This is a genomic window from Salinicola corii, from assembly GCF_008298015.1.
Lineage (GTDB): Bacteria > Pseudomonadota > Gammaproteobacteria > Pseudomonadales > Halomonadaceae > Salinicola > Salinicola corii.
Genome location: NZ_VTPX01000010.1, coordinates 1 through 108,743 on the forward strand (window position 1 = coordinate 1; position 108,743 = coordinate 108,743).

Below are 108,743 nucleotides of genomic sequence, written 5' to 3' on the forward strand. Positions count from 1 at the left end.
GCCTGACGACCATAGCGAGTGGGAACCACCTGATCCATGCCGAACTCAGCAGTGAAACCGCTTAGCGCCGATGGTAGTGTGGGGTCTCCCCATGTGAGAGTAGGTCATCGTCAGGCTTCTATCCCAAACCCCCAGCTTCGCGAGAAGCTGGGGGTTTTTCTTTGCCGCGAAGAAAATCACGGCAGGCCATGGGCCACATTATCGATAAGCCGCGAAGTCCGCTAGAATATTGGTTTTTGTCGCTAGGCGTACCCTGATGAGTATCGGTGACCTGATTCGTTTGCTCAGTGATGGCAGCTACCACTCCGGTCAGCAATTGGGTGAACGTCTTGGCGTGTCGCGCACCGCAGTCTGGAAACAGCTCAAGAAGCTGGAGGCCATGAATCTGCCTCTAGAGGCGGTCAAGGGGCGGGGCTATCGGCTGGTCAATCCGCTGGATTCGCTCGACGGCGCCTGCATCGTTTCTCGGCTGTCGGCCGAAACCCGGCATTATCTCAAACGGCTCTTCGTCGAGGACGTTCTCGACTCCACCAACACGTTTTTGCGCGACCGTTTCCGGCATGGCGCGGGACATGGTGAGGTGTGTCTTGCGGAGAGCCAGACAGCGGGCAGGGGGCGCCGAGGGAAGGCCTGGAGTACCAGTTGGGGGGCTAGCCTGATTCTCTCGCTGGGTTGGCGGTTCGAGTCCGGCGTGGCGACGCTCGAAGGGCTGAGCCTGGCCGTCGGGGTGATCCTGGCCAATGTCGTCGATGCCTTGGGTGTTGAGGTCGCCCTGAAATGGCCCAACGACGTTCTGCTTGCCGTCGGTGGTGAATGGCGAAAACTTGCCGGTATCCTGCTCGAGGTCACCGGAGACGTGGAAGGGCCTTGCGAAGTGGTCATTGGAATCGGCCTCAACGTCTCTGCGAGCGATGCTGTTCGAGAAGCTGCGGGGCAGCCTGTAGGCGCGCTCGCCGATGTGGTTGACGCCCCCTCGCGCAACCATGTCGCGGCGGCTTTGATCGAGTCGCTGCTGATGATGTTGCCCGAGTTCGAGCGCCAGGGTTTCGGTGCCTGGCGGGAGGAATGGAACAGCCGGCATGCCTATGCCGGCAAGACAATTCGTGTTCATCAGGGCTCCACCTCCTTTGCTGCGGAGGCGGTCGAAGTAGATCTGAGCGGCAACCTGATCGTGAAAACCGATGCCGGCGAGCGAGCGCTCACGGGAGGAGAGATAAGTATCCGGCCAGAGTGACCCGTCTCTCGGTCGGCAACGAGCGTGTGGGGAAATCGACGGCACGTGGCGTGGGCAGGGCAAGGTCGAAAAGATGGTGTTCGAGCTTGCATTCGATGCCCTGCTTTGACACAATGCGCCCCGCTTTGGATGCAAGGCCATCGATGATAGGCACTGTTAATGCAGTAAAAACAGGTGCTTGACATCAATGAGCGGCAGTGTAGAATCTGTCGCCGGCATGGAGAGGTTCCCGAGTGGCCAAAGGGAGCAGACTGTAAATCTGCCGCGAAAGCTTCGAAGGTTCGAATCCTTCCCTCTCCACCATTATTCTGTAAAGTTTTGCCGGTCTGTCTCGGCAAGCCAGAGTCAGAGCGGGTAGGCGGGTATAGTTCAATGGTAGAACCTCAGCCTTCCAAGCTGATGGTGTGGGTTCGATTCCCACTACCCGCTCCATTTGATGTTGAGGTGATTCAGGCTCATGTAGCTCAGGGGTAGAGCACACCCTTGGTAAGGGTGAGGTCGACGGTTCAATTCCGTCCATGAGCTCCATTTCGATCATCGGCTTTTGATGTGCGAAAAGCGAGCCAGGAGCTCGCTTTTTTGATGAGAAAGAAAAATGCCGGATGGGTTGTATTTTCTGGCATTTCTTCGCTATCATAGCGCCCTCCTAATTTCCGGGTGATTCTCGGGAGTGTAGTTGCAGGCCAGTAGCTCAATTGGCAGAGCAGCGGTCTCCAAAACCGCAGGTTGGGGGTTCGATTCCCTCCTGGCCTGCCAGTCTTCCCCAGGCTGGCTTGTATTTGATATCTTGTCTTGTTCGGTTATCGCGCCTTGAGTTGAGGAGTTTTCATGAAGCACAACGCCGAGGTGCAGGAGTCACGCTTCGACACTCCCAAGTGGGTCGTCGTCGTGTTGCTGCTGGCAGTCGCGGTTGGCGGCAACGCGTGGTTCGCGGATCAGGCGTTGCTGTACCGCGTGCTGGGCGTCGTTGTTATCTGTGGTGTTGCCGCCGCGATTGCGTTGACCACGGCAAAGGGGCAGGCCTTGATGGATCTGGCGCGCGGTTCCAAGCGTGAGATTCAGCGGGTGGTCTGGCCGACCCGACAAGAGACCATTCAGACGACGTTGATCGTACTGGCGGCTGTTCTTGTCGTGGGGCTGCTGCTGTGGCTTATCGATACCGTCCTGGGTTGGGCGATGTCCGGAATCATTGGCTAGGAGTTTTCATGTCCAAGCGTTGGTACGTCGTTCACGCCTATTCCGGTTTCGAGAAACAGGTGATGCGTTCGCTGATCGAACGGGTAAAACTCTACGAGGTCGAAGACCAGTTCGGTGACATTCTGGTGCCTACTGAAGAAGTCGTCGAAATGCGAGACGGCAAGCGCCGCAAGAGCGAGCGTAAGTTCTATCCCGGCTATGTGCTGGTCGAAATGGAGATGAACGAACAGACTTGGCATCTGGTCAACGAGACGCCGCGCGTAATGGGGTTCATCGGTGGCACGCCGGAGAAGCCTGCCGCGATCACTCAGAAAGAAGCGGATGCGATTCTGCGCCGTGTCCAGGATGGCACCGACAAGCCACGCCCCAAGACACTCTTCGAGCCAGGCGAGACTGTCCGTGTCGTCGATGGCCCCTTCGCCGATTTCAACGGTGTTGTGGAAGAGGTCAATTACGAAAAGAGTCGCCTGCAGGTCAGCGTGCTGATCTTCGGGCGTTCGACGCCGGTGGAGCTGGAATTCGTCCAGGTGGTCAAGGACTGATCGGCGTCGCAGTGAGTTCATCGCAGCGTCAGCTGGTGCTGCGTTATCGTTGCCGGTCGTTATGCCGGCTGAATTGGGGAGCCGCAAGGCGTCCGTACCCGACTGGAGTTTAAAATGGCTAAGAAAGTTCAGGCCTACATCAAGCTGCAGGTTGCAGCTGGCAAGGCCAATCCGAGTCCGCCCGTGGGCCCTGCGCTGGGTCAGCATGGCGTCAACATCATGGAATTCTGCAAGGCGTTCAACGCCGCGACTCAAGAAATTGAGCCGGGCCTGCCGACGCCGGTCGTGATCACTGTATACAGCGATCGCAGCTTCACCTTCGTCACCAAGACGCCGCCGGCAGCCGTGCTGTTGAAGAAGGCTGCGGGCATCAAGTCCGGCTCCGGTGTGCCGAACAAGACCAAGGTCGGTACCGTGACGCGTGAGCAGCTCGAAGAAATCGCCAAGACCAAGGAGCCGGACCTGACGGCCGCCAGTCTTGACGCTGCTGTTCGTACCATCGCTGGTAGTGCCCGCAGCATGGGCCTCAACGTGGAGGGCCTCTGATCATGGCAAAGCTGACAAAACGCGCTCAGATGATTCGCGAGAAGGTCGAGCCGGGTAAGGTTTACACTCTCGAAGAAGCCGTCGCGTTGCTCTCCGAAGTGTCCACGGTCAAGTTCAAGGAAGCCGTCGAGGTTTCCATCAACCTGGGTGTCGATCCACGTAAATCCGACCAGGTCGTGCGTGGCGCCACCGTGCTGCCGAACGGAACCGGACGTGACGTCCGTGTTGCTGTGTTCGCGCAAGGCGCCGCCGCTGACGCCGCCAAGGAAGCCGGTGCCGACATCGTTGGCATGGAAGATCTGGCCGAAGACGTCAAGAAAGGCAACATGAACTTCGACGTCGTCGTCGCCGCGCCGGACGCCATGCGCGTCGTCGGCCAGTTGGGTCAGATCCTGGGCCCGCGTGGACTGATGCCGAACCCGAAGGTCGGTACCGTGACGCCTGATGTGGCAACCGCGGTCAAGAACGCCAAGGCGGGTCAGGTCCGTTTCCGTACCGACAAGAACGGCATCATCCATGCCTCCATCGGTAAGGTGGACTTTCCCGCTGACGCGCTCAAGGGCAACCTCGAAGCGCTGGTCAACGACCTCAAGCGTCTCAAGCCGAGCACGTCAAAGGGTATTTATCTCAAGAAATTGACCCTGTCCAGCACCATGGGCCCGGGTCTGACCGTCGATCACAGCGCTTACGCGTGACCGGCGACAACCAGGCAATAACTTTGCGGTCCCCGTGCACTGTCTCGGCGAATCACGTCGTCCTGGCAGAGTGGGGCGGGGCACCGTCAAAGACCGCAGGTGACAGCGCTGGCCGCTGACTTAATGCCTCAAAAGGGGGCCTGCGCAGATGGTGTTGCTCGCCGAGTCAGGTGTGCAGCCATCATCCAAGACTTTCACTGCAGTCAGGTGAAAGAGATGGTAACCACCGGGTTGCGACATCGTCGCCCCGGCACGAAGGAGTAACCACTGTGCCACTAGCACTCGAAGGCAAAAAAGCGATTGTTGCCGAGGTCAGTGAAGCCGCTAAGGACGCTCTTTCCGTCGTAGTTGCCGATTCTCGCGGTGTGACCGTTGGCGCAATGACCGATCTGCGCAAACAGGCACGCGAGAATGGCGTCCAGATTCGTGTTGTCCGCAACACGCTGGCACGCCGTGCGCTGTCAGGGACTTCATGGGAGTGCCTGAACGAGACTTTCGCAGGCCCGACGCTGTTGGCCTTCTCCTACGAGCACCCCGGCGCTGCCGCGCGGCTGTTCAAGGAGTTTGGCAAGACGCAGAAGGAATTCGAAGTCAAGGCGCTGGCTTACGAAGGGGAGATGATCCCGGCTGCCGATATCGACCGTCTGGCAACGCTGCCGACATACGATGAAGCGATCGCCAAGCTGATGTCCGTCATGAAGGAAGCTTCTGCCGGCAAGCTGGTTCGTACGCTTGCAGCACTTCGCGACCAGAAGCAGGAAGAAGCTGCCTGATTGGTAGCCTGTTCGCGCAGACTGGGTCGACTATTGAATCAACGAGCGCTTGGCCGATATCGGTCGGGGCTCCGCAAAGTTTAGGAATCTGAAAATGGCACTTTCTCAAGAAGACATCATCAACGCCGTTGCCGAAATGTCCGTGATGGAAGTTGCGGAACTGGTTTCTGCAATGGAAGAGAAGTTCGGCGTTTCTGCAGCGGCTGCTGTCGTCGCCGGTCCTGGCGGCGGCGGTGAAGCTGTTGCCGAAGAGCAGACCGAATTCTCCGTCGTTCTGACCGCTGCCGGTGACAAGAAAGTCAACGTCATCAAGGTCGTCCGCGAAATCACCGGTCTTGGCCTGAAAGAAGCCAAGGGCGCTGTCGACGGCGCTCCGGCGACATTGAAAGAAGGTCTGTCCAAGGACGATGCTGAAGAAGCCAAGAAGAAGCTGGAAGAAGCTGGCGCTTCTGTGGAGCTCAAGTAACTCTGTGCTCACGGCTTCACGCGCTGTGTAAGCGCCACGGCTGGTGGCGGGCCTACCCGCTGCCGGCCTTTTTCTGTTTTTGCTAGCCTGGCGTTAGTACGCCTGATCCGGGGTCGACCTCCTGGTTCAGGATTGTAGCCACTAGACGAATTCCGACGGCGAGCTCCCTCTTTTGGGAGGCTTGCCGTCAGCGCCTAACGGGGGTAGCCCGCGTTAGGGAGCGCCGACCACGCACCGGTCACCCATGGTGAACAAGCTGGGGAATACAGATGGCTTACTCATACACTGAGAAAAAACGCATCCGCAAGGATTTCGGCAAACTGCCTCAAGTAATGGATGTGCCCTACCTGCTGGCCATCCAGCTTGATTCCTATTACGACTTTCTCCAGCAGGACCGGGCGCCGGAAGAGCGTCTCGAGACCGGTCTCCATGCGGCTTTCAAGTCCGTATTTCCGATCGAGAGCTTTTCAGGCAATGCGGCGCTCGAGTATGTCAGTTACCGCTTCGGCACCCCGGCTTTCGATGTCAAGGAGTGCCAGTTGCGTGGCGTGACCTATTCGGCACCGCTGCGTGTCAAGGTTCGCCTGATCATCTACGACAAAGAGTCTTCGAACAAGGCCATCAAGGACATCAAGGAGCAGGAAGTCTACATGGGGGAAATCCCCCTGATGACCGAGAACGGGACCTTCGTCGTCAACGGTACCGAGCGTGTCATCGTTTCCCAGCTCCACCGCTCGCCGGGCGTGTTCTTCGACCACGACAAGGGTAAGAGCCACTCCTCCGGGAAGCTGCTCTACTCCGCGCGTATCATCCCCTATCGCGGCTCCTGGCTGGATTTCGAGTTCGATCCGAAAGACAACGTCTTCGTGCGTATCGACCGTCGCCGCAAGCTGCCGGCGACCGTGCTGATGCGCGCGCTCGGCATGAGCGCCGAGGAGATCCTCGATACCTTTTTCGATACCAGCACTTTCCATATCGAAAGCGACGGCATTTTCGTCGAGCTGGTGCCGTCCCGGTTGCGTGGTGAAACCGCGACCTTCGACATCAAGGACACCGACGGCAACGTCATCGTCGAAGAAGGACGCCGTATCACCCAGAAGCACATCCGCCAGTTGGAGAGTGCCGGGATCGAGCGGCTGCAGGTGCCGATGGACTACCTGTTCGGCAAGACGCTGGCCAAGGATCAGGTCGACGCCAATACCGGCGAGCTGATCTGCGAGTGCAATACCGAGCTGACGCCGGAGCTGGTCGAGAAGCTGGGGCAGGGCGGTGTCACCAAGCTGGAGACGCTCTACACCAACGATCTCGACGCGGGCTCGTTCATCTCCGATACGCTGAAGGTAGACACCACGCGCTCCGCACTGGAAGCGCTGGTCGAGATCTACCGCATGATGCGTCCCGGTGAGCCGCCGACCAAGGAAGCGGCCGAGACGCTGTTCCACAACCTGTTCTTCACCGAAGACCGCTACGACCTTTCCGGCGTGGGGCGGATGAAGTTCAACCGTCGCCTGCGCCGTGATTCCGATACCGGTTCCGGCGTGCTCGACAATCAGGACATCCTCGATGTCCTCAAAGAGCTGATCAATATCCGTAACGGCTTCGGCGAAGTCGATGATATCGATCACCTGGGCAACCGTCGTATCCGCTGTGTCGGCGAGATGGCGGAGAACCAGTTCCGCGTCGGCCTGGTGCGTGTCGAGCGCGCGGTCAAGGAGCGTCTCTCCATGGCGGAGAGTGAAGGCCTGATGCCGCAGGACCTGATCAATGCCAAGCCGGTGGCGGCGGCGGTGAAGGAGTTCTTCGGCTCCTCGCAGCTGTCCCAGTTCATGGACCAGAACAACCCGCTCTCCGAGGTGACGCACAAGCGTCGTGTCTCCGCGCTTGGGCCGGGTGGTCTGACCCGCGAGCGGGCCGGTTTCGAAGTGCGCGACGTTCACGCCACGCACTACGGCCGGCTGTGCCCGATCGAGACGCCGGAAGGTCCCAACATCGGCCTGATCAACTCGCTGGCGACCTACTCCAAGACCAACAGCTACGGTTTCCTCGAAACGCCGTACCGCAAGGTCGTGGACCGTCAGTTGACCGACGAGATCGTGCACCTCTCCGCGATCGAGGAGGGCGACTACATCATCGCCCAGGCTTCGGCGACGGTCGACGAGAGCAACAAGCTGATCGACGACCTGGTCCAGGTTCGCCACAAGGGTGAGACCACCTTCATGGCACCGGACAAGGTCACACTGATGGACGTGTCGCCGCGCCAGGTGGTTTCGGTCGCCGCCGCGCTGATTCCGTTCCTCGAGCATGATGACGCCAACCGCGCCCTGATGGGCTCGAACATGCAGCGTCAGGCGGTGCCGACCCTGCGCGCCGACAAGCCGCTGGTGGGTACCGGGATGGAGCGCTTCGTCGCCCGCGACTCCGGCGTCTGCGCCGTGGCGCGTCGTGGCGGCGTGATCGACTCCGTCGATGCCAAGCGCGTCGTGGTCCGGATCAACGAAGACGAGATCATCGGTGGCGAAGCCGGTGTCGACATCTACAACCTGACCAAGTACGTGCGTTCCAACCAGAACACCTGTCAGAACCAGCGTCCCATCGTGCGCCCGGGCGACAAGGTGGCGCGGGGCGATATCCTCGCCGACGGCCCGTCCGTCGACATGGGTGACCTGGCGCTGGGTCAGAACATGCGTCTCGCGTTCATGCCCTGGAACGGCTACAACTTCGAGGACTCCATCCTCGTCTCCGAGCGCGTGGTCGAGGACGATCGTTTCACCACGATCCATATCCAGGAGCTGACCTGCGTCTCCCGCGACACCAAGCTGGGTGCGGAAGAGATCACGTCGGATATCCCCAACGTGGGCGAGTCGGCGCTGGGCAAGCTGGACGAAGCTGGCGTGGTCTACATTGGCGCCGAAGTCGGCGCGGGCGACATCCTGGTCGGCAAGGTCACGCCCAAGGGCGAGACCCAGCTGACGCCGGAAGAGAAGCTTCTGCGGGCGATCTTCGGCGAGAAGGCGTCCGACGTGAAGGACACCTCGCTGCGCGCGCCCACCGGCATGCGCGGTACCGTCATCGACGTGCAGGTGTTCACCCGCGATGGCGTCGAGAAGGACTCCCGCGCGCTCTCCATCGAGCAGCAGCAGCTCGACGAGGTGCGTCGTGACCTGCAGGAGACCTATCGCATCGCCGAGGAAGCGACTTTCGAGCGTCTCCAGCGCACGCTGGACGGGCAGCCGGTCAATGGCGGTCCGAAACTCAAGAAGGGCGACGTCCTGAGCGAAGACTATCTCGACGAGCTGCCGCGTCAGCAGTGGTTCAAGCTGCGGATGCAGGACGAGACGCTCAACGAGCTGCTGGCCCAGGCCGATGAGCAGCTGGAAAATCGCCGCAAGGAGATGGACGAGCGTTTCGAGGACAAGAAGCGCAAGCTCACCCAGGGCGACGACCTCGCGCCGGGCGTGCTCAAGATCGTCAAGGTCTACCTGGCGGTGAAGCGTCGCATCCAGCCGGGCGACAAGATGGCCGGTCGCCACGGTAACAAGGGTGTCATCTCCGCGATCATGCCGATCGAGGACATGCCGTTCGACGACAACGGTCAGCCGGTCGACGTGGTGCTCAACCCGCTGGGCGTACCGTCACGCATGAACGTCGGTCAGATCCTCGAGACCCACCTGGGCATGGCGGCCCACGGCCTTGGCGTCAAGATCGACCGGATGCTGCGCGACGCCCGTGAACAGCAGGTCAGCGAGATTCGCGGCTTCCTCAAGCAGGTCTACAACACCCAGGAGACGCGTCAGGAGGACATCGACTCCCTGACCGATGACGAGATCATCACCCTGGCCAAGAACCTGCGCGGCGGCGTGCCGATCGCGACGCCGGTGTTCGACGGTGCCAAGGAGCACGAGATCAAGCATCTGCTGAAGCTCGCCGATCTGCCGGATTCCGGTCAGATGACGCTCTACGACGGCCGTACCGGCGAGTCGTTCGATCGTCCGGTGACCGTGGGCTACATGTACATGCTCAAGCTCAACCACCTGGTCGACGACAAGATGCACGCGCGTTCCACCGGCTCATACTCGCTGGTGACCCAGCAGCCGCTGGGCGGCAAGGCGCAGTTCGGCGGGCAGCGTTTCGGTGAGATGGAAGTGTGGGCACTCGAGGCGTACGGCGCCGCCTACACCCTGCAGGAGATGCTCACCGTCAAGTCGGATGACGTCGAGGGTCGAACCAAGATGTACAAGAGCATCGTGGATGGCGACCACACCATGCAGGCCGGTATGCCGGAATCCTTCAATGTGCTGGTGAAGGAAATCCGCTCGCTGGGTATCGACATCGAATTGGAAAGCTAAGACCGGCACAGTCGATCGATAGCGACGGTTTGCGGGGCGAGCGAGTGATTCGCGGCCCCGCTCATGACAACTCCGCAACGGAGCGATCCCATGAAAGATTTGGTGAAAGTCCTCAAGTCACAGGCGCAATCTGACGAGTTCGACGCGATCAAGATCACGCTCGCGTCGCCGGAAATGATTCGCTCCTGGTCATACGGCGAAGTCAAGAAGCCGGAGACCATCAACTACCGTACGTTCAAGCCTGAGCGTGACGGGCTGTTCTGCGCCAAGATCTTCGGGCCGGTCAAGGATTACGAGTGCCTGTGCGGCAAGTACAAGCGCATGAAGCATCGCGGCATCATCTGCGAGAAGTGTGGGGTCGAAGTGACCAAGGCCGCGGTTCGCCGCGAGCGCATGGGCCACATCGAGCTGGCCTCTCCGGTGGCGCACATCTGGTTTCTGAAGTCGCTGCCGTCACGCATCGGTATGTTCCTGGACATGACCCTGCGCGACATCGAGCGCGTGCTCTATTTTGAATCGTTCGTCGTGATCGATCCGGGCATGACCACGCTCGAGCGCGGCCAGTTGCTCAATGACGAGCAGTACTTCGAGGCGCTGGAAGAGTTCGGCGACGACTTCGATGCGCGCATGGGCGCCGAAGCCGTGCAGGCCCTGCTCAAGGATATCGATCTGGAAGAAGAGATCGATCGGCTGCGCGAGGAGATTCCGCAGACCAACTCCGAGACCAAGATCAAGAAGCTCTCCAAGCGCCTCAAGCTGCTGGAAGCCTTCTACAAGTCCGGCAATGCGCCGGCGTGGATGGTCATGGAAGTGCTGCCGGTGCTGCCGCCGGATCTGCGCCCGCTGGTGCCGCTGGACGGCGGTCGTTTCGCGACCTCGGATCTCAACGATCTGTACCGCCGGGTGATCAACCGCAACAACCGCCTGAAGCGCCTGCTCGACCTCAATGCGCCGGATATCATCGTGCGCAACGAGAAGCGCATGCTGCAGGAGTCGGTGGACGCACTGCTCGACAACGGTCGTCGCGGCCGCGCCATCACCGGTTCCAACAAGCGCCCGCTGAAGTCGCTGGCCGACATGATCAAGGGCAAGCAGGGACGTTTCCGCCAGAACCTGCTGGGCAAGCGCGTCGACTACTCCGGTCGTTCGGTCATCACCGTCGGCCCGACGCTGCGCCTGCATCAGTGCGGTCTGCCCAAGAAGATGGCGTTGGAGCTGTTCAAGCCGTTCATCTACTCCAAGCTGCAGGGCAGCGGGCAGGCGTCCACGATCAAGGCCGCCAAGAAGATGGTCGAGCGCGAGCTGCCGGAAGTGTGGGACATCCTCGCCGACGTCATCCGAGAGCATCCGGTCCTGCTCAACCGTGCACCGACCCTGCACCGTCTCGGCATCCAGGCGTTCGAGCCGCTGCTCATCGAAGGCAAGGCGATCCAGCTACACCCGCTGGTCTGTGCCGCCTACAACGCCGACTTCGACGGTGACCAGATGGCCGTCCACGTGCCGCTGACGCTGGAGTCTCAACTCGAGGCGCGCGCGTTGATGATGTCCACCAACAACGTGCTGTCGCCGGCCAACGGCGAGCCGATCATCGTGCCGTCACAGGACGTCGTGCTCGGCCTCTACTACATGACCCGCGAGCGGATCGGCGCCAAGGGTGAAGGCAAGGCCTTCTCCAACCTCAACGAACTGGATCGCGCCTTCGCGACCCAGAACGTGTCGCTGCACGCCCGGGTCAAGGTACGCCTGACCGAGTGGCTCTCCGACGAGAAGGATGGTGAGATCACCGAACTGACCGAGACCGTCTCGATCAAGGACACCACCGTCGGCCGGGCGCTGCTGTTCCGCATCCTGCCGAAGGGAATGCCGTTCGAGCTGGTCGACCGTCCGATGAAGAAGAAGGCGATCTCCGGCCTGATCAACGAGGTCTACCGCCGCACCGGTCTCAAGGATGCGGTCATCTTCGCCGACCAACTGATGTACACCGGCTTCCGTCTGGCGACTTGGTCAGGCGCCTCCATCGGCGTCAACGACTTCGTCATTCCGGATGCCAAGGCCGAGATCGTCGACGCGGCCGAGGATGAGGTCAAGGAGATCGAGGACCAGTTCTCCTCCGGTCTGGTGACCGCGGGCGAGAAGTACAACAAGGTCATCGACATCTGGTCCAAGGCCAACGACAAGGTGGCCAAGGCGATGATGGCCGGTATCTCGAAAGAGACCGTCACCGATCGCGACGGCAACCAGGTTGAGCAGGACTCGTTCAACAGCGTGTTCATCATGGCCGACTCCGGTGCCCGTGGTAGCGCGGCCCAGATCCGCCAGCTGGCGGGCATGCGTGGCCTGATGGCCAAGCCGGACGGCTCGATCATCGAAACGCCGATCACCGCCAACTTCCGTGAGGGGTTGAACGTACTCCAGTACTTCATCTCGACCCACGGCGCGCGTAAGGGCCTGGCGGACACGGCACTCAAGACCGCCAACTCCGGTTACCTGACCCGGCGTCTGGTCGACGTGGCGCAGGACTTGGTCATCACCGAAGAGGACTGCGGCACCGAAGAGGGCCTCACTCTGCATCCGGTGATCGAGGGCGGCGACGTCATCGTCTCGCTGGCGCAGCGTGTGCTGGGTCGCGTCGTGGCGCAGGACGTCATCGATCCGCAGACCGAGGACGTCCTGATCGCCCGCGGCACGCTGCTCGACGAAGCCTGGTGCGAGCGTCTCGACACCATGGGCGTCGACGAGATCATCGTGCGCAGCCCAATCAGCTGCGAGACGTCTCATGGCGTCTGCTCGGCCTGTTACGGTCGCGACCTGGCCCGTGGCCATCAGGCCAACATCGGCGAAGCCGTCGGTGTCATCGCCGCCCAATCCATCGGCGAGCCGGGTACCCAGCTGACCATGCGTACGTTCCACATCGGGGGCGCGGCATCGCGTGCCTCCGCCGTGGACAGCGTCCAGGTCAAGCACGGCGGCAGTGTGCGCCTGCACAACATCAAGTCGGTCGAACGTGCCGATGGCAAGCTGATCGTGGTTTCCCGCTCCAGTGCCCTGGCCGTCGCCGACGACCATGGTCGTGAGCGCGAGTACTACAAGCTGCCCTACGGCGCCGAGCTGTCGGTCAAGGATGGCGATCACGTCGAAGGCGGTCAGGTCGTCGCCAAGTGGGATCCGCACACCCACCCGGTCGTTGCCGAGGTGCAGGGCAAGGCGCAGTTCACGGACATGACCGAAGGTCTGACCATGACCCGCACGGTCGACGAAATGACCGGCCTGTCCAACATCGAGGTGATCGAGTCGGCAGCGCGTCCGGCATCCGGCCGCGATAAGCGTCCGATGATCATGCTGGTGGGCGAGGACGGTCAGCATGTCACGCTGCCGGGCTCCAACACGCCGGTGCAGTACCTGATGCCGGGCCGTGCCATCGTCGCGGTGGAGAACGGCACCGAGATCGGCGTGGGTGAAGTCATCGCGCGTATCCCGCTGGAGGCGTCCGGCAACAAGGACATCACCGGTGGTTTGCCACGCGTTGCTGACCTGTTCGAGGCGCGCAAGCCGAAGGAGCCGTCCATCCTCGCCGAGATCAGTGGCACGATCAGCTTTGGCAAGGAGACCAAGGGCAAGCGTCGTCTGACGATCACGCCGGAAGAGGGCGATCCGCTGGAGATGCTGATCCCGAAGTGGCGTCAGATCGGGGTGTTCGAGGGCGAGACGGTCGAGAAGGGCGAAGTCATCTCCGACGGCCCGAGTAACCCGCACGACATTCTTCGGCTACTGGGCGTGGCGGAACTGGCCAAGTACATCACCGTCGAGATCCAGGACGTCTATCGCCTGCAGGGCGTGAGCATCAACGACAAGCACATCGAAGTCATCGTGCGTCAGATGCTGCGCAAGGTCGAGATCACCGATTCCGGCGACTCGACGTTCATCCCGGGCGATCAGGTCGAGCTGGTTCGGGTGCTCGAGGAGAATGCCCGTCTCGAGCAGGAAGAGAAGTTCCCGGCCAAGTACGAGCGACTGCTGCTGGGTATCACCAAGGCTTCGTTGGCCACCGAGTCGTTCATCTCCGCGGCATCGTTCCAGGAGACGACTCGCGTGCTGACCGAAGCCGCGGTGACCGGCAAGCGCGACTACCTGCGCGGTCTGAAGGAAAACGTGGTGGTCGGCCGTCTGATTCCGGCAGGAACCGGGCTGGCCCACCACGACGAGCGGCGTCGCAAGCGCGAGGAGTCCGAGCGCACGCTGCAGCCGTCGGCGTTCGACGTCGAGCAGGAGCTGGGCGCCCAGCTCACCGCGCTCGATGCCGATGACGACGATCTCTAGGTCGTGATTCCGGGCCGCCTGCCCTCGGGTGGGTGGCCTTGACGGGTCTCATGACAACTGATTAGAATGCGCAGCCTTTATGTAGGGGTAGTGCAACCGATTCATGCACGAAGACCCCGGCATGAGGCAAGGCAACCCATTGGAGTCAGCTAAACATTATGGCAACGATTAACCAGCTCGTGCGCAAGCCGCGCAAGCGCCCGGTCGTGACAAGCGACGTGCCGGCGCTGCAGGCTTGCCCGCAACGTCGTGGGGTCTGCACCCGCGTCTACACCACTACGCCAAAGAAGCCGAACTCGGCGCTGCGTAAGGTGTGTCGCGTGCGTCTCACCAACGGCTACGAAGTCAGCTCTTACATCGGCGGCGAAGGCCACAACCTGCAGGAGCACTCCGTGGTCCTGATCCGTGGCGGTCGCGTCAAGGATTTGCCGGGTGTGCGCTATCACACCGTGCGCGGCGCTCTTGACACCTCCGGTGTCCAGAACCGTAAGCAGGGCCGTTCCAAGTACGGTACCAAGCGTCCCAAGTCCTGATCCGGACGCCGTCACCAATCATTATCGGTCAGATAAGAGTAAGGTCGGCCGCTACCGCTAATCAGCGATGAGTCGTGCCGGGTTTACCTGAACGACCCTTAACTAGAGGGCTTATCATGCCAAGAAGAAGAGTTGCCGCTAAGCGCGAGATCCTTCCCGATCCCAAGTTCGGAAGTGAGCGCCTGGCCAAGTTCATGAACCACCTGATGATCAGCGGCAAGAAGTCCGTGGCTGAACGTATCGTTTACGGCGCGTTGGACCGGGTTGCCGAGCGCAGTAACGAAGCGCCGCTGGACATTTTCGACAAGTCGCTGGAAGCCATTCAGCCGATGGTCGAGGTCAAGTCTCGCCGTGTCGGCGGCGCGACTTACCAGGTGCCGGTCGAGGTTCGTCCGTCACGCCGCCAGGCGCTGGCCATGCGCTGGCTGGTCGACGCCGCCCGCAGCCGTGGTGAAAAGACCATGGTGCAACGTCTTGCTGGCGAAATGCTGGACGCCGCCGAAGGTAAAGGCGCTGCTGTGAAGAAGCGTGAAGACGTGCACCGCATGGCAGATGCCAACAAGGCCTTCTCTCACTACCGCTTCTAATCAACGGGGACTTCCATCGTGGCACGCAAGACACCACTCAAGCGTTATCGCAACATCGGTATCGTTGCCCACGTCGACGCTGGCAAGACGACGACTACCGAGCGTGTCCTGTTCTATACCGGCCTGTCCCACAAGGTGGGCGAGGTCCATGAAGGCGCTGCCGTCATGGACTGGATGGAGCAGGAGCAGGAGCGTGGCATCACGATCACCTCCGCTGCGACCACCTGTTTCTGGCAGGGCATGAGCAAGCAGTTCGACGAGCACCGTATCAATATCATCGATACGCCGGGGCACGTCGACTTCACGATCGAAGTCGAGCGTTCTCTGCGCGTGCTGGATGGTGCGGTCGTCGTGCTGTGCGGCTCTTCCGGCGTGCAGCCGCAGACCGAGACCGTTTGGCGCCAGGCCAACAAGTACGAAGTTCCGCGCATGGTGTTCGTCAACAAGATGGACCGTGCCGGCGCCGACTACTACATGGTGCTGGATCAGCTGAAGGACCGTCTGGGCGCCAACGTCGTCCCGATCCAGATCAACTGGGGCGCGGAAGACGAGTTCAAGGGCGTGGTCGACCTCATCCAGATGAAGGCGATTCTCTGGGACGAGGAAAACTTCGGCATGAACTACGAGTTGGTCGATATCCCGGCCGACCTGCAGGAAACCGCCGAGAAGTATCGCGAGCAGATGGTCGAAGCCGCGGCCGAAGCCAACGAAGAGCTGATGGACAAGTACCTCGAAGAGGGTGACCTGTCGATCGAGGACATCAAGGCAGGCCTGCGCGCGCGTACCCTGGCCAACGAGATCGTGCTCGTGACCTGCGGCTCCGCGTTCAAGAACAAGGGCGTCCAGGCCGTTCTGGACTGTGTCATCGAATACCTGCCGTCGCCGACCGAAGTCAAGGCGATCGAAGGTGAGCTCGATGACAAGGATGGCACCATCGCGACGCGCGAAGCGGACGATAGCGCGCCTTTCGCGGCGCTGGCGTTCAAGATCGCCACCGATCCCTTCGTCGGGACCCTGACCTTCATGCGCGTCTACTCCGGCGTGCTGAAGTCCGGCGACAGCATCTTCAACTCCGTGAAGTCGAAGAAAGAGCGTGTCGGCCGTATCGTGCAGATGCACGCCAACTCGCGCGAAGAGATCAAAGAGGTCTATGCCGGCGACATCGCCGCCTGTATCGGCCTCAAGGACGTCACGACCGGCGACACGCTGTGTGACCTGAACGACAAGATCGTTCTCGAGCGGATGGAGTTCCCGGAGCCGGTCATCTCCGTCGCCGTCGAGCCGAAGTCCAAGCCCGACCAGGAGAAGATGGGGGTCGCCCTCGGCAAGCTGGCGCAGGAGGATCCGTCCTTCCGTGTCCAGACCGACGAGGAGACGGGTCAGACCATCATTTCCGGCATGGGCGAGTTGCACCTCGATATCATCGTCGACCGCATGCGTCGCGAGTTCAAGGTCGAGGCCAACATCGGCAAGCCGCAGGTTGCCTATCGTGAAACCATCCGCCAGTCGGTGGAGCAGGAAGGCAAGTTCGTTCGTCAGTCAGGTGGTCGCGGCCAGTACGGTCACGTCTGGTTGCGCATCGAGCCGCTGACGGCCGAAGACAAGGGCGAGGACGAGGAGATGTCCTTCAAGTTCGCGTCCGAGATCGTCGGTGGTGTCGTACCCAAAGAGTACGTGCCGGCCGTCGAGAAAGGGGCTTACGAACAGCTCAAGAACGGCGTTATCGCGGGTTACCCGATGATCGACGTCAAGGTGACGCTGTTCGATGGCTCCTACCATGACGTGGACTCCAACGAGACTGCGTTCAAGGTCGCCTCGTCCATGGCGATCAAGGAAGGTGCTCGTAAGGCTAAGGCCGTGTTGCTCGAGCCGGTAATGAAGGTCGAAGTCGTGACTCCCGAGGATTTCATGGGTGATGTCATGGGCGACCTCAACCGCCGACGTGGCCTTGTGCAGGGCATGGATGACTCCTCTTCTGGCAAGGTCATTCGCGCCACGGTTCCGTTGGCTGAGATGTTCGGTTATGCAACCGATCTGCGTTCTCAGACCCAGGGACGCGCAAGCTACACCATGGAGTTTGCGAATTACGAAGAGGCGCCCTCCAGCGTCGTTGATGCCGTCATCAATCAGAACGGTTAACCGTTAGCTAACGTAAAGAGGTTATAGCAGTGGCTAAGGCAAAATTTGAACGCTCCAAACCGCACGTCAACGTCGGCACCATCGGTCACGTCGACCACGGTAAGACGACTCTGACGGCAGCTCTGACCCGTGTTTCCGCCGAAGTCTTCGGTGGCGAATGGCGTCAGTTCGACTCAATCGACAACGCTCCGGAAGAGCGCGAGCGCGGTATCACCATCGCGACCGCTCACGTCGAGTATCAGTCCGAAGTTCGCCACTACGCGCACGTCGACTGCCCGGGGCACGCCGACTACGTCAAGAACATGATCACCGGTGCTGCGCAGATGGATGGCGCCATCCTGGTCTGTTCCGCCGCTGACGGCCCGATGCCGCAGACCCGCGAGCACATCCTGCTGTCCCGTCAGGTTGGCGTTCCGTACATCGTCGTGTTCCTGAACAAGGCCGACATGGTCGATGACGAAGAGCTGCTCGAGCTGGTCGAGATGGAAGTTCGCGAACTCCTGAACGAGTACGACTTCCCGGGCGACGACACGCCGATCATCATCGGCTCCGCGCTGATGGCGCTGGAAGGCAAGGATGACAACGGCATGGGTACCACCGCCGTTGCCAACCTGATCAAGTCGCTGGACGAGTACATTCCGGAGCCGGAACGTGCCATCGATCAGCCGTTCCTGATGCCGATCGAAGACGTGTTCTCCATCTCCGGTCGCGGTACGGTCGTTACCGGTCGTGTCGAGCGCGGTATCGTCAAGACTGGCGACGAAGTCGAAATCGTCGGTATCCACGACACCACCAAGACGACCGTTACCGGCGTCGAGATGTTCCGTAAGCTGCTCGACGAAGGTCGTGCTGGCGAGAACGTCGGTGCGCTGCTGCGTGGTACCAAGCGTGACGACGTCGAGCGTGGTCAGGTCCTGGCCAAGCCGGGCACCATCACCCCGCACACCAAGTTCGAAGCCGAAGTCTACGTGCTGTCCAAGGAAGAAGGTGGTCGTCACACCCCGTTCTTCAAGGGCTATCGTCCGCAGTTCTACTTCCGGACCACTGACGTGACCGGAACCTGCGAACTGCCGGAAGGCGTCGAGATGGTCATGCCGGGCGACAACGTCCAGATGGTCGTGACCCTGATCGCGCCGATCGCCATGGAAGACGGCCTGCGCTTCGCCATCCGCGAAGGCGGTCGTACCGTCGGCGCCGGCGTGGTCGCCAAGATCATCGAGTAATCCTCTCGATGATGGTTAAAGAAGGGGCGCTGACGCGCCCCTTTTTCTGTATGGATTCGACGGTCTTCGATCGAGACTCTGTTTGACTCTCGATTGGGGCTCTCCTATAATGCGCGTCCTTTGAACGCGTGGGTCGACGGCTCGCGCCGTCAGCATCCAGTGGAGCATAAGGTAAATGCAGAACCAGAAGATTCGCATTCGGCTGAAAGCGTTTGACCATCGGCTGATCGATCAGTCGGCTCAGGAAATCGTGGATACGGCCAAGCGCACTGGCGCTCAAGTACGTGGCCCGATCCCGCTGCCGACGAATCGCGAGCGTTACACCATCCTGATCTCTCCGCACGTCAACAAGGACGCGCGCGATCAGTATGAGATTCGCACGCACAAGCGCGTTCTCGACATCGTCGAGCCGACGGAAAAGACCGTCGACGCGTTGATGAAGCTCGATCTCGCCGCTGGCGTGGACGTGCAGATTAAACTCGACTGAAACCAACACTAGACACTAGCGGGCGCTGAGTTCGACAGCATCCGCCGCGTCGTGAGACGCCACACAATGTGCTAGTGGAATGCTCTGGAAAGGGCAGCCATAGCGGGTGATAGCCCCGTACACTAAAGGAGACTGAACATGACTATCGGTTTGGTCGGTAAGAAGGCGGGCATGACCCGTGTCTTCACCGAAGATGGCGCATCCGTGCCCGTAACCGTTATCGAGGTTGAGCCCAACCGCATCACGAGCGTCAAGACCATCGAGTCTGACGGCTACCGTGCGGTGCAGGTTACAACTGGCTCCCGCAAAGCCAAGCACCTCTCCAAGGCGATTGCCGGTCAATACGCCAAGGCAGGTGTCGAGGCAGGCCGCTCCCTGATGGAGTTCCGTCTCTCCGAAGACGATGAGACTCCTGAGCTGGGCGGTTCCTTCACCGTATCCCTCTTCGAAGCTGGTCAGAAAGTCGATGTGACCGGTACGTCCAAGGGCAAGGGCTTCCAGGGCGCCGTCAAGCGCTGGAACTTCCGTACCCAGGACAACACCCACGGTAACTCGCTGTCCCACCGTGCGCCGGGTTCCATCGGTCAGTGCCAGACCCCAGGCCGTGTTTTCAAAGGCAAGAAGATGGCTGGTCAGCTGGGCAACGAGCGCGTCACCGTCCAGACCCTGGAAGTGGTGCGTATCGATACCGAGCGTAATCTTCTGTTGATCAAGGGCGCCGTGCCCGGTGCACCCGGCAGTGATGTCGTCGTGCGCAGTGCCGTGAAAGCTCGCTGAGGGGACTGAGACCGATGAATCTGAATCTCGTAGGTGCCGCAGGCACCGTCGAAGTGTCCGAAGAGACCTTTGGCAAAGACTTCAACGAAGCGTTGGTGCACCAGGTCGTTACCGCCTACCTGGCGGCAGGCCGTCAGGGTACCCGTGCCCAGAAAAACCGTTCCGACGTCCGTGGTGGTGGCAAGAAGCCGTGGCGCCAGAAAGGCACCGGCCGTGCGCGCGCCGGCACCATCCGCTCGCCGCTGTGGCGCAGTGGTGGTGTCACCTTCGCCGCTCGTCCGCAGGATTACACGCAGAAGGTCAACCGCAAGATGTACCGTGCGGCGATGCGTTCGATCCTGTCCGAACTGGTCCGTCAGGAGCGTCTGGTGCTGGTCGAAGAGTTCGCCGTTGAAGCGCCCCGTACCAAGGAATTGGTCGGCAAGCTCAAGGAGCTGGAACTCGAGAAAGTGCTGATCGTTACCGAAGAGATCGACGAGAAGCTCTACCTGGCCGCACGTAACATCCCCAACGTCGATGTCGTCGATGCTGCGGCCGCCGACCCGGTCAGCCTGATCGCCTTCGACAAGGTGCTGATGACCGTCTCCGCTCTGCGTAAATTCGAGGAGAAGCTGGGATGAACCAGGAACGCGTATACAAGGTTCTGCTCGGACCTCACATGACCGAGAAGGCCGCGCTCGCCGCTGAGAACAACCAGTACGTGTTCAAAGTGGCCCAGGACGCGACCAAGCCCGAGATCAAGAAAGCCGTCGAAGCGCTGTTCGGCAAGAAAGTCGCCGGTGTTTCCGTGCTCAACGTCAAGGGCAAGACCAAACGCACTCGCTTCGGCACTGGTCTGCGCAAGGGTTACCGCAAGGCGTACGTGACCCTGGCTGCGGGCGAGACGCTCGAAGACTTCTCTGGCGCCGAGTAAGGCAGGAGTACGGATCATGGCAGTAGTCAAGACAAAACCCACTTCCGCCGGTCGTCGTCACGTCGTCAAGGTCGTCAACGATGAGCTCTACAAGGGTCGCGCCTACGGTGCGCTTGTCGAGAAGCAGTCGAAGTCGGGTGGTCGTAACAACAATGGCCGCATCACCACGCGTCACGTGGGCGGTGGTCATCGTCAGCACTATCGTTTGATCGATTTCAAGCGCACGAAGGATGGCATCAAGGCCGCCGTCGAGCGTATCGAATACGATCCGAACCGTAGCGCCAACATCGCGCTGCTGAAGTACATGGACGGCGAGCGCCGCTACATCATCGCGCCCAAGGCCCTCAAGGCCGGCGACGTGGTGGAGTCCGGTGTCAACGCCGCCATCAAGCGTGGCAACGCGCTGCCGCTGCGCAACATCCCGGTCGGCTCCACGGTGCACTGCATCGAATTGAAGCCGGGCAAGGGTGCGCAGATCGCGCGTAGTGCCGGTGCCAGCGCCCAGCTGGTGGCTCGTGAAGGCAACTACGCGACCCTGCGTCTTCGCTCCGGCGAGATGCGTCGCGTGCTGTCGGAGTGCCGCGCTACATTGGGTGAAGTCGGTAACTCGGAGCACAGCCTGCGTCAATTGGGCAAGGCTGGTGCGAAACGTTGGAGAGGGGTGCGCCCGACCGTTCGCGGTGTCGCAATGAACCCGGTGGACCACCCGCATGGTGGCGGTGAAGGCCGTACCAGTGGCGGCCGTCATCCGGTCAGCCCGTGGGGGATTCCCACCAAGGGCCACAAGACCCGCAAGAACAAGCGTACCGACAAGCTCATCGTTCGTCGCCGCAAGTCCAAGTAACAGACATTAAGAGGTAACGGCTGTGCCACGTTCACTGAAGAAAGGTCCTTTTATCGACCTTCATCTGTTGAAGAAGGTCGACGTCGCAACGGAAAAGAACGATCGCAAACCGATCAAGACCTGGTCGCGTCGTTCGATGATCCTGCCCAATATGGTCGGGCTCACCATTGCGGTACATAACGGTCGCCAGCATGTCCCGGTGCATGTTTCCGAGGAGATGGTCGGCCACAAGTTGGGCGAGTTCGCCGCTACCCGCACCTATCGCGGTCATGCAGCGGACAAGAAAGCCAAACGGTAAGCCAAGAGGATTAAGAGATGGAAGTCGCTGCTAAGTTGCGTGGCGCGAGCTTATCCGCCCAGAAGGCCCGTTTGGTGGCTGACCAGGTGCGCGGTAAGCCGGTCGCCGAAGCGCTCGACGTGCTGACCTTCTCGCCGAAGAAAGCCGCGAAGTTGGTCAAGAAGGTGCTGCAGTCCGCGATTGCCAATGCGGAAGAAAACAACGGCATGGACATCGACGAGCTGCGTGTCTCGACCATCTGTGTCGATGAGGGCATGACGCTCAAGCGCATTCAACCGCGCGCCAAAGGCCGTGCGGATCGCATTCTGAAGCGCACCTGCCACATCACCGTCAAGGTAGCCGAGAAGTAGGAGTCGACCAGATGGGTCAGAAAGTCAATCCAGTCGGTATCCGACTGGGCATCGTCAAGGATCACACCTCGGTCTGGTATGCCGAGCGCGGTGCCTATGCCGACAAGCTGAACAACGATCTGGAAGTGCGTCGCTATCTCGAGGAGCGTCTCAAGAACGCTTCCGTGAGCCGCATTACCATCGAACGTCCGGCCAACAACGCCCGGATCACCATTCATACTGCCCGTCCGGGTATCGTGATTGGCAAGAAGGGCGAGGACGTCGATCGTCTGCGCCAGGATGTCACCCGCATGATGGGTGTGCCTGTGCACGTCAATATCGAAGAAGTCCGCAAGCCGGAACTCGATGCCGCCCTGGTCGCGCAGAATATCGCCGGTCAGCTCGAGCGTCGCGTAATGTTCCGCCGCGCCATGAAGCGTGCCGTCCAGAACGCCATGCGTCTGGGTGCCGGCGGTATCAAGGTACAGCTCTCCGGTCGTCTTGGTGGTGCCGAAATCGCACGTACCGAGTGGTATCGCGAAGGCCGTGTGCCGCTTCATACGCTGCGAGCCGATATCGATTACGCCACCTATGAAGCCCACACCACCTACGGCGTCATCGGCGTCAAGGTCTGGGTCTTCAAGGGCGAAATCCTCGGGGGCATCGAAGAGGTGCGTGCCAAGCAGAAGCAGCAAGCTCAGGCGCCCGCATCGAAGAAGAAAGGTTCCAGGTAAGGGGAGACTGATCGATGTTGCAACCCAAGCGTACAAAGTTCCGCAAGGTGCAGAAAGGTCGTAACCGCGGCCTGGCGCATCGCGGCAGCAAGGTGAGCTTCGGGGACTTCGGTCTCAAGGCCACCGATCGCGGTCGTATCACCGCACGTCAGATCGAAGCGGGTCGTCGTGCAATCACCCGTCACGTCAAGCGTGGTGGCAAGATCTGGATCCGAGTATTCCCGGACAAGCCGATTACCAACAAGCCTCTCGAGGTTCGTATGGGTAAGGGCAAGGGCTCCGTCGAGTACTGGGTGGCCCAGATCCAGCCGGGCAAGGTGCTCTACGAAATCGAAGGCGTCTCCGAAGAGCTGGCGCGTGAAGCCTTCTCTCTGGCGGCCCAGAAAATGCCCATCTCCACCACCTTTGTGAAACGGACGGTGATGTGATGAAAGCCAACGAAATGCGTGAAAAGTCAGTCGATGCGCTGCAGGAGCAGCTGTTTGAACTGCTCCGCGAGCAGTTCAACCTGCGCATGCAGAAGGCCACCGGCCAGCTGAGCCAGACGCATCTGCTTAAGCAGGTTCGTCGCGACATCGCTCGCGTCAAGACTGTGCTCAACCAGAAGGCAGGTGACCAATAATGGCTGAAGCAAACAAAGCTCGGACGCTCACCGGCAAGGTCGTGAGCGACAAGATGGAAAAGTCGATTGTCGTATTGATCGAGCGCCGCGAGCGTCATCCGATCTACGGCAAGTACATGAAGCGCTCCACCAAGCTGCACGCCCACGACGAGACGAATCAGGCCAAGTTCGGCGACACGGTTTCCATTCAGGAAAGCCGTCCGCTGTCCAAGAAGAAGGCCTGGACGTTGGTCGAGGTGGTCGAGCAGGCCAAGGGCTGAGCCCGACAGGCGCCTTCTGAACCAGTGCAGTCAGATTAGGTTTGGAGAAAACCAATGATTCAGACGCAGACAATGCTGGATGTCGCCGACAACAGCGGTGCGCGCCGGGTGCAGTGCATCAAGGTGCTGGGCGGTTCACACCGTCGTTATGCCCGCGTTGGCGACATCATCAAAGTGACGGTCAAGGAAGCCATCCCGCGGGGCAAGGTCAAGAAAGGCCAGGTCCTCAAGGCGGTGGTCGTGCGTACGCGCAGCGGTGTCCGTCGTAACGACGGTTCGCTGATCCGCTTCGACGGAAATGCGGCGGTTCTGTTGAACAACACCAACGAACAGCCGATCGGCACCCGTATCTTCGGACCGGTAACTCGTGAACTTCGTAACGAGAAGTTCATGAAGATCATTTCCTTGGCGCCCGAAGTGCTGTAAGGAGCGAGGCGGATATGCACAAGATCAAACGTGACGACGAAGTCATCGTCATCGCCGGCAAGGATAAGGGCAAGCGTGGCACGATCAAGCGCGTCCTCGAAAACGACCGTTACGTCGTTTCGGGCGTCAACATGATCAAGCGCCACACCAAGCCCAATCCTATGGTTGGCAACCCGGGGGGTATCGTCGAGCGTGAGGCTCCGATCCATGCGTCCAACGTGGCCATCTTCAATGCGGAGACCGGCAAGGCGGATCGCGTCGGCTTCCAGCTGCAGGAAGACGGTACCAAGGTACGTATCTACAAGTCGACGCAAAAGCAGATCGACGCCTAACGCGAGTCGGGTAGCAAAATGGCGAACTTGAAAGAACGTTATCAAAACGAAGTCATGGCTCAGCTCAAAGAGCAGTTCAGCTATGCCAACGTTATGCAGGTGCCCCGGATCACCAAAGTGACCCTGAACATGGGCATCGGCGAAGCGACCAGCGACAAAAAGCTGATCGACAATGCTGTCGGCGACTTGGAGAAACTCTCCGGTCAGAAGCCGGTAGTAACCAAGGCGCGCAAGTCCATCGCTGGCTTCAAGGTCCGCGAAGGCTGGCCGATTGGCGTCAAGGTGACGCTGCGTCGCGAACGGATGTGGGACTTCTTGGACCGGCTGGTCAATATCGCGATCCCTCGCGTACGTGACTTCCGCGGTCTGAACCCGAAATCCTTCGACGGGCGCGGCAACTACTCCATGGGCGTACGGGAGCAGATCATCTTTCCGGAGATCGAATATGATAAGATCGATCGGATTCGTGGTCTGGATGTCACCATTACGACCAGCGCCATCACCGACGAAGAAGGTCGTGCGCTGCTCAGCGCGCTGAACTTCCCGTTCAAGCAATAAGGGTGGATTCATGGCAAAGAAAAGCATGATTGAGCGTGAGCTCAAGCGCGCGAAGCTGGTCGACAAATACGCCGCCAAGCGTGCCGCGCTCAAGACCGTCATTTATGACGTCAACGCTTCTGACGAAGAGCGCTTCGACGCTCAGCTGAAGCTGCAACAGTTGCCGCGGGACTCCAGTCAGGTCCGTCAGCGCAACCGCTGCCGCGTTACCGGCCGTCCGCACGGTTACTACAACAAGTTCGGACTGGCCCGTAACAAGCTGCGCGAAGCTGCCATGCGTGGCGATGTCCCTGGACTGAAGAAGTCCAGCTGGTAAGCCACGTCGAGGAATTCAGGAGCGCAATGTAATGAGCATGCAAGATACTCTGGCGGATATGTTTACCCGTATCCGCAATGCGCAGATGGCCACCAAGGAGACGGTTACCATGCCGTCTTCCAAGCTCAAGGTTGAAGTGGCCCGCGTACTCAAGCAGGAAGGCTACATCACCGACGCGACGGTCTCCGAGGGCACCAAGCCCGAGCTGACCGTGACCCTCAAGTATTTCGAGGGCAAGCCGGTCATCGAGCACCTCCAGCGTATGTCCAAACCGTCACTGCGGATCTACAAGGGCAAGAGCGAACTGCCCAAGGTCGCGGACGGTCTGGGTGTGGCGATCGTCACCACCTCCCAAGGTGTCATGACCGATCGTGCCGCACGCCAGGCGGGTGTCGGTGGTGAAGTCATCTGCACCGTATTCTAGGAGTGAGTAATGTCTCGCGTAGCCAAGTATCCGGTTAAACTGCCCAGCGGCGTCGACGTGAAGTTCGACGGCGACCAGCTGTCCGTCAAGGGCGGCCAGGGCACGCTTGAACTGACCGTGCATCCCGACGTGAAGATCACTCAGGAAGACGGTCAGCTGGTTTTCGCCCCGAGCGAACAGGCGAAGTCCTGGGCCATGGTCGGCACCACGCGTGCCCTGGTCCAGAACATGGTCACCGGCGCTTCCGAGGGTTTCACTCGGTCGCTGGAAATCAATGGCGTCGGCTATCGTGCCCAGGCTAGTGGCAAGACGCTGAACCTAACACTCGGTTTCTCACACCCGATCGACTACACGCTGCCCGAAGGTGTCACGGCGGAAACGCCGAAGAACACCGTGATCGTGCTGAAAAGCGCGGACAAGCAGAAGCTCGGTCAGGTGGCTGCGGAAATTCGCGCGTTCCGTCCGCCGGAGCCCTACAAGGGTAAAGGCGTTCGTTACAGCGACGAACGTGTCCGCCGCAAAGAAGCCAAGAAGAAGTAAGGCAGGGTTATGAACGCGAAGAAAGAATCTCGTCTCCGTCGTGCCCGCCGCGCCCGTGCCAAGATCCGCGATCTGGGTGTGAATCGCTTGTGCGTCAACCGCACCCCGCGTCACATCTACGCGCAGATCATCTCACCGGACGGCGGCAAGGTCCTTGCCAGCGCTTCCACGCTGGACAAGAGCCTGCGCGAAGGTGCCACGGGCAACGCTGACGCGGCTGCCAAGGTGGGTGCTCTGATTGCCGAGCGCGCCAAGGATGCCGGCATCTCTCAGGTTGCCTTCGACCGCGCAGGGTTTCAGTACCACGGGCGTGTCAAGGCGTTGGCTGATGCCGCACGCGAAGGCGGTCTGCAATTCTAAAGGGTTTAACGATGGCGAATAACGAACAGAAGGGCGGCGACCTGCAAGAGAAGTTGGTGCAGGTTAACCGCGTCGCCAAGGTGGTCAAAGGTGGCCGTATCTTCGGTTTCACCGCGTTGACCGTCGTTGGCGATGGCAACGGCCGGGTCGGCTTCGGTCGCGGCAAGGCACGTGAAGTGCCGGTTGCGATCCAGAAAGCCATGGACCAGGCACGCCGTAACATGGTCAAGGTCAGTCTCAGCGGCAGCACGCTGCAGTACCCGGTTCGCGCCCGTCACGGCGCGTCCAAGGTCTTCATGCAGCCGGCTTCCGAGGGTACCGGCATCATCGCCGGCGGTGCCATGCGCTCCGTGCTCGAGCTGGCCGGTGTGCATGACGTTCTGGCCAAGTGCTACGGTTCCACCAACCCGGTGAACGTGGTTCGTGCCACCATCAAGGGGCTCGAATCCATGCAATCTCCGGAAGACATCGCCGCCAAGCGTGGCCTGTCTGTCGAAGAGCTGGCGGGGTAAGTGACCATGGCACAGACGATCAAAATCACCCAGACCCGCAGCACCATCGGTGTCCTGCAGAAGCACAAGGCGACGATGACCGGCCTCGGTCTGCGTCGCATTGGGCACTCGGTCGAGCTGGAAGACACCCCCGCCGTTCGCGGCATGATCAACAAGGTCAACTACCTTGTTCGAGTCGAGGGAGAGTAATCCATGAAACTCAATAGCTTAAGCCCGGCGCCGGGTTCCAAGCACGCTGAAAAGCGTCTTGGTCGCGGTATCGGCTCTGGCCTGGGCAAGACCGGTGGCCGCGGCCACAAGGGTCTGAAGTCTCGTTCCGGCGGTTCGGTCAAGCCGGGTTTCGAGGGCGGTCAAATGCCCTTGCAGCGCCGCTTGCCGAAGTTCGGTTTCACCTCGGCGAAGTCGCTGGTGTCCGAAGAGGTCCGTCTGGCCGAGCTGGCCAAGGTCGAGGGCGACGTTGCCGATCTCGCCAGCCTGAAGAAGGCCAACGTGCTCAAGAATGCTACCGAGTACGCCAAGGTCGTTCTGTCCGGCGAGTTGAGCAAGGCGGTTACCGTGCGTGGCCTCAAGGTCACCAAAGGTGCGCGAGCTGCGATCGAAGCGGCCGGTGGTAAGGTAGAGGACTAAATGGCTAAGTCAGGAAACATGCCGGCGAACATGGGTAGCGGTCTCAGCGAGCTGTGGGCGCGCCTGCGTTTCGTCTTCATCGCGATCGTGGTCTACCGAATCGGTGCCCACATCCCCGTCCCCGGCATCGATCCTGACCAGCTGGCTGCCCTGTTTCGGGAGAACCAGGGCACCATCCTGGGCATGTTCAACATGTTTTCGGGGGGTGCGCTGCAGCGCATGAGCATCTTCGCGCTGGGGATCATGCCGTACATCTCCGCGTCGATCATCATGCAGCTTCTGACCGCGGTATCGCCTCAGCTCGAAGCGCTGAAGAAAGAGGGCGAAGCCGGCCGCCGCAAGATCAACCAGTACACCCGCTACGGTACGGTGTTGCTGGCCCTGATCCAGGCGACCGGCATGTCAGTTGGTCTGGTCAGTCAGGGCGTTGCTTATTCGGGTGACATCAGCTTTTACTTCACGGCCGTCGTGACGTTCGTCGCCGGTGCGGTATTCCTGATGTGGCTGGGCGAGCAGATTACCGAGAAGGGGATCGGCAATGGTATTTCGTTGATCATCTTCTCCGGCATCGTGGCTGGCCTGCCCAGCGCGATCGGGCAATCGTTCGAGCTGGCTCGCAATGACGGTGCGTGGAACGTGTTGCCACTGTTGGCGCTTTCGATTCTGGGCATCGCCACGGTGGCATTCGTGGTGTTCATCGAGCGCGGTCAGCGCCGCATCACGGTGAACTATCCGCGGCGTCAGGTTGGCAACAAGATGTATGCGGGACAGAGCAGCTACCTGCCGCTGAAGGTCAACATGGCGGGCGTGATTCCGCCGATCTTCGCGTCGAGTATCCTGCTGTTCCCGGGTTCCATCGGTCAGTGGCTGGGCCAGGGCGACGGATTCGAGTGGCTGCAGGTGGCTTCACAGCAACTTGCCCCCGGCGCGCCTCTGTACATCATTCTGTTTGCCGCGGCAGTGCTGTTCTTCTGCTTCTTCTATACGGCGTTGGTGTTCAATCCCAAGGATGTCGCCGACAACCTGAAGAAGTCCGGTGCTTTCCTGCCGGGGATCCGTCCAGGAGAGCAGACGGCTCGCTACGTCGACAAGGTGATGACGCGACTGACGCTGTTCGGGGCGCTCTACATCACGCTGGTCTCGTTGATGCCGCAGTTCCTGGTGGTGGCCTGGCAGGTGCCGTTCTACTTCGGCGGGACGTCGCTGCTGATCGTGGTCGTGGTAATCATGGACTTCATGGCCCAGGTTCAATCGCATCTGATGTCTCATCAGTATGAGTCGGTGATGAAGAAATCGAACCTGAAAGGCTACGGTAGCGGCGGCCTGACGCGCTAGCCCCCGCGAGAGAGCATTTGGAGAGAACGATGAAAGTTCGAGCTTCTGTAAAGAAAATGTGCCGTAACTGCAAGATCATTCGGCGCAACGGCGCGGTTCGCGTGATTTGTACTGAACCGCGTCACAAGCAGCGTCAGGGCTGATTTGACCCTAGCACTGTGAGTAAAAAGCGGGCCATGGCATATCCCTTGCCTTGAGAGAGGTTAAGGGGTATGCTATTGCGCCCTTTGTGGACGACTAAACGAGCAAGCCGCTCAACATTCGGAGTAAGCTGATGGCCCGTATTGCAGGCGTCAATATCCCGGACAACAAGCATGCGGCGATCTCGCTGACCTACATCTACGGGATTGGCCGCACGCGTGCGCAGAGTATCTGTGTCGCTGCCGGCATCGCACCGACCGCCAAGGTCCAGGAACTGTCAGGCGAAGAGCTCGACGTTCTGCGTACCGAAGTGGGCAAGTACACCGTAGAAGGCGACCTTCGCCGTGATGTGACGCTGAATATCAAGCGTCTCATGGACTTGGGTTGCTACCGTGGTCTGCGCCATCGTCGTGGTCTACCGCTGCGTGGTCAGCGTACCAAGACCAATGCGCGTACCCGTAAGGGACCGCGTAAACCGATTCGTAAGTAATTAACGTTCCGGCGTTTAAGATCAGGATACATCAACATGGCTAACCCGCGTAGTAACCGTAAAAAGGTTAAAAAGCAGGTCGTGGATGCGGTAGCACACATCCACGCCTCTTTTAACAATACGATCGTGACGATCACAGACCGCCAGGGCAATGCGCTTTCTTGGGCAACTGCCGGTGGTTCGGGTTTTCGTGGTTCTCGCAAGAGCACCCCGTTCGCAGCTCAAGTGGCGAGTGAACGTGCAGCGACTGCTGCAGCCGAGTATGGTGTGAAAAACGTCGACGTGCTGGTCAAGGGCCCCGGTCCTGGCCGTGAGTCTGCCGTGCGCGCATTGAATGCCGCCGGCTTCCGCGTACAGAGCATCACTGACGCGACGCCGATTCCGCACAACGGATGCCGTCCGCCGAAGAAACGCCGCGTTTAAGGAGACAGACTCATGGCTCGTTATCTAGGTCCCAAGTGTAAACTGTCTCGTCGTGAGGGTACCGACCTCTTTCTCAAGAGCGGTGTCACTCCCTTCGAGAAGAAGTGCAAATCCGAGCAGATCCCGGGTGTGCACGGCCAGCGCCGTCAGCGTCTTTCCGACTACGGCTTGCAGCTTCGCGAGAAGCAGAAAGTGCGTCGTATCTACGGCGTGCTCGAAAACCAGTTCCGCAACTACTACAAGGAAGCCGCTCGCCTGAAAGGTGCGACCGGTGAAGTCCTGCTGCAGTTGCTGGAATGCCGACTGGACAACGTGGTGTACCGCATGGGCTTCGGCTCCACGCGTAACGAATCACGCCAGTTGGTCAGCCACAAGGCGATTTCGGTCAACGGCCGTACCGTCAACGTGGCGTCCTATCAGGTGCGCCCCGGTGACGTCGTCTCTGTTCGCGAGAAGGCCAAGAATCAGGCCCGTATCCAGCAGGCCCTGTCCATCGCTGCCAACCGCGGCGACGTGACCTGGATCGACATCGACTCGAAGAAGATGGAAGGCACTTTCAAGGCTGTCCCGGAACGCGGCGACCTGTCTGCCGACATCAACGAAAACCTGATCGTCGAGCTGTACTCCAAGTAAGGCTTGGAGCCGGGCCATTCAAGCGGCCCGGTTCCTGCCTGGAGTACCGATATTCGTTTGGCAGCCTGGGAAGGTGTTCATATGCAGCGTTCAGTGACAGAGTTTCTCCGTCCCCGCGACATCAAGGTCGAAGAGGTCAACGCACATCACGCCAAGATCGTGCTGGAACCCTTCGAACGTGGTTTCGGCCATACCCTGGGGAATGCGCTGCGTCGCATCCTGCTCTCTTCGATGCCTGGCTGTGCCGTTGTCGAAGCGGAAATCGAAGGCGTATTGCATGAGTACAGCGCCATCGAGGGTGTTCAGGAAGACGTCATCGAGATTCTTCTAAATCTCAAGGACGTGGCCATCAAGATGCATGGTCGCGACGAAGCCGTCCTCACCTTGAACAAGCAGGGCCCCGGTGTAATGACTGCCGGTGATATCGCCGTCGGTCATGACGTCGAGATCGTCAATCCGAATCACGTGATTGCTCACCTCAACGATGGCAGCGAGCTGAAAATGCAGCTGAAGATCGTTCGGGGTCGCGGTTACGAGCCCGCGGATGCGCGTCTCTCCGACGAGGACGAATCCCGTGCCATCGGTCGTCTGCAGCTGGATGCGACTTTCAGCCCCGTTCGCCGTGTGTCCTATGCGGTCGAAGCGGCTCGTGTCGAACAGCGCACCGATCTCGATAAGCTGGTCATCGATCTCGAAACAGACGGCACTCTGGACCCGGAAGAAGCGATTCGTCGCAGTGCGACCATTCTCCAGGAACAGCTGGCCGCCTTCGTCGATCTCGAAGCCGACAGAGAGCAGGAAATCGAAGAGGAAGAAGATCAGATTGATCCGATTCTTCTGCGTCCCGTGGATGATCTCGAACTCACGGTTCGCAGCGCCAACTGCCTGAAGGCCGAGAATATTTACTACATTGGCGATTTGATTCAGCGCACGGAAGTCGAGCTGCTCAAGACGCCGAACCTTGGCAAGAAGTCCTTGAACGAGATCAAGGACGTGTTGGCTTCGCGCGGTCTTTCGCTCGGCATGCGGTTGGAAAACTGGCCGCCGGCGAGCTTGAAAGACGACAAGGCTTCCGCCTGACGACGGTGTGCGCCGGGGCTCCGGCTCCCGCGCTCCTGTTCAGCGTCGAATCCAGTGTGCCGACTCGAATCACCAGTTTGGTAAGGAATAGCAATCATGCGTCATCGTAAGAGTGGTCGTCATCTGAATCGGACCAGCTCGCATCGGCACGCCATGTTCAAGAACATGTGCACCTCGCTGGTCGAGCATGAAGTGATCAAGACTACCCTGCCCAAAGCCAAGGAGCTGCGTCGTCATATCGAGCCGCTGATCACTCTGGCCAAGCAGGATAGCGTGGCGAATCGCCGTCTGGCGTTCAGCCGTACCCGCTCCAAGGAAGCCGTCGGCAAGCTCTTCAACGAGCTTGGCCCGCGTTACGTCAATCGCCCGGGCGGTTACGTCCGTGTGCTGAAGTGCGGTTTCCGCACCGGCGACAACGCCCCGATGGCCTACATCGAGCTGGTCGATCGCCCCGTTGTTGAAGAAGCCGCTGGCGACGAGTAAGTCCCTAGGGCCTGTTTACACTATCCACGTGGCCACGACGGCGCCGGTTTTATCGTGAGGCTAGGCGCGAACCTCGGGTTTTGGTGGTTCCAAGCCCTTGGTGAGCAACAACGCCTCGAGGGAAAACCGGCCCGTCCCTTCGGGTTGCGCGTCAACTACGCCCAGGCTTCGTTGCGTGACTGGATAAGGGACCCCCCCTTATCGGCGTCCCGCGCCTTGCCTGAACGCAGTTGACGCAGCAACGTGGCTCGCGGCGCATAGTGTGAACAGGCCCGAGCTTCCTGCACGACATAAAACCGGCTGCCCAAGTGATTGGGCAGCCGGTTTTCTTTTGGCTGGACGTTTTCTTCTGGCCGGAACTCCTCGATGCCGGATCTGTCCGACGACGCTTTACGGCACCGGGATCGGACCCAGCGTAGTCGCCGGTCGACGGCGGCGCCGAAGGGCGCCGCGTGAGAGGGATCAGGCGCGCTTGGCCTTGCGCGCCTTGGGTTCGGGCAGCAGCGGTGCCAGGAAATTGCCCGTGTGGGAGTGCTCGAGCCCCGCCACCTGCTCTGGCGTGCCCTCCGCGATGATGCGCCCGCCACCGGAGCCACCTTCCGGGCCCAGATCGATGATCCAGTCGGCGGTCTTGATCACATCGAGGTTGTGCTCGATCACCACCACCGTGTTGCCGTGGTCGCGTAGCCGATGCAACACGCCGAGCAACTGGCGGATATCCTCGAAATGCAGTCCCGTGGTGGGTTCGTCGAGGATGTAGAGCGTCTGGCCGGTATCGCGCTTGGCCAGTTCACGCGCCAGCTTGACGCGCTGTGCCTCGCCTCCGGAGAGCGTGGTGGCGCTCTGGCCGAGGCGGACGTAGGAGAGCCCGACATCCATCAGCGTCTGGAGGCGTCTCGCGATCGCCGGCACCGGGCTGAAAAACTCCAGCGCCTCTTCGATGGTCATCTCGAGCACTTCGTGAATGCTCTTGCCCTTGTAGTGAATCTCCAGCGTCTCGCGGTTGTAGCGCTTGCCCTTGCAGACGTCGCAGGGCACGTAGATATCCGGCAGGAAGTGCATCTCGACCTTGATCATGCCCTCGCCCTGGCACGCCTCGCAGCGGCCGCCCTTGACGTTGAAGCTGAAACGTCCCGGCTTGTAGCCGCGGGCCCGCGCCTCCTGGGTACCGGAAAAGAGTTCGCGGATCGGGGTGAAGATGCCGGTGTAAGTGGCGGGATTGGAGCGCGGCGTGCGGCCGATCGGGCTCTGGTCGATGTCGATGATCTTGTCGAGCTGGTCGAGACCCTCGATGCTGCGATAGGGTGCCGCCGTCAGTGTGGTCGCGCGGTTGAGCTCGCGCGCCGCGATCGGCATCAGCGTCGAGTTGATCAGGGTCGACTTACCGGAACCGGAGACGCCGGTCACGCAGACGAACAGACCCAGCGGCAGCGCCAGGTCGACACTCTGCAGGTTGTTGCCGGTGGCGCCACGCAGATGGAGCTGTTTGTCCGGGTTGACCGGGATGCGGTAGGGCGGCACCTCGATACAGCGTTTTCCGGAGAGATACTGACCCGTCAACGACTCCGGAGCCGTCTCGATATCGTGGGGCGTACCCTGGGCCACGATGGTGCCGCCATGCACGCCGGCGCCAGGGCCGATATCGAGAACGTGGTCGGCGGCGCGAATGGCGTCCTCGTCGTGCTCGACGACGATCACCGTATTGCCCAGGTCGCGCAGGCGGATCAACGTGCGCAGCAGACGATCGTTGTCGCGCTGATGGAGGCCGATCGAGGGCTCGTCGAGGATGTACATCACCCCGACCAGACCGGCACCGATCTGGCTGGCCAGGCGTATGCGCTGGGCCTCGCCGCCGGAGAGCGTATCGGCGCTGCGCTCCAGGGTCAGATAGTCGAGCCCGACGTTGACCAGAAACTCGAGTCGGGCATGAATCTCATGGACGATCTTGACCGCGATTTCGCCCTTCCTCCCGGGGAGCGTCAACTGGCGGAAATAATCCCAGGCTTCCCCCACCGGCATCCGGGTCAGCGTCGGAAGATTGTGGCCGTCGATGAACACATGGCGCGCCTCGCGCTTGAGACGGGTCCCGTCGCAGGTCGGGCAGGGGCGTACCGCGAGGTACTTGGCCAGGTCGTCGCGAACCATCGATGACTCGGTCTCGCGGTAGCGTCGCTCCAGATTGGGCAGTACGCCCTCGAAGGGGTGCTCCCGGGTGACCTTGCGGCCGCGGTCGTTGACGTAGCTGAACGGGATATCGTCCTTGTCGCTGCCGTTGAGTATCAGGTCGCGCTCATGACGGGCGAGCGCGTTCCACGGCGTATCCAGCGTGAAACGATAGTGTTCGGCGACCGCCTGGAGCTGACTGAAATAGTAGATGCTGCGACGATCCCAACCCTTGATCGCGCCTTCGGCCAGCGACAGCTCCGGATGACTGATCAGCTTGTCCGGGTCGAAAAACTGACGCACGCCCAGGCCATCGCAGGTCGGGCAGGCGCCGGCCGGGTTGTTGAACGAGAACAGCCGCGGCTCGAGTTCACTCAACGAGTAGCCGCAGATCGGGCAGGCGAAGCGTGATGAAAACGCCAGGTCTTCCTGCTCGCCATCCATGAAATGAATGATCGCGGTGCCGTCGGCCAGATTGAGGGCGGTCTCGAAGGATTCGGCCAGACGCTGCTGCAGATCCGGGCGAACCTTGATGCGGTCGACCACCACGCTGATGTCGTGCTTGCGTTTCTTGTCGAGCGCTGGCACATCGTCGAGTTCGACGGTGTGCCCGTCGATCACGGCTCGCACGAACCCCTGGGCCCGTAGCTCGCTGATCAACTGCAGGTGCTCGCCCTTGCGGCCCTTGACCACCGGCGCCAGCAGCATCAGCCGGCTGCCCTCGGGCAGCGCCAGCACCTGGTCGACCATCTGCGAGACGGTCTGGGCCTCGAGCTCTTCGTCGTGATCCGGGCATCGGGGCGTGCCGGCGCGGGCGAACAACAGGCGCAGGTAGTCGTAGATTTCGGTGATGGTGCCGACGGTGGAGCGCGGATTGTGCGAGGTCGATTTCTGCTCGATGGAGATGGCCGGCGAGAGTCCTTCGATATGGTCGACGTCGGGCTTTTCCATCATCGACAGGAACTGGCGGGCGTAGGTCGACAGGGATTCGACATAACGTCGCTGCCCCTCGGCATAGAGCGTGTCGAATGCGAGTGAAGACTTACCCGAACCGGAGAGACCGGTGACCACGATCAACTTGTCGCGCGGCAGTTCGACATCAATGTTCTTCAGGTTGTGGGTGCGTGCGCCCCTGACCAGAATGCTGTCCATGACTACCTCGTGCTGCGACGCGGGAAACGACCATTATAGGTCGCGGATCAAATGCCCGGCAAAGCCGGCTGCTTTCACTGAAGGAGGGCGAGCGGTAAAATGCATCGCTCATCCCGAATCATCCTCGGCGCTTGCCGAGTTCACCCAACGTTGTGACCTCCATGACTTCTCGTTTTCTCGTTACCGAACGACGTGCCATCGTCGGGCTGGCCAGCCTGTACGCCTCGCGAATGCTGGGGCTATTCATGGTCCTGCCGGTGCTGGCGCTGTATGCCGATCATCTCGACGGCGCCACCCCTTTGCTTGTCGGCATGGCGCTGGGCGGCTACGGCCTGACCCAAGCCATTCTTCAAATCCCCTTCGGTCTGCTCTCCGATCGTATCGGGCGCAAGGCGGTCATCGCCGGGGGGCTGCTGCTGTTCATCATCGGCAGTATCGTCGCCGCCAGTGCCACCTCCATTACCGGCATCATCATCGGGCGCTGCCTGCAGGGCAGTGGCGCGGTCGCTGGCGCCATCATGGCACTGCTGGCGGATCAGACCCGCGAAGAGATTCGCACTGCCGCGATGGCGACCATCGGGCTCTCGATCGGCGTGGCATTCGCTATCGCCATGGTCGTGGGGCCCCTGGTCGCGGATGTCGGCGGGCTCGCCGGCGTATTCTGGTTCACCGCGATACTCTCTGCCTGCGGACTGCTGATCCTGTGGAAACTGGTGCCGCGAGCGCCGAAGCGGATGCCGCATCGGGATGTCGGCATCGATCGTCGTCAATTGCGCGCCACGCTGGGACAAGGCGACCTTCTGCGGCTCGATTTCTCGATCTTCGCCCTCCACCTGATTCTGACGGCGTGCTTCACGGCGCTGCCGTTTCGGCTCGAGTCGCTGGGATTCGCCCCAGCGGATCACGGCTGGGTCTACCTGCCGGTCATGGCGCTGGCCTTCGTCGGCATGATTCCGCTGGTCATCGTGGCCGAGAAGTATCGCAAGATGAAGCCTGTCTTCGTCGGTGCCGTCGCGGCGATGACATTGATTCTGCTCGGCTTCGGCGAACTGGCGAATGACCGAGTCGCCCTGTTGACCCTACTTTGGGGCTTTTTCGTCGTCTTCAATCTGCTGGAGGCAACACTGCCGTCGATGATCAGCAAACTAGCGCCGGCGGGGGCCAAGGGCACCGCCATGGGCGTCTACTCGACCAGCCAGTTCTTTGGCGCCTTTCTCGGCGGTACCCTGGGCGGCGCCCTCTCCCAGGGTTTCGGCGTCCAGAGCGTCTTCCTGGGCACGGCGGTGGTCGGGGCGATCTGGCTGGCCGTGGTCTGGAAGATGCCGGCACCACGCCATCTCTCCAGCGAGATCATTGCACTCGACGAGCAATCCATGGGCATGCTCGATACACTACTCGAGCGCTTTATCGCGGTGACCGGCGTCGAGGACGCCGTGGTCGTACCCGAAGAACAGGTCGCCTATCTCAAGGTCGACCGCCAGCGCCTGGATGTCGAGGCGCTGGCCCGTATCGCAGGCAATCAATGGCAACGAACCGACGCATGAGAGCGTCGCAACGCAGGAATGCGAGGAGACAACGATGGCCCGAGGTGTGAACAAAGTCATCCTGATCGGCAACCTGGGACAGGATCCGGAAGTGCGCTTCCTGCCCTCGGGGAATCCGGTGTGCAACCTGCGCATCGCGACTACCGATAGCTGGACCGATCGCCAGAGCGGCCAGCGCCAGGAGCGCACGGAATGGCACAGCGTGGTGCTGTTCAACAAGCTAGCGGAAATCGCCCAGCAGTACGTCAAGAAAGGCTCGCGGATCTATATCGAAGGACGCCTGCAGACCCGCAAGTGGCAGGGGCAGGATGGTCAGGATCGTTACTCCACCGAGATCATCGGCAACGACATGCAGATGCTGGACTCTCGTGGCGGCGGCCAGGGTGGCGGGGATTACGCCCAGCCACAGGGCCAGTATGGCGGAGCGCCGCAGGATGGCGGCTACGATCAGCAGCCGCAGCAGGGCGGTTACGGTGGCAACCCGCAACAGCCGCAACAGCCGCAGCAGCAGCGTCCGCCTCAGGGCCAACGTCCGCCGCAGCAGGGACAGCCGGCCCCACAACCGAACCAGAATCCGAACTACGGTGCGCCGAATCCTGGCAGTTTCGATGATTTCGATGACGAAATTCCGTTCTGACGGATGCGCCTGAGTATAGATACACCCGACGGAGCCCCGTGTTGGTAGGGGGTCCGTCGTTATCGACCAGATGCCGCGATTAGGCCATCGATACCCTTCAGGCTTCCCACCGCCGTACCGATAAACTTTGGGCAAAACAGGCTCGTAATGGCAGGCTGCCAATGCCGTGTTCGACGTCGCGCCTGGTGGCAGGAAGCGTGATCATCCATTTCCCTGGCGATGAACAGGATATGACCGTCGTATTGTGAGGTGCAGGTTCATCGGTAAGCTTTAATTATCGTTTTGAGTAATATAGGGCTTCTCGAGGACGGCTGATACAACCATCGAGCCAAAACTCATCCCGCATCGAGTCGTTCGCTCGCACTCCACGATGTGTTCAATAGTGCAGGGGTCATGTCGCAAACCAATCATCGGACAGTGCCGCGCAAACCGGGTCGCCCGAAAGAGGGCGAGGATCTACGTTATGTCATTCTCGACGAGGCTGAGCTTGCCTTTGCCGAACACGGCTTTGCAGGCACCCGTGTTCGAGACATCGCCATGCTCGCCGGTGTCAACCAGGCCCTGATTCGCTACTATTTCGGCTCGAAGCAGGAACTGTTCGATGAAGTACTGCGACGGCGTGGCAGCGATATCTCCGGCGCGCGCCATGTGCAGCTGGATAGACTGCTGGCGCTTCCCGATCCGCCCAGTGTTTCTCAGATCATCCGTGCCTACCTGCAACCGCAGTGGGACATGAAACAGAGCGGCCCCAACGGCGCCGCTTTCGTGCGCCTTCAAGCGCGCTTGCATGCCGAGCCCGAAGCGCATGCGCTGCGTTTGCGCAGCGAGGTCTACGATGCTTCGGTCAAGCGATATATCCAGGTACTCTCCGATGCACTGCCCGAGATTCCTCGGGAGACCATTAGCATGCGTATGGCATTCCTCGTCGGTACTTATCTGTTCATGCTCAATGACCTGGGGCGATTGAACGATCTGACGGATGGCCAGATCGGTGACATCGCGCAGGATGAGATGCTCGGTCAACTGGTGCGCTTCCTGGCGGCTGGGCTAGCGGCACCGGTGTCCTGACAGGTCTCGCTTAAGCGGCCAATAGGTTTTGGATAGCGTCGGACTGGCGAGTGACTCGAGTTGTAATTATACAAAATTATAATTTATTCTCGAGAGAGCTTACCGCTTGAGGACAACAACATGAAGCACTTCCGGGTCGGGCAGATCGTGCCCAGTTCCAACGTCACCATGGAGACTGAGATTCCCGCATTGCTACGAGCTCGTGAAAGCGTGGGCGAGGAACGCTTCACCTTCCACTCTTCGCGCATGCGCATGAAGCACGTCACCAAGGAGGAGCTGGCGGCAATGGATGCTGACAGCGACCGCTGCGCGCTGGAACTTTCCGATGCCCGTGTCGATGTCATGGGCTACGCCTGTCTCGTCGCCATCATGTCGATGGGCCACGGCTACCACTGCGTTTCGGGTCCGCGCTTGCAGCAGGTGGCGGCGGACAACGGCGCGTCGACGCCGGTGGTGACCTCGGCCGGGGCGCTGATCGAAGGGTTGCGGGCGATGGGCGCCAAGAGGGTGGCAGTGGTCGCACCCTACATGAAGCCGCTGACCGAGATGGTCGTCGACTATATTCGTCACGAAGGGTTCGAGGTTTCCGACTACCGCGCGCTGGAGATCCAGGACAACCTGGCGGTGGCCGCACATGATCCGATGAACCTGCCGGATATCGTCGCCGGGATGAACACCGACAACGTCGATGCGGTGGTGCTGTCGGCCTGCGTGCAGATGCCGTCGCTCCCCGCGGTACCGATGGTCGAGGCTCGCACCGGCAAACCGGTGGTGACCGCGGCGATCGCCACCACTTGGCAGATGCTCAAGGCACTCGATGTCGAAACGCGGGTGCCCGGTGGCGGCACCCTCCTGTCAGGCGCTTATTGAGGACACATCATGACGATAGACAACAAGGTCAATGAAACCGGTTATAACGTGCACGCCAACGGCATTCGTCAGCATCTGATCCACTATCCCGGCCCGGGGGAGCAGATGGTGCTGATTCCCGGCATCACCTCGCCCGCCATCACCTGGGGCTTCGTTGCCGAGCGGCTGGCCGAGCGCTTCGACGTGCACGTGCTCGACGTGCGCGGCCGGGGCTTGAGCCAGGCCGGTGAACTGGACTATTCGCTCGATGCGATGGCTGCCGATGTGCTGGCGGTAATCGCGGCGGCCGGGCTCGAATCGCCGGTCGTGTTGGGGCACTCGATGGGCGCACGCACCGCGATCCGGGCGGCGCGAATGAATACCGCGCCGATCGGCCAGATAGTGTTGGTCGACCCGCCGGTGTCGGGGCCGGGCCGGCGTGCCTATCCCTCGCCCTGGAACTGGTACGAGGATTCGATCCGGCTGGCCGAGAAGGGCTGTTCGGGCGAACAGATGCGCCAGTTCTGTCCCACCTGGAGCGACGAACAGAACGCGCTGCGCGCCGAGTGGCTGCACACCTGTCAGCTCGATGCGATTCGTACCGCCTACGACGGTTTCCACAGCGACGACATTCATGTCGATCTGGCTGAGATCACGTTGCCGATCCGCCTGGTCGTGGCCGGCGGCGCCCCGGTGATCGAAGACGACGATGTAGCAGAAATCCAGGCGCTGGCACCGCAGACCGAGGTGCGCACCGTCGAAGGTGCCGGCCACATGATCCCTTGGGATGACCTCGAAGGTTTCCTCGGCGCGGTCATGGATCTGGAGAAACACTGATTTATTGCTGCGCTCGATATCTTGATTGCCGGCGGTGCTCAAAATCCTCATTTAACACCGCGTAAACTCCGGTTTTTGCGCTCCGGCGGCGACCAACCTCTCTTCGCTCGCTACATAAATCAGCGCTTCCCTAGAAGCCCTGTGAGTCATTGGCATTTGACCAAGAACAAAGAGGATCGACCGATGGATCAAGCAAGCTTTACCGAGATCTGCCTGCATCAGTTGACAATGTCCGGTGTACACGAGGGCGAGAAGCTCGTGGTGCTGACGCAGGGAAACGAACGCCTCGATTACGCTGATGCCTTCATGGCAGCGGGGCAACGATTGGGCGCCAACATGTACCACATGCGCCTGCCAGCGCCGTTGCCCACCGGCAGCTGGAATGTCGGTGTCACCGGGCTGGCGGCGTTGCCCGAGGCGGTCGAAGCGCTGAAGCAGTGCGACATGCTGATCGACTGTGTCTTTCTGCTGTTCTCGCCGGAGCAGTTCGCGATCCAGGCCGCAGGTACGCGGATTTTGACCGCGGTGGAGCCGCCCGAGCTGTTGGCGCGGATGCTGCCGTATCCCGAGCTGCGCGAAAAGGTCGAGATCGCCGCCGAGATGCTGTCGAAAGCCAAGGTCATGCGCATCACTTCGCCACATGGCACCGACGTGACCTACCAGCTCAACACTTATCCCACCGTCGCTGAATACGCCTGCACCGATACGCCAGGACGCTGGGACCACTGGCCCTCGGGCTTCGTCTTCACTGGCGGCGACGACGACGGTGTGGATGGCCGGATCGTGGTGGCGCCGGGCGATGTCCTGTTGCCGCAGAACATGTACGTGCGCGAGCCGATCACCTACACCATCGAGAAGGGCTGGATCACCGACATCCGTGGCGGACTCGATGCCGAACTGGTGAAATCCTACATGGCGGCTTTCAACGATCCTCGCGGCATGGGCATGAGCCATGTTGGTTGGGGCATGAATCCGCAGGCCAAATGGCACGGCATGACGCCGGGTGAATTTCCTGGTGGTATGGGCATGGAGCCGCGCAGTTTCTACGGCAATGTGATGTTCTCGACCGGGCCGAACAACGAACTCGGCGGCCCCAACGACACCGCTTGCCACCTCGATATTCCGATGCGCGGCTGCTCGTTGTTCCTCGACGACAAGCCGATCGTGATCGACGGCGATATCGTCGTCAAAGAGATTCAGATGCAATGTGATTGACACTGCAGCGGCCCACCCAGGGCCGCTTGGCTTATAGGAACAACAATGTCCCAACAGACGGTCTATGATCAGGCCGGTTTTGGCCGCGCGGTACCGCGCGGCAGCCGTCCGGCCATCGTCGTGGTCGATTTCAGCTATGGCTTCACCGATACCCAATATCCCACCGCCGCCGATATGCACAGCCAGATCGCGGCAACCCGGCGTTTGACCGACGTCGCCCGGGCAGCGGGTTTTCCGGTGATCTATACCACCATCGCCTACCATCCGGGCGAGCTGGACATGCTCCCCTGGCTGAAGAAGGCCAGCGGTATGGCGGCGCTGCTGGCAGGGTCTCGTCTGGTTGAAATCGACGCCGCGACCGGCATCCAGTCGTATGACGCCATCGTCACCAAGAAGGGGGCCTCGGCATTCTTCGGCACCTCGCTGGCCGCGATGTTGAGCGGCTCCCTGGTGGATACCCTGGTCGTCACCGGTGCCACGACCTCGGGTTGCGTGCGCGCCACCGTGGTCGACGCTGTGCAGTCAGGCTTCAACGTGCTGGTGCCTCGCGATTGTTGCGCCGACCGGGCCTCTGCGCCGCACCAGGCCAACCTTTATGACATGCACCAGAAATATGCCGATGTGACGGATGCCGACGATATCCACGCCTGGCTGCTGACGTTGGCTGACCCATGACACAGACTGGCGTGGATCAGAAGAGTTCGCCATGAGTTGGCTGACAACCGGACAAACCATCGACTAGAGAACACGGACGATTTGAATGAATTGACCGATCACTCATAACGTTGATGGCTCGACGCTCGGTGCGGGAGATTCTAAAATAACAATACCGATAGCCATCTAACGATTTCGGGTGCATCGTTATGCTCGATGTGCCGTCATCGCGCCTTCACCGTTGCCGGTGGAGGCGCTGTGTTTTTTGCCACATCTCTCATTTCAAGAGTGTCCCTGCATGTCGCAACGTATTCCCGATGGGGCTCGCCTGCCCGAGCTGACGCTGCGAGGCGTCATTCTAGGTACCGTCATCACGCTGTTGTTCACGGCTTCCAACGTATATCTAGGGCTCAAGGTCGGGTTGACCTTTGCCTCGGCGATTCCTGCCGCGGTCATCTCCATGGCCGTGCTGCGACGCGTGGCGGGGGCCAACAAGCTCGAAAACAACATGGTTCAGACCCAGGCTTCTGCGGCGGGAACGCTCTCCGCGATCATCTTCGTGTTGCCGGGGCTGCTGATGATCGGTTACTGGCAGGGCTTCCCGTTCTGGCAGACCACGGCGATCTGCGCCATCGGCGGCATCCTCGGCGTGCTTTACACGATCCCGCTGCGTCGGGTGATGGTGGTACAGAGCGATCTTCCCTATCCGGAAGGGATCGCGGCGGCGGAGATTCTCGAGGTCGGCAGCCGCGGTTCGACCACGCCGGATGCGGCCCGCGATGCCAACGATGGCCAGCCTGGCGACAAGGATGCCGACACAGCCACGGGCGAGCCCGGTGCCAGGGAGATCCTGCTGGGCGGTGTCGTCGCTGCCGGCTTCTCCATCGCCAGCGGCGGTCTGCGGGTGCTGGCGGACAGCGTCAGCGTGTGGTTCTCGGCCGGGCGCGCGGCTTTCCAGCTCTCGACCGGGTTTTCGCTGGCACTGGTCGGCGCCGGCTATCTGGTTGGTATCGTGGGTGGGATGGCGATGCTGATCGGGACGCTAATCGCCTGGGGCATTGCGGTCCCCTGGCTGACCAGCATCACCCCGCCGGAGGCAGGACAGTCGCTGGCCGATGCCGGCATGGTGCTGTGGTCCGACAAGGTCCGCTTCATCGGCGCTGGCACCATCGGGGTCGCGGCGGTCTGGACGCTGGCGACGCTGTTCAAGCCGATGCTGATCGGCATTCGCACGTCATTGGGCGCGATGCGCGGCGACCAGGGCGCGTTCCGCGATCAGGTGCGGACCGAGCGCGACCTGCCGGCGGGCATCATCCTGACGTTGACCGGGGCGCTGCTGGTGCTGCTGACCGTGGTTTTCGCGATCTTCCTTCACGGCGCGGCACCGCAGCTGGCCGGCGCCGCATTCTGGACGCTGACCCTGGGCAGCGTGCTGTTCGCCGGCGTGTTCGGTTTCCTGATCGCCGCCGCCTGCGGCTACATGGCCGGGCTGGTCGGTTCCTCCAGCAGCCCGATTTCGGGCATCGGCATCGTGGCGGTCATTCTGGTGTCGCTGCTGCTGCTGGGTTTCACCGCCATCAGCGATGCGTTCGATTCGCTGGATCCGGCGGTGGCGCGCATGCTGCCGACGGCGCTGGCACTGTTCGTGACCTCTGTCATTCTCGCCGTCGCGGCGATCTCCAACGACAACCTGCAGGATCTCAAGACCGGCTATCTGGTCGGTGCCACGCCGTGGCGTCAGCAGGTGGCGCTGATCATCGGTTGCGTGGTTGGGTCGCTGGTCATCCCGCCGGTGCTTTCGCTGCTCTACAACGCCTATGGCTTTGCCGGGGCGATGCCACGGGAGGGGATGGACCCCGGCCAGGCGCTGGGGGCGCCCCAGGCCTCGCTGATGACCGCCATCGTGCGTGGCGTATTCTCCCACGATCTCGAATGGACGATGATCGTCATCGGTCTGGGGATCGGCGCCGTGCTGATCGGCGTCGATGGGCTGCTGCGCAAGCGAGGAGGCAAGGCGCGGTTGCCGGTGCTGGCGGTGGGTATCGGCATCTATCTACCCCCGAGCATCAACATGCCGCTGGTGATCGGCGCCGTGCTGGGTTGGCTGATCGATCGCCGGCTCCGTGCCCGCGCCCTGGCGCGGGGCGATGATGTCGAACGCGCTTCTGAGCGGCCGCGCCGCCGTGGCGTGCTGCTCGCCTCTGGGCTGATCGTCGGCGAGAGCCTGGTCGGCGTGCTGCTGGCTGGCATCATCGGCCTGAGCGGGGCGCCGGCGCCGTTGGCGCTGGTCGGGGATGATTTCGCCGCTATCGCCCAGTGGCTGGGGCTGGCGGTGTTCGTCGTCATCTGCCTCGGTTTCTACCGCCGCGTGCTGGCGGCGCCCGTGGCCAGGTGACCCCGGCGTGCTACAGCGTCGAGTCGTTTGGCATGATCACCGCCGTGGTGGCGATGCCACCGGTCTCGACGGCAATCTCGAACAGCGCACCGGCCAGCGGCTCGTCATGGCAGCCGGTGGCCGCCGAGGTGACGAACAGCCGGTCCAGTGCGTCGCCGCCGAAGATGCAGGAGGTGGGGCGGGAGACGGGCAGGGCGATCTCCCGGTCCAGCGAGCCATCGGCGTGGAACCGGGCGGTACGACCGCCGTCCCACAGTGCGATCCACAGCCCGCCTTCGCGATCACAGGTCATGCCGTCCGGGTAGCCTGCGCCGGGGGCGAGTCGTATGTGCTCGCGACGATTCGACAGTTCGCCGTCATCGTCGAGATCGAAGGCAAACACGGTCTGGCGCGGGCTGTCGTTATGGTAGAGTGTGTCGCCGTCCGGGCTGATGGCGGGGCCGTTGGTGACGTGATATTCACTGTCCATCCGGATGACGCCACGGCTGTCGAGGCGAAACAGATGGCCGCGCGCCTCGTTTTCGGCGTCGTCCATGGAACCGAACCAGAGCCGGCCGCGCGTGTCGCTTCCGGCGTCGTTGAGGCGGTCGCCTGCCGGGAGCCACTCGATCGGCGTCAGACGCTTGCCGATGCGGGGGCCCTGCTCGTCGAGTTCGAGCTCTACGACCCCGGAGCGCAGGCCGGCAACGAAACCGCCCCCTTCTCGAGGTAGCAGCCAGCAACACGCTTCTTCGAGATCCCAGCTTCGATGCGCGCCGTCTTCGGGGTGATAGACGTGTAGCCTGGCCCGTCGAATATCGACGAACACCAAGGCGTGAAGGGTGCCGGACCAGATGGGGCCCTCGCCGAGTTCGGCGCCAATTTCCCAGGCTACGGCGACATCCTTGTCCATGTTGACTCTCTCAATGGGTTAGCGAATGGTCGAGCAGTTCCTGCGAGTATCGATGTCTGCCACTATCGGTACTTTACCCGCCATCGAGTCTTATGCGGGTACGTATCTTTCATCATAGTGCCTAGACCGACCAGGGAAGTGTAGTTCTCAGAAAAGTAAGGATTCCAGAGCGATGAGGCGTTCCGAGGTGCCATCGTGAAGTGTTTGGTGTTGCAGGCGGAGCACTGCCTGAGCCGGGCGTTGCACGCTATCTCCATGCAACGTGGCGATATCGAATATGTCTCGTTGCCGGACGTGGCGGATGCCGAGGCGTTGGCCATGGTCGAACCCGATGCCGTGATCGTGCCCCCGCTGGCGGATCCGGGGCGCTGCGAGCCGGCGGTGGTCTACGCCCACGCCGACCGGGTGGAGGCGTTGCTCGAGTCGTGCCGGGCACGGCAGATCCCGCTGGTCTGGTGCGTCTCCGACGCGCTGTACGAGGATGGAGCAGACGCTCCCATCGACGAGGATGTCCTGCCCCGGCCGCGGGACGAGGCGATGCGCCGACTGGTCGCCGTTGGCGAACTCGTGCGCCGTCATCCCCGGCATCTGATATGGCGCCTGGGGCCGCTGTTCGGACGCGAGGGCGACGATGCCTGGTTGAGCGAACTGATCGACTCGCTGATGCGCGGCGAATCGGTCAGGGCGGCCAGGGACTTGGTAGTGTGCCCGACATCCGTCATGGCCGTGGCGCGCGCGCTGACGGGGGTGTTGTTACAGATCGAGAGCGGCGCCAGCGCCTGGGGCACCTATCACCTCTGCGGCACGGAGCCCGTCAGCGTCTTCACCTTCTGCTCCGTGGTGCGGACACAGCTGGAGACACGGCTGGCGGGAGTGGGAGAGTCGCCGACGCTGGGAAGGTTGGAAGGACTCGACCAGCACCACGACACGCCGCTGCGACGCGTGCTCAATTGTCGTCGGCTGCTCGATGTCTTCGGTATCCATCAGAAGTCCTGGCGCCTGGAACTCGGATTGATGCTGGATGCGTGGTGTCAGGAGCGCTATCCCGATCACGATGAGGTCGATAATGGCGATCAACGTCGCAGCAGAGAGGAAGCGGCCGGTACATGAACGTCTTTCGTAGCATTATCTTCTATATTGGTTACTTTCTGGCGATCCTGGTCTCGGGGTTACTGATGTTGCCGGTGGGTTTTGCCTTGCCGATGCACTCGCGCTTTCGGCTGTTCAACTGGCACAACCGTTTTATCGTTGGCTGGCTCTCCGTCACCTGTGGCATCCGTTATCACGTGACAGGGCGTGAGCGGGTACCAGAGGGCCCCTGTGTGGTGCTGGCCAACCACCAGAGCGAGTGGGAAACCGTCTACCTGCAGCTGCTCAAGACGCCGATCTGCACCGTGCTCAAGAAAGAGCTGCTCAACATCCCGCTGTTCGGCTGGGGGGTGCGACTGCTGCGACCGATCCCGCTGGATCGGTCGAAGCCATCGGCCGCCATGCGTCAGGTGCTTTCCCACGGCAAGCAGCGTCTGGAAGAGGGGTTGTCGGTGCTGATCTTCCCCGAAGGAACCCGCGTGCCGCCAGGGCAGCGGCGCCGTTTCAACAAGAGCGGCGCGGTCATCGCCTGCCGCACCGGCGTGCCGGTGCTGCCGGTGGCTCACAATGCCGGCGAACGGTGGGGGCGGCACTGGGTCAAGCAGCCGGGGGTGCTCAATGTGGTGGTGGGGGAGCCGATCGAGACGGTGGGTCGTAAACCCGAAGAGGTGATGGCCGAGATGGAGGCATGGATCGAGGGCACCTTGAATGAGATTTCCGAGGTACCGCGCCCCGCGTCGCCGGATAGGGCCGCACCCGCGGAGCTGCCGTCCTGAGACGCGGGAATGGATGAATACCGGCATGGAAAAAGGCGCCCCGCGGGGCGCCTTTCACATTGACGGCTGGCGTACCGGCGATCAGCTCTCGAAGCGATCCAGAACCAGGCAGGCGTTGGTGCCGCCGAAGCCGAAGCTGTTGGAGAGCACCCGCCTGACATCGACGTCGTCGCGGCGCTGGCGAACGATATCGAAACCGCAGGCCTGCTCGTCGAGCGTGTCGATGTTGGCCGACGCACAGATGAAGCGGTTCTCCATCATCAGCAGCGAGTAGATCGCTTCCTGAACGCCGGTCGCGCCCAGCGAATGGCCGGTCAGCGACTTGGTCGAGCTCATCGCCGGCGTACTGTCGCCGAAGACCGCACGGATTGCCTTGAGCTCGGCGACATCGCCCACCGGCGTCGAGGTACCGTGGGTGTTGACGTAGTCGACCTTGCCTTCCAGCCCGGCAAGCGCTTGACGCATGCAGCGTGCCGCGCCTTCGCCGGAGGGGGCGACCATGTCGTGACCGTCGGACGTCGCGCCGTAGCCGGTGATCTCGGCGTAGATCTTGGCGCCGCGGGCCTTGGCGTGTTCGAGTTCCTCGATCACCAGCATGCCGCCACCGCCGGCAATGATGAAGCCGTCACGGTCCACGTCGTAGGGGCGCGAGGCCTTCTCCGGCGTGTCATTGTAGTGCGTGGTCAGCGCGCCCATGGCATCGAACAGGCACGACAGCGTCCAGTGCTCCTCTTCACCGCCGCCAGCGAACACGACGTCCTGCTTGCCGAGCTGGATCTGCTCGACGGCGCTGCCGATACAGTGGGCCGAGGTGGCGCAGGCCGAGGAGATGGAGTAGTTGATGCCCTTGATCTGGAACGGTGTCGCCAGACAGGCAGAAACCGTGCTGCCCATGGTCCGGGTGACCCGATAGGGGCCGACGCGACGCAGGCCCTTTTCCCGCATCACATCGGCTGCTTCGACCTGATTGGCACTGGACGCGCCCCCGGAGCCGGCGATCAGGCCGGTGCGAGGATTGGAGATGTCGCCGGCTTCGAGTCCTGCGTCATCGATCGCCTGCTGCATGGCGATGTAGGCGTAGGCTGCCGCATCCCCCATGAAGCGCAGTTGCTTGCGATCGACGAGAGATTCGATGTCGATGTCGACGACACCGGCGACCTGGCTACGAAAGCCGAGTTCGGCATATTCCGGCTTGAAACGTATGCCGGAACGCCCCTGGCGCAGAGAGTCGAGCACCTGTTGGGCGTCGTTGCCCAGACAGGAAACGATACCCAGGCCGGTGACTACCACTCGTTTCATGGAAGCCTCCCGCTCAGAATTTCTCAGTGTTAGTGAACAGACCGACGCGCAAGTCCTTGGCCTGGTAGATATCCTGACCGTCGACCGACAGTGTGCCGTCGGCGATGCCCAGCACCAGGCGACGCGTGATCACGCGCTTGATCTCGATATGATACGAAACCTGGCCAGCGCTCGGCAGGATCTGTCCGGAGAACTTGACTTCGCCACAGCCCAATGCCCGGCCGCGACCGGGATTCCCCAGCCAGCCGAGATGAAAACCCACCAGTTGCCACATGGCGTCCAGGCCGAGGCAGCCGGGCATCACCGGATCGCCCGGGAAATGGCACTGGAAGAACCACAGGTCAGGGTGGATATCCAGCTCGGCGATGATCTCGCCCTTATGGTATTTGCCGCCATCCTCGTTGATCTGCGTGATGCGGTCGAGCATCAGCATGTTGGGTGCTGGCAGTTGGGCATTACCGGGGCCGAACAGTTCCCCCCGGCTGCATTTCAGCAGATCGTCTTGGCTGAAAGAGTGCTGTCTGGTCACTGGATCGTTCCGAGAATCGAAGAAGAGTTTGCCTCGTCGTCCCGAGGCGCGGCCAGTCTAATGGCTGCGGACGCCGAATGCACGCCGGCCAAAGCCTAGTCTTGAGCGAACCACGGCGCAACGGGCGGTGCGACGCTTGCCCTGGCGAACGTCGCCGGGGCATGATGCGGAACGGGAACAGAGTCTATCCGAGAGCCGCCAGGCAAACCATAACGACGACAAACGACATCCTATGTGGCCTTCCTTCACGCTGAATCGACCGCTGACCTGGTTGGGCCTAGCGGCACTGGCTGCCGCTGGCGTATTGCCGTTGCTGACGCTACGGTTGGTGGCGTTGGCCCTGGTCGTCGTCGGGGTCGCCGATGTCTGGCGCCAGATTCGACTGGAGCATCAACGCCGCCGCCTCAGCGAGCAGGCCCTCGAGCTTTCGCCGGACGGCGTGATGATTACCGATACCGCCAACCGAATCGTGACCGTCAACCCCGCCTTTACTCAGATCACGGGTTATACCCCCGAGGAGGTTCGCGGGCTCAACCCCTCTTCCCTCTCCTCGGGGCGCCACGACAAGGCCTTCTACGACCGCTATTGGCAGACGTTGCAGACCACCGGTCGCTGGGAGGGCGAGGTCTGGAACCAGCGCAAGCATGGCGACCAGTACCCCGAGTGGTTGCGGGTCCAGGCTTGCCATGATCGCAAAGGACGAGTGTCCCATTACGTGGGGTTGTTTACCGATATCAGCCGGCACAAGGCACGCGAGCAGGACCTGCGGCGCATCGGCTTCGAAGACCCCCTGACCGGGCTGCCCAACCGGCGGCGGCTGCATGATCTACTGGCGTCTCGCCTGCGACATTTACGTGCGGGGGAAGGCCTGGACCTGGCGCTGATCGATATCGACGCCTTCAAGGCGATCAACGACAGTCTCGGCGTCGATAGCGGGGATCGCCTGCTGTCGCGCTTCGGCCAACGTCTGGCCGCGCAGGTGGCCGGAGGTATCGTCGGGCGACTGGGCGGTGATGAATTCATGGTCATTCGCACCACTACCTTTGACGATCACGAGAAGTGGGTTGCCAGCCTACGTCATCACTTGAGCGAACCCTTCGAGATCGACGAGAGCTCGCTGCACCTGGGATTGACCATCGGCAGCTGTCGCGCGCCGGAGGATGGCGCCGATCCCAACGTCCTATTCCAGCGGCTAGAGTCCGCCCTCTACAGCGCCAAGCGGCATGGGCGCAATCACGACCGACGATTCCGTCCCTCTCTGGAAGTCGAGTCGGACCGCCATCTGACTATCCTCAACGAACTGCGCCAGGCCCTGGCCCAAGGATCGCAATTGGACCTCTACTACCAGACCCAGCATCGTCTCGACGATGGCGGACTGGTGGGGATGGAGGCGTTGCTGCGCTGGCACCACCCCGAGCACGGCCTGATCCTGCCCAGCGAGTTCATTCCGCTGGCCGAACGCCACGGGCTGATGCCTGCGCTGGGCAGTTGGGTCATCGACCAGGCGGTGGCCCAACTGGCGACCTGGCGAAGCCAGGGGCTGAATGTGCTGCCCGTTTGGGTCAATCTGTCGGCGCTGCAACTGATCCAGGGCGACCTCGAGTCCCATTTGATCTCCACTCTGAACCAATATCGAGTGCCGGCGCGATTGCTTGGCCTCGAGCTGACCGAGTCGGTGCTTCTCGACGAGCGCGCTGGCGACATTTCACCGCGGCTGGAAGCGCTGCGGCGTGAAGGACTGCAAATTGCCATAGACGATTTCGGGACCGGCTACTCGTCGATGGCTTACCTCAAGCGTCTGCCGGTCGACAAGCTCAAGCTCGACCGGGAATTCATTCGTGCGCTGCCGCACGACCATGCCGATGCGGCGATCTCCTCGGCGGTGCTGGCGATGGCGCAGGGGCTGAACCTGGATGTCATCGCGGAGGGGGTAGAGACCGCCGAACAGCGCGACTTCTTGTTGGCGAGAGGGTGTCGCCACGTTCAGGGATATCTCTATGCGCGGCCACAGCCTGCCGACGAGGTTGAAACGCGGCTGCGCCAATCGCGCTCTAGCGTCTACTCCTGAAGCGTCTATGTCTGAACCAGGCCCATCGACGAGCGGTTTCTTTGATGAGGTCCTGCATCAACTCAAGCTCTTGAATGCCTCCAGGGCACGCTCTCTGGCGCGCTTGTGATCGACGATCGCCTGCGGATAGTCTGTCTTGTGGCGCTCTTCTGCGCTGGGTTCATGGCGGGCTGTGGCCGGCAGATCGGCCAGCTCCGGCAACCAATGGGCGATGAACGTCGCGTCCGGGTCGAAACGCCGGGATTGCGTCGTCGGGTTGAAGATACGGAAATAGGGCGAGGCATCGGTACCGGTCGATGCGGCCCACTGCCAGCCGCCGTTGTTGGAGGCGAAGTCGCCATCCACCAGATGTTGCATGAAGAAGGCCTCGCCACGGCGCCAGTCGAGCAGCAGGTGCTTGCTCAGGAACATCGCCGTCACCATGCGTAGTCGGTTGTGCATCCAGCCGGTGGCGACCAGTTGACGCATCGCGGCATCGACCAGCGGGAAGCCGGTACGACCTTCGCACCACGCCTTGAAGTCCTTGTCGCTGTAGCGCCAGTTCAACTTGTCGGTTTCGAGCTTGAAAGGACGGTGACGGCAGACACGGGGAAAACCGACGGCGATATGCTGATAGAACTCGCGCCAGATCAGTTCGCTGGTCCAGCTCGCCAGGCCGGCACCGCCATCGGCCAGATGACCGCCGTTATTGGCCATCACCGCTTGCAGGCACTGGCGGTGAGAGATCATTCCGGTGGAGAGATAGGCGGAGAGTCCACTAGTGCCGTCGATGGCAGGGAAGTCGCGATCGTCAGCGTAGCGACGCGCCCGCTGCTGAAGAAAAGTGGCCAGCCGATCGGCGGCGGCTTCCTGACCCGCCGGCCAGGGGCGATCCTTGGTTTTGGACGGTGCGGGGGAAACGACGTCGGAAAGGTCCTGCCGCGTCAATGCCGGAATCCGATCACTCGAGATTTCCAGCTTGGCCTGACACCGGGGCGTTTCACGCAACGCCAGTTGATCCGCGCCCACGCGCTGGTGCCAGGCTCTGGAGAACGGCGTGAAGACCTTGTAGTACTCGTCCTGTCCTGTCAGCAATTCGCCCGGCTCGAAGGCGATGTGATCGGTGTAGTCGAAGACGGCGAGACCCGCGCGCGTGAACTCGTCGGCCACCAATTCGTCACGCCTTTGTTCGTCGAGGGGATACTCGCGATTGAAATGGAGCGCCTGCGCGTGGTGCCGACGAGCCGCTTCCAATAGTGTTCCGGGGGCCGCATCGAAATCATCGATATCGCGATAGAGCAGTGGGATATTGAGCGCTTTCAACTCGTCCTGAAGCGCGACGACGCCACGATGCACGAACGATATCTTATTGGCTCCGTGCCCGTGGCTTCGCCATTGTCGCCTACAGGCGAGAAAGATGCCGACGACCGGCCCCTTCCTGGCCGCCGCACTCAACGCGGAGTGATCGAGGGTCCTGAGGTCGTTGCGGAACCAGACCAGTTGCGTGGATGACATGGGCACTTCCCTGTTGCCGGTCAATGGGCGGCGCATCCTTGCACCGTGAGCTGCCGCTCTTCACGCCCGTCATGCGGCCACCGCCGCGGTCGGCGCAGAACTCAGATACCTGCGTCGATCATCGATCGCATGCGGCTCAACGCCTGGCTCATGTCCTCTCCCAGCACGGCGACGGCGCTGTTCTCCAAGTCGCCGGCGCGAATACGGGCGACCGGCCCCACCAGGCACACCGGCGCTTCGCACTGCTCCGCCAGGCGCGGGAGCTGGCGACGGATGACGTCGCTGCGCTCAGCATGACCGCTGGCGAGCAGCAGGGCCTGTGTGCCGAGGCGTTCGACAGCGAACGGAAACTCGCTCAACGGCACCTCCCCGTCGATCAACTGGACTCGATAGCCTGAAGCCGACGCCGTCAGGCCCATCAGTAGGGACCAGAATCCACTGCTGTCATCCGGCAGGCGTGCCACCAGGACGGTCTCCGCGTTGTTCAGCTGGTTGGCGTGGTAGATCCGGGTCCCGATACGGGTACGCAGGAATGATTCCAGCACCCGGCGTTGAAGCGTCGCGCCGAATTGACCGCCCCAGCGCTCCTCCAACTGGGAGATGACCGGTTGCCACAACTCAGCGACACAGAGTCCGACCGGATAGAGCGACAGGCTTTGATTGAACAGTGCCTCCAGCCGGCCGGTGTCCAGTGCTTCCACGGCCTGGATCACGTGCTGGCGCTGGCTGGCCCAATCCCCCATCTGGGGCGCGGGAGTCTCGGCGGTTTCCGGCTGGTCGAGCAGTTCGCGCACCTGACTGACCGGGACGCCTCGGTTGAGCCATTGCAAGATGCGCTCTACACGCTCGATGTCATTGCGTCCGTAGAGGCGGTGGCCTTTCGGCGTGCGCTGGGGGCGGATCAAGCCGTAGCGTCGCTCCCAGGCACGTAATGTGACGGAATTGACTCCCGTGAGTCGCGATACTTCACGAATCGGGTAGAGCGGCGCGGCATTGGAATCCATCGCCTTGTAAGTCATGCAAATCCTCCCATGAGGTCTCTGCGTGCGCCGTCTCGTCGAATGGAGTGGTCCATGTCAATGTAGCGAGTCATCACTGCGGGTTAGAATGGTTCACAACATCGGCTACGGTCATGTGTCGCTGCCGTACCATTTTCGGCCGACAGTGCCCTGACGCTTTGTTACCGTCACCCCACCTGGGTCGGGTGACGGTCGCCACGCAGCCGATGACTTCGACGAGTCGTGACGAGACGATGGATGTAGTCTCGATAGCCCAAGGATGGGTGAATATATTGTACGGTTCAAGTGGTTTGTACAACATCAATGCAATACATGGCAGCCTGCCGCACCCGCAGTCGGGACTCGACCATGGCGGCGGATGCCTCGGCGAATGTCGGATCCCCGCTTGTCGTGGAGAACAGCGAGAAGGTCTCGATCCGGGCGACGCCTTGGGCAGTCCCCAGCGGGCATCGCTGGAATCGACTGCCGGCCGATTGGGTCATGCTGCCCCCGGGTAGCTCGGGTTGACACCGATGGGCGCGTGCAGGCGTTGGGGGTGCTAACCTGTGAATATTGTACAACACCGATATGATCGGGAGTAACGGCATGCGTTTATTGATCACTGGCGGCACGGGCTTCGTCGGGCGACGGTTGATCGAGCGGGCCCTGGCGGCCGGCCATGAGGTGATGGTGATTTCCCGAGACCCCGAGCGGGCTCGCCGGCGACTTCCCCATGATGTCCGCATTGGCGATGATGCCACGGATTTCGCGTCGTCCCCGCCCGAGGCCATCGTCAACCTGGCCGGCGAACCGATCGCCGACCGGCGCTGGAGCGATCCGCAGAAGACACGACTGATCGAATCAAGGCGTCATGCAACGCGGGATGTCGTCGCACTTTGCGAGCAGCTGGCGCAGCAGGGTCGGGCGCCTCGGGTGCTCGTCTCCGGTTCGGCCATGGGATTCTACGGCGATCAGGGCGACCGCGAGGTGACCGAGGAGACGCCGCCGCACGATGAATTCGCCCATCGGCTGTGTCGGGCCTGGGAAGCGGAAGCCGTCAAGGCCGAAGCGTTCGGGGTGAGAGTCGCCTGCCTGCGCACCGGGCTGGTGCTGGATGCCGGCGGCGGCACGCTGGCCAAGCTGATGCCGGCGTTCAAGTTGGGGCTGGGCGGTCGTCTCGGCGATGGGCGGCAGTACATGCCGTGGATCCATCGTGAGGACCTGGTCAGTGCGATCGAGTTCCTGCTCGCGGAATCCTCGTTGAGCGGGGCTTTCAACGGCTCGGCGCCCAATCCGGTGACCAATGCCGAGTTCACTCGTGCTATGGGACGTCATCTGCATCGCCCCACGGCGCTCTGTGTGCCCGCGCCGCTGCTGAAGCTCGGGCTGGGAGAGATGTCCCGTCTGCTGCTGACCGGCGCTCGCATGCGGCCGAAACGGCTGCAGGAGGCCGGCTTCACCTTCCGCTACCCCACCCTGGACGAGGCGCTGGCGGCAATCGTCTCACGCTGACCCGCGTACCGCTTTCATGGGAGAACTTCGGCCGCAAGCTATCGGGCGTCCTTGTCGACGGTAACGATGACACGTACCGCGTCGAGACGCAGCGATGCGCTCTCGATGACGGTATCGAGGGCGTGGCGCTCGTCGCTCATTGCTTGCAGTTCGTCGTCGCGAATGGCGCCATTGTGTCGCGACAATGCCTTGAGCCGAGAGAGTTCCAGGTCCAGCGTTTCCCGCATTTGTCGCTGCGCGCGCTCGACCAGCGTCGGCAGTTCGCGTTGTGCCTCCCGCTCGCCTTCCACAAGCAGCTTGCGCAACTGGTCGTGACGCGACTTCAGCAGTTCTCTGGCAACGCCTTTCTTGACCCGCTGAAGGTTGCGGGAGAGTCCGCTGAACGTGACCTTGTCCGACAGGTTGGCGCCGCTCTCGTCGAGCAGGACGCGAATACCCGTGTCCGGCAGGAAGCGCCCCAGCTGCAGTCGGCGCGGAGCGGGGCAGTGGGTGCGGTAGATCAGCTCGAGCATCAATCTGCCGCCGGGAATGCTGGGATGCTTGAGCAGGGCGAGTGCGGTGTTGCCGAGGCTGGAGTCGAGCACGCGCTCCATCACGGTCATGACCAGCGGGTGTTCCCAAGAGAGACGCTGGATGTCGTCGCGTGCCAGCGCCCTTGCGCGCGAGTAGGTGACGGTAAACCCTTCGTCGCCCTGGGCCAGACCGGGAAGGCTGTCGATCATGTGGGCGCCCGGCGTGAGATGCATCAGTCCGTTGCCGAGATCCCGGCTGTCGACGCCGAAGACATCCAGCGCCTGATCGACGTAGCGTGGCAGGGCGCTGTCGTTGTCCTGCTCCACCACCGTGCTGATCACCGCGTCGGCGCGCTCGGGGCGGCACGCATTCCACTCCAGCAGCCGGTTGCGACCGGCTTCGCGTTCGGCGAGGCGGGCATCGTTGAAGGTGCGGGTCTCCTCGATCAGGGCGTCCAGGCCGCCGCTGCCCTCCTGACCGTCGTCGAGGCTCTCGCGCAAGGCGTCGCCGAAAGCCTCGAGTACGTCGCCGCCCGCCGCGTGCGGGGCCTCGAACGCGGCGAGACCATCCCGATACCAGCGCAGCAGTGCTTCGCTGGGGCTGCCCTCGATCACCGGGACGTGAATGTCGATGGGGTGCAGCTGGCCGATGCGGTCGAGTCGTCCGATGCGCTGCTCCAGTAGATCGGGATGCCACGGCAGGTCGAACATCACCAGATGATGGCAGAACTGGAAGTTGCGTCCCTCGGAACCGATCTCGGAGCAGATCAGCAGTTGGCAGCCGCTATCGTCGTCGGCGAAGGCGGCGGCGGCGCGATCGCGCTCGACCAGGCTCATCTCTTCATGGAAGACCGGTGCCTGGACGCCGGCGCGCACGCGCATCGCCTCGGCCAGATCCACGGCGGTCTGGCGCCGATGGGCGATCACCAGGACCTTCTGCTGGCTGCCCAGGGTCTCGAGCTGGCCGATCAGCCATTCGACCCGGGGATCGAATCGCCACCACGGGACCTCATCGTGGTTCGCATCATCGTGCAGGGTGCGGTAGGCCGCTTCGGGATAGAGGCGAGCCTCGTGCGTACTCAGATCGGCAGCGGTCAGGCGGGCGGCAAAGTGGTCATTGCCCTCGCGCAGCTCCTGGAACTGGTCGCGATAGGCCGATGGCATCGACAACGAGGCGACGTGGAGGTGGCGCTCGGGAAATCCCCCGACATGGCGCCGGCTGTTACGGAACATGACGCGGCCGGTGCCATGGCGGTCCAGCAGCTGTTCGCGCAGCTGTCGGCGCGCGCTCTCCCGCTGGCCGGTGTCGCTCTCGCTGTCCAGCAGCGTCTCGAGCAGCGCCCGGCTGTCGCTGTCATCGATGATGGCACCGATGCGGTCGCGGTCGGCGGCGTTGCCCGGCAGCCGCTCGAGCGCCTCGATCGCCGCCGCCACGGCCGCGTAGCCGGCCTCCTCTTCACGGAAGCGCTCCAGGTCGTGGTAGCGATCGGGGTCGAGCAGGCGCAGTCGGGCAAAATGGCTCTCCAGTCCCATCTGCTCCGGCGTCGCGGTCAACAGCAGCAGGCCCGCGATACGCGCCGAGAGTCTCTCGATGCAGGCATAGCCCGGCCCCTCGGCCTGCGGCGACCAGTCGAGGTGGTGTGCCTCGTCGACGATCAGCAGGTCCCACTGGCACGCCTCGATCTGGCGCTGACGACGGGGATTGGCGAATAGCCACTCCTGGCTGGCCAGGATGCACTGGCCACTCTCGAAGGGGTTCTCTTCGTCGAATGCCTCGCTCTGGGCCTCGTCCAGCAGGGTGACCGAAAGCGAGAAGCGGCGCAGCAGTTCGATCAGCCACTGATGGGTCAGGCTGGAGGGCACCAGGATCAGGGCGCGGTCGACGCGTCCGGTCAACAGCAGGCGATGCAGGATCAGCCCGGCTTCGATGGTCTTGCCCAGCCCGACTTCGTCGGCAAGCAGCACGCGGGGCGCGTGACGCCGTGACACCTCGTCGGCGATGTACAGCTGGTGCGGGATCAGATCGATACGGGGTCCCGCGAGCCCCAGCGCCGGACTGCGGGCGATACGCTGGTGGTGATGCAGCGAGCGGTAGCGCAATTCGAACCAGTCGTTGCGATCGACCTGCCCGGTCAGCAGGCGGTCCTGCGCCTGATGGAAACGCATGCTGTCGGAGAGCTTGGCTTCGCTGAGCGACACGGCTTCGCCGTCGTCGGTCCGGCCATGATAGGTCACGCACCCATCGCGTTCCTCGATGCGTTCGACGGTCAGTTGGCCGCCGTCGGCGGTATCGATGCGATCGCCGGGCCCGAACACCACCCGGGTCAGTGGGGCTTGGCGGGCGCTATAGGTGCGGGTTTCCTGACTGGCGGTGAACAGCACGGTAACGCTGCGTGCGTCAACGGTGAGGATGGTGCCGAGCCCGAGCTCGGTTTCGCCGTCGCTGATCCAACGCTGGCCGGGAGAGAAATCGCTCATGGTGCCTCGGTCGTGTGTACGCTGCGGGAACGGATCGAATGGGCGACGCATTCTAGCCTAAACCGGGGTCGGCCTTAAGCACTGAAGGATTCGGCATGCCTGGTCAATGGCGTTACACTGCGCCGGCGCTCATTCCAGGGCTCGAGGAGGGGGCATGGCGGGGACAAGGCAAAGAGATGGGCTGCGGCGCATCGCGATCGCCAGTCAGGCGACAGGTTTCATCCTGATCATCACGCTGGAGACCTTACTGGGGGATGCCGCGAGACCGTGGCAGGGCGCGACGCTTGCAGCGATGCTGGCGGCCGCCGGCTGGCTGGCGCTGGTCCGGCGCTATCGGCGCAACAAGGAGCGTCGCCGGCGGGAGATGCGCGACGAGGTCTGAGCGAGTCTCGTCAGCGGCCAGGCGGGGGCATGGCCGGCTGCGATTCACATCGGTGGCACGGTACCGTCGAGCCCGACGATTACCGCCTTGGCCTCGATCGGATCCTGGGTGATGTCTCCGGCGACGAAGACCGCCGCATCCTGCTTGAGATCGTCCATGGAGCCTTTGCTGACCTTCACGGTGGGAGCATCGTGCGGCACGCGAATCTGCTTGCTGCCATCGCCGTAGTCGACCGTCAGTGTCATCATGCCATCTTCGTCGGCGGCACGGTTTACGGTGCCGTTGGTCATTGTCGAGCCGCTGGAGGCGTCACTCATCTTGCCGTCGCCGGTGGAACTGACGGTACCATTGGTCATGGTCGAGCCACTGCCATTGCCGCCCAGCTTTCCATCACCGGATCTGCCCTTGGTGGCGCCGCGCGGCATATCCCAAGGATAGTCGCCTTCACCGGTGCCTTTCATCGATGCCGGGAAGATCACCATCTCCAGTGCTTTTGCCGGCTGCCCGTCCTCGCCGGGCACGTTGGCGGTGCCGATGAACGTTCCTTCCTCTATCTGGTCGAGGCTGCTTTTGCTGACGGCGGCGAGTCGGGTGTCGTCGTCGATTATCACCCGGTGGCTGCTGCCGTCGGTGATGGACTCGACGGTGATGCCGTCGTCGCTGACGGCGGTAATGGTGCCGCGCAGGTTGTTGGGGATGTTCTGTGCCGCCAGGGCGCTGGCGGCGAAACAGCCGACGGTCAGGCCGAACAACGCCATGCGAAGCGCGCGAGTTGCGGTAATGGCTGGCATGAGAATCCTTCTCCTTGCGAATCGTGGGGCGGCTAAGTTTTCTGAGAAAGCCGCTATCTGGAGTTCAGTCGATCGCGAGGAATTGTCAAGCACCCGCGCCCGTGGGGGCATCGCCGCCCAAGCGACGCCCCATAGCACGCTGGCGGCTCGGGTGGGCCCGCGAGGCTCGCTCCTCTGGCTGCAGCAATCGCATCGCGGATGCGGGAGGTGAACAAAGGCGGCGTTTACTGGGACTCGAGGACCGGCGAGCACTGGTCGAGGGTCTTGTCGAGCTCTGGGGGGCGGCGGTCTTCACGGTCGCCCGGATTGTACTCGCGTTGCATTTTGCGGACCTCCGCTGCGGAAAAACGCGCCTGCAGGGCTTTGGTGGCGCATTCGCAGTAGCGCTCGACCTTGGGTCCTTCGATGCCACTGGCGGTAATGTTGGCGCGGCACTGGGCCTGGGACGCTTCGATGGCTTTTGCCGGCCAGGGGGGCGGTGCTTCGCTGTCCTGTGCGCTGGCCTGCGCGAAGGTGACCAAGGTAAGACAGAGCGTGATGGTGGTGGTGCGAAGCCATGTGGACATGATGATTCTCCTGGCAGGCATGCCTGTAGCGGGTGGGCCCCTGGCAAGCGCTGGTGGCGAGAGGTGAGGATTCGGCCCGATACGTTTCCGCAAGGCGCAGGCTTTTCCGGCTCGGCGCCGTGTTATTCAGGCTGGATTCCCTGAGGCTTCCTGGGGGGATCCTATATATCCCTCTCCTCTCTCACTTTAGGGAGTGTGACCGCGTTTGCCCATGCTTCTTAGGTGGGGCCAGCGGTCGAGCGCTTCCGCGCGAGACGCGGCCGGGCGCAAGGGGCGGTGCGCGGAGCGTTGCGGTCGATGCTGGACGGCCACGCCGGGCCAGACGTAAAAACGCCCGCCAGGCAGTGCCTGAACGGGCGTTTTGCAATACGGTGGTCGGAATAGCAGGATTCGAACCTACGACCTCTGCCTCCCGAAGGCCTGTGGATAATATAACTTGAGATAACCACAATCTCAAGTGGATAACTATATCCATTTCAAATCAATACGTTACGTGTCTGCGGTCTTTTCCGGTTGTTGCCCAACTTATCCGGTTTTATCCTCCTCTCAGAACCTATACGGAACCTAGAGACGGGCATGGGGAAAACCACGGAAAAGCTGACAACGCGAGCGCTTGATCGCCTGGCGCGCGAGCTGCCGAACAGCGATGAGGTATGGGATAGCGAGCTGGGAGGTTATCACGTACGCGCTGGCCAGCGAGGCCTGGCGTTGCGTGTCTCGTACTACAACACGGGAAACAAGCGGCGGGTTCTGACGCTCGGTAGGTATGGGGAACTGACCGCCGCCCAGGCGCGTGAGTCTGCCCGCGAGACACTCGGGATCGTGGCACGTGGTGGCGATCCCCGAGCAGTGTTGGAGGAGGCCAAAGCCCAGGCGGTTTACCAACAGCAGCAGACGCTAGGCGTCTACCTCCGGGGTGACTATGCCGATCATCAGCGACGCCGGAAGGATGGCGACGCAACGCTTAGGCGGATCGAGCGCGATTTTCCCGACTGGCTCAACCGTCCGATGGATGGGCTCGACCGCAGCGACGTCGAGCGCTGGCAATCGAAGATGGAAACCGGCGACCTGAATGCCGAGCCGCCTGTCCGTGGCCTCGCCTACTCGACACTTTCCCGATCCTATGGGGCGTTGCAGACGCTGCTGAATCACGCCGCTCACCGTGGGGTGATCCCCTCCAATCCGATTAGCGGCGTTCGCCTCCAAAAGCCAGCGCTCACGGAGGAAGATCTCGAGGAGGACGAGGCGCGGCGCTATCTGGAGCCCGACGAAGTTGGCCAGTTCTTCGAAGGCTTGGAAGCGTATCAGGAAGAGAAGCGGCGTCGGCGCCGCAACAGCCAAGCCCACGGTAAAGGCTACCTGCCGGATCTCGATGGCGTCGCCTACGTCGATCACGTGTCGCCCTGGTTGCTCACCATGTATTACACCGGGTTTCGACCTGGAGATCTCATGGGGTTGCGGTGGCCGCACATCAATTTCGAGTTCGCGACGATTCGCAAGATCATCGAGAAGACGGCGCACCAGACACCGGAGCCGCAGACGTTCCCGTTATCGGATGAAGTGCTGGCCGTGTTGAGAGCATGGTGGGAGCAGCAGGGGAAGCCACGGAGCGGCTATGTGTTCCCGTCGCCGACATCGGGGAAGCGATTAGGCAAGAGTGGCATGCGCGGCCCGTGGAGGAACGTTCGAAAGCTGGGCCGGCTGCATGAAGACCTGGCGCTCTATACGTTGCGCCACAATTTCGCGAGTCAGTTGGTGATGGCTGGTGTCGATCTGCTGACGGTGAGCAAGTTGATGGCGCATTCCGATATCCAGACCACCATCAAGTACTACGCTCACCTCCAGCCCGATCATAAGCGTCAAGCGGTGCAGCTCTTCGCTCAGATCGGGCGTGATAGGGGCGCCCCTCCACAGTCATGAGGCAGCGGCAGCACGATGCATTGCGGCCTCTGCCGTGCTGGCGTAGCTCTCGCTCGATTCGAGCCACTCATACACGTCCGACAGACGATAGCGGACCTGGTGGCCTCGCTTCACGAAACGCGGCCCGGGGCGGCCCAGCAGCGTACCGGTACCGCGCGCCTTTCTCGCCGTCGCCGGCATGGCTGGGATCAGCCGCGGGAACACCACGATGTCGGGCAGCTCGATCATCGACGGATCCACGCCAGCTTTGACGCGCGCCAGCGCGTCGGCGATTGCCTGATCAGGGTTTGGCTGTGCGGCTCTCATGATGCCTCCTTGTTTCTCGCTCTCCAGCGATTGAATCGGTTCTGAATCAGCCGGAACGTCGCGCTGGCCTGCTGGTTGGTATCGAGTTCGGCGCGGCTGCCGACGCGGCACGCTTTCCGGATCCAGTCGCCGGCGTCCTGCTCGGTGTGTGTGCCGTCCGGCACGTCCGCGCCGAATCTGACGCGGGCGCGGCGGTCGAGGTAGAGCCGGAACGCCGGATCGCGGCATAGGATGCCCGCGGCGCGGGCGTGGGGATTGCCAGCCATCGTTCGGCCCCTCAGTACTGATACCGGCCCGGCATCGCCGGGCGCGGATCGGTGGTGGTCATGTTTGTCGTCTCTGACAGATCGCTAGTGTGGATCTCGATCACCTCGATGCGTGGCATGAAGCGAGAAGCCAGCGCGGTTCCGGTCTGAAGAGCGACGCCGATAGCAAGCGCGAGGATCAGCAAGGCCGCGATATTCGTCAGCCGCTTGATACGTTCACCGAACATGGCGCCCCCTGGCTTCGCGGATCGACTGGCAGTCGATGCAAGTGGTCGCCCAGGGCGCCGCCTGTCGACGCTGGGCCGGAATCTCTGCCCCGCAGTCTTCACAGTCGATATCCATCGCGCCGGCGACGGTCACCGGCAGTTGGTGCCGGGCGAGGGCGTTGGAGAGGTGGCGCTCGATGACAGCACCGGCGTTGTCTGCTGCATCAGCCATGGGGGCGCTCCTTCGTTCGCTTTTGCACGCTCGGCAACTCGCTGTAGCAGCCTTTACAGGTGCTTCTCAGACCATCCGGCTGGCGACGGTTGCCGTAGAAGAACTCACGGTCTGCAGGGAAGTCCTCTCCACAGCTCACGCAGATCTTGGTTTTTTCTTCGACGGTGGCGCTCTTGATATCAGCCATGGTTCAGCTCCTGGACGCGCTGGCTGTCGCGATACGCACAGCGGTGATTGACGACGGCCTGGCGCAGGGCTTCCTCGCTGTCGAAGGCGATGACCATGGCGTAGCGGTGGCGGGTCGCGCCGGTGCTGGGCGCCAGCACTTCGACTTCGCCGGCGTCCTGCAACGTGCCGCGTGGTACCGCCATGTCGACGCCGGTCCAGCGGGGTTTGCTCGTCTTCTGATGAGTCATATCGGTCTCCTGTCAGATCCCCTCGGGGAAATGCTCGGGGGTGCCCTGCCTTTCCGGCGGGGCAGGTTTCGGGTGCCGCCGGACGGCGGCCTGGATCATTCGGTGCTCGAGATCGGCGTTTTCCATTTCCTGCCGGACGTGTTCACTGGCGCGCCACTCTCGATATCGCTGGAGTTGCTCGTCGAGCTCCTCCTGGGTGAGTTCTTTCGGAGTCAAAAGGCTCCGAGGGATGAGGCTTTGGCCGGCCCCCGTGCCGGGGTCCGTACAGTTAGTGACACAAGTCCAAGGGTCGGCGGCTTCGCCACCTCCCAAAAACCCCGACGCGGCGGCACGCTTCGGGCGCACGTTCCAGCGATAGAGGCGCGTCAGGTATTCGGAGACGCCGCCCTTGCCATCGTTGACGGCGAGGCCTTTGGGCACCTTGATCTCGTCGCCGTAGCGTCCGCGCTCGATGAACTCCCGATGTTGCTCGCCGGTGGCGTGGCTGAAGTCGTCGTCGCCCTTGCCGGTGCGGAAGGCGGGGATGCTCCAGGGCTTGATCGGCTGCAGCTTGCGCGGCGTATTGGGGCCGCCCATGAGTCGGAGGAACCGGTCCCACTGGCCGGCGTTGGCGGCTTCGCGGATGCGGTGGAAGGTGGCCGCCGCGCGGGGCTGCGGATTGGTGGCTTCCTCCCACTTGCGAAGCTCGCCTTCCTGCTTCTCGGTGAGGCGGCGGATCTCGCGCCACACCGTGACGCTGGGCAGCCCCACGAACTGGAATTGGCGAATGCCCCAGCACGCCGCCCATGCCTCGATGCGCGGGGCGGCGCTGTTGAGATCGTGGCCGTATCTGTCCAGCTCGTCGCCCTCGATGCCGGCCCTGGCGAACTGCTCGCCATTGATGTTCTTCGAGATGTACTTGGCCACGTAGCCGGCGGCCGTGCCCTTTGAGTAGTCAATGCGCTTGGCATCGAAGCGCGCGGTGGTCTTGCCGAAGCGGTTGAACAACTCTTCCGGCGACTCTTCCTCGGCGTAATCGCGGAGGGTCTGGCTGACGGCCTCCACATCCTCCGGCTTCATCCACACCAGCAGATGCCAGTGCGGGGTGCCGTCGTGGTGCGGTTCCACCACGCGGATGCCATAGATGGCCCGCTTGGCCCGTGCCAGCCTGGCGCGGGTCTTCGCCCATACCTTCTGGATGTGCTGCTGCGCCTCGCGCGGTGTGGAGCCGTCGTATTTCGGATTGCGGCGGCAGCGGTAGCGCTCCCGGCCGTTGCGGTCCGTGTAGCGGTTGGCATTGACCGGGTGAAAGCGGCTCGGCGCGGTGACGGTGTAGAACATGCCGACGTGACCGAGGCGGCGGGCCTCGACTTCGGTATCCCGGATCCGCAGCATCAGCTCCGCGCGGCGGTGGTCCGGATTGGCCAGTCCCAGTTCGGCGAGTTCGGCCAGGGTGTAGGTCTGGCCTTCCTGATTGATCGCCTCGAGGGTCTCCAGCAGCGTGCGGTTGCGGACGCGCTGGGCGCGGCGGCGTTCGATGGTCATGTCGCTGCAGTAGATGCCGGCCTGCGCGTGGACGCGGTACGCCTCGCGCTGGACCTGCTCGAGACGTCGCCCGGCCAGCCGGCGCAGTTTGCGTCGCCAGAAGCTGGGGCAACTCAGCCGCGCCAGTTGAACGCTGGCCTTCTGCTTCACCGGCGGCGGCGCGATGTCGTGGAGCGTGGCGCGCTTGCGCGCGGCGGCGGCCGCCATCTCGTCGGCCACGGCCAGACTCATGACCGGCGCCCGCTCCCACCGGAACACCGCCATCAGTTGGATGCCTCCCGGCGGCGGCGTCAGCGGATTACGCGCCTCGGCGATCTGGCGCGCCATGGAGCGCGACTGGGCGGAGAGCGACACGCCACGCGGTTGACGAACGCGCCGGGGTGGCGGCAGCAGGCCGAGGCGCAGGCGGCGGTTATGGTCGGCGATGCCACCGATCAGCTTGTTGCGTTCGTCCTCGACGGCCCGGGCCTGCGCCCGGGCGTAATCGACCAGCGCGTCGTCGTCGTGGGTGGCATTGAGCCCGCCGATCTTGAGGCGAGATTCCACCACGCGCAGCCAGTCGCAACCGGCACGGATGCCCTCGATGGTGGTGGGCTGGGCATTGCGCCGGGCGATGAAGGCGCGCTGGAGATCGTCCGCGATCACGGGAAAGCGCTTGTAGACGTGCGCCGGCTCGATCAGATCCGCCGTCTGCCGTGTCAGCCAGCGGTTGCCCGCCGCATTGCCGTAACGCTCGGCGACGTGGATGAAACCGGTGGCCAGGTCCTCGGCCAGCGAGGGGAAACGGCCGAAGACATGCTCCTGTCGCCACTCCGCGCAGCTCGGCTTACGGTAGTCGCCATGACCGGAACCCGGAGCGCCGTAGGCTTCCGAACGTTCGATGGCGCTCATTGCGCCCCCGCTTCGATCAGGCTTAGCCAGTGCAAAGCTGTTTTGGTATCGCCCTGGGCGATGGCCCGGCGGGCGTTGGCGGCCAGTTCCCGGTTCGGGCTCTCGCCCTTGAGTCGGTCCCCCAGCCGCTGGGCGTAGCGGCTCATGCGGCCAATGGCGGCGCGAATCGCGTCACGCTCGGCCCGGTTCATCTCGCCGATGCCGCGCAGAGAGTCGCGGGCCTGCATCTGGGCGCTGGCCAGCACCGTCTTGCGCTCGTTGGTCGGCATGTCCGCCCACAGTTCGGCCAGATCCTTGTCGGCGCAGCGCGCATGCAGCTCGGCGCGCAGGGCGCCGAAGCCGGCACGGCCATCCGGCTGGACGACCGACAGATGACGTTTTGTCTCGGTGGGGAGGGTCTGAGTCGCGGCTGCCATGGTGAGACCTCGCGTTGTCCGTGTGGGCGTAGGGATTACTGCTGGGCGCGGTGGCGCACGACGCGAAGCGCGCCCCGGTCCCGGGCCTGCTCACGGGTGGCGAGCAGGTCGCCAACGGTGAACGAGATCGGTAGGCCGCCGGCGGTGCGCAGCACGACGACATGCTCGGTGCTGGCCTCGAGATCGAGCCACGCGACCTGATTGAGCGACTCCAGCTCGGCGCTGGCGTGGATCGCGGACAGCTCGGCTTTCGCTTCCGGCATGGCGTGCTCGCTCATCAGAAACTGGGTGCAGTTCTCGAGCGCTTCGCGGCGGTTCAGCCCCCGGCAGTAGCGCAGCAGATAACCGGTGGCGGCGTTTTTGGGGTCGAGTTGGGGGAGCCGCCGGGCCTGGGGGCCGGCGGAGAGCGTTGCGATGGTCATGGTGTCGTCTCTCGAAATACGCCCTGGGGCGGTTTAGCTGGACTCGCGCAGTAGCTGAGCCAGCATGGTTGCGCGGACGCCTGCCGATACCGGCAAGGTGATGTCCGGGTTGGGTGTCATGCTCGGCGTGAGCGTGACGGTGAACTCGAACGAGAACTTGCCGCGCCAGCCGCAATCCGCGTTCTGGCACTCAATCGCGCCTTCGCGGTAAATCGGTGTCACCTGCTTCGAGTAGCGCACCCGCGCATAGCTTCCGCAGTGCGGACACGTGTTTCTCGCTTGTGCAGGTTTGGTCACCGGTGTCCTCCTGAAACTGGGTAGAGTGCGCGGCCTCGGCCGGTGAGCCTGGCGTTGCCTTCTCTGATGCTGGTCCGAAGCAAGAACTCAGCGGCTTGGCGCCGCGATCCCAGGCCTTCCCGTTCGCAGACGGCATCGAGCACGGCTGCCGTGTGTTCATCGAATTCGAGGAGTTGTTCCGGCATGGGGGCCTCGTTTTGCACGGTGGAAAGACGGTTTATGTACGGCTTCTTTCAACCGGCGCTCACTGGCACATTGCTCGAGAGCGATGTGGGGTCGACACCGAATGCCTCGCGGGCCTGCTGGAGCATGAGCTGGCGCATCATCTCGGCCCGGGAAACGCCGGCATAGTTGGCGTGGGCCTGAATGATCGCGGCCTCGTACTCGTCCAGATAAACGGTGCACTTGTGACTACGAACACGTTTGGGGTCCTGGTACATGGCGACGATTCCTCAAAGAGCCGGAAGCGCAGCGGTCGGCCGCGGTGATTCGGGGAGGAAGCCTTGTTTGATGCCCAGCAGTACGGCTGCGCGATGAGACTCACCGCGAAGACCTTTCCTGCGGCCGGCGAGTAGGTCGCTAACAAGGTTCGGGTTCAGGTCATTGATGCGGCTGAATTCGGCAAGGCTGATGCCGCGCTGATCCAGTCGTTCTCGGGCTTGAGCGAGTGACAGGGGCATTGTGGTAACCTGCGTGTTGGTTGGTGTTTGGTATGTGTTCGAGCGTGTTGGTATTCGTATGCTGGTATCCAAACGGATTAATGTCAAGCGAAGGTAGCTAAATAAATGACAGTTGGTCGGCGTTTGAAGTCAGAGCGAGAGCGCTTGGGCATGACCCAAACTGCTTTCGCCGGGAAGGCTGGGATCACCAAGAACACCCAACTTCTCTATGAGACGGACCAGCGGCATCCGAAAGCCGACTACCTGGTCGCGCTCGATAAGATCGGCGTGGATGTCCTCTATACGCTGACCGGTAAGCATGCAGTCAGCAGCGAGAATTCAAGCGAGGCTCAGGCGGGTATCTTTGCGGATTCTTCGGGTGATCTTGGCGGGTGCTGCGTTCCCCTGTATGACGTTGAAGGCGCTGCTGGTGCTGGCCGTTCGCTCGAGAACGAGAGCATTGTCGGAACCTTCACGATCGACTCTGAGACGCTGACTCAACTGGGTCTAGTCGGTGCGCGGCTGGCCGGTATTCGCGTTCGCGGTGACTCCATGGAGCCGACCCTGTTCGATGGCGACTGGACGTTCGTCAATCTGGACGATACCAACTTCGCGCAGGCCGGGGTGTTCCTGGTGTGGGTGAGTGGGGAGCTGCGCATCAAGCGCGTGCAGCGCCTTGCCGGTGGGGCGATGTACCTGATCAGCGATAACACCCACTACGAGAAAGAGATGATCCGCCGCGGCCAGATGCAGGAAGTCGCGATACTTGGCCGGGTGCGGACGCGCCTGGGTGAGATTAGCTAGTCAATAATTCCAAGAATCTGCCGATAGGCAAACGAGGGCGATAACGCCTGGTTTGCACTCCAACTGCGGCACTAAAGCGGCCAACAGAGCTGCGCCACTACGCAAGGGAAACAGAATGGCTAAACGTGCCCTATTGGGCTTATGCCTATTGTCGGCGAGCGCTTTTTCGCCGCTTTTCGCAGACGAAACCTCCTCATTTTGTGCCAACGAGTGGCCTAACGATGCTGACATGCGCGCTTACTGCGTCGATGAGCAGCATTCTGCCGCCCGTCAATTCGGCCAGAAATCAGGCGTGATTCGAGACGCGTGCGCCGAGGAGTGGCTACCCGATTATGAAATGGCGCTCTATTGCTTCAATGAGCAGAGTGCGGCCCAAAATCGCCTCGCGTCCGACAGCGCCGACGAAGTTACCAGCCATTGCCAATCCGAGTGGGGCAGCGATCACGAGATGGTCGAGTACTGCATCGAGAAGCAGCGGGCGGCGCGAGATCGTCTATCCGGTTATCCAACGTCGCTGGTCTCTTCATGTCGCGGAGAGTGGGGGCAGGACTACGAGATGATCGAATACTGCGCACAAGGCAATTAAGGAGCTGATGACATGGCTTGGACTCTCGCGATCATTGCGATCCTAATCTTATCGGTCGTTGTCACCGTTCGATCGATGTATCACCAGCGCTCTTTGGGCCGTGGCGCGATCAGTAATTTCTTTCTGTCCTGTCTCGCGGGCGGGTTTTTTGGGGGTGTGGCTCTGGTCGTGCTCGGCATTATCTACTTGGTTGTTCAGTGATTCATGAAGGTGACTTATCTCGGACCGGTGGCGGAGTGCGCCGGCCATCCAGCGATTCAGGAGATGCCGGTGAGCGATTTACCGGCCTCGAGCTTTTTGGTGGAAGTCTCGCCGGGCGCGGGCATCGATGGGGAACTGATCGAGGGTGACGTGCTGGTCGCTGACGAGAAACGAATCACCGAATACGGTGATTTGGTGCTGGCCTGCGACGAGTACGACGAAATGCGGGCCTATCGCTCACACCGGATCGGCGGTTATCTGCGGCTCGTACCGATGGGCGGTGGGCATGCGGTGCCGGCCTCTGCGCTCGATTGCGTGGGCGTGGTGGTGCGTCGGGCGCGCAACCCGGCGAATGATTTCGAGCCGGAAGAGATCGCCGACACGACGCTTGCCGATGCCTTTGCACCTTGGTTCAGCGTATCAACCTGGAACACGTCTAGCCCGGCGGATGCGCGGCGTTTTCATGAGTGCTGTCACGATTACATGCAGAGCAGCGGGGGACAGGTAAGAGCTGGGGCGTTTGTCGAGACGCTCCGGAAGGCGATCTCCCAGCGCTGCGGCGGGAGCTGGGACGACTACTGCGAAAGAGCGCTACAAAGCCGGGCGCAGTGTGCTGAGGCAATTTGTGCGTATTTGCACGATACCCACCAAATTACGCGGTAGCGGCTAGGCGGGATGTATTATAGGGGCTAGGTGGTTTTGCTATGCAACTAATGGGGTAAATGGTCCAAGTACGGGGCCATTCCCCTCGATCTGCCGGTAACCATATGGTTGTATTCTAGTTCGCTAATATAAAGATTGCGGACTTTACCGTCTATCACAGTCTCGAGTTTATAGAAACCTGGGCCACCTCCAACAATTGAGTACTCTGAACTCTGGCGCAAGTGAAAACATTCACTGTTGCCCAGAACTTTGCCTCGCTTTTCTGTATTCAACTGTTTTATGCTTTTGGCGATTTTCAACATCGTAAATTGATATTTGCATAGCAGCGTAGTGGCCGGAAGAGGGTCACTGCCCCAATACTTGCCGAAGGGTAATCCATTCATATAGATGGCGCTCAGACTTGATGCCAATGCGCCCATGCATATGAGTAGGGTTAGTGTCGTTTTTGCTTTCGTCCACCGAGTTGACAAATTAGACATATCTGTAACCTTAAAACATTTGATTTTAGACTACAGGTGCAAAGCACAATGTGAAAAAATCAAGCAATTGTGAATGCGTCGTCTAGCCTTTGGGGCTATGATCAGCCCATAGTGTGATTGGCAAGGTTTCGTGTTCCTGCGCTATTATCGAGGTGAATGCAAGTGCTTGTTTTATTTGCGTTTTTATTGATTGGGTGTCTAGGTATGACGATGTCTTCTCCTGCGAAAGCCAACGGGGGGCCTTCTCCTCAGCAGTTCGGGATGGCTCTTCAAGCCTCTCTTCAGTGCATTGAGTTGCAAATGCGTTCCGACACTGAATACAAAATCAACGCCCACCGGTCAACTGCTATCAGATTTACCAGGGGGTTCGACGGAGGCTTATATTATGTCATGGACGGCGGGAGCGAAGTTTGTGCGGAGATCTGGAGAAAATTCGGCTGTGATGGTGATGAGGTTCCAAACCTTATTCAGCATTCACCTATAATGGGTCCTGATAGAGAGATTTGCGTTTATCGCTCAACACAATAGTGAAACCTGACTTTTCAATGCCGACTGTCTAGGTAATGCTTCGCGAGGTCATCGTGAAAATTCAGATTAAGCGTATTTATGATAAAGCCAAACCAGAAGATGGTTACCGTGTGCTAGTGGACGGTCTGTGGCCCAGGGGAATTGCTAAGCGTGACGCTAAAATTGATGAGTGGCGAAAAGAGCTCGCTCCCTCTAAATCACTGCGGCAATGGTACGGGCATGATCAGGCGAGATGGAATGAATTTCGAAAAGCGTATGAACTTGAGCTCTCCAGCGCTGATCCAGAGTCCATAAAAAGCCTTCGACAGATCACCAAGAAGCAAAGATTGACGTTGCTATTCGCAGCACGGAGTACTGAATATAACAACGCGGTGATACTAAAGACGTATTTGGAGAGGTCATGAACGACGACGCTACTTTGATGATCGCCGTGCGGGTGAAGGAAGCTTGTATAAAGGCCGCGAAGGTAGGTTACGAAGACGCTGCTATTTTGGGTCTATGCCACGAGGGCGCCGTTGAAGCGTCTATTAGTGCGATTCAGACAATAGACGTCGATGCGATAATGAGAGAATTGACGGCAAAAGATTAGTGACCGCTGACTCCGGTCAGCGATATGAGCGACTTCCACCGCCAGTTCGTATTCTCGCTCTACGGTGTCCCCGGCGGTGATGGCGTCGGGGATGTCAGGAAACACGATCCCGGTGGTATGGGTATCGTCGCCCCGTTCGATAGCGATAGGAAAAGCATGGTTCGACCTCCATCGGTTTCAGTCCATCGATGGGTCACTCTTCCGACAACTGCTCCACCGTGATGCCTAGCGCCGTGGCGATTTTTTCCAATGTCGCCTGGCGCGGCTTCCGCGCGGCTTCCTGCTGAGCATAGGCCGACTGAGAAATACCGATGCGCTTGGCGACTTGCGCTTGCGTCAGCCCCAGGTATCGCCGCCATGCCGCGACCATGGTGGTGTCTTCGTTCACGACCATGCCGACGACTTCATTGGGGATCAGGTCGGGTTCGGTGTGGCTAGCCAAGTAGTCTTGATACGGGATAACCACGTAGGCCGGGGCGCCATCCGGCCCATTGATGATCTGGACATTCTCAGTATGTGCGTTCATCGCGTTTTCTCACCTCCTGGATCTGTACGATTCGAATGCCACCGTCCCAATCGAACAGCACGCGGTAGTTGCCAACCCGCAGGCGGTAGCCGTACTGGTGTTTTTTCAGGGCTTTGACGTTGTGCACGTCCGGCATTTCGGCGAGAGACTGAACCGCTTCATAAGGGTGGCCTGTTGCTTCGGCGGCAGCTTCCGCAGTTGCTTGAAGGCCTTGGTCTTCCACTGGATGGTGTTCATCTTTCCCCCGCGTCCGATGAAGCCATGGTATGTCGTTTTATAAGCATTTGCAAAGACAATACTTATATTTTGCGGTAATGCTTATTGCGCTGGTTGCGCGCCACGTGTCTCGAACTGGAGGCTACTGGTGTAACCGCTGTCACCGATGTCGTGGCGCACCTCGACGAGCAGCCACTCGGCTTCCTCGATCTCCCGCTTCCAGCCCACGCATCGCGCCGGCGTCTCCGGGTAGATGTCCGGGCGCCCTTCGGCGAGCGTCAGGCCGAACTCGGCGATACCGCGTTGCAGGCGTTGCCACTCGGCCTTGGCAGCGGCGAGGGCGTCTTCCTCGCTCGCGTAGATGGGCCGCAGGCGCTTGGGGTTGTCGTCGGTGCCGGCGATGACGTCGCGGCGTTCGGCGCCGTCGGTGTCGTGCCAGGTGGCCACCACGCCCGAGTAGCTGTCGCGGTCGGTCACGCTGTAGCGGTGTCGGTCGCCATCCTCTCGGCGAATGATGATCGGCGGGATTTCGAGGCCGCTGGCCGTGGTCGACTGGCCGGCGTGGATGAATAGCAGGTTCCCCGCCTTCACGGTGGCGATGGCGTCGTAGCGCTCGGCCAGGCGGGTCAGAAAGTTGATATCGCTCTCGTCGGTCTGATCGATATGCGCGATGCCGACGGTGCCCAGCTCGCGCGAGATGCTGGGATTGAGGCCGTGGCGCTTGGCGAGCGTGGCCACGATGTCGCCGAGCGTGGTGCGGTGCCAGCTCTGCGTACGTTTGACGGGGAACTGCCCGCGAAAGTCGGCGCTACTGGCGCGGATGGAGAGCCGATCCGGCGCGCCGGTATGTTCGACCTCATCGACGATGAAGGTCCCCCGGTCGGTGAGCGGCTCGCCGACCCAGCCGATGGCGACGTGGATCTCGACGCCGCGACGGGGGAGGGCGAGCTGGCCGTCGTCGTCGGTCAGATCGAGGTCGAGTTGGTCGGCCTCGAGGCCGCGTCGATCCGTAAGTGTCAGCCGTTGCAGCCGACCGCGAACGCGCGGGGTGATCTGCTCGCCGCCGATGGCGAGACGATAGTCGGGCGTGCGAGCCGGGCGGCCAACGTCGCTCATGACAGCGCCCCGGTGACCGCGCGCAGGGCGGTACCTGAGACCGTGCCCAGGCGCTCGCGCTGGTCGTCGTCGATGCGTGAGAGCGATAGCGAGAACTTGATGTGTGAGGCGGCGCCATCGCGGAAGTGGCGGTCGCTGCTCTCGTCCATCGAGTCCATGGTGTACAGCCCGTACATGCGGCCGGTGCCCTCGATCAGCGGCCACGCCGCGCCCTGTTCGCCCATGGCGCGGAGCTGATCGAGATTCGCCTGGCCGCCGGTGAATTCGGGATAGAGCTCGCCGGCGAGGGTGATCGTGTCGCTGCCGGGGCCGAGAAACTGGATCGCGGGACGTTTGCCGATCCGCGACAGGCTGGAGTTTCGCCATTGGGTCTGGCGCTGGAAATCCTGATAGGCGGCGGTGCCCAGCGAGAACACGAACATGCCGTAGACCATCATCATCGCGGGTTACCTCAATCGTTGTCGTAGAGATTACGTCGAGACCGGGCAGCGGCCGCGCGCTCGGCCTCTGCCAGCGCCCGCTGAACCTCGGCGGCGACGTAACGGGCCAGCGTCTGTTCGTCCATGCCCGGGGCGGCGTGGACGTTGATGTCGCCGATGGTGATTTGGACGTTACCGCTCGCCGGCGCGGCGATAGGCGGGCGGGTGTCCAGTGGGATGCCGTGGCCGGCATCGATGGCTGGCATGGCGGCAACGGGCAGCGTTGCGGCACCGAAGGCGATACCGGCGCCGGCGTGGGTGACACGCTTGGCGATCTCGGCGACACGTTTCACCGGTTCATCCCGCTTCTGGTCCAGCCCCTGGTTGAACCCCTCGACGGTATAGCCGCCGATCTCCCGGAACGCGCGAGAGGGCGAGTTGATCCGGAGCAACTCGCGCGCCTTGTCGATGGCACCGTCGGCCATGTCGCCAGCGCGGTCGGCCACAGCGGACGCGCCGCTCTTGATGCCTTCGCCGAGGCCGGCCGCAACGTCTTTGCCGGCGCTCCACATGCGCGAGGGTAGCGACTTGAGATAGTCGATGGCCTCGTCCCACTTCTGCTCGAGCTGGCCCATCAGATCCCAGTCGCTGACCAGGTCGACGACGGCGTCGATGGCTTTGCCGGGGGCCTTCTTGAACCAGTCCCAGAGACGAGTGATCCCCTCCCACGCTGCGCCCAGGCCGTTGACGATGGCGTCGCCCAGAGTGGCGATGCTATCCGGCACCTCGATACCCAGCTTGCGCAGGATGGCGATCACGCCTTGGTAGACGAGGCCGAGCGGGTTCCAGTTGGGCAGCAGGCGCATGACGCTGCCAACGCCGCCATCGAACGCGGCTTTGACGTCGCGCCAGCGATCCTTGAAAAACGCGGCGATGCCGTCCCAGTTGCGATAGATGAGATACGCCGCACCGGCGATGGCGGTCACGGCCAGGCCAATCGGGTTGAGGAGGAACGCGCGGCCGACCACGGCGACGACGCGGCCGAGCCACTTGAGCGATCCGCCGAGTGCCTTGATGCCGCCCTTGGCGAGTTTGCCGAGCATCGACTCGGCGCCCTTGGCGCGCAGGCCGAGCATCTCGAGCGCCCAGCGCGAGGCGGCAAACGGGCCGAGCAGTGAGGCGATGACGAGCGTCAGCCCGCCGCAGATCGCAACGAGCGCGGCGATAGCGGCGGTGGCCTTGATGATCAGGGATACCAGCTCGGGGTTGTCTTTCATCCAGCCCACCACCGCGTCGCTGACGTCGATGATCTGGTCGCGGACGTCGCGCAACACGCGGATCAACTCGTCGGAGAGCGCGCGCTGCACGCGCTTCAACGCCGACATCGCGTTGTCGCCGAGCGCGTCGGCCATCCTGTCGACGGTGCCGGTAACGTCGCCGAGCCCCTCACCGGCGCCGGTCAGCCCTTTGAGGAACTTGGGGATCTGGTCGACGGAGAGATCTTCGATAGGCGTGCCGAACAGGGCGATGGCGGTGTTGGCGCGCTTGGCCGGATCCTCGATGGCCAGAATCGCCTTCGCGGTTTGCTGCAGTGCCTGCCTCGCGGCAGGGCCGCCGCTGGCGATGGCATCGGACATGGTCTGGGCGTTCAGCCCCACCGACTCATAGGTGGATACGCTGGCCTTGCTCATGTCCGAGCCGCGAATCGTGAACTCCTTCAGCGCGTCGCCGGTCTTGTCGAGGGCGAATTTTCCCTGGCCGGCGGCATCGACGAGCAGGCCCATCGCCTGCTGACCGTCGAAGCCCAGCGCGCGAAAGTTGGTGCTGTACTCGTGCAGGATCTCGGGGAGCTCGTCACGCATCTCGACGGAGACGCGTTGGAAGCCGGCACCGAGCAGATCCATGGCGGCCTTGGCGTCCTTGGCCAGGCCGTTCTTGACCATGAGCTGGGCGGTCTGCACCGACTCGGCGACATCGGTACCGAAGACATCCGAGAGGGTTAGCGCGCGCTTGGTGAGGTCGGTCAGGCTGGCCTGGCTGATGTCATCCAGCGAGCCGAACGCGGCGGCGACAGCGGAGACGCCCTCGGTGACCTGCTGCATGTCCGCGCCACGGCCGGCGCCATAGACCTCGGCGATGACATCCTGGTAGTCGAGCCCGAGATCGCTCGATTCGCCGAACTGTGCGGCGAGCTTCGCCCCGGACGCTTCGGCGCTGAGTGCCTGGGCGCTCAGCGCGAAGACGCCACCGCCGCCGACGCCGATCCCGGTCATGGCGGCACCGCGCATGCCGTTGGATCGGCCGATGGTGCGGTGGTAGCGGTCGGTCGCTTCTGTCGCGGCCTTCTGCCGGCGTGCTACCTCCCGCAGCTCGCGTTGTTGCTGCTGGATCTGCTCGTTGGTGCGGCGGATACGGCGCTGGAGCTCAGCCTGCTGATCGCTATAGCTGCCGGTGACACCCTCGACGCGAGTCATGCTCGAGCGCAGGTCGCGCAGGCGGCGTTGCTCGTCTTCGTAGCGGCGAGATAGCGTGCGCGCCTGTTTGATGGCCTGCTGTCGCTTGCGTCCGAGCGCCTGGGTGTCGGTGCCGGCTTCGTTCATCCGGCGGGAGAGATCGCGGATCTCGTCCTGTTGCCGTTTCAGCGCGCGGCCGCTTTCCTGCGACTGCTGCTTGAGTTCGCGGAACCCGCGCATGTCCTTCTGAGCGCGCTCCAGCGTCTTGAGCTGCTCGCGGTTGGCTTTCAGGGCCTCGGCAGTTTTGCCGCTGCCTTCACGAATCTTTTTGAGCGGCTTGGTCACCTTGTCGATGGCGCGGAGCATGACGTCGAGTTTCAGATCTCCGGCCATCGGCGGGCGTCCTATCGTTGCGGGGTTTTCTTGGGGGGCTCGTGGCGGAGGCGGGCGCGCTCCCGCCACTCGGTCAGTTCCTCGAGCGGCATGTCGTCCATGTCGCTCGGGGTCCAGTGAAACACCATGGCGAGGTCCGCCATGGCGTCATCGACACGGTCGGGGAGCGCTATTCGCTCGCTTCCTCGCGGTACTTCCGTGGCAGCAAAAAACCGGTGACGGCCCCGCCGAGCTGGAAGAGATCCGCCGGGTCGATGTCACGCAGTTCGGTCTCGGAGAGCGCGGGGTCGGTGATGCGCGGCAACACCTTGTTGAGCGCGGTCACTTCCATCTGCAGCACGTCGGTCAGCGAGACGCCGCGTAGCGCGCCAGCGCGCGGCTTGCGTACGACGATCTCGTGAACCTGTTTGCTGCCGCGCTTGAGCGGGTAATCGAGCGCGACGACGGTCTCGTTGGGGTTCTTGGCGGCTTCCTGGTCGGTATCCGCTGCGGTGGTGGTCTTCTCGGTCACGTCTTAATCCTCGATGGGTGATTACATTCCCTTGGCGGCGAAGATGATCGCGGCCAAGCCAAACAGGGTGGCGCCCCAGACAGTGGCGAGGGCGAGTAAGAAACCGGCTCGATCTGCACCTTTGGGTGTCATGCTGCCTCCAACGCGTAATCGCGTTTTCTCGCGGGGTTGGTTATGCTGTTTCACAGGTTCCCCCTAGCCTCGATAGGGTGAGAATCCAGAACGCCTCGCCGGCCCCTACCGGCGGGGCGTTCGTCGTTTACAGGCCGAGCGCCCGGCGCCGCTTCTCGAGACGATCCTCGCCGCGCACCTTGAACACGTAGCCCGGGACGTCGCGCTCGATGATCTCCTCGCCGTCGACGGTGAGCTTGTAGTAGCTGATCGTCGTGGTGACGCTGATCGTGTTGTTGTCGCCCTTGCTGGCCTCGCCCATGCCGATGGTCTTGTGACGACCGCGGACCACGACCTCGACGGGGATGACCTCGCCGGTTTCATCGCTTTCGTAGCTGCCGGTCATGCGCAGCATCGCGGCGTCGTGCACGGGGGAGCCGAACGAATCGAACAGGCCATCGACGAGCAGCCCGCCGGCGGTCCATTCCATCGTCATCAGCTCCTGGCCCTGGTCGACTTCGATGGGGCCGTCCATGCCGCCGCCTTCGTACTCGACCATGCGCCGCGCCAGCTCGGGCAGCGTCAGCGAGGGGATCAGTCCTTGCCAGTTGTTGCCGTCGCCGAAGGCGTTGAAGTCCTTCATGATCCTGGGTAGTGCCATGTTCCTTTCTCCTTACGGTTCCGGTGCCGAGCCGGCTCAGGCGTCCACGCGCGACGCGAAATCGGCGAGGTAGCGGTCGACGATGCGCTGGCGCAGTGCGAGGTGTTCGAGCGGGGGGACGGGGGTGTAGTCGTAGTCGATGTACAACTTGCCGCCCTTGAGCGATTCGGCGGTGTTCACTTCGGCGTCGAACCACGCCTGGCCGCCGAGCAGGTAGCCCAGGCGGGTGAGTTCGCGGAACTTGGCGTTCACGCCCTCGATGATGTCCCGGGCGAGGCTGGGGGTCATGGGCTTGTCGATGGCCCAGAGATGCGCCTCGGCCATCGTGTCCGCCAATACCTGGGCGGTGCGGGTGTAGTTCTCGAACGCGAACAGCGGGTCGTCGGTGCAGGTGCGCGAGCCCCAGAAGCGGAAGCCGTCGCGATTGATCAGGGTGGTCACGTCGGCGGCGTTGAGGATGCCGGCATCGGTGTTCGGGTCCTGCAGATCCCAATAGACGTCCGCGCTCAGACCGGTGACGCCGTTCACGACCACGTTCGAGAGCGTCTTGTGCCAGCCGGTCTGCTGGTCGATCTTCGCGCGCAGACCGAGGGCGCGAGCGACGGCGGAGAGGTCGCGGCTCTGTTCGGTCTCGGTGTCGAACCCGGTGAAATCGGGCCAGATGACCATCGCCTCGCGCGCGCCGAAGGCCTGGCGGTACATCGACGCCTCTTCGACGCTGGCGCACTGGTAGGCGGAGACGTAGGCAAAGGCGCGGAGCTTCTGGGCGACGCTAATCAGCTCGGCGGCGACGTCCTCGTCGTCCAACTCGGGCACGCCGAGGATGCGCGGCTTGACGCCAAAGCGAGCCTGAGCGGCCAGCAGCGCCTGGATGCCGGTCTTGCGGCCGGATTCGTTCACGCCGCCAATGATGTTCGCCTTGGTCTCGTCGGCGTCCGCGCCTTCGGCCACGCGGACGACGACCATGACCGGCGTGGTTTGATCGAAAATCGCATCGAGCGAGCGGGCGAGGGTGCCGGAGGTTCCGGCTTTGCCGAGCGCGGTGGTGCCGTTGGAGATGAGGACGGGGGTATCGAGCGGGAAGGTCTCGGCGTCGGCATCGTCGGCGGTGGCGACCAGCCCGATGACCGACGTCGACACGACACGAATGGTGCGCGTCCCTTCGTTGATCTCGGTGACTGACACGCCGTGATGGTAATCGGCCATGGGCGGCTCCTGGGCGGTTGTGCGGAAATGGTTCATGCGGACGTGCCGACACGTTGCCCCGCGCGAGATAGAGCGGCCAGCGGCCGGGTCTGTAAGTCGCGCGCTTACAGAGCTGGCAACGAAAAAAGCCCGCCGGGCGGCGGGCTTTTCTCAGTGGCTTGGTTTTGCGTGGACTATGTCAGAAACGCACCGATTCCGAGCTGTACGACGTACAGCAACAACAGGCAGACCAGTGCGGGCGTGATCCAGTCGAGCATCGAATCCCGCGTCCAGCCCCGTGCGATCCCTTCCCACCACCGGACGGGCAGCTTCTTTCCCCAACGCCAGCCACGCGCGACTCCGAGTCGGTATTCATGAGAGGTGCATTCGCGAGCGAGAAACCACACGAACGGGATCGTGAATGCGATCAGTGGGGCCCCCGGCGCGCCGATCAGTGTGAGCAGCGCCCAGGCGGTCAGCATCATGACGGCGGCGATCAGCGCGTGTTCGAAGTTGGTGCGGTTCATGCGGTTTCCTCGGTGGTGGTGTCAGTGGTCCAGGTGATCGCCTCGAGCGCGTTGCGGTCCTCGGCGACTACGGCAGCGGTGACGGCGTCCTTGAGCCGCCATGACTCGGCCAGCAGCCGCTGCTTGAACGCCTTGGCGGCGTCAGTCAGCGCGATCATCTGTTCGGGCGTGAGCGTGTATACCCGATTCGACTTCGCGCGCAGCGACATGACGGCGTCAGCCTCACCAGCGGCGCGCAGGTCGCGGGCCTCAATCGCCAGACCAAGCAGGTTAGCCTCGTCTTCGTCGGGGCGTGTCTGGATCACGTCCTCAGTGCCGTCGGGCAGGGTGTAAGGCATGCCGGCAGCGAGGGCGGCGGCCAGACCGCGTTCGATCATTGCCCGTTTACCCATGACCAGCTCGTCGAGGGTCACCACTTTCTCGGTCAATACCGGCTCGCCGGCATCGTTGATGACGATGATGTCGCCTCGCGCCAGGCCCTCGACCAGCGACCAATGAACTTCGTCGCTGATCGCGATAGCGTCATCCGGTTTGTTGTGGTCTTCGAAAAAACCATGTTCATTTGGCGAGAAATACACGCTCATCGGCCTATGGCCCTCCAAAAGAATCCAGGTACGGAAGAGTCGGACGTCTCGCTCTGGCGGGATGCATAGGCAGTGAATCCCGTCCTCGAAGGTGAATCGTTGATGCCGAGAATGACGTCGACATTTGGATTGACCACAGCCGTGATTTGGACGTTGTGGCACGCCGAATCGAACGAATAGGGGAACGTCACACTGGTCGGGCTTCCCTCGCTCGTGGCGGTTGTGACGTAGCCCCACATCTCGGTATCCCCATTGGGTAGCTTCCGGCGACCGCTAGACTTGCCGCCCTGCGAGACCACGTCGCCCTCGTGCCAGATCCTGTTACCGTTCCACTCAAGGCCGGCGCGGTGACCAACGAGCTCTTGATCGAACGTGATCGAATCACCCTTGCTACGCTTCCGGCTGTCGAGACTGATGCGCCACGCGCCGTTATCGGTATTGTCGATGTCGGCCTGGAACTCGACGGCGGCACCGGTTGCCGTGGACTTATCCTTGTCCATGCCAAATTGGAGACCGGCGTTACCGGCGCCATCGTTGTCGAAGAGGTTGTGTTCCCTGTTGCCGAAGTACAGCTTCGAGCCGCTGACGTTGAAGCCACCACCAACGGTTTGATCGGATGCGCCGGATCGAATGGGGTCGAGATTCTTGGCGTGCCAGAGTTCGGAGAAGTCGCCGCCATACCCCATCGAAATTTCGTAGTCCCTGTCCCCGAGGCGGGTGATGCGGAAGATGTCATCGCCATTCTCATTCGGACCCTGGATATAGTGTCTGGCGTCGCCGCCAAAGCCGGCTATGCGCAGCCCACCGTTTCTGTCCACGATGATTCGCCCGTCATTGGCGATATGCAGATCGGCGTGCAAGTAATCGGTTTCGTCCTGCCGTAGGAAAGAACTCGCGTGGACCCCATCCAGCTTGTCGGCATCCAGCCCCGACCCGTTCCCCTGTTTGACGGCGATTCTGGCAATGCTGTCCTTGCCTTTCCCTCCGGTGATCTCGATGTTGGCGCCGGCCTGTGTGGTGGCCGCCGTCATGATCGAGTAAGCGCCCTCGCCACCGACAGGGGGTGAGGTCATATACAGAAACAGGCCGTGGCTGTGATCGAAAATCACCGTGCCATCGTTGGTGTAGTCGCCGCCTTCCTTGTTGTTGAAGCGCAGCACGTCGTTGCCGGTATCACCGCGCAGGAACTGGCCGACCTTCAATCCCCCCACGGTCGCCGCGTTGCCGCCAACGTCGATGTCGTAGCTACCTGAAAGCCGCGCGGCGGGCACGGTGCCCGCGTTGAGCTTAGAGGCATTGCGATAGTCGCTGCCGTGTTGACCATCGAGCAGGTCGGCGTCCAGACCGGAGCCCGAACCCTGGTTTTTGTCGCTCCAGTATTTTCCCCAGCCGGAAGAGACTCCCGTATTGGACCCGAGCCCGACCTGCCTCGACCAGATTGTCGAGCCCTGGCTCTCGCCGTACCCAGAGATGAACAGTTGATGTGCGAACGTTGTCGGCGTCGTGATGGTGTGAATGATGATCCCGTACGCCGCGCCGGGCTTATCAGCGTGCGTGCCGTTCGCGAAATAGAGGCCGGTCTGTACGCCGTCGCAGTCGAGCAGCGAACTGGTCGGCCACACCGGAACGGCGGTGCCTAGGCCGTATTGATTGAAGGCCAGATGCAGCTGCGCAGCCGACGGCATGACGTCGTCGGTGCCGGCGAGCGCTTCTGCATTCGTTGCGCGTTCGACCAGGCCCGCTCGCGTTGTCGTCGCGGTCAGTGAGTTCAGGCCCGCCGGGGTCACGGCGCGGCTGTTGTCCTTGCCTTCCCTGGTCTCGGCGTAGGTGGCGAGCTCGACCATGCCCTGGTTGTTGGTATTGGCGGCGGGGTGGTCGCGGCTGGCCGCGTGATCGGTGAGCTGCTTCACCGTGGCGTAAGCCTTGAGCACCTTGTCGATGAACGACTTCAGCGTGCGAGGGACCACGCCGCGTCGGCCATCCTTGCCGGCGTCGACTTCCTCTTGCGTGGCGAGTTCGAGCACGCCTTTGACCGTGGTGGATGCCGGGGGGTTGAGAAACGCCGCATCACCGAAGGTGATGCTCGAGACATCGAGCGATTCGACCACCAGGTCGGTGGCGAGCAGCAGCGTGGCCGGTGCGGCTTTCTCGATGATCCAGTCCGATTGGGAGTAGACCGCGAACAGCACGCCGGCATCGGTGAACAGGCCGATCTCCCCGACCTGGTAGATATCGTCGGTTTCGTCCTGGACGGTAACGTGTAGCGTGTCGTCGGAGACCGCCTGGCCGGCGATGGTGCCCACACGTTTGACCGGCGCTTTCAGCTCGGTCTGGTCCTTCGTCGGCGCGTAACGCCCGGACCCCAGGCCGACCTCGGCGATGACGACGGCGTTGGTGCCGTTGTTGTCGGGGTCGACCAGCGCGGCGCGGCCGGCATCGGTGATGGTGAAGACAATGGCCATGGGGATCCTCTATTCAGCGGTGGCCGATAGCCGGCGGTAAATGATCGGGCGCGCTGCCCCGGCGATGCCGACCCCGCCGGACGCGCTCAATCCGGCGGTGAAGGTGAAATGGCTGCGAACCGGTTTGGTGCGGGAGATCTCGTCGACGATGTCTTGCTGGTACTCGGCGGTATTGGGTACATCGGCACCAAGCGACAGAGTGACGTCGAAGGTATGCGGCTCGCCCTTGTCGGCTTTCTGCCACCATTCCCGGATTGCCAGGCTCGAGCCGAATGAACGCACGACATCGCGAACGCTCTTGGCCGTGCCCTTGCGGCGCTGGATGTCGATCGCGTCGCGGATCCGCTGGCGTTTGATGTGCTCGGGCCAGTACGGCTGCCAGGAGTCGAGCGACAGCGCCCAGGCGAGCCACGGCAGCAGGTCGGCGGGGCAGGTATCCGGGTTCCAGAGCGAGCGCAGCGGCACGGGCAGGTCGCTGGCCGTCGCCGTAGTCGCCTCGAGGGCGCGCTCGGCGTTGGTGGCATTAGGCGGTAGAAGGCTGACGGCGCGGCCTCGGGCATCTGAATCACTCATCGAGGCCCCCGTCGGTCAGATCGATGGCCGTGCAGTAGGTCGCCTGGGTGCGGTCGACAACGATGCTCGCCGCCGGCGATGCGAGTTCGACGCGCTGGACGCCGGGTTGATGCAGCGCGGCGTAGAGCCCGGACAGGGTGACGTCGAGGCCGAGACGGTGCTGTTGTTCGGCGTACGTCGCGGCCTGTTCCTGGGCCTGGCGCATGACGACTTCGCGGTCCGGCCCGGCGTAGAAGTAAAGGGTCGCATCGATGCGGTATTCGATGATCTCGGCGGATTGCACGGTGACGTGATCGGTCAGGGGCCGGACGGCTTCGGCGGACAGTGTGGTGTCGACCGCCTTGAGCAGCGACGCCGGCGCGACGCCATTGTCGTTGCGTGAGAGCACCGTAACCAAAACCTCGCCCGGTGCGGGACTGGTCGCGCTGGCATCGAGCACCGCACCATCGGCCGACAGCGCGTGAAACACGTAGGCGCCCTCGGGGCCGGCGGTGCTGAAGCCCTCGAGTGAAAGCTGAATCCGGCGGCGGAAATCGGCGTCGGTCTCGTAGGAGGCCGGTACCGGCGGCACGGTATCCGGGTCCCCAGCATCTAGCATCTGGCGCTCGACGCCATAGAGCGCGCCGAGCTGGTCGAGATCGGCGTCGATGGCATAGGCGAGCATGACGCCCTTGGCCGCTTCATTGATGCGCTGGCGCAGCAACATTTCGCGGTACGCGGCGACCTGGAGCACCTTGTAGGCCGGGTCGGATTCGACGGTGACGTCAAAGCTGGGATCGCGCTCGCGCAGGTCGGCCAGCATGGCTTCGAAGATCGTCTCGAATTCGATTTCCTCGACGACGGCCGGCGCGGGCAGGCGGGAAAGGTCGACCGCCGTGAAACCGCCGCTCATGCGTCACCCCCGTTCAGCGGTAGGGCGAGCGCGACGTCGTCATCCTCGGTTACGCCCTGGATCTCGACAGCGACGCGGCCGGGGGATTCGACGTCGACGATTTGCCGCACGCCAGTCACGCGAAGGCGCGGCTCCCACCGAATGATCGCCATCACTGCGGCGCTATAGACCCGCAGCATCAAGGCGTCGTTGAGCGGCTGATCGATGAGGTCGGGAATCAGCGAGCCGTATTCGCGGCGCATCACCCGCGAGCCGATGGGCGTCGTCAGGATGTCGGCGACGGATTGGCGGATGTGCTCCACGCCGTCCAACGGTCGGCCAGTCGTGCGGTTCATGCCTGGCATCACACCACCTCGCCGGATTCGTCGCCGCCACGCTGAATGTGGTCGTGTTTGTGGTGGGAGCTGATGTCCTTGCCGTTGCTGGTGACACTGCCGGTGAATTTGACGTCCCCGGCCATGGTCGCGGTCTGGCCGCTGGGCTGACTCAGGTTGCCGTTCAGGGTCAGATTGCCGTTGATGACAACGTTGGCGTTGATCGTCGCGCCGCCGGCCGCGGTCGCGGTGAGCGTGGCGGCGGTGTTCACGGTAACGCCGCCTCCGGCTTCGATGGTGGCGGTACCGGGTAGCGTTGCCTGCAGGTGGCTCGTGCCGTGGTCGTAACGGATGACCGCGCCGTCGGGTAGCTCGATCATCGTCACGTTCGGGTCAAGGCTCGGTGGGGGCGTGGCCAAGGTGTTCAGCGACATGAGCACGGAGGCGGCGCGCAGCTCGCCGCCGGGCGCGAGTAGCACGACCTGCTCGCCCAGGCTGGGCGGGTTCCAGGTGCGCGTTTTGCCCGCGCGCTGTTCCTGCCAGCGGATCCAGTCGGTAAGGGCGTCACCGGAGCGGACTCGCACGCGCACGGCGCCGTGATCGATCTCGGCGATGGTGCCGTATCGGATCAGGTTGTTGATCAGGCGGAGTAGTTCGGCGGCGTTGTGCATGGCGCCATGCTGTCGCGGGTACCCACGTGGGCGGTAGCGGGGGGGTCTGTAAGTCGTCCGCTTACAGCAGAGCGTTAGCCCTCGAGGTTCGCGCCGAGGTGGCGGACGATCATGTCGTGAATCATCTCAATGTCATCGGGCGTGGTTCCGAGCAATTTCCGCTCGGGATAGTCGTACTCGAGATGAGCGTTGACCGGCGCGCGCTTGCCTTCCTGGTGGATGCGGGCGATGTGGGCGATTCGGCCCTCGTAGCCCATCGAGACGCCATCCGCCGTCGGTTTCATCTTGAGATAGCGCGCGGTGCGCAGCTTCTCGAACATCGCCTCGCTGGACTGGCTCTTGCCGGTTTTCTCGCGGGGATCCGCGACCGGGGTGAGATCGATTTCGAGCACGCGGACGACGCGGCGTTTCTTGAACGTGCGCAGGGCGCCGGCGTGGCGCCGGTCGAACCCGAAATAGGTCTCGGGTGTGGAGAACCAGTTCACGATCTCGCGCTCTTCGGCATCATGCCCCGGCTTTTCGTAGAGGAAGCGCAGTCGCTTGCGCGCGCGCCTGCGCTTCTTTCTGCCGACGCGTGCCGGGTAGGGCGTGCCGTCCGGGTTCTTCTGCTGCCGGATCCGTCGCTGTTGACGCTTGCGCAGTGCGGTGCCGATCTCGCGGGCGAGCTTCTTGCGCTCGGCGGGCTCGAGCTTGGCGAGTAGTGGCTCGACCCACTCGTCGAGCTGGGTTAGTGCGTCATCGCTCACGTGCCGCCCCACTCGGCGGCGAGGCGGTAGTCGTCCGCTGGATCGTCGCGCGTGAACAGTTGCCAGCGGTCGGCCGGGCAGTCGTCCGCCGGATACTCGGGCATTCGGTGCTCGCTACGAATCGCGCCGGCGTCGCAATCGACCAGGGCGACAACGCGTTCGGTCAGCTCGACGCTGAAAATGACGTCGATGTCGGTGTTCGAGTGGATCTCGAGCGTGAAGCGCAGCGCCTGCTCGGGATCGACGTCCGGCTGGTAGCGGGCGAGCCATTGGAGCAGTGGCAACACGACGGGGTCGAGATCGCCACCGCAGCCGATGACGATGATCTCGGCGGTCACCCGGTACTCGTGGGAGAGGTTCGCCCCCTTGTGAAACTTGATGGCGCCGTCGGGGACATAGGTGCGCAGGCGATTCGGATCGCTGGCGAGCCCGGGGACACTATCGAACAGGTGCTGGCGCAGGCTAGTGAGTTTTCGCATCGAGGGCATCCACGAGTCCGTTATGACGCCTCGCGCAGTCGTGGTACTGCCACGCCCAGGCGTTCATCGTCAGCGTGATTTCCCCGCCGGTGCCGTCACTCAGCGGAGGTAGCCTCGCCGGGCATTTGCGTTTGAGGTTCTGTTGGTTCGGGGGCTCGCCCGGCGGCGGCGTTGTTGAGCAGGCGCACAGCGTTATCGCCAAGGCACACGTTGCGGTAAATCGGCTTCTGAATTTCACGGATAACCCCTCGATCGATGATGCGCTGGTTGGCGTCGAGTTCGGCGAGTCGGTCCTCGACGACACCGGCGATATCCGCTTCGCGTGCCATCGCTGCATCGGCGACCAGCCGCGCGGCACGCTCCTCGGTGAGCCGCTGGGCGTCTTCGAACCAACCGCGCGCGAGCCAGCCGGTACCGGCGACGATGGCGAGGGCTGCGACAACAGCCAGCGCGCGGCCGTTCACTCCAGCCCCGCGAGGCAGAGTTCACGCTCGGCAGCGCGGCGTTTGACGAGCCCGGCGAGCTTCTTGCCCTGGGCGTAGACCCATCGTGAGAGCTGATCGCAAGCCGCCCGGGGGTGGCCGGCATTGAGCAGCTCGAGCAAGGTAGAGCGACGAAACGCGCCTTCGCCGACGTTGAAGATGAAGCTTGCTATCCCCGCGCGCCGCGTCGGCGGCATGGTGGCGTTGATTTCCGGCGTCACGTTTCGGTCGATAGCATCGAACGCGGTACCGAGGTCACCGGCGAGCAGTTTGTCGCACTGCTCGTCGGTGAGTGTCTGGCCGAGGCGGACATCCGCGCCGGTGTGGCCGGTGCAGATCGTCGGGATGCCGACAGGATCTGGATAGCTTTCCAGCTCCCTCCCTTCATAGTGCTTGACGACGCCGATGGAGATCGACAACGCCAGGCAGCAGGCGCCACCGATGGCACCGCCGCCAATCCAGCGGCCGAGGTTTTTCATGATCGGCCTCCACGGATTCGCTCCCACCAGTGGCGGAATTTTTCGAGGTACTTGGGCACGATCAGCCCGATCTGCAGGGCGAGATACGCCAGGGTGAGCACCGTGATCCAGTCGCTCGGCGTCATGCCACCGGCATGGAGCAGCGATACGACGGCCGGCGGCGTGGTCTTGATCGCTTCGGTCGTGATGTTCAGTTGCTGGGCCATGGTCGTCCCCGCGTGGGCAATGAGTAGTGTGATCAGCACGATCATCGGATCGGGCCGGGGGGTGTCGCTGTTGAGTCGGGTTCGCATGGCGTCAGCTCCAGAGCTGGACGATGTCGGTGCGCGCCTGGCGCCTGGCTAGTTCGGGCATGGCGACCGGCGTTCCCTGCGGCAGAATCGGCCCGAATTCGGCGAGCCCGGGGTTCAGCTCGAGCACCTGCTCGGTCACGCCGGCGGTCTTGCCGTGAACGCGCTGGCAGATCGCATCGACGGTGTCGCCCTGGCGCGCATGGACGATACGGGCCACTAGATCAGCTCCACCGTGGTGTGGGTATCGCCCAGGATCTCGGCGACGGCCCAGCGAGAATTGCGGCGATAGTCATCGGCGGCTTCGTCCTTCACCTCGCCGGTCTCCTCGCCGGATCGGGTCGCGCTGTAGTCCCGGTACGCTTCGAGGAGACTGGCGTGGGCACTGGCATAGACGGCCTGGCGATAGAGCGCGGTCGTGTCGCCAGGCATCTGCCAGGGCTCGCTCGGGACGGCATCCGCCTCGTGGACGCCGGCATCGCGCTGGCGAGCCTGGAACGCGGCGAGCTGGCGATTGATGTCGCGCATGGCGACGCCGAGCGCCTGGACGACGCGCCCCTCGGTGATCGTCGTTTCGATGCGATGGCGGTCGCGGAAATCGCCCGGCTCGATGTCGGGCCAGAATCCGTTGTTCGGGACCGGTGGGGCGGGCCGGTGCTGGCTTTCACTTCCGCCGTGGGCGACTAGGGACATGGGCGATCCATTGAATTAGAGGGAGGTGGATCGGGGATCGACGATATGGGGCACGTGGCCTGGATCTCCCCCCGATGCCTCCCGGGGTCGGCGTGCGACTCGGTCGCAGTGTCAGCCGCTGGGCTGATCGCTGGCGTTCTTTTTGACCTGGCGTTCGAGCTGCTCGATGTCGCGTTTCACGCCGGCGCGGTCGTTCAGCTCGAGCGCGCGCTTGAGCTGTTCGATGGCCGCGCTCGGACAGTCGGCGTCGCGCAGGGCGTAGCCATACGCCTTGTGAAACTTGGCCGAGATCTGGTCGTGCATATCGGCGCCGTCGAGCATTTCGCGGGTTCGGACCATGAGCGACGCGAGCTGCGTTCCGAGTGCCTGCCGCTCCGCGGGCTCGGCGACGATGCTCTCGAGATCGCGCTCGAACCGATCCGGCATGTCGAGCTTGTGCTCGAGGGCATAGCCGGCGATGTCCAGCGCGCCGGCGAGGTCGCCGATATCGAAGCGCCAGATCAGGACGGTGGTCAGCACCTCATCCTGGGCACCGTTGCCGCTCTCGAGCACGCCTTCGATGTAGGGATCGAACTGCGGCAGTAGCTCGCGCTTCCGGGCGATCTTCCCTTCGGTCGACTTGATCTGCCTCAGCGCGCGGCGAGCATCGTAGAGCGTGGCCATCATCAGCTCGTACTGCGGGCCGTTCTGCGGCTGGCCGGGGACAGCGCCCCCGGCCGCTTTCGCGGCCGTGACGCGCTGGAAGTGTTGACGGGCTGGGGTGGTCATTGCTTGCCCCCGTCACCGCGCAGCGCTGCCGGCGACATTTCGATGTTCTCGACCAGACAGCCGGCGCCGAAGTCTTCCACCACGTAGGCTTCGTTGCTGGATTCGTAGTTCTCGATCCGGTTGCGCTTGGGGTTCTCTGTGACGTAGCGGCGGCGAGCGCCGTTCTGCCAGTAGATCGAGAGGTTATCCAGCGTGGTGACCATGAGCGCGTTGTCGGGGAAGAACGGGACATCCAACCCACGAAGCCCACCGATACGCTTCTGACTGATGACGAGATCGGCCGCCAGTTGTTCGGAGGGCGCGAGCTGGTTCAGCAGCGGGAAATATTTGTCGTCCATCAGGTTGCGGCCCAGGATGACGACCAGGCCCGGGTTACGCCGATACCAGGGCTGGATGAAGCTGCTGATGGCGTCGTACACCAGCACGTCGAGCGTGGCGTAATCGCCAACCATGCCATTGATTTTGCCGTCCTCGCCCTTCGTCGGGGTCGGATCGATGACGACATTGCCGCCTGCCTTGCCTTTTGCCATCACTCGCTCGGGGGCCTGATCGCGGTAGTGCTGCAACCAGCCGATGTTGACGTCCTGGAGCAGCGGGTTGACGACGGGGTCGCTTTGCACCGCTGCGCGCGTGCCGTTGAAACCGATGGTGATTCGGTCCAGTGCCTGCTGACGAACGATGGTGTCGCGAATCATGGCCTGGAAGTTGGGGAACTTCGCCCAGGCGTCGATTTTGTTGTAGCCGAGGTGAGTGTCGAACTCGGTAATGCGGCACTCGTAGCTCTGAGTATCCAGTGAGCTGAGATCGCGGGTGTCGCGCTCCTGCTTGCTGACGTCGGTGCGCGCAGCAATGGGGCCGGAAACCCCCAGCGCGAGCTTTTCGCCCTTGAGTTCATCGACGCCGATAATGTTGATCCGGCGTAGGAAGTCGCTCGACTCCTGGATGCGTTTTTCCAGGCGCTGCTGGACGCTGGGTTCGACTGCGAATTTCTGCGTGGCATCCGGCACGCCGTTCAGCTTCGCCACTTGTGCGGCGAACTGGTTAAACAGGATGCGGCTATCGTTGCGCATGGGGTAGTGGTCCTTAGCAGTCGGTCATTTCGGTGTCGCCGTTGCCGCCGAGGGCGAACGAGCGAGACGGCTGGTCGGGTGTGTTGTCGAGGGTGGTGTAGAGCTCGTCGAGCCTGGCGCTCGTCTTCCGGTGGGCGTCTTTCAGCTCGGCGAACGCCTCGGCGGTGGGTCGTTTGGCGAGCTCGTCCTCGAGCGCGGCGTGCTTCTGGACGAACAGGCCGAGCGTCTGCTCGAGATCACCCCGGAACACGGCGAACCCCTTGTCGGTCTTCGCGTCGTGACGCTTGAACAGCGCCTTCACGCTGTCGAGCAGCGACGGGCCGGTGTCGGCCGGTGGCTCGATGGTCTCCGCGAGCTCCAACTCGAGGGCAGCCGAGAAGAAGTTCTCGGGGCGGGTCTTCTTGCCCGTTAGCGGCGAGTCTTTACCGGCGCCGGCGCTGAACTGCAGCATCTCCGTACCCAGCGATGCCGGCGTGTTGGTGACGGCCAGGCCGACAAGATACGGCTCGCCTGTGTCCGCGAAATCCGGATCCACTTCCATGGACGAGTAGACTTTCTGGCGCGCCTTGATCATCGCCTTGAGTTCGTCGGTGGGATCGATTTCGGCGAACAACTGCAGCTTGCCCTCGTCGTTCTTCTCGGTTTTCAGCGCCGTGACATCGCCGTAGGCCTTGAAGGGGCTATCCGGCAGCACTCCCTTGATGTGCTCGAGGTTGATTCGGCAACCGTAGGTCTTCGGATCGAAGTTCGCGGCCATCTTCTCCAGCCAGTCGGCGGGGATCTTGCGGCCATCCATCGTGGCGCCTTCGGTGGCGATAACGTGCCAGGGCATGTGATTTCCTCAGCGGGTGAGCGGAGCGGTGTCGCTGTCTGTGCAAAGTGCGATCAGGTTCCGCGTGCCCGGCTCAGTCCTCAACGCGCGCGGTCTGTAAGACGTCCGCTTACAGACGCCAGCCCATTCGAGGGATCGCGCGCGCGGATAGGCTGGCCGCATGACGACGACAGCCCCCGACACACTCGACTCCCCACGACTCACGGCCCGCCATCTCTATTGGCAGGGCTGGCGCGTCGCGCGCATCGCTGAATTCCTCGAGATGAAAGCGGCCACGGTCCATAGCTGGAAAGATCGCGACGGCTGGGAAGAGGCGAGCCCGACCCAGCGTGTTGAAGGCGCACTTGAGGCGCGTCTGGTCCAACTGATCGGCAAGGAGCGGAAGGGGAACGGAGATTACAAAGAGATCGACGCCCTCGGGCGGCAGATCGAGCGCCTGGCGCGGGTTCACAAGTACGCGGAGACGGGAAGAGAGGGTGACTTAAACCCGAAGCTCGCCGCGCGCAACGCGGGGGAGAAGCGCAAGCCGAAGCGCAACGCGCTGACGGAGGAGCAGTTCGAGGCGCTCGAGGCGGCGTTCTTCGAGTCGCTGTTCGACTACCAGCTCATCTGGCACGCGGCCGGCGAAAAGCATCGGATCCGCAACATCCTGAAAAGCCGCCAGATCGGCGCGACGTTCTACTTCGCCCGCGAGGCCATCGTCGATGCGTTCAAAACGGGGAAGAACAAGATCTTCCTCTCGGCCAGCAAGGCCCAGGCTCACATCTTCAAGAACTACATCATCCAGTTCGTCAAAGAGACCTGCGACGTCGAGCTGAAAGGCGACCCGATCATTCTCGACAACGGTGCCGAGCTCCACTTCCTCGGCACCAACTCGAAAACCGCCCAGGGCTATCACGGCGACGTCTATCTCGATGAATACTTCTGGATCCACGGCTTCGAGCAGTTCCGGAAAGTCGCGAGCGCGATGGCGACGCACAAGCAGTGGCGGCAGACCTATTTCTCGACGCCGTCATCGATCGCGCACGAGGCTTACACGTTCTGGACCGGCGAGCGGATCAACAAGCGGCGCAAGAAGGCCGACCGGGTCGATATTGACGTAAGCCACGCCGCGCTCGCCGCCGGCGCGCTGTGCGGGGATCGCCAGTGGAAACAGATCGTGACGGTTCACGATGCCGAGGCCGGCGGGTGCGATCTGTTCGATGTCGAGGATCTGCAGTTCGAGTACAGCGCCGACGAATTCGCCAACCTGTTCGAGTGCGAGTTCGTCGACGACAGCCAGTCGGCGTTCCCACTGGGAACGATGCAGGGCTGCATGGTCGATGCCTGGGAGGCCTGGGAAAACGACTACCGGCCATTTGCGCCCAAGCCGGTCGGCGACCGGGGTGTGTGGATCGGATACGATCCGACCGGCCGCAACGAGGACGGTGATGGTGCCGGGTTGGTCGTGGTGCTGCCCGCGCGTTCGGCGGGGGAGAAGCATCGGATCCTCGAACGTCACCGGCTCAAGGGGCAGGACTACGAGGACCAGGCGGCGTTTATCCGCACGTTTGCCGACCGCTACGAGATCGATCACATCGGTATCGACACCACCGGCATCGGCGCGGCCGTGGCCGAGCACGTCGAAAACTGGTTCCCCACCGCCACCCGTTACCACTACACCGCCGAGCTCAAGACCTCGATGGTACTGCAGGCCCAGCAGATCATCCGCAAGGACCGGCTCGAGTTCGACGCCGGCTGGGTCGACCTGGCGCAGTCGTTCATGGCGATCAAGAAACAGCTTACGGCCAGCGGCCGACAATTCACCTACGTATCGGGGCGTAACGCGCAGACCGGCCACGCGGATCTCGCGTGGGCGACGATGCATGCCCTCCACTTCGAACCCATCGACGGCCCGGCCGGCGAGACCAGCGAATCCATCATGGAGATGTACGAATGACCCCGACCGCCAAGCCGCGCATGCGCGTTCCCGCGATACTTTCCAACGCGTCCGAAACCACGCGAGAGGCCAACGCGCCCGAAACCGCGCGCGATGTTAAGTCCCATCAGTCAGCGGGCGTCGAGGCGTTCTCGTTCGGCGATGCCGAGCCGGTGACCAGCCTGCGCGACGTGTTCTATGGGGGTGTCTATCTGTCGCCGAACGAGTGGTACGAGCCGCCGGTGCCATTCGACGTGCTGGCGAAGAGCTACCGGGCGACGGCGCACCATGGGTCGGCGCTGCAGGTGAAGCGCAATATCCTCCTGCGCACGTTCATCCCGCACCCGCTGCTCAATCGTCAGACGTTCAGCGCGCTCGCGCTCGATTACCTCGTGTTCGGTAACTGCTACCTGGAAGAGATCCGCGGTCGCCTGGGGCGTCTGCTCGACCTGCAGCGCCGGCCGGCCAAGTACATGCGGCGTGGCGCGGAAACGAATCGCTACTTTTGGGTGCCGGACTGGGTCAACAAGACCGAGCTACCCGCTGGTCGAACGATTCACCTGCTCGAGCCCGACATCGACCAGGAGGTCTACGGGCTGCCCGATTACCTGGGCTCGCTGCAGTCGGCCTGGCTCAACGAGAGCGCGACGCTGTTCCGCCGGCGCTACTACCTCAACGGCTCGCATGCCGGATTCATCATGTACGTGAGCGATCCCGCCCACGACAAGAAGGACATCGACGCCATGCGCACCGCGCTCAAGGAGTCGAAGGGGGTCGGCAACTTCAAGAACCTGTTCATGTACTCGCCGCACGGCAAGAAGGACGGGGTGCAGATCATCCCGGTATCCGAGGTCGCTGCGAAGGACGAGTTCTGGCACATCAAGAACATCACCCGCGACGATCAGCTCGCCGGCCACCGGATCCCGCCGCAGCTCATGGGCATCATCCCCAACAACACGGGCGGGTTCGGTGACTCGGAGAAGGCCGCTCGCGTCTACGTGGCCAACGAACTCGAGCCGCTGCAGCAGATCATGCTCGAGATCAACGAGCGGGTAGGGGAAGAGGTTGTGAGGTTTCGGCCGTATTCGCTGGAGACCTCCCAAGCCGACGTGCCTCCAATCCGGTAGCCAAACCCGACATTGATAGCCACCCACCGGGCGGCATTTTTGTGCCCATGCGACGCATCGGGTGGCCAGTCAGTCGAGCAGAAATAGAAAGCCGGCCCATACGATGGTGACTGCGCAAGCGAAGTGCGAACCCGCATAAACACCAACGGCAACGTTTTTGAGCCAACGAGGTGCATCGCGGACAGCACGCTCTCGGTCACTTCGGCCATGGAATACGTGGCGGCGGTACCAACCCGTGTTGCGTAGCAGGATGATTCGGCCATAGGAGGCCAAGCGGTTGAAAGAGATCGGGAGCCCTTGGAAAAATTGCTCGTCGGTAGGCATGAGAACGCCAAGTGCCTTATCAGCTTTCGCAATGATCATTGGCGCCAGGATGGCCCCGACAATGACCTGGATGAAGCCGATGACGATGATCGTGGCACCACCGAACACAAAGACGATCCACGGTAGCGACCCATTCACTGACTTTCTCCCGCGCCATCATCCCCGTAAATTACCTCGTAGATCACTTGGCCACCTTTGTGACCGATAGCTCTGCCAGCCTCTCCACCGCCATATGCGCCAGCGCCTGTCATCACGATGCTGCAAACCAGCCTGCCGGCGGGATGGAGTCCAATCGCCAGGCATGCTGTGCGGCTTGCGGTTCCGGCGCCCCCTGCACCCCCAGCGGACAGCAAGGTACCGGTAACCAGGCCGCCGTACTCTTCCAACTGAACTTGACGACAGGACTTGGATGCAGCCACTGAATGGCAGGCCTGTTGAACTCGAAGTTCGGTGGAAGTGACATCAAGGCCTATACCGATGTAAGTAGTCACATCCAAGGTACTGGCGACCGAACCAGCTCGCTGAATGCCTTCGGCGACAGTCGGGATATGGAATTTTGGGAACCCTTCGAAGGCTTGAGCAACGCTGTGAAGCGCTTTATCCGAGGCAACGCCTATCTTGGCTTTCAGTGCCTGAGCCGACTCGGACAACTCGAACGCTCTATCCATGAATTGCCGGGCCGGGGCCTCTATGGCCGATAGGAGTCGCTCGCCCTGGGCCCGGACGTAGCGCTCTCCTCGATCCAAAGCGCCAGCTAGACCATCGAGGGCTTCGGCGGAAGCATTCTTGAGAGGGCCCATTGCGGATGCTGTAAGGCTAACCTCGGTCGCGCGGTCTCCCAGATCGTCCGAAAGCTCGAGTACGGCCTCCCAGTTGACCATCATCGTTTCGGCCTGTGCGGGCTCCAGTCTCTGAACCGTTTGCTGAGCCAGACGCGCTTGATCCTGCAATTGCTGCTCTTCGACCATGCACATTTGGTTCTCAGGATCGCTGAGCACCACGATGGAACCGGGCAGCACGTAGTCTGAAAGATGAGTGTTGAGGCGCGCGAACATGGCATCCACATCGGGCGAGGGGGAGGGCAGCAGTTGATCCTTGATCTCGTTTCGGTATCCGGCCTCCCGAACAACGTGGAACCCAGGCGCGATTTGAGATTTTTGTTCCTGGTCGCGCTTTGCCTTGGATTCGGCGGCCAAAGCCTGTTCACCTGCTGACAATGGCTGGTTCGCGCGTGCTTCAGCTTTTTCGTCGTGGAGCATGTGATAGCCCATCGACATCGAAAGCAATCGGGCACCGCAGGCTGTGCGGCATCCGTGGAACGCCACTTGCTTGCCGTTTACTCGGATGGTGGGATGCCCCTCGACGATAGTGGTTACGCCGTTATGCCCATCCTTTGGGCAAGTCACCTTATCGCCCACACATGCCACTGCTTTGCCATCCACTGTGTAATTCTGTTGACCCGTGATGACTTTTCCGCCGTGGCTAGTTGGATCACCTACCTGGATGATGCCGTCGCCTGGGTTGAACATTCGCTGTCCCTTATATCTGCCCGCTTCGTATCGTCAGCGGTAGGCCGCTTCCGTTCAAGAGCTGGACGTAAGGTGTAGCGAATGTCTTACAAGGCGTGTGGCTAGCCGAGGCTATTGGGCCATCAAGCCGCGCGATCAGCACCCCGCCCCGCCCGCGCGCTAAATGGGTCGAAAATTACGCACCTCTGCAGCAGGGCGGAAGTCGCGCCAGCGCTGGGCGCGGCAGCGGTTATAACGTGCCGAATTTTTATGCGGATTTCTGCGTTTTTTAGGGTGGTTTGTGCACGAGAGGTTTTTGGCTGGCTCCGGCGAGGCGGGGCAGCGGTTCCAGCGCACAGATGCAGCCGATCCACTTGGAACCTATTTGGAACCTAGACGAATGCGCAAAGAAAAACCGCCACGAAGGGATTTCCTAAGTGGCGGTTTTTGCGGTGTTTTGTGGTCGGAATAGCAGGATTCGAACCTACGACCTCTGCCTCCCGAAGGCAGCGCTCTACCAAGCTGAGCTATATTCCGATCAAATCGTCGATTCGTGCCATCTGGGGCTGTTCGACGGAGGTGAATTATACTCATCAAAGGGCGTGGTGCAACCCTGATCGTGCCGCCTCTTAGACGTCGCGCTCGACAGCCACGCGCGTCAGTGTTTCCATGCTGTCCCGATAGGGGCTCGGCGGCAGGAGCTCCAACTGTGCACGGGCCTTCTCGGCCATCTCCTCGGCGCGACGCTGGGTGTAGTCGAGAGCGCCGGTTTCGCGCACGATCTCCAGCACGTCCGCCAGCCGTTCCAGGCCTCCGTCGGTGATCGCCTGACGGATCAACTCGGACTGCTCCGGCGTCCCCTCGCGCATGGCATGGATCAGCGGCAGCGTCGGTTTGCCCTCGGCGAGATCGTCGCCCACGTTCTTGCCCATGGTGTCGGCGTCACCCTGATAGTCGAGCAGGTCGTCGACCAGTTGGAACGCGAGCCCCAGGTAACGGCCGTAGAGCTGCAGCGCCTGCTCCTGCTCGGCATTGGCGTCGGCGAGAATGGCGCCGCTGTGGGAAGCCGCCTCGAACAGCATGGCCGTCTTGCCCTGAATGGTATCGAAGTAATCCGACTCTCCGATGTCGGCATTGCCGATGTTGGTCAGTTGCTGGACTTCGCCCTCGGCGATCACGCAGGTGGCGCCGGAGAGTACCTGCATGATCCGCATCGACCCGACCTCGACCATCATCTGGAACGAGCGCGAGTAGAGAAAGTCGCCGACCAGCACCGAGGGCGCGTTGCCCCAGGTATCGTTGGCGGTAGCCTTGCCGCGTCGCCGGCTGGACTCGTCGACGACGTCGTCGTGCAGCAGCGTGGAGGTGTGCATGAACTCGATCAGGGTCGCCAGGGTGATGTGTTTGTCACCAGGGTAGTCGAGCGCGCGCGCCGCGAGGAGTACCAGCAACGGACGCAGCCGCTTGCCGCCACTCTCGATGATGTACTGGCCGATGGTCTCGACCAGCGGGATTCGCGACGCCAACTGATCGAGAATCGTACGATTGACGGCGGCGAAGTCCTCAGCCACCGATGCATGGATGGATGCAGCGTTGGATTGCATGGTCGGCTTGTCAATGAATCGGGTGGGGCCGCTCTGAGTCGGGCCGAGAGAGGCGATGTGAGGGGGTATGCTAGGTGGCGCCTACAGGTGCGTCAACCGACGAGGCGCGGCGACGGACCCGCGTTTCGCGCCGGCGCCGACATCGGTGGATGTCAGCAACGCGTCGGTACCGCAAAGGCTTGCCTGATTTGGCTGCAATCGTTATAATCCGCCGCCCAACTCATCATGCTCCCTGTCAGATGGTTGCCGGAAGGGGCACCACTCGACGCAGGTCGATGAAAGAGCGATTCGTACCGATGAGCTTGGCCGACGAGCTTCGGCTCCAAAAGCCCTGGAGAAAGAGTTATGTACGCTGTTATCAAGAGCGGCGGTAAGCAATACCGCGTGCAGGAAGGTCAGACACTCAAGCTCGAGAAGCTGGAAGTGCCGACCGGCGAGACCCTGGAGTTTGATCAGGTCCTGCTGGTCGCCGACGGTGACGACATCAAGGTCGGCGCACCGTTGGTCGGCGGCGCCAAGGTGTCCGCTGAAATCGTTTCTCACGGCCGCGGCGACAAGGTGCAGATCATCAAGTTCCGCCGCCGCAAGCATCACATGAAGCGTCAGGGCCACCGTCAGTGGTTCACTGAAGTCAAGATCACCGGAATCTCCGCTTAAGCGGGACATTCCCCCAGAGAGAGGTATTCGCCATGGCTCATAAGAAGGCCGCCGGTAGTACGCGCAACGGTCGCGATTCCGAATCCAAACGCCTGGGTGTCAAGCTGTACGGTGGACAGAAGGCTACGGCCGGCAACATTATCGTCCGTCAGCGCGGCACCAAGTTCCATCCGGGTAGCGGTGTGGGTATCGGCAAGGACCACACTCTGTTCGCACTGAATGACGGCGTCATCAAGTTCGAGCAGAAAGGCCCGAGAAACCGCAAGTTCGTGAGTGTAGTCTCCGCCTGAGACGTCACGGACCTTGTATGAAAAGCCCCGCTCAGGCGGGGCTTTTTCGTTGTTGCGGCAATATCATGTGGTATCCACGCGCGCGGCGCTCGCCGCCGGGAGAGTGACATGCAGTTCGTCGATGAAACCTCGATCACCGTCGAAGCCGGCAGGGGCGGTAACGGCTGCCTCAGCTTCCGGCGCGAAAAGTATGTGCCCAAGGGCGGCCCCGATGGCGGCGACGGCGGCCATGGCGGCAATGTCTACCTGATCGGCGATGAGTCGCTGAACACCCTGATCGATTTCAAGTTCCAGCGCTTCTACAAGGCGCAGAGCGGCCAGCAGGGGCAGGGGCGCCAGATGAGTGGCAAGGCCGGCGACGACCTGCACGTCAAGGTGCCGGTGGGCACCACGGTGATCGACGAGGACACCCTCGAGGTGATTGCCGATGTCACCGCCGAGGGTCAGGTGGTGCTGGTGGCCCAGGGTGGGCGTCGTGGACTTGGCAACATCCATTTCAAGTCCTCGACCAATCGCTCGCCGCGCCGGACCACGCCCGGCACCGATGGCGAGCGGCGCAAGCTGCGCCTGGAGATGAAGGTGATGGCCGACGTCGGCCTGCTGGGAATGCCCAACGCCGGCAAGTCCACCTTGATTCGCGCGGTCTCCGCGGCCAAACCGAAGGTTGCCAACTACCCCTTCACCACGCTGGTGCCCAACCTGGGGGTGGTCAAGCTCGGCACGCACGAGCACTTCGTGATGGCGGACGTACCCGGGCTGATCGAAGGGGCCTCGGATGGCGCCGGGCTCGGGCTGCGCTTTCTCAAGCACCTGACCCGCACGCGTCTGCTGCTGCATGTGGTCGATGCGGCGCCGTTCGACGAGTCCGATCCTGTCGTCGCCGTCGAGGCAATCGCCCAAGAGTTGGAGCAGTTCTCGCCGACGCTGGCGGAGCTGCCGCGCTGGCTGGTGATCAACAAGCTCGATCTGCTGCCGGCGGAGGAGCGTGAGGCGCGGGTGGCGGATATCGCCTCGCGGCTCGACTGGCAGGGGCCGGTGTTCCGGATTTCGGCGATCTCCAGCGACGGCACTGGCGAACTGGTGCAGGCAGCGCACCGCTGGCTCACCGAGCAGCGGCAACTGGAGAACGACGACGAAGAGGCCGCGGAGCGCGAGCGCGAGATGCGCCGGCGCATGGAGGCCGAGTCGGTGGAGCGGGTTGAGGCGCATCAGACCCGTCTGCGCGTCAAGCGTGGCGAAGTCGTCGAGGAGTTCGACGATGACGACGACGATCATGACGTCGAGGTGGAATACACGCGTTGAGTCAACCGTGGGTCGGGGCATGTCGGGCGGAGAGTGAGATGGCGACGGATGAACGCATGGGGCGCGGTGTCCTCGAGGGCGCGAAGCGGGTCGTGGTCAAGATCGGCAGCGCGCTGCTGACCAACGATGGGCGCGGGCTCGACGACGCGGCCATCGGTGGCTGGGTCGACCAGATGGCGGAGCTGCATCGTCGCGGCGTCGAGGTCGTGCTGGTCTCTTCCGGCTCCATCGCCGAGGGCATGGTGAGGCTGGGCTGGCAGACGCGACCGACCGCCGTGCATGAGCTGCAGGCTGCCGCCGCCGTCGGCCAGAGCGGCCTTTCCCAGTGCTATGAAACGCATTTTGCTCGCCACGACCTGCGTAGCGCCCAGGTGCTGCTGACCCACGACGATCTTTCCAATCGCAAGCGCTACCTCAATGCACGTTCTGCACTGCGCACGCTGGTTCAGCTCGACGTGATTCCGGTGATCAATGAAAACGACACCGTGGTCACCGATGAGATTCGCTTCGGCGATAACGATACCCTGGGGGCGCTGGTCGCCAATCTGCTCGAGGCCGATGCCTTGCTGATCCTCACCGATCAGGAAGGCTTGTTCGATGCCGACCCGCGTCACAATCCTGGTGCCAGGCTGATCAGCGAGGGACAGGCCGATGATCCCGAACTCGATGGCGTCGCCGGCGGTGGCGGCGTGCTGGGTCGTGGCGGCATGGCCACCAAGCTGCGAGCTGCGCGGCTGGCCGCGCGCTCCGGTGCGGTCACGGCGATCGCCAGCGGGCGCCAGTCTTCGGTGTTGACCCGGCTGCTCGAGGGCGAGTCGCTGGGGACGCTGCTGCACCCCGATCACGCGCCACTGGCTGCGCGCAAACGTTGGCTTGCCGGACAGTTGCAGGTGCGCGGTACGCTGACTTTGGATGCCGGCGCGGTCAACGTGTTGCGCTCTCAGGGGTCGAGCTTGCTGCCGGTTGGCGTCAAGCAGGTGCAAGGGGCTTTCCGACGTGGCGACATGGTGGTGTGCGTCGATGAACGGGGAGCGCGCGTCGCCAAGGGGTTGGTCAACTATTCGAGCGTCGACGCGATGCAGCTCGTGGGCCAACCCAGCCGGCGCATTGCTGAAATCCTTGGCTACATGGAGGCTCCGGAGCTGATTCACCGCGATAATCTCGTCGTGATTTGACACGACGAGCCGTGACGGTTGCAGCTGGATCACGCTCGGGCCTTGTGATAGAATCCCGCATCCTCTCAGACATGGCCCGTTAAGACTGCCCAAAACGCAGTCGAAAGTGGCCCCGAAGCGTTTCTCGTTCGGGTACCACTGAACATTCGGCCGAATCATTCAGGGTTGCCTGAAGCGGTTTCGAGGCTGTCCTGGGTGATTTAACTTACAGAATTGACTGTCAACATCTCCAAGGAGTCGACGGTGGCGAATACCAAACAGGCGCGTAAGCGCGCACGTCAGGCGGAAGACCGCCGCAAGCTCAACGCAAGTCAGCGTTCCATGGTTCGTACCTATATCAAGCGGGTGATCAAGGCTATCCAGTCTGGCGATCAAGCGCAGGCGAACACCGAGTTCAAGGCCGCCCAGCCGGTCATCGATCGCATCGCCGACAAGGACGCCATGTCCAAGAAGAAGGCCGCGCGCATCAAGAGTCGCCTGAACAAGCGAATTAAGGCGCTGGCTGCCTGAGCCGGACGCGCTTGACGAAAAACCGGCTTCGGCCGGTTTTTTTGTGGCCTGCCATCCATGGCGGCCACCCTGCGGGCCGTCGCTGCGCGACGCCAAAAATCGCTCCCGGCGATTTTTTGTGGCTGCCTTCCGTGACCTTCGTGTCGAGGTCGCGGCATCGAGACCGCCGTACGGGTAGCAAAGTGTACGATGACGGATTCCTGAACTGAGCGACAGCGTGTCATGAGCGAACAGCATGAACCTGCGGACAACACGCCGGACAAGGAGTCGATAGCCGACACCGCGGCAGTGGATACGGCGACCCCGGTCTCTCGCCGTGGGCTGCTACGCTCCGGCATGGTTGTCAGCACGATGACGCTGCTGTCACGCGTGCTCGGCCTGGCAAGGGACGTGGTGATCGCCGCACTGTTGGGCGCTGGTAGTGGTGCGGATGCTTTTTTCGTGGCGTTCAAGATCCCCAACTTCATGCGCCGCCTGTTCGCCGAGGGGGCGTTCAACCAGGCTTTCGTACCGGTGCTCTCGGAGTACGCCACCCGGCGTACGCGCGCGGAAGTGCGCGAACTGCTCGATGCCGTCTCCGGCAGTCTCAGCGTCGTGCTGGCGTTGATCACGGCACTCGCTATCGCCGCCGCACCTTGGCTCGCGTGGCTATTCGCGCCGGGTTTCCAGTCCGATCCGGGCAAGCTGGCGCTGACGGCGGAAATGTTGCGACTGACCTTTCCGTACTTGCTGTTGATCTCGTTGACGGCCTTTGCCGGTAGCGTGCTCAACACCTGGGAACGCTTCGCGATACCTGCCTTTACGCCGGTGCTGCTCAATGTCTGCCTGATCGGCGCGGCGGTCTGGCTGACCCCCTGGATGGAGGATCCAGCCATGGCTCTGGCCTGGGGGGTCCTAATCGCCGGTGCGGCCCAACTGTTGTTCCAGCTTCCGTTTCTGGCCCGGCTGGGACTGATGCCGCGCCCGCGGGCGCGGTTCAGGCACCCCGGCGTCCGGCGCATCTTGCGTTTGATGACCCCGGCGCTGTTCGGTGTCTCCGTTTCGCAAATCAATCTGCTGCTCGATACGGTGCTGGCGTCGTTCCTGGTCTCCGGCAGTGTCTCCTGGCTCTACTATTCCGATCGCCTGGTGGAGTTGCCGCTGGGGGTTTTCGGGATCGCCATCGCCACGGTGATTCTGCCGGCGCTTTCCAAGCGCCATGCCGGCGAGTCCCGGGAGCATTTCGCGCGTATGCTGGACTGGGCGCTGCGAATGGTGCTGCTGATCGGGTTGCCGGCCGCGCTGGCGCTGATATTGCTGGCCGAACCGCTGCTGGTCAGCCTGTTCCACTACGGCGCGATGACCGACCACGATGTGGTCATGGCCGCGCGCAGCCTGCGGGCCTATGCATTGGGGCTGCTGGCGTTCATGCTGATCAAGGTGTTGGCACCGGGCTACTTTGCCCGTCAGGACACCAAGACGCCGGTCAAGATCGGCATCGTGGCGATGTTCGCCAACATGGTCATGAACCTGGCACTGATCGTGCCGCTGGCGCATGCCGGGCTGGCGCTGGCCACGGCACTGTCGGCGTTTCTCAATGCCGGGCTGCTGGGGGTGGGACTGCGCCGTCAGGGCGTGTTGAGATTCCAGCCCGGCTGGGGGCGTTACGCCATTCAGGTCGTCGGCGGCTGCCTGCTGATGGGGGCCGCGTTGTGGTGGTTCTCGCCGGACTGGCACACCTGGGTGACCTGGAGCGCGCTGCATCGTGCCGGGGTTCTGACGGCACTGGTGATCGGCGGCTCGGTCATCTATTTTGGCTGGCTGGCGCTCAGCGGCATCCGACTGAGAGACTTCCGCCTGCACGGCTGATAGGGGAGAGACCCTTGTTTATACTGATGCTCTTCGAGGCAACACGGTCCGTGCTGAAACGGGAACAGACTCTATGGAACTGATCCGAGGCCTGCACAATCTGCCGCCCGGGAGTCCCGGCGATCGGGAAGGGGACATGCCCGGCTGCGTGGCGACCATCGGCAACTTCGATGGGGTGCATCTTGGGCACCAGGCGATTCTCGAGCAGTTGCAGGCGCTGTCCCGGTCGCGGGCACTGCCGGTCACGGTGGTGATCTTCGAGCCCCAGCCGCGCGAGTACTTCGCCGGCGATCAGGCGCCGCCGCGCCTGACCCGGCTGCGCGACAAGGTCGCCCTGCTCAAGGCCCACGGTGCCGACCGGATCCTGTGTCTGCCGTTCAACGATGCCTTGCGCAGCCTCACCGCCCGGCAGTTCATCGAGCGGGTTCTGATCGACGGTCTGCAGGTGAAGCATCTGGTGGTGGGCGACGATTTCCGTTTCGGCTGCGACCGAGCCGGCGACTTCACGCTATTGCAGGCGGTGGGGCGCGAGTGCGGCTTCGCGGTCGAGCATACCCGAACCTTCACCCTCGACGACGAGCGCGTCTCCAGTACCCGGGTACGCACGCTGCTGGCCAGTGGCAATTTCTTCCAGGCCGCGCGGATGCTGGGCCGGCCTTACGGTTACCAGGGGCGGGTCGTCCGCGACCGCCAGCTGGGTCGCACGATCGGTGTGCCCACCGCCAATATCCCGCTGACCCGGCGACCCATGGCGCTGCGCGGGGTGTTCGCCTGCGCTACCCGGCTGGCGGATGGCGAGTGGGTCGCTGGCGCGGCCAATATCGGCTGGCGGCCCACGGTGGGTGCCGATCGGCCGATGCTGGAGGTGCACCTGCTGGACCGTGAGCTCGACCTCTACGGTGAGACGCTGACCGTCGTTCCCTGTGCCCGGTTGCGCGGCGAAGCCAAGTTCGACGAGTTCGACGCGCTGGTCGCGCAGATCCATCGCGATCTCGACAACGCCCGCCACTATTTCGCGCAGGCGGCGCGGCAGGCGGGCTCGTCGGTTTCCGAGCCGGGGCCGGCAGAGGTCGAGGCCGCAGCCAGCGGACTCTGTGCCGCCTCGTTGCCTCAGGCACGGTTTCCGCTCGCCTCGGCACCGCTGCCACCCGAACCGTCGAACCCCGGCGCGTCCGCGCACGCGGCGCCCACCGGTTCCGAAGACGACTGAACACAGCCGTGAGCGGCACGAATACAGCCCTGAGCGTTATGAACACAGCCCTGAGCGGCAAAAGTACAGCTTGAGCGCCATGACATCAGCCTTGAGCGCCACGACATTAGCCCCGAGCGGACCGAAAAAGCCATGAGCGACTATAAGCACACGCTGAATCTGCCCTCGACCGACTTCCCCATGCGCGGCAACCTGCCGGCGCGGGAGCCCGGCCGAATCGCGCAGTGGAACGATATGAACCTCTACGCCAAGCTGCGTGAGGCGCGTCGGGGGCGCGAGCGGTTCGTGCTCCACGACGGTCCTCCCTACGCCAACGGCAGCATTCATATCGGTCATGCGGTCAACAAGCTGCTCAAGGACTTCATCGTCAGGTCGAAGAACCTGGCCGGCTTCGACGCCCCCTACGTGCCGGGCTGGGACTGTCACGGGCTGCCGATCGAGCACAAGGTCGAGACCACCCACGGCAAGCACCTGCCGGCGGACGAGGCCAGGGCGCTCTGCCGCGAGTACGCGGCCGCCCAGGTCGAGGTGCAGAAGGAAGGCTTCGTGCGTCTTGGTGTCCAGGGCGACTGGGACAATCCCTACCTGACCATGAATTTCGCCAACGAGGCGGGCGAGATCCGGGCCCTGGCCGAGATGGTCAAGGGCGGCTACGTGTTCAAGGGACTCAAGCCGGTCAACTGGTGCTTCGACTGCGGCTCGGCGCTGGCCGAAGCCGAGGTCGAGTACCAGGACAAGCAGTCCGACGCCATCGACGTCGCCTTTCCGGCGGTCGACGATGCCGCGCTGGCGGCGGCCTTCGGACTGGATTCGCTGGCCAAGCCGGCGGCGGCGGTAATCTGGACCACCACGCCGTGGACCATCCCGGCCAACCAGGCGATGAACGTGCACCCCGAGTTCGTCTACGCCCTGGTCGACACTGGCGAGCGTCTGCTGCTGCTGGCCGAGGAGCTGGTCGAATCGAGCCTGGAACGCTTCGGCCTGAGCGGCGAGATCATAGCCACCGCTCCGGGCGAACGTCTCGATCGCATCGCTTTCCGCCATCCGCTGGCGGCGCTCGCGAGCGGCTACGACCGGCTCTCGCCGATCTATCTGGCCGACTACGTCGAACTGGGCGCCGGTACCGGTATCGTTCACTCCTCGCCCGCCTACGGCGAGGATGACTTCCACACCTGCCGTGCCTACGGCATGAGCTTCGACGAGATTCTCAATCCGGTGCAGAGCAACGGCGTCTATGCCGACGATCTGCCACTGTTCGGCGGCCAGATGATCTGGAAGGCGAACCCGCAGATCGTCGCCAAGCTGGAAGAAGCCGGCGCGCTGATGGCCCACGACCGGATCACCCACAGCTACATGCACTGCTGGCGCCACAAGACGCCGGTCATCTACCGGGCCACGGCCCAGTGGTTCGTGGGCATGGATCTCGGGGGCGCCGATGGCCGCACACTGCGCGACAAGGCGCTGGCCGGCGTGGATACCACCGATTTCATCCCCGGCTGGGGCCAGGCGCGTCTGCACTCGATGATCGCCAATCGTCCCGACTGGTGCATCTCGCGTCAGCGCAACTGGGGGGTGCCGATCCCGTTCTTCCTCGACAAGGCGAGCGGCGAGCTGCATCCACGCACCGTCGAGCTGATGGAGGAGGTCGCCACGCGCGTCGAGCAGGAGGGCATCGAAGCCTGGTTCAAGCTCGAGCCGAGCGAGTTGCTGGGTGACGAGGCCGATGCCTACGAGAAGGTCACCGACACCCTCGACGTCTGGTTCGATTCCGGCACCACCCACTGGCACGTGCTGCGCGGCTCCCACGCACTCGGCCACGAGCAAGGACCGCGCGCCGATCTCTACCTCGAGGGCTCGGACCAGCATCGCGGCTGGTTCCATTCGTCGCTGCTGACCGGCTGCGCCATCGACGGCCATCCGCCCTACAAGGCGCTGCTGACCCACGGTTTCACCGTCGACGAGAAGGGCCGCAAGATGTCCAAGTCGCTGGGCAACGTGGTCGCGCCGCAGCAGGTGATGGACAAGCTGGGTGCCGATATCCTGCGGCTGTGGGTGGCTTCCACCGACTACTCTGGAGAGATGGCGGTCTCCGACGAGATCCTCAAGCGCACCGCCGACGTCTATCGGCGGATCCGCAACACCTCGCGCTTCCTGCTCGGCAACCTGACCGGCTTCGAGCCAGGTCGCGACGCCGTGGCCTTCGACGACATGCTGGCGCTGGATCGCTGGGCGGTGGATCGCGCCGCCGAGCTGCAGGCGCGCATCCAGCAGGCCTATGCCGACTATCGATTCCGCGACGTCTACCAGCAGGTCCACGACTTCTGTGCCCGGGACATGGGCGGTTTCTACCTCGATATCATCAAGGATCGCCAGTACACCACCCAGCCCGACTCGCTGGCACGCCGCAGCTGCCAGACCGCGCTCTATCATATCGTCGAGGCGCTGGCGCGCTGGGTCGCGCCGATCCTGTCGTTCACCGCCGAGGAGATCTACGAGAACATCCCCGGCGAGCGGGGCGAGAGCGTGCATCTCGAGACCTATTACGACGGGCTGAGCCAACTGCCTGAAAATGCCGAGATGGGTCGGCAGTTCTGGGAACAGGTGATCGCGGTCAAGCAGGCGGTCAACAAGCAGCTCGAGGATGCGCGCAACGCCGGCACCATCAAGGGTGCGCTGGACAGCGAGGTGACGCTCTACGTCGATGACACCTTGAATGCGCTGCTGTCCCGCTTCGAGGACGAACTGCGCTTCGTGCTGATCACTTCCGAAGCCACGCTGAAGCCGCTGGCGGAAGCGGGCGATGCCAAGGCCACCGAGCTGGAGGGCCTCAAGGTCGCGGTACGCATGAGCCCGTATGAGAAGGACGAGCGCAGTTGGGAGCGTCGGCCGGACGTCGGCGCGAACCCCGATCATCCGACACTATCGGCGCGCTCCATCGCCAACCTGCCGGATGGCCCGGGAGAGGTACGCCGTTTTGCCTGATTCCGCTTCCCGTCCCGCCACCGATCGGATGCACCGACCGCTGCGATGGCTATGGCTATCGCTGGTGGTCATCGTGCTCGATCTGGGCATCAAGGCGCTGGCCTCGGCGCATCTCGATTACGGTCGGCCGCTGGAAGTGCTGCCGATCTTCAACCTGACGCTGCTGCACAATACCGGTGCCGCCTTCAGTTTCCTGGCCGAACACGCGGGCTGGCAGCGCTGGCTGTTCGCGCTCATCGCCATCGGTGCGAGTATCGGTCTGACGGTGTGGCTGTCGAGATTGAAGCGCGGCGAGACGCTCACCGCGATCTCGCTGACGTTGGTGATCGGCGGCGCCATCGGCAATCTCTACGATCGACTGGTGCACGGCTACGTGGTCGACTATCTGTCGTTTCACTGGGGCGGCTGGTACTACCCGGCATTCAACCTGGCCGATACGGCGATCACGCTGGGGGCTGTCGGCCTGATTCTGCAGTCGCTGCTCGACTCGCGCCGACCGAGAATCTCTCATGCCGCCGACAAGGACAAACCTTCTTCGGCTGATAAATCTTCTTCGACTGATTCTTCTTCGACCAGAGGTGACTCATGAGCGGGAATGGCCACCAGCACGATCACGACTACCGCGTCGGCGACGGCATGGAAGTCACGCTGCACTTCACGGTGAAACTCGAGGATGGCGAGGTGGTGGACTCGACGCGGGACAAGCAGCCAGCGACGTTCCAGCTCGGCGACGGCAATCTGCCGCCGGGGTTCGAGGCACCGCTCAAGGGCATGGCGGCTAACGATACCGGTGCCTTCGAGATCTCCCCCGAGCACGCTTTCGGCCAGCACAACCCTCAGAATGTCCAGCGCCTCTCCCGTGACGCCTTCGAGGAGGCCGTGGAACCCGGCACGGTGATGTCGTTCGCCGATGCCGCCGGTGGCGAACTGCCCGGCGTGATCGCCAGCGTCGACGAACGCCATGTCGAGGTCGACTTCAATCATCCGC

Annotated in this window: 124 protein-coding genes, 5 tRNA genes and 1 rRNA gene (1 of these 130 running past the window's edge); 78 read left to right on the forward strand and 52 right to left on the reverse strand. The window is 62.5% G+C overall.

Going from position 1 to position 108,743, the window contains the following annotated elements; genetic code table 11:
• Position 1: 1 nt before the first annotated feature.
• The 46 genes from rrf (at position 2) to rplQ (ending at position 32,542) form a co-directional block, all read left to right on the forward strand.
• Positions 2-116 (forward strand): 5S ribosomal RNA (rrf, locus tag F0A16_RS16010).
• Positions 117-256: 140 nt separating this feature from the next.
• Positions 257-1,234: a biotin--[acetyl-CoA-carboxylase] ligase gene (locus F0A16_RS16015; protein ID WP_149436411.1), complete on the forward strand. Its 978-nt coding sequence runs from the start codon at positions 257-259 to the stop codon at positions 1,232-1,234.
• Between the two features lie 219 nt (positions 1,235-1,453).
• Positions 1,454-1,537, forward strand: a tRNA-Tyr gene (locus F0A16_RS16020).
• Positions 1,538-1,592: 55 nt separating this feature from the next.
• Positions 1,593-1,666: transfer RNA gene (locus tag F0A16_RS16025), tRNA-Gly, on the forward strand.
• A gap of 21 nt (positions 1,667-1,687) precedes the next feature.
• Positions 1,688-1,762 (forward strand) — tRNA-Thr (locus tag F0A16_RS16030).
• 152 nt (positions 1,763-1,914) lie between these two features.
• A tRNA-Trp gene (locus F0A16_RS16035) sits at positions 1,915-1,990 on the forward strand.
• Positions 1,991-2,062: 72 nt separating this feature from the next.
• Complete coding sequence (gene secE, locus F0A16_RS16040; protein ID WP_110717375.1) at positions 2,063-2,431, forward strand: preprotein translocase subunit SecE; 369 nt, start codon at positions 2,063-2,065, stop codon at positions 2,429-2,431.
• Positions 2,432-2,439: 8 nt separating this feature from the next.
• Positions 2,440-2,973 (forward strand): transcription termination/antitermination protein NusG, encoded by a 534-nt coding sequence (nusG, locus tag F0A16_RS16045; protein ID WP_110603282.1) that lies wholly within the window; start codon positions 2,440-2,442, stop codon positions 2,971-2,973.
• A gap of 114 nt (positions 2,974-3,087) precedes the next feature.
• The gene (gene rplK, locus F0A16_RS16050; protein WP_110603284.1) at positions 3,088-3,519 is read left to right on the forward strand and encodes a 50S ribosomal protein L11; all 432 of its coding nucleotides are present in this window, start codon (positions 3,088-3,090) and stop codon (positions 3,517-3,519) included.
• 2 nt (positions 3,520-3,521) lie between these two features.
• Positions 3,522-4,214 (forward strand): 50S ribosomal protein L1, encoded by a 693-nt coding sequence (rplA, locus tag F0A16_RS16055; RefSeq protein ID WP_110603286.1) that lies wholly within the window; start codon positions 3,522-3,524, stop codon positions 4,212-4,214.
• A 269-nt stretch (positions 4,215-4,483) separates the two neighbouring features.
• A complete protein-coding gene (rplJ, locus tag F0A16_RS16060; protein WP_110603288.1) occupies positions 4,484-4,987 on the forward strand; it encodes a 50S ribosomal protein L10 in 504 nt (167 codons plus the stop codon).
• 94 nt (positions 4,988-5,081) lie between these two features.
• Positions 5,082-5,453, forward strand: coding sequence for a 50S ribosomal protein L7/L12 (gene rplL, locus F0A16_RS16065; protein WP_149436412.1), 372 nt, complete (start codon positions 5,082-5,084; stop codon positions 5,451-5,453).
• A gap of 269 nt (positions 5,454-5,722) precedes the next feature.
• Positions 5,723-9,799, forward strand: coding sequence for a DNA-directed RNA polymerase subunit beta (rpoB, locus tag F0A16_RS16070; protein WP_149436413.1), 4,077 nt, complete (start codon positions 5,723-5,725; stop codon positions 9,797-9,799).
• 90 nt (positions 9,800-9,889) lie between these two features.
• Positions 9,890-14,116 carry a DNA-directed RNA polymerase subunit beta' gene (gene rpoC, locus F0A16_RS16075; RefSeq protein WP_149436414.1) on the forward strand — a complete coding sequence of 1,409 codons (4,227 nt, stop codon included), beginning with the start codon at positions 9,890-9,892 and terminating at the stop codon, positions 14,114-14,116.
• 158 nt (positions 14,117-14,274) lie between these two features.
• Positions 14,275-14,649: a 30S ribosomal protein S12 gene (rpsL, locus tag F0A16_RS16080; RefSeq protein ID WP_149436415.1), complete on the forward strand. Its 375-nt coding sequence runs from the start codon at positions 14,275-14,277 to the stop codon at positions 14,647-14,649.
• Between the two features lie 116 nt (positions 14,650-14,765).
• Positions 14,766-15,236 carry a 30S ribosomal protein S7 gene (rpsG, locus tag F0A16_RS16085; RefSeq protein WP_110603297.1) on the forward strand — a complete coding sequence of 157 codons (471 nt, stop codon included), beginning with the start codon at positions 14,766-14,768 and terminating at the stop codon, positions 15,234-15,236.
• Between the two features lie 18 nt (positions 15,237-15,254).
• A complete protein-coding gene (gene fusA / locus F0A16_RS16090; protein WP_149436416.1) occupies positions 15,255-17,375 on the forward strand; it encodes an elongation factor G in 2,121 nt (706 codons plus the stop codon).
• Positions 17,376-17,404: 29 nt separating this feature from the next.
• Positions 17,405-18,598: an elongation factor Tu gene (gene tuf / locus F0A16_RS16095; RefSeq protein WP_110603301.1), complete on the forward strand. Its 1,194-nt coding sequence runs from the start codon at positions 17,405-17,407 to the stop codon at positions 18,596-18,598.
• Positions 18,599-18,773: 175 nt separating this feature from the next.
• Positions 18,774-19,085 (forward strand): 30S ribosomal protein S10, encoded by a 312-nt coding sequence (gene rpsJ, locus F0A16_RS16100; protein WP_035470365.1) that lies wholly within the window; start codon positions 18,774-18,776, stop codon positions 19,083-19,085.
• 138 nt (positions 19,086-19,223) lie between these two features.
• Positions 19,224-19,862 (forward strand): 50S ribosomal protein L3, encoded by a 639-nt coding sequence (gene rplC, locus F0A16_RS16105; RefSeq protein ID WP_149436417.1) that lies wholly within the window; start codon positions 19,224-19,226, stop codon positions 19,860-19,862.
• Between the two features lie 14 nt (positions 19,863-19,876).
• A complete protein-coding gene (gene rplD, locus F0A16_RS16110; RefSeq protein WP_149436418.1) occupies positions 19,877-20,482 on the forward strand; it encodes a 50S ribosomal protein L4 in 606 nt (201 codons plus the stop codon).
• Positions 20,479-20,775 carry a 50S ribosomal protein L23 gene (rplW, locus tag F0A16_RS16115; protein ID WP_110603307.1) on the forward strand — a complete coding sequence of 99 codons (297 nt, stop codon included), beginning with the start codon at positions 20,479-20,481 and terminating at the stop codon, positions 20,773-20,775. The genes rplD and rplW overlap by 4 nt, the downstream gene beginning before the upstream one ends.
• A 16-nt stretch (positions 20,776-20,791) precedes the next feature.
• Positions 20,792-21,619 carry a 50S ribosomal protein L2 gene (gene rplB, locus F0A16_RS16120; protein ID WP_110603309.1) on the forward strand — a complete coding sequence of 276 codons (828 nt, stop codon included), beginning with the start codon at positions 20,792-20,794 and terminating at the stop codon, positions 21,617-21,619.
• A gap of 22 nt (positions 21,620-21,641) precedes the next feature.
• Positions 21,642-21,917: a 30S ribosomal protein S19 gene (gene rpsS, locus F0A16_RS16125; RefSeq protein ID WP_075563680.1), complete on the forward strand. Its 276-nt coding sequence runs from the start codon at positions 21,642-21,644 to the stop codon at positions 21,915-21,917.
• Between the two features lie 17 nt (positions 21,918-21,934).
• Positions 21,935-22,267, forward strand: a complete 333-nt coding sequence (rplV, locus tag F0A16_RS16130) for a 50S ribosomal protein L22 (protein ID WP_035470378.1) — start codon at positions 21,935-21,937, stop codon at positions 22,265-22,267.
• Positions 22,268-22,278: 11 nt separating this feature from the next.
• A complete protein-coding gene (rpsC, locus tag F0A16_RS16135) occupies positions 22,279-22,980 on the forward strand; it encodes a 30S ribosomal protein S3 (RefSeq protein WP_149436419.1) in 702 nt (233 codons plus the stop codon).
• Positions 22,981-22,994: 14 nt separating this feature from the next.
• A complete protein-coding gene (rplP, locus tag F0A16_RS16140; RefSeq protein ID WP_035470382.1) occupies positions 22,995-23,408 on the forward strand; it encodes a 50S ribosomal protein L16 in 414 nt (137 codons plus the stop codon).
• Positions 23,408-23,602, forward strand: coding sequence for a 50S ribosomal protein L29 (rpmC, locus tag F0A16_RS16145; RefSeq protein WP_071230713.1), 195 nt, complete (start codon positions 23,408-23,410; stop codon positions 23,600-23,602). The genes rplP and rpmC overlap by 1 nt, the downstream gene beginning before the upstream one ends.
• Positions 23,602-23,862, forward strand: a complete 261-nt coding sequence (rpsQ, locus tag F0A16_RS16150) for a 30S ribosomal protein S17 (RefSeq protein WP_149436420.1) — start codon at positions 23,602-23,604, stop codon at positions 23,860-23,862. Before rpmC ends, rpsQ begins: the two co-directional genes overlap by 1 nt.
• Before the next feature lie 54 nt (positions 23,863-23,916).
• Entirely contained in the window at positions 23,917-24,288 is a 372-nt protein-coding gene (gene rplN / locus F0A16_RS16155; protein ID WP_075571386.1) for a 50S ribosomal protein L14, read from the forward strand.
• 14 nt (positions 24,289-24,302) lie between these two features.
• Complete coding sequence (gene rplX / locus F0A16_RS16160) at positions 24,303-24,620, forward strand: 50S ribosomal protein L24 (RefSeq protein ID WP_075563676.1); 318 nt, start codon at positions 24,303-24,305, stop codon at positions 24,618-24,620.
• Positions 24,621-24,638: 18 nt separating this feature from the next.
• A complete protein-coding gene (gene rplE / locus F0A16_RS16165) occupies positions 24,639-25,178 on the forward strand; it encodes a 50S ribosomal protein L5 (RefSeq protein ID WP_110603314.1) in 540 nt (179 codons plus the stop codon).
• A gap of 10 nt (positions 25,179-25,188) precedes the next feature.
• Positions 25,189-25,494 (forward strand): 30S ribosomal protein S14, encoded by a 306-nt coding sequence (gene rpsN / locus F0A16_RS16170; RefSeq protein WP_110603316.1) that lies wholly within the window; start codon positions 25,189-25,191, stop codon positions 25,492-25,494.
• Positions 25,495-25,525: 31 nt separating this feature from the next.
• Complete coding sequence (rpsH, locus tag F0A16_RS16175; RefSeq protein ID WP_110603318.1) at positions 25,526-25,918, forward strand: 30S ribosomal protein S8; 393 nt, start codon at positions 25,526-25,528, stop codon at positions 25,916-25,918.
• A 9-nt stretch (positions 25,919-25,927) separates the two neighbouring features.
• Complete coding sequence (gene rplF, locus F0A16_RS16180; RefSeq protein ID WP_110603320.1) at positions 25,928-26,458, forward strand: 50S ribosomal protein L6; 531 nt, start codon at positions 25,928-25,930, stop codon at positions 26,456-26,458.
• Positions 26,459-26,467: 9 nt separating this feature from the next.
• Entirely contained in the window at positions 26,468-26,818 is a 351-nt protein-coding gene (gene rplR, locus F0A16_RS16185; protein WP_110603321.1) for a 50S ribosomal protein L18, read from the forward strand.
• An 11-nt stretch (positions 26,819-26,829) separates the two neighbouring features.
• Complete coding sequence (gene rpsE, locus F0A16_RS16190) at positions 26,830-27,330, forward strand: 30S ribosomal protein S5 (RefSeq protein WP_071230722.1); 501 nt, start codon at positions 26,830-26,832, stop codon at positions 27,328-27,330.
• Between the two features lie 6 nt (positions 27,331-27,336).
• Positions 27,337-27,519 (forward strand): 50S ribosomal protein L30, encoded by a 183-nt coding sequence (gene rpmD, locus F0A16_RS16195; protein WP_110603433.1) that lies wholly within the window; start codon positions 27,337-27,339, stop codon positions 27,517-27,519.
• Positions 27,520-27,522: 3 nt separating this feature from the next.
• Positions 27,523-27,957 carry a 50S ribosomal protein L15 gene (gene rplO / locus F0A16_RS16200; protein ID WP_110603323.1) on the forward strand — a complete coding sequence of 145 codons (435 nt, stop codon included), beginning with the start codon at positions 27,523-27,525 and terminating at the stop codon, positions 27,955-27,957.
• The gene (secY, locus tag F0A16_RS16205) at positions 27,958-29,292 is read left to right on the forward strand and encodes a preprotein translocase subunit SecY (RefSeq protein ID WP_071230725.1); all 1,335 of its coding nucleotides are present in this window, start codon (positions 27,958-27,960) and stop codon (positions 29,290-29,292) included.
• A gap of 29 nt (positions 29,293-29,321) precedes the next feature.
• Positions 29,322-29,435 carry a 50S ribosomal protein L36 gene (rpmJ, locus tag F0A16_RS16210; RefSeq protein WP_031384759.1) on the forward strand — a complete coding sequence of 38 codons (114 nt, stop codon included), beginning with the start codon at positions 29,322-29,324 and terminating at the stop codon, positions 29,433-29,435.
• Between the two features lie 131 nt (positions 29,436-29,566).
• The gene (gene rpsM, locus F0A16_RS16215) at positions 29,567-29,923 is read left to right on the forward strand and encodes a 30S ribosomal protein S13 (RefSeq protein WP_149436421.1); all 357 of its coding nucleotides are present in this window, start codon (positions 29,567-29,569) and stop codon (positions 29,921-29,923) included.
• A gap of 36 nt (positions 29,924-29,959) precedes the next feature.
• A complete protein-coding gene (gene rpsK / locus F0A16_RS16220; RefSeq protein ID WP_009723883.1) occupies positions 29,960-30,346 on the forward strand; it encodes a 30S ribosomal protein S11 in 387 nt (128 codons plus the stop codon).
• Positions 30,347-30,358: 12 nt separating this feature from the next.
• A complete protein-coding gene (rpsD, locus tag F0A16_RS16225; protein WP_110603327.1) occupies positions 30,359-30,979 on the forward strand; it encodes a 30S ribosomal protein S4 in 621 nt (206 codons plus the stop codon).
• Between the two features lie 81 nt (positions 30,980-31,060).
• A complete protein-coding gene (locus F0A16_RS16230) occupies positions 31,061-32,059 on the forward strand; it encodes a DNA-directed RNA polymerase subunit alpha (protein ID WP_149436422.1) in 999 nt (332 codons plus the stop codon).
• 96 nt (positions 32,060-32,155) lie between these two features.
• Positions 32,156-32,542: a 50S ribosomal protein L17 gene (gene rplQ, locus F0A16_RS16235; protein ID WP_149436423.1), complete on the forward strand. Its 387-nt coding sequence runs from the start codon at positions 32,156-32,158 to the stop codon at positions 32,540-32,542.
• A gap of 462 nt (positions 32,543-33,004) precedes the next feature.
• Here rplQ and uvrA read toward each other — a convergent pair whose 3' ends face one another.
• Positions 33,005-35,857 (reverse strand): excinuclease ABC subunit UvrA, encoded by a 2,853-nt coding sequence (gene uvrA, locus F0A16_RS16240; protein ID WP_149436424.1) that lies wholly within the window; start codon positions 35,855-35,857, stop codon positions 33,005-33,007.
• A 161-nt stretch (positions 35,858-36,018) separates the two neighbouring features.
• On the opposite strand from uvrA, the gene F0A16_RS16245 reads away from it, so the two are divergent.
• The 8 genes from F0A16_RS16245 to F0A16_RS16280 all read left to right on the forward strand — a co-directional run bounded on the left by F0A16_RS16245 (position 36,019) and on the right by F0A16_RS16280 (position 45,056).
• Positions 36,019-37,401, forward strand: a complete 1,383-nt coding sequence (locus F0A16_RS16245; RefSeq protein WP_187776049.1) for an MFS transporter — start codon at positions 36,019-36,021, stop codon at positions 37,399-37,401.
• A 34-nt stretch (positions 37,402-37,435) separates the two neighbouring features.
• Entirely contained in the window at positions 37,436-38,038 is a 603-nt protein-coding gene (locus tag F0A16_RS16250) for a single-stranded DNA-binding protein (protein WP_149436426.1), read from the forward strand.
• A 393-nt stretch (positions 38,039-38,431) separates the two neighbouring features.
• Complete coding sequence (locus F0A16_RS16255; protein ID WP_149436427.1) at positions 38,432-39,106, forward strand: TetR/AcrR family transcriptional regulator; 675 nt, start codon at positions 38,432-38,434, stop codon at positions 39,104-39,106.
• 120 nt (positions 39,107-39,226) lie between these two features.
• Entirely contained in the window at positions 39,227-39,976 is a 750-nt protein-coding gene (locus tag F0A16_RS16260) for a maleate cis-trans isomerase family protein (protein ID WP_476748631.1), read from the forward strand.
• Between the two features lie 9 nt (positions 39,977-39,985).
• Positions 39,986-40,792, forward strand: coding sequence for an alpha/beta fold hydrolase (locus tag F0A16_RS16265; RefSeq protein ID WP_149436428.1), 807 nt, complete (start codon positions 39,986-39,988; stop codon positions 40,790-40,792).
• Between the two features lie 183 nt (positions 40,793-40,975).
• Positions 40,976-42,007 carry a 2,5-dihydroxypyridine 5,6-dioxygenase NicX family protein gene (locus F0A16_RS16270; RefSeq protein ID WP_149436429.1) on the forward strand — a complete coding sequence of 344 codons (1,032 nt, stop codon included), beginning with the start codon at positions 40,976-40,978 and terminating at the stop codon, positions 42,005-42,007.
• A 45-nt stretch (positions 42,008-42,052) separates the two neighbouring features.
• Positions 42,053-42,682, forward strand: coding sequence for an isochorismatase family protein (locus tag F0A16_RS16275; protein ID WP_149436430.1), 630 nt, complete (start codon positions 42,053-42,055; stop codon positions 42,680-42,682).
• Between the two features lie 277 nt (positions 42,683-42,959).
• Positions 42,960-45,056: an OPT family oligopeptide transporter gene (locus tag F0A16_RS16280; protein WP_149436431.1), complete on the forward strand. Its 2,097-nt coding sequence runs from the start codon at positions 42,960-42,962 to the stop codon at positions 45,054-45,056.
• 10 nt (positions 45,057-45,066) lie between these two features.
• On the opposite strand, the gene F0A16_RS16285 is transcribed toward F0A16_RS16280, so the two are convergent.
• Entirely contained in the window at positions 45,067-45,948 is an 882-nt protein-coding gene (locus F0A16_RS16285; RefSeq protein WP_149436432.1) for an SMP-30/gluconolactonase/LRE family protein, read from the reverse strand.
• Between the two features lie 195 nt (positions 45,949-46,143).
• Here F0A16_RS16285 and F0A16_RS16290 point away from each other — a divergent pair, with 195 nt between their 5' ends.
• Together F0A16_RS16290 and F0A16_RS16295 are read left to right on the forward strand one after the other, a co-directional pair.
• The gene (locus F0A16_RS16290; protein ID WP_149436433.1) at positions 46,144-47,058 is read left to right on the forward strand and encodes a sugar nucleotide-binding protein; all 915 of its coding nucleotides are present in this window, start codon (positions 46,144-46,146) and stop codon (positions 47,056-47,058) included.
• The gene (locus F0A16_RS16295) at positions 47,055-47,813 is read left to right on the forward strand and encodes a lysophospholipid acyltransferase family protein (protein WP_149436434.1); all 759 of its coding nucleotides are present in this window, start codon (positions 47,055-47,057) and stop codon (positions 47,811-47,813) included. The genes F0A16_RS16290 and F0A16_RS16295 overlap by 4 nt, the downstream gene beginning before the upstream one ends.
• A gap of 81 nt (positions 47,814-47,894) precedes the next feature.
• On the opposite strand, the gene fabB is transcribed toward F0A16_RS16295, so the two are convergent.
• Positions 47,895-49,112 (reverse strand): beta-ketoacyl-ACP synthase I, encoded by a 1,218-nt coding sequence (fabB, locus tag F0A16_RS16300; RefSeq protein ID WP_149436435.1) that lies wholly within the window; start codon positions 49,110-49,112, stop codon positions 47,895-47,897.
• Positions 49,113-49,125: 13 nt separating this feature from the next.
• Positions 49,126-49,641: a 3-hydroxyacyl-[acyl-carrier-protein] dehydratase FabA gene (gene fabA / locus F0A16_RS16305; protein ID WP_149436436.1), complete on the reverse strand. Its 516-nt coding sequence runs from the start codon at positions 49,639-49,641 to the stop codon at positions 49,126-49,128.
• Positions 49,642-49,873: 232 nt separating this feature from the next.
• Between fabA and F0A16_RS16310 the strand changes: the two genes are divergently transcribed.
• A complete protein-coding gene (locus tag F0A16_RS16310; protein ID WP_149436437.1) occupies positions 49,874-51,709 on the forward strand; it encodes a putative bifunctional diguanylate cyclase/phosphodiesterase in 1,836 nt (611 codons plus the stop codon).
• Between the two features lie 57 nt (positions 51,710-51,766).
• On the opposite strand, the gene phrB is transcribed toward F0A16_RS16310, so the two are convergent.
• From phrB to F0A16_RS16325, 3 genes are all read right to left on the reverse strand, one after another.
• Positions 51,767-53,203 carry a deoxyribodipyrimidine photo-lyase gene (gene phrB / locus F0A16_RS16315; protein ID WP_149436438.1) on the reverse strand — a complete coding sequence of 479 codons (1,437 nt, stop codon included), beginning with the start codon at positions 53,201-53,203 and terminating at the stop codon, positions 51,767-51,769.
• 101 nt (positions 53,204-53,304) lie between these two features.
• Positions 53,305-54,222 (reverse strand): MerR family transcriptional regulator, encoded by a 918-nt coding sequence (locus F0A16_RS16320; RefSeq protein WP_149436439.1) that lies wholly within the window; start codon positions 54,220-54,222, stop codon positions 53,305-53,307.
• 281 nt (positions 54,223-54,503) lie between these two features.
• Complete coding sequence (locus tag F0A16_RS16325) at positions 54,504-54,704, reverse strand: hypothetical protein (RefSeq protein ID WP_149436440.1); 201 nt, start codon at positions 54,702-54,704, stop codon at positions 54,504-54,506.
• Positions 54,705-54,807: 103 nt separating this feature from the next.
• Between F0A16_RS16325 and F0A16_RS16330 the strand changes: the two genes are divergently transcribed.
• Positions 54,808-55,713: a TIGR01777 family oxidoreductase gene (locus tag F0A16_RS16330; protein WP_149436441.1), complete on the forward strand. Its 906-nt coding sequence runs from the start codon at positions 54,808-54,810 to the stop codon at positions 55,711-55,713.
• Positions 55,714-55,751: 38 nt separating this feature from the next.
• Here F0A16_RS16330 and rapA read toward each other — a convergent pair whose 3' ends face one another.
• A complete protein-coding gene (rapA, locus tag F0A16_RS16335; protein ID WP_149436442.1) occupies positions 55,752-58,703 on the reverse strand; it encodes an RNA polymerase-associated protein RapA in 2,952 nt (983 codons plus the stop codon).
• Positions 58,704-58,857: 154 nt separating this feature from the next.
• On the opposite strand from rapA, the gene F0A16_RS16340 reads away from it, so the two are divergent.
• Positions 58,858-59,085, forward strand: a complete 228-nt coding sequence (locus F0A16_RS16340; RefSeq protein WP_149436443.1) for a hypothetical protein — start codon at positions 58,858-58,860, stop codon at positions 59,083-59,085.
• A gap of 44 nt (positions 59,086-59,129) precedes the next feature.
• Here F0A16_RS16340 and F0A16_RS16345 read toward each other — a convergent pair whose 3' ends face one another.
• Positions 59,130-59,876: a metal ABC transporter permease gene (locus F0A16_RS16345; protein ID WP_149436444.1), complete on the reverse strand. Its 747-nt coding sequence runs from the start codon at positions 59,874-59,876 to the stop codon at positions 59,130-59,132.
• Positions 59,877-60,100: 224 nt separating this feature from the next.
• Positions 60,101-60,442: a hypothetical protein gene (locus F0A16_RS16350; RefSeq protein WP_149436445.1), complete on the reverse strand. Its 342-nt coding sequence runs from the start codon at positions 60,440-60,442 to the stop codon at positions 60,101-60,103.
• 576 nt (positions 60,443-61,018) lie between these two features.
• Between F0A16_RS16350 and F0A16_RS16355 the strand changes: the two genes are divergently transcribed.
• Positions 61,019-62,362 carry a tyrosine-type recombinase/integrase gene (locus F0A16_RS16355; protein ID WP_149436446.1) on the forward strand — a complete coding sequence of 448 codons (1,344 nt, stop codon included), beginning with the start codon at positions 61,019-61,021 and terminating at the stop codon, positions 62,360-62,362.
• Here F0A16_RS16355 and F0A16_RS16360 read toward each other — a convergent pair.
• The 12 genes from F0A16_RS16360 to F0A16_RS16420 form a co-directional block, all read right to left on the reverse strand.
• Positions 62,357-62,668, reverse strand: a complete 312-nt coding sequence (locus F0A16_RS16360) for a hypothetical protein (protein ID WP_149436447.1) — start codon at positions 62,666-62,668, stop codon at positions 62,357-62,359. The two genes, F0A16_RS16355 and F0A16_RS16360, sit on opposite strands and share 6 nt — an antisense overlap.
• On the reverse strand, positions 62,665-62,934 hold the full coding sequence (locus F0A16_RS16365; RefSeq protein ID WP_149436448.1) for a hypothetical protein: 270 nt from the start codon (positions 62,932-62,934) through the stop codon (positions 62,665-62,667). The genes F0A16_RS16360 and F0A16_RS16365 overlap by 4 nt, the downstream gene beginning before the upstream one ends.
• Positions 62,935-62,945: 11 nt before the next feature.
• Positions 62,946-63,161, reverse strand: a complete 216-nt coding sequence (locus F0A16_RS16370) for a hypothetical protein (protein ID WP_149436449.1) — start codon at positions 63,159-63,161, stop codon at positions 62,946-62,948.
• Positions 63,151-63,372, reverse strand: a complete 222-nt coding sequence (locus F0A16_RS16375; protein ID WP_149436450.1) for a TraR/DksA C4-type zinc finger protein — start codon at positions 63,370-63,372, stop codon at positions 63,151-63,153. The genes F0A16_RS16370 and F0A16_RS16375 overlap by 11 nt, the downstream gene beginning before the upstream one ends.
• Positions 63,365-63,559 carry a hypothetical protein gene (locus F0A16_RS16380; RefSeq protein WP_149436451.1) on the reverse strand — a complete coding sequence of 65 codons (195 nt, stop codon included), beginning with the start codon at positions 63,557-63,559 and terminating at the stop codon, positions 63,365-63,367. The genes F0A16_RS16375 and F0A16_RS16380 overlap by 8 nt, the downstream gene beginning before the upstream one ends.
• Positions 63,552-63,788 (reverse strand): hypothetical protein, encoded by a 237-nt coding sequence (locus F0A16_RS16385; protein WP_149436452.1) that lies wholly within the window; start codon positions 63,786-63,788, stop codon positions 63,552-63,554. Before F0A16_RS16385 ends, F0A16_RS16380 begins: the two co-directional genes overlap by 8 nt.
• Positions 63,789-63,800: 12 nt before the next feature.
• Positions 63,801-66,203: a replication endonuclease gene (locus F0A16_RS16390; RefSeq protein ID WP_149436453.1), complete on the reverse strand. Its 2,403-nt coding sequence runs from the start codon at positions 66,201-66,203 to the stop codon at positions 63,801-63,803.
• Positions 66,200-66,619, reverse strand: coding sequence for a hypothetical protein (locus F0A16_RS16395; RefSeq protein ID WP_149436454.1), 420 nt, complete (start codon positions 66,617-66,619; stop codon positions 66,200-66,202). The genes F0A16_RS16390 and F0A16_RS16395 overlap by 4 nt, the downstream gene beginning before the upstream one ends.
• Before the next feature lie 35 nt (positions 66,620-66,654).
• A complete protein-coding gene (locus F0A16_RS16400; protein WP_149436455.1) occupies positions 66,655-67,041 on the reverse strand; it encodes a hypothetical protein in 387 nt (128 codons plus the stop codon).
• 33 nt (positions 67,042-67,074) lie between these two features.
• Positions 67,075-67,338, reverse strand: a complete 264-nt coding sequence (locus F0A16_RS16405) for an ogr/Delta-like zinc finger family protein (protein ID WP_149436456.1) — start codon at positions 67,336-67,338, stop codon at positions 67,075-67,077.
• Positions 67,339-67,571: 233 nt separating this feature from the next.
• Positions 67,572-67,778, reverse strand: a complete 207-nt coding sequence (locus F0A16_RS16415) for a ribbon-helix-helix domain-containing protein (protein ID WP_149436458.1) — start codon at positions 67,776-67,778, stop codon at positions 67,572-67,574.
• 12 nt (positions 67,779-67,790) lie between these two features.
• Complete coding sequence (locus tag F0A16_RS16420) at positions 67,791-68,018, reverse strand: DNA-binding protein (protein WP_149436459.1); 228 nt, start codon at positions 68,016-68,018, stop codon at positions 67,791-67,793.
• Positions 68,019-68,123: 105 nt separating this feature from the next.
• On the opposite strand from F0A16_RS16420, the gene F0A16_RS16425 reads away from it, so the two are divergent.
• From F0A16_RS16425 to F0A16_RS16450, 6 genes are all read left to right on the forward strand, one after another.
• A complete protein-coding gene (locus F0A16_RS16425; RefSeq protein WP_149436460.1) occupies positions 68,124-68,801 on the forward strand; it encodes an XRE family transcriptional regulator in 678 nt (225 codons plus the stop codon).
• A gap of 115 nt (positions 68,802-68,916) precedes the next feature.
• A complete protein-coding gene (locus F0A16_RS16430) occupies positions 68,917-69,387 on the forward strand; it encodes a hypothetical protein (protein ID WP_149436461.1) in 471 nt (156 codons plus the stop codon).
• 12 nt (positions 69,388-69,399) lie between these two features.
• Entirely contained in the window at positions 69,400-69,588 is a 189-nt protein-coding gene (locus F0A16_RS16435; RefSeq protein WP_149436462.1) for a hypothetical protein, read from the forward strand.
• Between the two features lie 69 nt (positions 69,589-69,657).
• Positions 69,658-70,251 (forward strand): S24/S26 family peptidase, encoded by a 594-nt coding sequence (locus F0A16_RS16440; RefSeq protein WP_149436463.1) that lies wholly within the window; start codon positions 69,658-69,660, stop codon positions 70,249-70,251.
• A 1,060-nt stretch (positions 70,252-71,311) separates the two neighbouring features.
• Complete coding sequence (locus tag F0A16_RS16445) at positions 71,312-71,662, forward strand: DUF488 domain-containing protein (protein WP_223119810.1); 351 nt, start codon at positions 71,312-71,314, stop codon at positions 71,660-71,662.
• Positions 71,659-71,847 (forward strand): acetyltransferase, encoded by a 189-nt coding sequence (locus F0A16_RS16450; protein WP_187776054.1) that lies wholly within the window; start codon positions 71,659-71,661, stop codon positions 71,845-71,847. The genes F0A16_RS16445 and F0A16_RS16450 overlap by 4 nt, the downstream gene beginning before the upstream one ends.
• 193 nt (positions 71,848-72,040) lie before the next feature.
• On the opposite strand, the gene F0A16_RS16460 is transcribed toward F0A16_RS16450, so the two are convergent.
• The 26 genes from F0A16_RS16460 to F0A16_RS16585 all read right to left on the reverse strand — a co-directional run bounded on the left by F0A16_RS16460 (position 72,041) and on the right by F0A16_RS16585 (position 91,300).
• Positions 72,041-72,373 (reverse strand): helix-turn-helix domain-containing protein, encoded by a 333-nt coding sequence (locus F0A16_RS16460; RefSeq protein WP_149436465.1) that lies wholly within the window; start codon positions 72,371-72,373, stop codon positions 72,041-72,043.
• Complete coding sequence (locus F0A16_RS16465; RefSeq protein ID WP_223119811.1) at positions 72,357-72,596, reverse strand: type II toxin-antitoxin system RelE family toxin; 240 nt, start codon at positions 72,594-72,596, stop codon at positions 72,357-72,359. The genes F0A16_RS16460 and F0A16_RS16465 overlap by 17 nt, the downstream gene beginning before the upstream one ends.
• Positions 72,597-72,691: 95 nt before the next feature.
• Positions 72,692-73,705 carry a contractile injection system protein, VgrG/Pvc8 family gene (locus F0A16_RS16470; RefSeq protein WP_149436466.1) on the reverse strand — a complete coding sequence of 338 codons (1,014 nt, stop codon included), beginning with the start codon at positions 73,703-73,705 and terminating at the stop codon, positions 72,692-72,694.
• Positions 73,702-74,145 (reverse strand): phage tail protein, encoded by a 444-nt coding sequence (locus tag F0A16_RS16475; protein ID WP_149436467.1) that lies wholly within the window; start codon positions 74,143-74,145, stop codon positions 73,702-73,704. Before F0A16_RS16475 ends, F0A16_RS16470 begins: the two co-directional genes overlap by 4 nt.
• A gap of 11 nt (positions 74,146-74,156) precedes the next feature.
• Positions 74,157-76,970 carry a phage tail tape measure protein gene (locus F0A16_RS16480; protein ID WP_149436468.1) on the reverse strand — a complete coding sequence of 938 codons (2,814 nt, stop codon included), beginning with the start codon at positions 76,968-76,970 and terminating at the stop codon, positions 74,157-74,159.
• Between the two features lie 11 nt (positions 76,971-76,981).
• Complete coding sequence (locus F0A16_RS16485; protein ID WP_149436469.1) at positions 76,982-77,113, reverse strand: GpE family phage tail protein; 132 nt, start codon at positions 77,111-77,113, stop codon at positions 76,982-76,984.
• Positions 77,114-77,139: 26 nt separating this feature from the next.
• Positions 77,140-77,481, reverse strand: a complete 342-nt coding sequence (locus tag F0A16_RS16490) for a phage tail assembly protein (protein ID WP_149436470.1) — start codon at positions 77,479-77,481, stop codon at positions 77,140-77,142.
• 259 nt (positions 77,482-77,740) lie between these two features.
• Positions 77,741-78,253: a phage major tail tube protein gene (locus tag F0A16_RS16495; protein ID WP_149436471.1), complete on the reverse strand. Its 513-nt coding sequence runs from the start codon at positions 78,251-78,253 to the stop codon at positions 77,741-77,743.
• Positions 78,254-78,289: 36 nt separating this feature from the next.
• The gene (locus F0A16_RS16500) at positions 78,290-79,459 is read right to left on the reverse strand and encodes a phage tail sheath protein (protein ID WP_149436472.1); all 1,170 of its coding nucleotides are present in this window, start codon (positions 79,457-79,459) and stop codon (positions 78,290-78,292) included.
• Positions 79,460-79,632: 173 nt separating this feature from the next.
• Positions 79,633-79,965, reverse strand: a complete 333-nt coding sequence (locus F0A16_RS16505; protein WP_149436473.1) for a hypothetical protein — start codon at positions 79,963-79,965, stop codon at positions 79,633-79,635.
• On the reverse strand, positions 79,962-80,549 hold the full coding sequence (locus tag F0A16_RS16510; RefSeq protein WP_149436474.1) for a DUF4376 domain-containing protein: 588 nt from the start codon (positions 80,547-80,549) through the stop codon (positions 79,962-79,964). The genes F0A16_RS16505 and F0A16_RS16510 overlap by 4 nt, the downstream gene beginning before the upstream one ends.
• Complete coding sequence (locus F0A16_RS16515; protein ID WP_149436475.1) at positions 80,546-83,011, reverse strand: gp53-like domain-containing protein; 2,466 nt, start codon at positions 83,009-83,011, stop codon at positions 80,546-80,548. The genes F0A16_RS16510 and F0A16_RS16515 overlap by 4 nt, the downstream gene beginning before the upstream one ends.
• A 9-nt stretch (positions 83,012-83,020) precedes the next feature.
• The gene (locus F0A16_RS16520) at positions 83,021-83,584 is read right to left on the reverse strand and encodes a phage tail protein I (protein WP_149436476.1); all 564 of its coding nucleotides are present in this window, start codon (positions 83,582-83,584) and stop codon (positions 83,021-83,023) included.
• Positions 83,577-84,476: a baseplate assembly protein gene (locus tag F0A16_RS16525; RefSeq protein ID WP_149436477.1), complete on the reverse strand. Its 900-nt coding sequence runs from the start codon at positions 84,474-84,476 to the stop codon at positions 83,577-83,579. The genes F0A16_RS16520 and F0A16_RS16525 overlap by 8 nt, the downstream gene beginning before the upstream one ends.
• The gene (locus tag F0A16_RS16530; protein WP_239023860.1) at positions 84,473-84,811 is read right to left on the reverse strand and encodes a GPW/gp25 family protein; all 339 of its coding nucleotides are present in this window, start codon (positions 84,809-84,811) and stop codon (positions 84,473-84,475) included. The genes F0A16_RS16525 and F0A16_RS16530 overlap by 4 nt, the downstream gene beginning before the upstream one ends.
• Before the next feature lie 8 nt (positions 84,812-84,819).
• Complete coding sequence (locus tag F0A16_RS16535; RefSeq protein WP_149436479.1) at positions 84,820-85,461, reverse strand: phage baseplate assembly protein V; 642 nt, start codon at positions 85,459-85,461, stop codon at positions 84,820-84,822.
• A 74-nt stretch (positions 85,462-85,535) separates the two neighbouring features.
• Positions 85,536-86,207 carry a phage virion morphogenesis protein gene (locus F0A16_RS16540; RefSeq protein ID WP_149436480.1) on the reverse strand — a complete coding sequence of 224 codons (672 nt, stop codon included), beginning with the start codon at positions 86,205-86,207 and terminating at the stop codon, positions 85,536-85,538.
• The gene (locus F0A16_RS16545; protein WP_187776051.1) at positions 86,204-86,686 is read right to left on the reverse strand and encodes a phage tail protein; all 483 of its coding nucleotides are present in this window, start codon (positions 86,684-86,686) and stop codon (positions 86,204-86,206) included. The genes F0A16_RS16540 and F0A16_RS16545 overlap by 4 nt, the downstream gene beginning before the upstream one ends.
• Positions 86,687-86,781: 95 nt before the next feature.
• On the reverse strand, positions 86,782-87,150 hold the full coding sequence (locus tag F0A16_RS16550) for a hypothetical protein (RefSeq protein ID WP_149436482.1): 369 nt from the start codon (positions 87,148-87,150) through the stop codon (positions 86,782-86,784).
• Complete coding sequence (locus F0A16_RS16555) at positions 87,147-87,647, reverse strand: lysozyme (RefSeq protein WP_149436483.1); 501 nt, start codon at positions 87,645-87,647, stop codon at positions 87,147-87,149. Before F0A16_RS16555 ends, F0A16_RS16550 begins: the two co-directional genes overlap by 4 nt.
• Positions 87,644-87,940, reverse strand: coding sequence for a hypothetical protein (locus F0A16_RS16560; RefSeq protein WP_149436484.1), 297 nt, complete (start codon positions 87,938-87,940; stop codon positions 87,644-87,646). Before F0A16_RS16560 ends, F0A16_RS16555 begins: the two co-directional genes overlap by 4 nt.
• Positions 87,941-87,944: 4 nt before the next feature.
• The gene (locus F0A16_RS16565) at positions 87,945-88,157 is read right to left on the reverse strand and encodes a tail protein X (RefSeq protein ID WP_149436485.1); all 213 of its coding nucleotides are present in this window, start codon (positions 88,155-88,157) and stop codon (positions 87,945-87,947) included.
• Positions 88,157-88,630, reverse strand: a complete 474-nt coding sequence (locus F0A16_RS16570) for a head completion/stabilization protein (protein WP_149436486.1) — start codon at positions 88,628-88,630, stop codon at positions 88,157-88,159. Before F0A16_RS16570 ends, F0A16_RS16565 begins: the two co-directional genes overlap by 1 nt.
• A gap of 111 nt (positions 88,631-88,741) precedes the next feature.
• Complete coding sequence (gene gpM / locus F0A16_RS16575) at positions 88,742-89,398, reverse strand: phage terminase small subunit (RefSeq protein WP_149436487.1); 657 nt, start codon at positions 89,396-89,398, stop codon at positions 88,742-88,744.
• Positions 89,395-90,468 carry a phage major capsid protein, P2 family gene (locus F0A16_RS16580; RefSeq protein WP_149436488.1) on the reverse strand — a complete coding sequence of 358 codons (1,074 nt, stop codon included), beginning with the start codon at positions 90,466-90,468 and terminating at the stop codon, positions 89,395-89,397. The genes gpM and F0A16_RS16580 overlap by 4 nt, the downstream gene beginning before the upstream one ends.
• 13 nt (positions 90,469-90,481) lie before the next feature.
• Positions 90,482-91,300 carry a GPO family capsid scaffolding protein gene (locus F0A16_RS16585; protein WP_149436489.1) on the reverse strand — a complete coding sequence of 273 codons (819 nt, stop codon included), beginning with the start codon at positions 91,298-91,300 and terminating at the stop codon, positions 90,482-90,484.
• 160 nt (positions 91,301-91,460) lie between these two features.
• On the opposite strand from F0A16_RS16585, the gene F0A16_RS16590 reads away from it, so the two are divergent.
• A complete protein-coding gene (locus tag F0A16_RS16590; RefSeq protein WP_149436490.1) occupies positions 91,461-93,239 on the forward strand; it encodes a terminase large subunit domain-containing protein in 1,779 nt (592 codons plus the stop codon).
• Positions 93,236-94,345 carry a phage portal protein gene (locus F0A16_RS16595; RefSeq protein WP_149436491.1) on the forward strand — a complete coding sequence of 370 codons (1,110 nt, stop codon included), beginning with the start codon at positions 93,236-93,238 and terminating at the stop codon, positions 94,343-94,345. The genes F0A16_RS16590 and F0A16_RS16595 overlap by 4 nt, the downstream gene beginning before the upstream one ends.
• 69 nt (positions 94,346-94,414) lie before the next feature.
• On the opposite strand, the gene F0A16_RS16600 is transcribed toward F0A16_RS16595, so the two are convergent.
• The 4 genes from F0A16_RS16600 to ispB all read right to left on the reverse strand — a co-directional run bounded on the left by F0A16_RS16600 (position 94,415) and on the right by ispB (position 97,781).
• Positions 94,415-94,807 carry a hypothetical protein gene (locus F0A16_RS16600; protein ID WP_149436492.1) on the reverse strand — a complete coding sequence of 131 codons (393 nt, stop codon included), beginning with the start codon at positions 94,805-94,807 and terminating at the stop codon, positions 94,415-94,417.
• The gene (locus F0A16_RS16605; protein ID WP_149436493.1) at positions 94,804-96,198 is read right to left on the reverse strand and encodes a PAAR domain-containing protein; all 1,395 of its coding nucleotides are present in this window, start codon (positions 96,196-96,198) and stop codon (positions 94,804-94,806) included. The genes F0A16_RS16600 and F0A16_RS16605 overlap by 4 nt, the downstream gene beginning before the upstream one ends.
• Positions 96,199-96,637: 439 nt before the next feature.
• A tRNA-Pro gene (locus F0A16_RS16610) sits at positions 96,638-96,714 on the reverse strand.
• Positions 96,715-96,806: 92 nt separating this feature from the next.
• The gene (ispB, locus tag F0A16_RS16615; RefSeq protein ID WP_149436494.1) at positions 96,807-97,781 is read right to left on the reverse strand and encodes an octaprenyl diphosphate synthase; all 975 of its coding nucleotides are present in this window, start codon (positions 97,779-97,781) and stop codon (positions 96,807-96,809) included.
• Between the two features lie 345 nt (positions 97,782-98,126).
• Here ispB and rplU point away from each other — a divergent pair, with 345 nt between their 5' ends.
• From rplU to fkpB, 10 genes are all read left to right on the forward strand, one after another.
• Positions 98,127-98,438, forward strand: a complete 312-nt coding sequence (gene rplU / locus F0A16_RS16620; protein ID WP_071230753.1) for a 50S ribosomal protein L21 — start codon at positions 98,127-98,129, stop codon at positions 98,436-98,438.
• A gap of 32 nt (positions 98,439-98,470) precedes the next feature.
• On the forward strand, positions 98,471-98,728 hold the full coding sequence (gene rpmA, locus F0A16_RS16625; RefSeq protein ID WP_110603387.1) for a 50S ribosomal protein L27: 258 nt from the start codon (positions 98,471-98,473) through the stop codon (positions 98,726-98,728).
• Between the two features lie 108 nt (positions 98,729-98,836).
• Positions 98,837-100,030: a GTPase ObgE gene (gene obgE / locus F0A16_RS16630; RefSeq protein WP_149436495.1), complete on the forward strand. Its 1,194-nt coding sequence runs from the start codon at positions 98,837-98,839 to the stop codon at positions 100,028-100,030.
• A 38-nt stretch (positions 100,031-100,068) separates the two neighbouring features.
• Positions 100,069-101,205: a glutamate 5-kinase gene (gene proB / locus F0A16_RS16635; protein ID WP_149436496.1), complete on the forward strand. Its 1,137-nt coding sequence runs from the start codon at positions 100,069-100,071 to the stop codon at positions 101,203-101,205.
• 243 nt (positions 101,206-101,448) lie between these two features.
• Complete coding sequence (gene rpsT / locus F0A16_RS16640; protein ID WP_110603393.1) at positions 101,449-101,715, forward strand: 30S ribosomal protein S20; 267 nt, start codon at positions 101,449-101,451, stop codon at positions 101,713-101,715.
• A 336-nt stretch (positions 101,716-102,051) separates the two neighbouring features.
• On the forward strand, positions 102,052-103,563 hold the full coding sequence (gene murJ, locus F0A16_RS16645) for a murein biosynthesis integral membrane protein MurJ (RefSeq protein WP_239023862.1): 1,512 nt from the start codon (positions 102,052-102,054) through the stop codon (positions 103,561-103,563).
• A gap of 73 nt (positions 103,564-103,636) precedes the next feature.
• Positions 103,637-104,773, forward strand: a complete 1,137-nt coding sequence (gene ribF, locus F0A16_RS16650; RefSeq protein ID WP_149436498.1) for a bifunctional riboflavin kinase/FAD synthetase — start codon at positions 103,637-103,639, stop codon at positions 104,771-104,773.
• A gap of 132 nt (positions 104,774-104,905) precedes the next feature.
• A complete protein-coding gene (ileS, locus tag F0A16_RS16655; protein WP_149436499.1) occupies positions 104,906-107,755 on the forward strand; it encodes an isoleucine--tRNA ligase in 2,850 nt (949 codons plus the stop codon).
• Positions 107,756-107,783: 28 nt separating this feature from the next.
• A complete protein-coding gene (lspA, locus tag F0A16_RS16660) occupies positions 107,784-108,344 on the forward strand; it encodes a signal peptidase II (protein WP_149436524.1) in 561 nt (186 codons plus the stop codon).
• Positions 108,341-108,743: the 5' portion of an FKBP-type peptidyl-prolyl cis-trans isomerase gene (gene fkpB / locus F0A16_RS16665; RefSeq protein WP_149436500.1), read on the forward strand. The gene runs 65 nt beyond the window's last position; only the first 403 of its 468 coding nucleotides appear in the window; it begins with the start codon at positions 108,341-108,343; the stop codon falls past the right edge of the window. Before lspA ends, fkpB begins: the two co-directional genes overlap by 4 nt.

Excerpts from the sequence above, each read along its gene's own strand:
- F0A16_RS16015 (WP_149436411.1), top strand. The coding sequence starts at position 257 with ATGAGTATCGGTGACCTGATTCGTTTGCTCAGTGATGGCAGCTACCAC.
- secE (WP_110717375.1), top strand. The coding sequence starts at position 2,063 with ATGAAGCACAACGCCGAGGTGCAGGAGTCACGCTTCGACACTCCCAAG.
- nusG (WP_110603282.1), top strand. The coding sequence starts at position 2,440 with ATGTCCAAGCGTTGGTACGTCGTTCACGCCTATTCCGGTTTCGAGAAA.
- rplK (WP_110603284.1), top strand. The coding sequence starts at position 3,088 with ATGGCTAAGAAAGTTCAGGCCTACATCAAGCTGCAGGTTGCAGCTGGC.
- rplA (WP_110603286.1), top strand. The coding sequence starts at position 3,522 with ATGGCAAAGCTGACAAAACGCGCTCAGATGATTCGCGAGAAGGTCGAG.
- rplL (WP_149436412.1), top strand. The coding sequence starts at position 5,082 with ATGGCACTTTCTCAAGAAGACATCATCAACGCCGTTGCCGAAATGTCC.
- rpoB (WP_149436413.1), top strand. The coding sequence starts at position 5,723 with ATGGCTTACTCATACACTGAGAAAAAACGCATCCGCAAGGATTTCGGC.
- rpoC (WP_149436414.1), top strand. The coding sequence starts at position 9,890 with ATGAAAGATTTGGTGAAAGTCCTCAAGTCACAGGCGCAATCTGACGAG.
- rpsL (WP_149436415.1), top strand. The coding sequence starts at position 14,275 with ATGGCAACGATTAACCAGCTCGTGCGCAAGCCGCGCAAGCGCCCGGTC.
- rpsG (WP_110603297.1), top strand. The coding sequence starts at position 14,766 with ATGCCAAGAAGAAGAGTTGCCGCTAAGCGCGAGATCCTTCCCGATCCC.
- rpsJ (WP_035470365.1), top strand. The coding sequence starts at position 18,774 with ATGCAGAACCAGAAGATTCGCATTCGGCTGAAAGCGTTTGACCATCGG.
- rplC (WP_149436417.1), top strand. The coding sequence starts at position 19,224 with ATGACTATCGGTTTGGTCGGTAAGAAGGCGGGCATGACCCGTGTCTTC.
- rplD (WP_149436418.1), top strand. The coding sequence starts at position 19,877 with ATGAATCTGAATCTCGTAGGTGCCGCAGGCACCGTCGAAGTGTCCGAA.
- rplW (WP_110603307.1), top strand. The coding sequence starts at position 20,479 with ATGAACCAGGAACGCGTATACAAGGTTCTGCTCGGACCTCACATGACC.
- rplB (WP_110603309.1), top strand. The coding sequence starts at position 20,792 with ATGGCAGTAGTCAAGACAAAACCCACTTCCGCCGGTCGTCGTCACGTC.
- rplV (WP_035470378.1), top strand. The coding sequence starts at position 21,935 with ATGGAAGTCGCTGCTAAGTTGCGTGGCGCGAGCTTATCCGCCCAGAAG.
- rpsC (WP_149436419.1), top strand. The coding sequence starts at position 22,279 with ATGGGTCAGAAAGTCAATCCAGTCGGTATCCGACTGGGCATCGTCAAG.
- rplP (WP_035470382.1), top strand. The coding sequence starts at position 22,995 with ATGTTGCAACCCAAGCGTACAAAGTTCCGCAAGGTGCAGAAAGGTCGT.
- rpmC (WP_071230713.1), top strand. The coding sequence starts at position 23,408 with ATGAAAGCCAACGAAATGCGTGAAAAGTCAGTCGATGCGCTGCAGGAG.
- rpsQ (WP_149436420.1), top strand. The coding sequence starts at position 23,602 with ATGGCTGAAGCAAACAAAGCTCGGACGCTCACCGGCAAGGTCGTGAGC.
- rplN (WP_075571386.1), top strand. The coding sequence starts at position 23,917 with ATGATTCAGACGCAGACAATGCTGGATGTCGCCGACAACAGCGGTGCG.
- rplX (WP_075563676.1), top strand. The coding sequence starts at position 24,303 with ATGCACAAGATCAAACGTGACGACGAAGTCATCGTCATCGCCGGCAAG.
- rplE (WP_110603314.1), top strand. The coding sequence starts at position 24,639 with ATGGCGAACTTGAAAGAACGTTATCAAAACGAAGTCATGGCTCAGCTC.
- rpsN (WP_110603316.1), top strand. The coding sequence starts at position 25,189 with ATGGCAAAGAAAAGCATGATTGAGCGTGAGCTCAAGCGCGCGAAGCTG.
- rpsH (WP_110603318.1), top strand. The coding sequence starts at position 25,526 with ATGAGCATGCAAGATACTCTGGCGGATATGTTTACCCGTATCCGCAAT.
- rplF (WP_110603320.1), top strand. The coding sequence starts at position 25,928 with ATGTCTCGCGTAGCCAAGTATCCGGTTAAACTGCCCAGCGGCGTCGAC.
- rplR (WP_110603321.1), top strand. The coding sequence starts at position 26,468 with ATGAACGCGAAGAAAGAATCTCGTCTCCGTCGTGCCCGCCGCGCCCGT.
- rpsE (WP_071230722.1), top strand. The coding sequence starts at position 26,830 with ATGGCGAATAACGAACAGAAGGGCGGCGACCTGCAAGAGAAGTTGGTG.
- rpmD (WP_110603433.1), top strand. The coding sequence starts at position 27,337 with ATGGCACAGACGATCAAAATCACCCAGACCCGCAGCACCATCGGTGTC.
- rplO (WP_110603323.1), top strand. The coding sequence starts at position 27,523 with ATGAAACTCAATAGCTTAAGCCCGGCGCCGGGTTCCAAGCACGCTGAA.
- secY (WP_071230725.1), top strand. The coding sequence starts at position 27,958 with ATGGCTAAGTCAGGAAACATGCCGGCGAACATGGGTAGCGGTCTCAGC.
- rpmJ (WP_031384759.1), top strand. The coding sequence starts at position 29,322 with ATGAAAGTTCGAGCTTCTGTAAAGAAAATGTGCCGTAACTGCAAGATC.
- rpsM (WP_149436421.1), top strand. The coding sequence starts at position 29,567 with ATGGCCCGTATTGCAGGCGTCAATATCCCGGACAACAAGCATGCGGCG.
- rpsK (WP_009723883.1), top strand. The coding sequence starts at position 29,960 with ATGGCTAACCCGCGTAGTAACCGTAAAAAGGTTAAAAAGCAGGTCGTG.
- rpsD (WP_110603327.1), top strand. The coding sequence starts at position 30,359 with ATGGCTCGTTATCTAGGTCCCAAGTGTAAACTGTCTCGTCGTGAGGGT.
- F0A16_RS16230 (WP_149436422.1), top strand. The coding sequence starts at position 31,061 with ATGCAGCGTTCAGTGACAGAGTTTCTCCGTCCCCGCGACATCAAGGTC.
- rplQ (WP_149436423.1), top strand. The coding sequence starts at position 32,156 with ATGCGTCATCGTAAGAGTGGTCGTCATCTGAATCGGACCAGCTCGCAT.
- uvrA (WP_149436424.1), bottom strand. The coding sequence starts at position 35,857 with ATGGACAGCATTCTGGTCAGGGGCGCACGCACCCACAACCTGAAGAAC.
- F0A16_RS16245 (WP_187776049.1), top strand. The coding sequence starts at position 36,019 with ATGACTTCTCGTTTTCTCGTTACCGAACGACGTGCCATCGTCGGGCTG.
- F0A16_RS16250 (WP_149436426.1), top strand. The coding sequence starts at position 37,436 with ATGGCCCGAGGTGTGAACAAAGTCATCCTGATCGGCAACCTGGGACAG.
- F0A16_RS16255 (WP_149436427.1), top strand. The coding sequence starts at position 38,432 with ATGTCGCAAACCAATCATCGGACAGTGCCGCGCAAACCGGGTCGCCCG.
- F0A16_RS16260 (WP_476748631.1), top strand. The coding sequence starts at position 39,227 with ATGAAGCACTTCCGGGTCGGGCAGATCGTGCCCAGTTCCAACGTCACC.
- F0A16_RS16265 (WP_149436428.1), top strand. The coding sequence starts at position 39,986 with ATGACGATAGACAACAAGGTCAATGAAACCGGTTATAACGTGCACGCC.
- F0A16_RS16270 (WP_149436429.1), top strand. The coding sequence starts at position 40,976 with ATGGATCAAGCAAGCTTTACCGAGATCTGCCTGCATCAGTTGACAATG.
- F0A16_RS16275 (WP_149436430.1), top strand. The coding sequence starts at position 42,053 with ATGTCCCAACAGACGGTCTATGATCAGGCCGGTTTTGGCCGCGCGGTA.
- F0A16_RS16280 (WP_149436431.1), top strand. The coding sequence starts at position 42,960 with ATGTCGCAACGTATTCCCGATGGGGCTCGCCTGCCCGAGCTGACGCTG.
- F0A16_RS16285 (WP_149436432.1), bottom strand. The coding sequence starts at position 45,948 with ATGGACAAGGATGTCGCCGTAGCCTGGGAAATTGGCGCCGAACTCGGC.
- F0A16_RS16295 (WP_149436434.1), top strand. The coding sequence starts at position 47,055 with ATGAACGTCTTTCGTAGCATTATCTTCTATATTGGTTACTTTCTGGCG.
- fabB (WP_149436435.1), bottom strand. The coding sequence starts at position 49,112 with ATGAAACGAGTGGTAGTCACCGGCCTGGGTATCGTTTCCTGTCTGGGC.
- F0A16_RS16310 (WP_149436437.1), top strand. The coding sequence starts at position 49,874 with ATGTGGCCTTCCTTCACGCTGAATCGACCGCTGACCTGGTTGGGCCTA.
- phrB (WP_149436438.1), bottom strand. The coding sequence starts at position 53,203 with ATGTCATCCACGCAACTGGTCTGGTTCCGCAACGACCTCAGGACCCTC.
- F0A16_RS16320 (WP_149436439.1), bottom strand. The coding sequence starts at position 54,222 with ATGACTTACAAGGCGATGGATTCCAATGCCGCGCCGCTCTACCCGATT.
- F0A16_RS16325 (WP_149436440.1), bottom strand. The coding sequence starts at position 54,704 with ATGACCCAATCGGCCGGCAGTCGATTCCAGCGATGCCCGCTGGGGACT.
- F0A16_RS16330 (WP_149436441.1), top strand. The coding sequence starts at position 54,808 with ATGCGTTTATTGATCACTGGCGGCACGGGCTTCGTCGGGCGACGGTTG.
- rapA (WP_149436442.1), bottom strand. The coding sequence starts at position 58,703 with ATGAGCGATTTCTCTCCCGGCCAGCGTTGGATCAGCGACGGCGAAACC.
- F0A16_RS16340 (WP_149436443.1), top strand. The coding sequence starts at position 58,858 with ATGGCGGGGACAAGGCAAAGAGATGGGCTGCGGCGCATCGCGATCGCC.
- F0A16_RS16345 (WP_149436444.1), bottom strand. The coding sequence starts at position 59,876 with ATGCCAGCCATTACCGCAACTCGCGCGCTTCGCATGGCGTTGTTCGGC.
- F0A16_RS16350 (WP_149436445.1), bottom strand. The coding sequence starts at position 60,442 with ATGTCCACATGGCTTCGCACCACCACCATCACGCTCTGTCTTACCTTG.
- F0A16_RS16355 (WP_149436446.1), top strand. The coding sequence starts at position 61,019 with ATGGGGAAAACCACGGAAAAGCTGACAACGCGAGCGCTTGATCGCCTG.
- F0A16_RS16360 (WP_149436447.1), bottom strand. The coding sequence starts at position 62,668 with ATGAGAGCCGCACAGCCAAACCCTGATCAGGCAATCGCCGACGCGCTG.
- F0A16_RS16365 (WP_149436448.1), bottom strand. The coding sequence starts at position 62,934 with ATGGCTGGCAATCCCCACGCCCGCGCCGCGGGCATCCTATGCCGCGAT.
- F0A16_RS16370 (WP_149436449.1), bottom strand. The coding sequence starts at position 63,161 with ATGTTCGGTGAACGTATCAAGCGGCTGACGAATATCGCGGCCTTGCTG.
- F0A16_RS16375 (WP_149436450.1), bottom strand. The coding sequence starts at position 63,372 with ATGGCTGATGCAGCAGACAACGCCGGTGCTGTCATCGAGCGCCACCTC.
- F0A16_RS16380 (WP_149436451.1), bottom strand. The coding sequence starts at position 63,559 with ATGGCTGATATCAAGAGCGCCACCGTCGAAGAAAAAACCAAGATCTGC.
- F0A16_RS16385 (WP_149436452.1), bottom strand. The coding sequence starts at position 63,788 with ATGACTCATCAGAAGACGAGCAAACCCCGCTGGACCGGCGTCGACATG.
- F0A16_RS16390 (WP_149436453.1), bottom strand. The coding sequence starts at position 66,203 with ATGAGCGCCATCGAACGTTCGGAAGCCTACGGCGCTCCGGGTTCCGGT.
- F0A16_RS16395 (WP_149436454.1), bottom strand. The coding sequence starts at position 66,619 with ATGGCAGCCGCGACTCAGACCCTCCCCACCGAGACAAAACGTCATCTG.
- F0A16_RS16400 (WP_149436455.1), bottom strand. The coding sequence starts at position 67,041 with ATGACCATCGCAACGCTCTCCGCCGGCCCCCAGGCCCGGCGGCTCCCC.
- F0A16_RS16415 (WP_149436458.1), bottom strand. The coding sequence starts at position 67,778 with ATGTACCAGGACCCCAAACGTGTTCGTAGTCACAAGTGCACCGTTTAT.
- F0A16_RS16420 (WP_149436459.1), bottom strand. The coding sequence starts at position 68,018 with ATGCCCCTGTCACTCGCTCAAGCCCGAGAACGACTGGATCAGCGCGGC.
- F0A16_RS16425 (WP_149436460.1), top strand. The coding sequence starts at position 68,124 with ATGACAGTTGGTCGGCGTTTGAAGTCAGAGCGAGAGCGCTTGGGCATG.
- F0A16_RS16430 (WP_149436461.1), top strand. The coding sequence starts at position 68,917 with ATGGCTAAACGTGCCCTATTGGGCTTATGCCTATTGTCGGCGAGCGCT.
- F0A16_RS16435 (WP_149436462.1), top strand. The coding sequence starts at position 69,400 with ATGGCTTGGACTCTCGCGATCATTGCGATCCTAATCTTATCGGTCGTT.
- F0A16_RS16450 (WP_187776054.1), top strand. The coding sequence starts at position 71,659 with ATGAACGACGACGCTACTTTGATGATCGCCGTGCGGGTGAAGGAAGCT.
- F0A16_RS16460 (WP_149436465.1), bottom strand. The coding sequence starts at position 72,373 with ATGAACGCACATACTGAGAATGTCCAGATCATCAATGGGCCGGATGGC.
- F0A16_RS16470 (WP_149436466.1), bottom strand. The coding sequence starts at position 73,705 with ATGAGCGACGTTGGCCGCCCGGCTCGCACGCCCGACTATCGTCTCGCC.
- F0A16_RS16475 (WP_149436467.1), bottom strand. The coding sequence starts at position 74,145 with ATGATGATGGTCTACGGCATGTTCGTGTTCTCGCTGGGCACCGCCGCC.
- F0A16_RS16480 (WP_149436468.1), bottom strand. The coding sequence starts at position 76,970 with ATGGCCGGAGATCTGAAACTCGACGTCATGCTCCGCGCCATCGACAAG.
- F0A16_RS16485 (WP_149436469.1), bottom strand. The coding sequence starts at position 77,113 with ATGGCGGACCTCGCCATGGTGTTTCACTGGACCCCGAGCGACATGGAC.
- F0A16_RS16495 (WP_149436471.1), bottom strand. The coding sequence starts at position 78,253 with ATGGCACTACCCAGGATCATGAAGGACTTCAACGCCTTCGGCGACGGC.
- F0A16_RS16500 (WP_149436472.1), bottom strand. The coding sequence starts at position 79,459 with ATGGCCGATTACCATCACGGCGTGTCAGTCACCGAGATCAACGAAGGG.
- F0A16_RS16505 (WP_149436473.1), bottom strand. The coding sequence starts at position 79,965 with ATGAACCGCACCAACTTCGAACACGCGCTGATCGCCGCCGTCATGATG.
- F0A16_RS16510 (WP_149436474.1), bottom strand. The coding sequence starts at position 80,549 with ATGAGCGTGTATTTCTCGCCAAATGAACATGGTTTTTTCGAAGACCAC.
- F0A16_RS16515 (WP_149436475.1), bottom strand. The coding sequence starts at position 83,011 with ATGGCCATTGTCTTCACCATCACCGATGCCGGCCGCGCCGCGCTGGTC.
- F0A16_RS16520 (WP_149436476.1), bottom strand. The coding sequence starts at position 83,584 with ATGAGTGATTCAGATGCCCGAGGCCGCGCCGTCAGCCTTCTACCGCCT.
- F0A16_RS16525 (WP_149436477.1), bottom strand. The coding sequence starts at position 84,476 with ATGAGCGGCGGTTTCACGGCGGTCGACCTTTCCCGCCTGCCCGCGCCG.
- F0A16_RS16530 (WP_239023860.1), bottom strand. The coding sequence starts at position 84,811 with ATGAACCGCACGACTGGCCGACCGTTGGACGGCGTGGAGCACATCCGC.
- F0A16_RS16535 (WP_149436479.1), bottom strand. The coding sequence starts at position 85,461 with ATGCACAACGCCGCCGAACTACTCCGCCTGATCAACAACCTGATCCGA.
- F0A16_RS16545 (WP_187776051.1), bottom strand. The coding sequence starts at position 86,686 with ATGCGAAAACTCACTAGCCTGCGCCAGCACCTGTTCGATAGTGTCCCC.
- F0A16_RS16555 (WP_149436483.1), bottom strand. The coding sequence starts at position 87,647 with ATGAAAAACCTCGGCCGCTGGATTGGCGGCGGTGCCATCGGTGGCGCC.
- F0A16_RS16560 (WP_149436484.1), bottom strand. The coding sequence starts at position 87,940 with ATGCGAACCCGACTCAACAGCGACACCCCCCGGCCCGATCCGATGATC.
- F0A16_RS16570 (WP_149436486.1), bottom strand. The coding sequence starts at position 88,630 with ATGTCCCTAGTCGCCCACGGCGGAAGTGAAAGCCAGCACCGGCCCGCC.
- gpM (WP_149436487.1), bottom strand. The coding sequence starts at position 89,398 with ATGACCACCCCAGCCCGTCAACACTTCCAGCGCGTCACGGCCGCGAAA.
- F0A16_RS16580 (WP_149436488.1), bottom strand. The coding sequence starts at position 90,468 with ATGCGCAACGATAGCCGCATCCTGTTTAACCAGTTCGCCGCACAAGTG.
- F0A16_RS16585 (WP_149436489.1), bottom strand. The coding sequence starts at position 91,300 with ATGCCCTGGCACGTTATCGCCACCGAAGGCGCCACGATGGATGGCCGC.
- F0A16_RS16590 (WP_149436490.1), top strand. The coding sequence starts at position 91,461 with ATGACGACGACAGCCCCCGACACACTCGACTCCCCACGACTCACGGCC.
- F0A16_RS16595 (WP_149436491.1), top strand. The coding sequence starts at position 93,236 with ATGACCCCGACCGCCAAGCCGCGCATGCGCGTTCCCGCGATACTTTCC.
- F0A16_RS16605 (WP_149436493.1), bottom strand. The coding sequence starts at position 96,198 with ATGTTCAACCCAGGCGACGGCATCATCCAGGTAGGTGATCCAACTAGC.
- ispB (WP_149436494.1), bottom strand. The coding sequence starts at position 97,781 with ATGCAATCCAACGCTGCATCCATCCATGCATCGGTGGCTGAGGACTTC.
- rplU (WP_071230753.1), top strand. The coding sequence starts at position 98,127 with ATGTACGCTGTTATCAAGAGCGGCGGTAAGCAATACCGCGTGCAGGAA.
- rpmA (WP_110603387.1), top strand. The coding sequence starts at position 98,471 with ATGGCTCATAAGAAGGCCGCCGGTAGTACGCGCAACGGTCGCGATTCC.
- obgE (WP_149436495.1), top strand. The coding sequence starts at position 98,837 with ATGCAGTTCGTCGATGAAACCTCGATCACCGTCGAAGCCGGCAGGGGC.
- proB (WP_149436496.1), top strand. The coding sequence starts at position 100,069 with ATGGCGACGGATGAACGCATGGGGCGCGGTGTCCTCGAGGGCGCGAAG.
- murJ (WP_239023862.1), top strand. The coding sequence starts at position 102,052 with ATGGTTGTCAGCACGATGACGCTGCTGTCACGCGTGCTCGGCCTGGCA.
- ribF (WP_149436498.1), top strand. The coding sequence starts at position 103,637 with ATGGAACTGATCCGAGGCCTGCACAATCTGCCGCCCGGGAGTCCCGGC.
- ileS (WP_149436499.1), top strand. The coding sequence starts at position 104,906 with ATGAGCGACTATAAGCACACGCTGAATCTGCCCTCGACCGACTTCCCC.
- lspA (WP_149436524.1), top strand. The coding sequence starts at position 107,784 with ATGCACCGACCGCTGCGATGGCTATGGCTATCGCTGGTGGTCATCGTG.